This is a genomic window from Enterococcus hulanensis (assembly GCF_005405485.1).
Classification (GTDB): domain Bacteria; phylum Bacillota; class Bacilli; order Lactobacillales; family Enterococcaceae; genus Enterococcus_A; species Enterococcus_A hulanensis.
Map to the genome: position 1 here is coordinate 459691 of NZ_BJED01000001.1, position 98268 is coordinate 557958.

The window sequence follows — 98268 nt, forward strand, 5'->3', positions numbered from 1 at the left end:
AAAATATTTCTAAATTGCTTCTCAAATTTCGAAATATTTTTGCTTATTGCCGATAAAGCTAGTTCGTGAAGCCAGACATGGATATACCCGCTACAAAGCGATTTATTCATCTGAAAATTTTATACTTACTTTATAGTTAAAAAAAGAGCAGTCCCGTAGAAACTAATTACGGGACTGCTCTTTGCTGTTTATTTATTGGCGAAAACAATTAAGTTGTAGTCGTCGTTGATACAGGTTTGCAACGTGATGCGTTCACCGCCGCCAGTGCCTGTGATTTGATCCCAATAATCAGTCCCGTCTTCGGCGATACCGGAATCATCCACGGTCACGATTTGCGAAACAGTATATGACGTTACATTGTTTGAACCATCGGATACTTCGATCGTTGCGCCAGTGCCTACTGAGAACAAGACGTTAAAGATTCCTGGGTTATGACCAATGAAATGAGTGTTGACTCCGTCATTTCCAGATTGTACAGCGGCGCCGCCCCATGTTGCGACTACATTGGGATTGGCATCAATGATCGCTTGACCATTTCCTTGTCCCGCATTTGCATAAGAGATCAATTGTCCATTGACCATTAACTGATCTGCTTGCATCGATGCTGGTGCTGGATTTGCGGCATTTTGATTTTCTTCGGCTGGAGCCGTCGTTTCATTTGTCGTCTCTGCTTCATTAACTGTTGGAGCTGGTCGATCATTAGCTTCCGTTGATTCAACGGTTGGTGCTGCCTGTGCATTTACTTCTTCAGAACTGCTGGCAACCGCTGGAACTTCACTTGCTTGCGTAGATGATTCACTTGCAGCGGTCGAACTGCTGGCTGCTTGACTAGATGAAGCCACAGAAGATTTTTCTGTCGAAGCTTCGGCTTTTTTGGTTGACGATTGTTTGACTGTTGTTTGACTCGTCGTACTTGATGAACTTGCTTGCGAGTCTGCCAATACGGATGCGGCGCCAGTACTAATGAAAAGCGCGGCGATTACGATAAATTTTAAATAGGTACTCATTTTCCATTGCCTCCTAAGCAAAAAGCTCTTTGCTATTTGCCTACAAGTTAATGGATAAATGGCTATTTCCGTTGAATACTGCTCATGAAATAACGTTTGATATTATATTATTTGATAGAAGTTGCCAGTTTAATAGGATTCCAACTAATTATTTCATAACTTTCCATTCTGGAAACAAATCTGGTCGAGCAGATTATTAGTGAATTTATTAATTGTGATGTATTCAACTGGTTAAATCCTATCTAGGAGAAATCATCAGGGACTAATTGATACTCATCTACTGCTCTAAATAAGGCCGAAAGTTCAGCTTCTGGAAGAGCTTTTATATAATCTTTTAAAAGTTCTAAAACCCCACCATATGTTGTCATACCAACGATTTCTGCATATGATGTATAGTCGAGTTTGTTCATTTCAAAGATTAAAAGAACCTTTATAAAGTTTTTGTTGAACTCTTTTAAAAGATTTTTATAAAACTCCATGCTTTCTGCTGATATTTCCACATATTCTTCAAAATCTGCCGGAGCTGAAATTTCACTGGTAATCAATCGAATTTTCTCTTGCTTATCCGCGACAGAATAAGCTTCCATTAGCTGATTGAAGCGACTGGCAGTCATTACAGGCGGCATTTCTAGCAGCTTCTTCCTATCCTTGGTCACCACAAAGAAGTGAACAGCGCTCTCAGGCACCAGCAGCCGTTGAACCGTTAGCTGAAAGTGAGCGAATATTCGGCGATAATAATCATTTTGCTGAAAAAGCTGTTCCAGTTCTGGGAAGTCCGTTTGATCCTTGATCCGGCCTAAAACATATTGGGCCTCAATTTGATTCAGCAATAAAGTATGGATCGCTTTTTTCCCAAGAAGCAGTTTACCGATCATTTGTTTAAAGACGATCTCGAATAGATTGTTTACATCGGTACGATAATCAAAGCCTAAATCCTGCTGATAATGATCCAGCAGTTCATAAACTTGTGTTTCGGGAATTCGCTTTAGGAAAAATACTTCAGCCGCTAAATTGTGCAAATAGCGCTCATAGAAATCGAGTCCGACAAAATCAGCTGGTACAGCTTCGGCCAGCTGATAGTCTAAAAAGGCCTGATCGACTTCGGCGGCACCAAACTCCAGATCATACACCGAGAAAAAGTTACCGATTTCAGCTAAGCTCTCCTCTAATGATTCAATGCCAAAGCTTTGATAATTCTCCTGAATCGCTTGATATAGTTTTAGGAGTTGGGCTAAGACAAATTCGATGGATTGCTGGATTCTTTCTGCCTGATCCACCGGCATGACACTGGAACCGCTCAGCCGCTCCTGCAGCTTCTTCATGAAAAAAGGATAGAAAGCCGGATCTAATAATTCATTTTTCATTCGTCCTCCTCCAATTCCGGGAAATCTTCAAATGAGCCCTGCAGCATGTCTAAATCCCCTTGATACTTCTGATAGCGTGCTTCGATTGCTTCCAAGATCTCTTGATCCGTTACGTGACCGGGATGATAAGACCGTAAATAATAAAAGAGCGCTTGGCAGACCGACAGATGCTCTAGAAAATCGCTTTTGTAAAAAATGGCTTCCTCAGTTAAAAAGCCTGCTAACGCTTGGGCATTCTGCCAACTAAAATCCACTAAATGATGCTCCGTAAAAAGCTGCTTGCGTTCCTCAGCGAGCTCAGAAAAATCCGCCCCCGATAATTGAAAACTCTTTTGGTTCGCCTGCAGTGCGTGATTGATCGCCGTTCGCGGGTTGTCGTTTTGCTGCGCTAAGAACTGGTTAAATAACGTTAAGTCAAACTGTGTCATTTCTTCATCCGCCCCTTTCAGAGACTAAATAGCACAATCACAAAAAAAAGACAATCTTGAATTGTCTCCAAAAATATGGTATTATAAAGAGAGTTGGGGAAGCTGATTTAAGCATTCCTTAACTTTTTTTGTCGGTAAATTGGAGAGTGAACGAACTTCTGTCCTATATAAAATAACTGAAGGAGCGTTTCTATGGTCTATGCTACCTTGCTCTACCTATTAATCGCCGCATTCGTCATTTTTGTCTGGAGTCCGCCTGCGATACTGCGGATGATTATTCTGCTAGTGCTGATTTTGCTATATTTGCTGACTTCAAAGCGGTTCAATCGAAGAAAATAGCGGGGATTTACAACTGAATTAGGATGAAAAAAGCAAGCCAGATTAATTCTGACTTGCTTTTTTAAAGTTGATTTTCTGGATCATTATAGGGTTTAACGGCGCATCCTTTTCGTCGGTCATTTGACTAGCGATCGCACGCACGACTGGCATGCCTTCAATCACTTGACCAAAAACCGTGTAACGTCCGTCCAGCTCTGGAATGCCACCGACTGCTTCATAATGCGAGCGAACCTTCAGCGGCAGGTTCATGCGATACAATTGTTCCTGATCAACATGATTGCGCTCCACGATGTAGAACTGATTGCCATTGGTATTCGGCCCGTGATTGCCAAAACACACCGCGCCATCGAAATGATACAGGCCTTCATCGACCTCATCTTCAAAATAGCCGCCGTAAATCGACTGAGCTTCTTCACCGGAACCATCCAGCGCACCGCCCTGAATCACAAAATCCTTGATTACTCGTGCAAACGGTGTGCCATCATAGAAGCCTTGTTTGGCAAGTCCGCGCCAATTTTTGACTGCCTTCGGTGCATCCTGCTGGAAAACCCGCAGAGTGATCGTTCCCGCATCAGTTTCGATTTGGCAAAGCTCCTCATTCGGTCGAACCGGTGTCAGCTGCAGCAAATATTGATTAGGGTATTTGATGCCATGATCTTGCTGAATGATTTTCTGGATATACCAGTCCAGCTTTTCGCCGTCTGCTAGCCGAGCGACTTGGAGCAAATAGGTATACTCTTTTTTCGGTGTCGCCACACGATAAGTGACTAACCCCCGCAGATTATTGCGGCTATCGCCTTTAATCTTATATAGACTCATGAAACGCGCGGTTAAAAAGGTCAACTCTTGCCCTTTTAAAGGAGTAAAATGCTTGCCTTCCTTACCCAAAACGAAGGCTTCTAGCACTTCTTCCTCTCCTGCAGCTAATTTTTGAGTGAAGTCCTGCAGCCGTTCCTTGATCTCCTGTTCGTCCCAATGACGCGGGATCAGATGCTTGGTGACGGTTTCATTTCCCAGCTTCTTCTTCATTATGATTGCCGCGGCACCTAGAACGCCAGCAGCTAAAACAACCTTGCTCTTTTTCATATCCTGCCTCCAACCTGCATTTTCTTTAATTGTACCAGAAAAACACATGGGCAGTCATTCGCCTAGAGACAAGTGGTAGGATATTTCTAAATATCTTGTTTGCGATATTTTTAGCGTATCTATTAAATTAGAATATACTGCTTTTAAAACTTACGTTTCTGCTTAAACTAGCTATCTTTTTTGATACAATTTTATTGTTTCCTTCAACGTATCACTAAAATCGCTTAAATCATCCATTTCAATTACTTTGTCGTTTAACAACTCCAGGATATTCATTAACATCGTTGATCGTCGTAAATCAATGGTCACTCCTACCTTCTTTTTATCTATCTTAATTCTTTTTTCGATTGCCCAAAACTTTTCAGATGGCGTTGTATTTTGCATTAATATTTTAAGGTACTCTTCATTTAATCGATTCATATAATTTTCTTGCCATCCTCCAATTTTGCTGCTAAATAATCGCCAGTCCCCTTCAGTAAATCCATTGTTTTGATGATCTGGTTGATTCATTTTCCTTCACCTCCCCATTGTTCAATGCTCACTATCTATCATCTATCTAACTAAATGGTAATAATTATGCTCATATTCGTCAAATCACGCTCGCGCAATAGAATCCCTATTTATTGCTAACAGTTAAAATCCAACGATTCGCAATTATTCATTAAAAAAACTGCTCAACCGTTTTTGACAGTTGAACAGCTCTGACGCATTTTAGAACGACTTCTTGAACTTTCTGATTTTCTTCGCGGCCCAATCATAGTGACTTGAAGTGGCCGAAACAAAATAACTGCCTAACGGACTGCCGCCTACCCATGGGAAGACACCTTTTGAAAATAGCTCATCATTGGTGAAAGTGTCCGCCAGCTCTATTACCTGCTGATGGCTTTCGTCCAACAATTGACGAGCTTCTTCATAGCTGGTGGTTTGGTGCTTCTCCCAAAATTCAATGTTCATCGCACCATAGTTTTTCCAGTTATAGCCTTCTTTTAAAAATTGCTGCGCCTTGCCTGCCTGATTCGCCTTGACCCAATTCAGCAGCAGTTGATGCCATTCATATAAGTGAATCAAGACGTCCCGCAGGTTTTTGTCCCGTTTCCAATGGGCTTGTTTTTCCTTTTCAACATCAAAAGTAAAGGTCGCATTTAGGCTTTCTGTTGGAAGCGAGTCCAGCAAATCGCTCATTTTCTTGTAGCCCTCGCTGCTTGCTTGCAGTAAATCGGTCTTTGTCGCTGGTCTTGCCATAATAAATTCCTCCTCGTAGCTCTTTCTTTAATATCAGTATGGACCAGCACGTAGCGTGGGAGTCAAGGGGAAAAGTGAGATTATTTTGGAAAATCTCTTCACAAATAGCAGAAGCCCCTCCAGACGAATACCGGAGAGGCTTCAACTCTATATAATTCCTTTATCGATTTGTTTCAGCTTTCGATAATGGGCGTTGGTTTGTTCTAATTCAGCAGGACTGCCTTGCATTGTTAGGTGGCCGTCTTCGATAAAGATGACCTGATCCATCGCATCGATCCCCTGCAGATGATGGGTGATCCAGATGACCGTTTTTCCTTGAAGCTCATGGAAAAAGGTGTTGATCAACGCTTGTTCTGTCACCGGATCAAGTCCGACGGTTGGTTCATCTAATAGAATAATCGGTGCTTCCTGCAACAAAATTCGGGCTAAGGCTAAACGTTGCCGCTCGCCGCCAGAAAAGCGCAGACCGGCTTCGTCCACCATCGTTTCTAGACCTTCTGGTAAATTTTCCACCAGCTCTTTCAGACCGACACGGGTCAAGACTTGCCAAAGCTCCACATCTTCCGCCGCTTCATTTCCGATTCGCAGATTGTTGGCGATCGTTGTATGAAATAGGTACGGCGTTTGATGGATAACTCCTAAGTATTGGCTGATGTCGTCGCCGAACTTGTAAGTCTCCTCGCCATTCAGCGTGATTGCCCCTTCAGTTGCCCGCAGATCGCCGCGAATCAAATTGGCTAACGTACTCTTACCTGAGCCGCTTCGTCCTAAGATCGCGATTTTCTGCCCTGGACGCAAGGTCAGATCAATGCCTGATAACACGTCCTTTTTACTTTCAGGATAATGATAATGCACCTGATCGATCTTCAAGGTCAATGGACCAGAAACGGTCAGTACGACTGTCTGCTGCTCCTGAATTGCCGGCAGATCGTTTAGATTTTTGATGGAATCTTGATAGCTGTTGGTTTCTTGCGCGGCAGCCGGCAGCGGCGCAAAGGCATCGATCAATGGAAAGACCGATAACACAAATGCCGCGATCCAGTTTGCGGCTCCCCCGTGATTTCCGGGAAATTGACGACTGGTCCAGAATAACAGCGCGATCGTGATCACGCCAAACATCAATTGCAAAATGAAATTACGTTTGCGCTGGAAGCTTTGCAGCTTGCGATTGACTTCACGCAGGGCTTCTTCGGATTCTTCATGGTGGTTCACATAATCCTGCCCCCGTTGACTAAAGATCCAATCGGACACGCCTAAAACATTATCCGTCAAATCGCTATATAGCTGATTTTTCATTTGCTTCTGCTGTTCCTGCCGTGCACCGTTGATGATCACAGACCATAATGGCAGTAAAAATACCACGATCCCTAAAAGCAGCAGCATCGCCAAAGCGAAGAAGGGTGAAAAATAGCCAATCCCGATAATGATAAAGACATACAGCAGCCACGCGATGATCGTTGGGAAGATCGTCCGCAGATACAGGTTTTGAATATGGTTGATATCCTCAGAAAGCAAACCGAGAATATCACCTGTGCGATGATTCTGTTTGAAAAAGATCGCGTCCTGCTCCAATGAATCATACAGCTTCACCCGTAAGTTCGACGTCATCTTCAAGACCCAGTTGTGACTGACTAGACGTTCGACATAACGAAAGACTGGCCGCCCGATCCCGAATGCGCGGGTCAAAACGATTGGTACATAGATCAGCAGAATATTTTCCGGTAAAGAGGCTGCCCGACTGATCAAAAAGCCTGAATTGAACATCAAGGCCCCGGCACAAAAGAACGTGATGAAGCCTAAGGTCAGTGCTAGAAACAGCGATTTCTTGTACTGCTTGAAAAAGGGTTTGACCCATTCGTCTGTTTTTAAGGCTTGGAATAAGCCGATTCGATTCATGCCTCATCACCTCGCAATGCCTGACTCAATGTTGTAAAGGCGCCATTTTTTTGTTTCAATTCTTCCAAGGTTCCCTGCTCCACCAGCTTGCCATGATCCATCACCAGCAGATAATCCATTTCCGCCAGCCAATGCAGGCGATGAGTCGCAAAGAACACTAAATGATTTTCCATTAAAGGAAGCATTCGTTCCTTTAATTCCACTTCGGTTTCAATATCCAAGTGAGCTGTCGGTTCATCGAACAATAAAATCTTCCGCTCTTGATCCAAAAAGGCTCGTGCTAACGCGATTCGTTGTGCTTGTCCTCCGCTTAACGTCCGCGCCCCTTCGCCTAAAATCGTGTCTAGGCCTTCCGGCAATTCCTGCAATAATTCCGTTAAGCCGGTAACTTCAACGGCCTTCAATATTTCCTCATCGCTGGCCTGCGGATGATAGAAAGCGATATTTTCCCGAACCGAACGTTGGAAAATATAGGGATTCTGTGGAATATAAATGAGCTGTTCCTGCCACTGCGGTTGGTCAAAAGCCGGTATAGTCTGCTCATTCAAGCTGATCTGGCTTTCATCCGGTCGCAAGAAGCCGCTTAGCAAATTGATCAGGGTAGATTTTCCTGACCCGCTCATCCCGATGATCCCGATTTTTTTATAGCCCTGTACGGTAAAATCAACCTCCGCACCTAGTTTTTCCGCATAGTTGTAACGCATATCTACCGTCAATCGGCTATCATTTGACCACGTTGGCAAACCGATCGTCGCCGTCTGACTCTCTGATAATTCCAGAATCTGATTAACATCATCCATCGCATTTTTTCCGTCCAAGGTCGCATGATAATCACTAGAAAAATCGCGAATCGGCAGAAAATACTCCGGTGCCAAGATCAATACCGTCAACGCTGGAAATAAAAAGATGCCTTCATTAATCAAACGCAGCCCCAGCAAGACCGCAACCACAGCCACTGATAACGTCGTAAAGAAATCCAACGCGAACGTCGAAAGGATCGCGACCTTCAGCGTGCTCATAGTCGCCTTGCGGAACCGTTCGCTCGTTGTATAGATGCTCTTGCTGTATTGCTTGCTGATGCCGAAGAATTTCAAGGTGTCGATCCCCCGCAGCGAATCAATAAAGTGGTTCGACAAAATTTGAAAGACCTTGTATTGTTTGTCCGCCTTGCTTTGCGCCGCATAACCCAAGATGATCATAAAAATAATGATCAATGGAAAGACGATCAATAAGACCACCCCAGATTCCCAGTCCAGCAAAAAAATCGCGACTAATAAAATCCATGGAATGATCATCATATTCAGCATTTTCGGCAGAATCAAATGCAGGTATTCCTCCACCTGATTGATTCCATCCAGTGCGGTGGTAACCACGCTGCCGGTCCCCTGCTTCTGCACGACCTCGGGGCCTAAGCGAAAAATCTTCCGCAGTAATTGACTCCGCAGATCTTTGGCTTGCTGGTAAGCATACTCCTCTAAAAAATGCTCCCGCAGATACGTCATCAGGTGCCGCAGCGCGAAGGAAGCAAAGAACAGCACTAGCCAGTTGATTTGGTTGTTTAATCCTTCCCCGTTCCATAAATGAGTAATCGCCATCGCTAAGCCGTACGCTTGCCCAATTATAAAGATTGCTTGCAGGACAGCAGATCCTGCAAGCAACATCAGAATTTTTTTGATACCGGGAAGTTGTAATAACTTCTTGTCGATCATGGTTGAGCTCCTAATTCCTATTAATGTATTCATTTTTCAAAAAATGAAAAATGAGTTTGATTGTCATGCCGTATATCATCCAGCTAAACTGCTTGTATGTTAGTCAGTGCAGAATTATGCGTTTGAGGCTCCCTTTTTTATCCTGCTAAAAGCTGGACTGACATCCTAACTCCTATTAATGTATTCATTTTTCTAAAAGACGAAAAATGAGTTTGATTATCACGCACTAGCCATCCTAATACCCAGATTGTGCCTCAACTTCATGGGGATGTTTGATCCGTTTGCGGAAAATGTAGTACGTCCAGGCCGTATAACCTAATACGAACGGTAAGATCGTCAATGAAATATATGACATGATCTTCAACGTATACGGACTTGATGAAGCATTTTCGATCAACAGGTCATTGCCGGGGATCGAGCTGATCAAGACCCGCGGGAACAAGCCGCTGAACAATAAAGCCACTAAAGCAATCAAGGTCAAACCGCTAGTGATAAACGCCAGCATTTCCTTATTTCTAAAGACAGAAACATTCGCGATCACTGTAAGCAGCACGATCACAGCGAGTAAAATCAACGTAACCGCAAAGTTGTTTTGGAAGAAATCGGTTTTGAAATACATCAACACCGCAAATGCCACCAAGCCAACGTACAGCACGCCATATAAGAATTGCGCGTAATTTTTCGCACGATAACGAACCGGACCTTCTGTACGCAACGCGATATAATTCAAGCCATGCAGGTAGCACAATAACGTCAACGCTACCCCGCCGACGATGGAATACAAATTGATGTAATCCGTAAAGGTCGCCATCATATTGTGATTCGCATCTAACGGCATGCCTTGGATCATACTAATGAACAAGATGCCGAAGAAGAATGGGACAAGAAAACTGCCGATACTCAATGTCCAGTTCCAGAGCTGTTTGTGTTCCTTCGGCATATGACTGCGGAACTCGAAAGACACGCCCCGGATAATCAAGCCGAACAAAATAATAAACAGAATCAAGTAATATCCGCTGAACAATGACGCATACCAATATGGAAATGATGCGAACATCGCTCCGCCGGCCGTCAACAGCCAAACTTCATTGCCATCCCAAACCGGTCCGATCGTTTCTACGATCTGATCTTTTTCATGCTCATCATGAGCTAACGTCTGTACCGACATGCCGACACCAAAGTCAAAGCCTTCTAAAAAGAAGAAGCCGGAAAACAGGACGCCGATCAATAAAAACCATAATAATTGTAAACTACTCATGAGTGAACGCCCCCTTGTCGAAAGGATCAGTTGAATCCGTGTCTTGATTCATTTGATCAAGTCCTGGTCCTTTGTTTAATTCTCGTTTGACTAAATAAATCATCGTTACTGCCAAGCCTGAGAACAATAGGAAGTAAATGATATTTGATGTTAATAATGAAGCGACCGAAACATTCGGCGAAACACTGTCCTCAATAGTAAACAAGCCATAAACAGTCCAAGGATAACGACCCAATTCAGTGACTAGCCAACCAGCGGTATTTGCCAAAAACGGCGCAAAGGTACAAAGCCCCATGACCCACAGCATCCAGCGTTTTTCATAAAGGATCGGTTTCTTCTTCCGGGTGAAGAACAAGCCCAGAATCGCTACTAACAACATTAACATGCCAAAGCCCGCCATGATCCGGAAATTCCAGAACAAGACATTTACCGGCGGATAATAATTGCGGTCGCCGTATTTTTCGACCAATTCCTTATTAACGGTATCCATCCCTTTGATGGAACCAGATGGTTTATTATAAGAAAGAATACTTAGCATATAGGGGATTTGCACACCAAATACCTGCTTATGCTCCCGCTCATTGTCCCAAGCGATCAAGGTCCACGCCGCCGGGTCTCCTGTATCCTCGTAGGTTCCTTCCATCGCCGCAAATTTCATCGGCTGACCTTCAATCAAGGCCTTCATTTGCGCATCTCCTGCACCTAACACCATGATCGAACCAAATAAAGTGATCACAAGGCCGATCCGCATTGATTTCATGAAGAATTCCCGCATCTGAGGTTCTTTGCGTTTTAACAATTGGAAGGCCGCAAGTCCTGCCGCGATCATCCCGCCCATCGTGATCGCTGCTGCGATTACGTGGCCAAATTCATACCATACTTTTGGATTGGCGATCACCGCACCAAAGTCAGTCATTTCTGCTCGTCCGTTACGAAGGGTATAACCGACTGGATGCTGCATAAAGCTGTTTGCCGCTAAAATCCAGAAGGCCGATAACATCGAAGCAATCGTTACTAACCAAATAAAAACCAGATGCAGGCCCGGTTTTACCCGATCCCACGTAAAAATCCAGAGTCCTAAGAATGTCGACTCCATGAAGAAGGCCAATAAAGCCTCTATTGCTAACGGCGCGCCAAAAATATCTCCGACGAACCGTGAATAATCTGACCAGTTCATCCCAAATTGAAACTCTTGGATGATCCCAGTCACGACGCCCACCGCAAAACTCAATAGGAAAATATTTCCCCAGAATTTCGCCAATTGCCGATATTTTTCATTTTTCGTTTTAACATATAAAGTTTCCATAATGGCTACAACCAAAACCATCCCGATCGAGAATGGCACGAAGAAAAAGTGAAAAACCGTCGTCATGGCGAACTGAAAACGGGCCAACGTCACTATATCCATTTTAATTCCTCCCCTACAATTGTGAATAACAAAACTAAAATAAAAACCCTTTCTGTACTAACTATAATCCTTAACAAATAAATTGCCAAATGTTCAGCCTATGCGCTTTCCTTTTACGAAATTTGAGGAAAAAGGAAAATAACTATTTTAGTGAAAAAAATTGCTAAATTCTGCCAAAAAAATCCGCCCCAATCTGCTTTTACTGATAAATACTCTCACTTTTAGTCGCGTTTTGGCGAGAATTTTTAATGAGAAATTTAGATTAGGATTGTCCGAAAAAAATAGCCGCCCGATCACTAAGATCGAACGACTTCTTTAAAATTATTCCCCGCCATAATAAACTTCCAAATGCTGCGGCAATACTTTAAACGACAACGGCAGCGCCGGCCCCTCATCGCCATCAACACTCGGATGCAGATCCGCGTCCTCTTTCACCGTCAAACGGCCTTCCTTAAATGGTCGATAACCGATATTTTCAGTGGATTGATCCACGCCCTTAACAATATCCGGCACACTTTTCAGCCGATCCGCAATGCTTTGATCCTTTAGATACAGCAGATACAGATTACCGTCATTATTTCTCGCTTCCGGAACGATATGAGTAAAGCCGCCGATCGTCCGCGTCAGCACGATCACCACCGCACTGCTTTCGATCTCCGTCTTTTCGCCATCGATTTCTAAAGTAAAATGATAATGTTCATCATTGAAGACCTCTTTGACGCCATTGACAAAATACGCCAGCTTGCCAAACTTCGTCTTTTCCTCCACATCTACATCACTGATGGCTTCTGGAATACTGCCGACAGACACGATATTCATGAAATAGTCGTCGTTGAGCTTGCCGATATCCAAGGCGGTTTTTCGCTCCACATCAAAAGACGCGATCGCCTCTTCAGGGTCCATCGAGATATTCAAGGAGCGCGCCAAATCATTCACCGTCCCCAGCGGGAAAAGGCCGAAGGTCGGCCGATACTCCTGCTCAGCCAGACCGCTGATCGCCTCATTGACTGTTCCATCGCCGCCCATCGCAAAGACGCTGTCGACCTTTTCCTCAGCAGCTTCGCGGGCAAATTTTGTCGCGTCACCGCCCTGTTCTGTTTCTCGTACCTCTACTTCATCAAAAAAGCTTTCCAATTTTTCTTGAGCCTGCTTCTTGTAATCCTTCGCCTCTTCATTCCCAGAGCTGGGATTGACAATCAATACTGCTTTTTTCATCGCTGCTTCTCTCCCTTTTTTTGCTAAACTGGAACATGCTGCTTGGTATTTTTTTAGTATAGCAGGTGGAAAGTGATTTACCTTCGCAGACGACTTGGGATGAATGTATGCCAAAGAACCTGAAACCAAAAGCCGCTTTTTTCCAAGCCAAACGCTGCTTTCGGATCAGGTAATCAGGTCAAAGAAAGGAATAACGTGCGCACTAGTTATTCCCTCAAGGCAATTTCTGCCATGACCAGTGTTGGATTCAAAATAGTTTATTCTTTAAGCCAGCCTAACAGCCGCCTTCGCTTTCCTTTTGCGGGGGGCGATTGCCTCGCCTCGGGTTCAGGTTCATCGATCCTGATAGTGAGGATGAAGCGGTCTGGATGTTTCTCATCCTGATCAAGGTCCACAATAGTGCTGTTCTGCGGCTTGAGTGCCATCATTAACGACACCGCTTCCATTTGGCTCATATCTCCTTCTTCGACGCCTTCAGGCAGCTTAAATACAAGGCGCATAAGTCCGGATTCGATCATTTTCTGTTCTACGATCAATTTTTGCAGATCGCTGGGCAGTTCGGCAGAATTTTCTACGACTTCGACAACTGGTTCAACGATTGGTTCAACAACCGGAACCTCCTCTTTAATTGGTTCAGAGACTGTCTCTTCTTGCTCTTTATTAAAAACGGGTGTCACGATTTTCTCGATAAATTTCGCACCAGTGACTTTTTGGAATAACTTGACACCGTCTTTTTCAAATAGATTGAGTGTCGTTAATTTTTCTAGCGTCGCTTTGATGGCGTCATTAGACTTATTGGGATCTGGGTCCTTCATGCGCCAGCGGTGTGTTTTTCCTTCACTGTTTTCAAAAGTTGCGGCTAAACTTAACATGCTTTTCTTCCTTTCGTTTTAGACTTTTTATTCTTCGGCTTGTTTTTTCGGTCATGAGCCCGCTAATCCTTGCAGCGGTTCCTTGATGAATTGCGTATATAATTCCTCCAGCTTTTCAGCGAAAAAGGTTTTAACCGGAAATAGGCGCAGCGTTATCGAGCGCCAATCCTTTCCGTCAAAATATTCCTTAAAGTAAATATAATAGCGGCGCAATGCGCGGGTTGATTTAGTTTTTAAGAATAGATGATGAACTAAGTCCTTCAAGAAAAAGGAAAAATCCGCTGTCCCCAGCTCATCTCGCACCTGAAGCGCGATCAATATCTGGACTGTCCCATTTTCATCGCGAGTCTCTTCGTAATAATCCATCAAACGTTTCTCGATGGTTTTTCTTTTTAATCTGAATATTTTTTCGATTGTCAGCTTCTTATCTAACATATTGTCGCCTCCTTGTTTGCTTGTGATCACGCTTAAACGATACTCCCAGAAAAGCAGCAAAGTCAATTGGGTTTTGATGGTTGGCACATTTTGTCCAAAAAGTGTGCCATTTTTTGACTTTTTTTAGAAATACGCAAAAATAACTTGACAAAAATCTCGGATAATTTGCCGATTTTCCACTGGAAAACCGTTCTTCTTATTTTTGATCCATGCTATAGTTAGTTAGAAAGCCTATGGAAAGGAGTTTTTATGAAGATTCAAGAGCAAGTTTTAACCTATATAACTCAGCGGACGAATCACTTAACCGAGGAAATCGCTTTGGTGGTGTGTTACGGCTCCTACGTCACTGGAAATGCCACAGCGCTTTCCGATGTCGACGTGTTCTACATTCCCCGCTCAAAAAATCACGAGCTGTCGGAAACCTTCATTTTAAAAGGGATCGGATATGATATCTTCCCTTTGTCATGGGAAATATTGGAGAAGATTGCCGATTTCAAAAACGGTTTATCGCCTTTACTAGGTGATTCTCGGGTAATTTACAGCTATTCACCGCAGGAACTGCAGCGTTTTGAGGATTTGCAAAAACAAATGCAGCGGCAGCTAGCGGACAAACAGCTAATGCAAGAACGAGCAATTGCACGTTTGTCAAAGGCTGGCAAGCTTAATCAAAAAATTCAGCACACCGATAGTCTCAGCTTTGCCAGAGAATTAGCCGGTAAACAGTTAAGCTCGCTTTCTGAGAGCATCGCCTATCAAAATCAAACCTATTTCCATAAAGGAATGAAGGAACAATATCAAGAACTGCAAAAAATGGACGCACTGCCTGAGAATTTTTTGCAAGGCTATCAGGCCATCCTACAAGCACAAACGTTACCCGTATTACAACAAGCTGCCAAAAAGCTATTTACGTCAGCATGTGCGTTTTTGCATCAACCGGAAGCTCGCTATCCAGAACCCGCTTTAACTGCCGAAATTCCCAGCTCAAAACCCGACTATCATCAAGCCGCCAGCTGGTATGAGGAGGTCTGCTCCAGCTTCAACAAAATCTATAGCTGTGAACAGACGGGCAATGCTGCCTTGGCCTTTTTGACCGCCGGCAGCCTGCAAAGCTCGCTAAAAGAAGATTTATTGATCGATTTAGCGACGACCGATCTGCTTAGTTTTTATGATTTCAAGGATTTAACACGGCTCAGCAAACAAGCCCGCGCCATCGAACGTGACTGCGAGATCAGTATCATAGCCGGTGGAGGGACGATTCATCGCTATGATACCGTTGACGAATTGTATCAGCGGCATGGAATGAAATGATGAACACAAAAAAGGAGACTTTCGAAATTGAAAGTCTCCTTCATTTGTTACGATTAATCATTCAAATTATAACGTAATTTCATGTGTTCTGAACCGGAGATGACCATGTCGCCAAATAGTTTGGTTTGACGTTTCAAGGATTCGTCCGCTAATTTTTCGTTGGCAGCTTCCAAGAATTTTTGTGCGTCATCTTGATCGGCAACAGCTTTATCGGTTGCATTTTGAATGCCGCGGTAGACAGACATTGCTTCCAATTCAAAGGTATTGCGGAAGTCCACATAGAAATTGTAATCCGTATCACCAAGTAAAGCAGTCGCACAGCTTAACCAATACATATTGTTCAAATCAAAAGTACCGGTCGCATCTTTGTAGCAAGCTGGTGTGTCGTTGACATTTGAGTAGAACGGCACGACCGTATTAAAGGTATTCGCACCATAAGCTAACCAATGAACACCGGCGATTTCAGCTGGTACATTGTTGCGGATTTGTAAAATGTGCACATTATGGTTCCGGTTGATCCCGATTGGACGGATCAGCGTTTTTTCTGCTTCGGTACCGTCACCGTAAGGATCATATTTAGTATTTTCAAAGTGAGAACTCAATACGAATTTCACATCTTCGATCGAAATCTTGCGGTTTGCGCGGCAAATGAATGGCAAATCTTGATCCATTGGGTCTTGTTCCACTTCTGGAGTGAAATATTTTTGACCGTACCAAGCACGCGGATTGTTGTAAACCGTATCTTTAATAGAAGCACTGCCAAAAATATGACGCAAATTGTAGCCTTCAAAATCAGGATTCAAATGATTGTCTTCGATCAACGCTTTTAGATCGTCGGAGCAAAGTGTATCTGCTGAATCGAAATCAAAGTCGTCGATGTTCATGCGGTTTGGCGCAACCACATAGGCATCATCTGGAATGCGAACCGCTGCCCAGTGATGGCCGCCGATGGTTTCTAGCCACCAAACTTCGTCTTGATCGGAAAAGGCGATCCCATTTGGTTCATAGGTTCCATATTCCTTTAGTAATGCGCCTAAACGTTCTACGCCTTCTTTTGCGCTATGGATGTAAGGCAATACTAGCGTCACAAGATCTTCTTCACCAATGCCGCCTTCTACATACGGATCAAGTCCTTGGATGCGGGGATTGGTCGTAATTGTTTCGGTTGCGGACATCGCAATATTTTCACTGTTGATCCCAGCCGCAGGCCAAATACCGTTCGTTAAGATGGCGTTTGGCGTAGAAGTGTAGCGTAGTGGATTGTCCGGTAATTCAACCTTCACGCCGCTGATGACCGCTTGATAATGTCTAGGCTGATCTTCTGGTTGAACCACCACAAAACGTTGCGGGTCTAGAGCTTCGTGCCCGTCATCGTTCCTTGAAATAATAGTTGAGCCATCGATTGATGCTTTCTTTCCGACTAGTACAGTGGTACATGAACCTTTTACTCTTTTTGTCATACTTGAAACACGCTCCTTTTCATGGTACTTCAAGTATAACGCTAATAAAAATAAACACCAAATGAAATCCTATTGAATGATCTCCGCTACCAGTTCACCGGTTTTTTCGGTGCCTTGTTCTGCTAATGACTGCACGATTTTGGACCCGATCACCACGCCGTCGCAGACCTGCTGGAAGCTTTTCACCTGCTCATTGGTGGAAATACCAAAACCGGCCAAAACAGGAATCTGACTAAAACTCTTAACTTCTGCCAAGTGATCCAGCAAATCACTGCGGAAATCCTGCCCTGTCCCTGTGATCCCATTAACTGTTACCGCGTAAATAAACCCTTCTGCCTCCGCCACTAATTGTTCGATCCGCTCTTTTGGACTTGTCAGCGAGACTAAGGTCAATAACGCCAGATCGCCTAAATCAGGCAGCACCAGATCCCGATGCTCATAAGGTAAATCGGGAATAATAAAGCCCTGAACATCGGTATCCTGCAAATCCTCCACTAATTCCTTGATACCGTAATGGAAAAAGGAATTACTGTAGCCCATCAAGATCAGCGGCGCCCCCGACCGAAACCCTTGCAATTTTTCGATTAGCTTCTTTAACGTAACCTGCTGGGCAAAGGCCCGTAATCCCGCCGCCTGAATCGTTGGTCCATCTGCGACTGGATCAGAAAAAGGCACCCCTAACTCGATCGCCGCCGCTCCTTGGTCCACCAGCATCGCTATTTCTTCTTCTAATTTATCTAATCCCTGCGCCCCCGCCATGATATAAGGGACGAATAATTTTTCTGTCTCCGCTCTGCTTGTTAACGTTTTTGTCAATGGCTTCATTTTGCTGCCTCCATTCGTTCTTTGATTTGTTGAACATCCTTATCGCCGCGGCCGGAAAGGTTCATGACGATAATTTGATCTTTTTCCATCGTTGGTGCGACCTTCATGACTTGTGCTAAGGCGTGAGAGCTTTCCAGTGCCGGAATGATCCCCTCCAAGCGTGAAAGATAATGAAAGGCTTCGACCGCTTCTTCATCATTGATCGCCGCATATTCCGCCCGACCAATATCGTGTAAGAAGGAATGCTCCGGTCCGATACCGGGATAGTCAAGTCCGGCTGAGATTGAGAAGGCCTCCAGCACCTGTCCATCATCGTCTTGTAATAGGTGCATCTTAGCGCCATGCAAAATCCCGATACTTCCCTTATTAATCGAAGCCGCATGCTCCTCCGTATCCAATCCATGCCCCGATGCCTCCACGCCCATCAAACGAACCGCTTCATCTTCAATGAAGGGATAAAACATCCCCATCGCATTGCTTCCGCCGCCGACACAGGCCATCACCAAATCAGGCAAGCGACCCTCCGCTGCTAAAATTTGTCTCCGCGTCTCGATGCCGATCACGCTTTGATAATCCCGCACGATCTCAGGAAACGGATGCGGACCTAAGACAGACCCCATCACGTAATGCGTGTCCTCAACAGTTGCCACCCAATAGCGCAGCGCCTCGTTCACCGCGTCCTTCAAGGTTTTACTGCCGGAGGTCACACTTTCTACTTTGGCGCCTAAGAGCTCCATCCGAAAAACATTCAGAGCTTGCCGCTTCACATCAATTTCTCCCATAAAGATCGTACATTCCATCCCGAAAAGTGCGGCAGCGGTCGCCGTTGCCACCCCATGCTGACCCGCTCCGGTCTCAGCGACCACCTTGCGTTTTCCCATCTTCTTCGCAAGTAAAACTTGGCCCAAAGCATTATTGATCTTGTGAGCGCCTGTATGGTTCAAGTCCTCGCGCTTCAAATAAATCTTGGCACCGCCTAGTTCGTTAGTTAAACGTTCCGCAAAGTAAAGGGGATTTTCCCGTCCAACATATTGCTTCAAATAATATTTCAGCTCTTTCTGAAATTCCGGGCCCTGTTTGGAAGCCTCATAAGTTTCTTCTAATTCTTGGACCGCATACATTAATGTTTCGGGGACGAACTTGCCGCCGTATTCTCCGTAAAAGCCTGCTTGATTTGGTTCTTGATACATGGAATCACTCCTTAATTTTTTTATTGATCGTAGATTTGTTTATCTGCTGTTTTGACTGCCTGACAGAAGTTCTGGATTTTAGCCAAATCCTTTTCACCAGCCGTTTCTACTCCGCTGGAAACATCCACCACCTGCGGCTGGAAATAGCTAATCGCTTCGCCGACGTTTTCAGCAGTCAGTCCGCCAGCTAACCAGAGCTTATCCTTGGGAAGATGCCGCTGATCGACTAAACGCCAATCAAAAATTTGACCATTTCCCCCCTTTAATTTAGCTGGCGGGGCATCTAATAAAAGATGCGGATATTGATAAAAATAGATCGAGGCCTGATCGTGGATGCTGAAGGCGCGAATGATCGGGCGGGAAAGTTTGGTCAGTTCGTTCTTTCCGTGAATTTGGATCAGATCCAAGCCAGCGACTTCTGCGATCTCCTCCACTTCGTTTTTCAGCGGCGAAACGAATACCCCGACTTTCTTGATCGTCTCTGGTAAATCCTTCGTCAGCCTTCGAACTTCTTCAGGCCGCACCTTCCGCGGACTCTCTGCGAAAACAAACCCAAGATAATCAGCTCCCGCCTGCACCGCTGCTTCGATCGCCGCAGTATTTTTCAACCCGCAAATCTTGATTTGCGTCATGCTCTGCTCACCTGCAATTCTCTGATTTTCTCTGCCGGATTCTTTGCCCGCATCAAGGTTTCACCTACTAATACTCCGTGATAATTCTGTTTGACTATTTCTACGTCTGCGCCTGTTTTAAAGCCCGATTCGCTAATATAGACGGTTGAACTTTCAGGCTGAGCAAGCTCCACGCTTGTTTGGAGAGAAACCTCGAAGGTCTTTAAGTTGCGATTGTTGACCCCGATGATTTTCGCACCGATCGCTTGCGCCTGTTCTAATTCAGCCGCGTCATGCACCTCCACTAAAACCTCCAACCCGCGAGATTCCGCTCCTTGATAAAGCTCAGCTAATCGTTTCGCTGACAAAGCGGCGACGATTAAAAGTACGATACTGGCCCCAGCTTTTTTCGCGCGGTCTAATTGCCGTTCATCAATGATGAAGTCCTTGCATAAGATCGGCACGTCGACTACCTGAGCGATCGCCGCCAGATCATTGATCCTGCCCTTGAAGAAAACCGGATCGGTCAAAACCGAGATGGCACTGACACCCGCCTGCTGATAATCCTGGGCCTGCTTCAAAATATCGACGCCTTCATTGATCGCTCCTTTTGAAGGAGAGGCGCGTTTGATTTCACCGATGACGTGCATCTTTTCTGGCTGCTCCTTCACCGTTTGATAAAAGGACGGCCGCTGTTTTGTCGGTACTGCTTGAACAGCGGTGAGATTTTCGACTTCCTGTTTTTTCTCGTTTAAAATCGTTGTTAAAAAATCCACTTATGCCACCTCCTGCTGTTTTGCCAGCAATTGCTGGAGCCGATCATAGGCCGCACCGGATAATATCGATTGTTCTGCCTCGGCGATGCCGTCCGTTAGGCTTTTTACCCGTCCGCTGGCTAGGAAGCCTAAACCCGCGTTCAGCAAAACTGTTTCATAATAAGCAGATGGCACACCCTGCAAGACGGAAAGCAGAATCTCTTTATTTTTTTCAACTGAACCGCCGACGATTCCCGACATAGGCACTCGTTTGAAGCCGACCTCTTCCGGATCGAAGCTAAATTCCTCCACAGCGCCATCCTGATACAGCGCACAATGTGTCGTGCCTGCTAAGTTCGCCTCATCCATGCCGCCATAACCATGAACGACGATGGCTCTTTGACGGCCTAATTGCCCTAAAGTTTTCGCCGTTTCCACCAAAGAATCTCCCGCATATGTGCCCATCAGCTGATGCTCCAATGGATAGGGATTGATGATCGGCCCTAACAAATTAAAAATTGTCGGTGTCGCCAGCTCTTTGCGAATATGCATCACCGCTCCCATCGCCGGATGCAAAGTCGGTGCGAACAAAAAGGCGATCCCCGCTTCCTTCAGTAAGTAATCGATTTTTCCCGGGCTGGCCGTCAACGAGACACCCAGCGCTTCGAGCACATCAGCACTGCCGGATTTACTGGAAATACTGCGATTGCCGTGCTTTGCCATAGGAATCCCGCCGCCTGCCAAAACAAAAGCGGCCGTGGTGCTGATATTAAAGCTGTGGGAATGATCGCCGCCGGTGCCGCAATTATCCATCACCCCTGCTGGTGCCGTTAGCATCGGAGTTCCTTTTCCCTGCATGACCTGTGCTAAACCCGTCAGCTCTGTTGCCGCTACTCCCTTGACCTTCAAGCCTACTAATAAGCCGCTGATCTGGCTGTCGCTCAGTTGCTGCTCAAAGATCGCCTTTCCCAGCTGCTCCATTTCTTTAATCGTTAAATCGTTTCCGCGATAGACCTTTTCAAATAATTCCTGCATTTAAATCCCTGCTTTCTGTAAAAATTGCTGAAGATAGCTTGCACCGTTCTCTGTTCCGATTGATTCTGGATGAAATTGCAATCCATACACCGGATAACGCCTGTGGCGAATCGCCATGATACAGCCGTCAGCTTCAGCGGTTACTTCCAAATCCTGCGGCACTTCCTCCGGATCGATCATCAGCGAATGGTATCGCATGACCTGCCGCTCCTCACGACCTTTCAGACGAGATTGCTTGCCGTGCATGATCGTTGGTGCACTGACGATTTTTCCGCCGAAGACTTCCCCGATCGCCTGATGGCCTAAACAAATTCCCAAAATCGGTTTCCTGCGATAAAACCGGCGGATCAGCATTTCGCTTTTGCCAGCTTCTGCTGGTCTGCCCGGTCCTGGCGAAAGGACGATTGCCGAAGCTTTTTCCGCTGCAGCAAATAATTTTGGATCATCGTTGCGTAAAATCGTTACCTCCTCTGGTAATAGCTGCACCAGATTATAGGTAAACGAATCATAATTATCGACCAATAAAATCACTTTCCCACCTCCATCAACGCCTTGGCTTTTTGTAACGTTTCAAAATACTCACTAGTTGGCTCCGAATCATAAACGATCCCAGCACCTGCTTGAACGTGTGCCCGCTGATCTTTCACGACCATAGTACGAATCGCGATCGCAAAATCTGCCTGATCGTTTTGACCTAAAAATCCCACCGCTCCCGCATAGATCGAACGCTTGACCGTCTCCCATTGATAGATGCGGGTCATCGCTCGAATTTTTGGTGCGCCGCTGACGGTTCCTGCCGGCAAAGTCGCTTTCAGTGCGTCCATCGCTGTATGCTCTGGTTTTAATTTGCCTATCACGACTGAAACCAGATGCATCACGAATCGGTAACGTTCGATCGTTAAGTAAGTCGGCACGGTGACGGTTCCGCGGATGGCGACTTTTCCTAGATCATTCCTGCCGAGATCCACCAGCATACGATGCTCTGCGATTTCTTTTGGATCGTTTTGTAATTCTTCCGCTAACGCATCATCTTCTCGTTCACTTGCTCCGCGCTTTCTCGTTCCAGCGATTGGATTCGTTGTGACCAGCTCCCCTTCGACTGTCACTAAACTCTCAGGTGAACTGCCGATCACCTGAACATCAGGAAAATCCAGATAATACAAATAAACGGAAGGATTGCTTTGCCTCAACTGCCGATAATAAGTAAACGGATCGATCGAAAATTCAGCTGTCAGCCGCTGTGAAGGAACGACTTGGAACAGATCGCCTTCTATAATTTTTGTCTGCGCTTGTTTTACAATTGCTTCAAACTCCGCCTGAGAGAAATTACTCGTAAAGTGCAAGGGCTTCATTTCTAGCGTCGGGAGTGCTGCTGGTTGTTGAAGCCTTCGCTCAGCTTCCTTCATCCGCCTGTCTAGCCTCGCTTCCGAATCATGGCTGTAGCTGTTTCCTATGACTAAGGTGCAGGTTTCTTGCTGGTGATCATAGATCACATACGATTCATAAAGATAAAATTGCAGATCAGGAACATCCAGCCCATCTTTCGGTAGCTCCCCGATATTCTCATAGCAAGCCGCCACGTCATAGCCGACATATCCCAGCGCTCCGCCTTGAAAGGGCAAATCTGATTGAGCAGCCTCTTCGTTCAATACATATTTTTCCAGTTCTTTTAATGGATCTTCACAGGGATAGCTCTCAATCCCATTGTGAAATTCTCCATTTTGAAACGTTAAGCGCCTAACCGGATCAAAGGCGATGATCGCATAATTCTGTGTTTCAGTCTTTCGTTCAAATAAACAAGTTCCCGCCGATTTCAAACTGCAATAAATCGTTAACGGGTTTAATTTTTGATTGGTTAATAATTTTATTTTTTTCATAATAGGACTCCTCATAAAATAGTTTTTAAAGTAAAAATTCGACAAAAAAGCCCCCAAACCAAAGAAACTCTGGTTTGAGGGCGCAAATAGCACGGTACCACCTCTTTTTACTGTTCGCAAACAGCAACTCTAATCGTCCAACAACGACCGCACTCTGTAACGGGAGCTCCCGTCGTTCCCTACTGCTGTTCAAGAACGCTCCAACAAGTCCATTCACTAGGGAAAAAATGTTTCTTCTCATCAACCGAAACTTTCTGTGATTTTTTCTTTCCTAGCTACTTCTCTTGTTTATGATTTGAATTTGTTAAATCTTTTTGCTTACTTTGCAGATTGTGACTGAACTGACAGCTAGTTCATTTCAAGGAATTCATTTTCCGAAAACCACGAAAAATGAGTCTGATTTTCACTGTGCATACGATTCCGCTTTGGTACTGAAAGTACCGATTGGAACTCGCAGCTAGTTCATTTCAGGGAATTCATTTTCCGAAAATCGCGAAAAATGAGTCTTATTTTCACTGCGCATATCATTCCGCTTTGGTACTGAAAGTAATGATTGGAACTCGCAGCTAGTTCATTTCAGGGAATTCATTTTCCGAAAACCGCGAAAAATGAGTCTTATTTTCACTGCGCATACGATTCCACTAAGGTACTGAAAGTACCAAGTGGAACTCGCAAAAAAGCCCTCAAACCAAAAAATAAGCTTTGGTTTGAGGGCGGGAATTCCACGGTGCCACCTCAATAGTATGCCAAACAGGGCATTTCTCATTCAGTCGTCCAACAACGACCTTACTCTGTATCGGGAGTTCCCGGAAGTTCCTACTAAGGATTCAAAACTTCGTCCAAAAGTCCATTCGCATAATAATCCCTACTGATTCGCAGCGCCATCAGCTCTCTGAAAAGGCTCATCTATGTTACTTCTCTTTTGTATGACTCATATTTTTTTAGAATACTACGCGCTTTTTTTCTGTTTGTCAATGTTCTTTGATCAAAATTTTTTTCCGAACTCCTTTGACTGTCCTCCAGCGCGATAAATTGCTAGAATAAAGAAACTGGAGGAAAGAGCGATGAAAAAATTATTTTTTAGCTTCATGAAGTGGCTGCGTCATTTTTTGACAGGGTCTTTTTACAATCGCAGAAATATTTGGCAGGCTTTTCCAGCCTTTTTCGATTCTGCGGCGGAGCAAACGTATCAAGTTCCCGGCTTGAAAAAAGCCAGCACCCTTAACTTAAAAAATGAATCGGTCGATTGTCCTTCCATGACACCTCAAGGTCTGACTTTAACGGAAAAATATCTGCTGATCTCGGCTTATTGTCATGATCATCGCCACAGTTCCGTCATCTATGTACTGGATCGAGTCACTGGTCTTCGGATCAAAACGATCGTTTTACCCGATCTGCCCCACGCTGGCGGCTTAGCCTATGACCCGCGCCATCAAAAAATTTGGATCAGTAATTCCGCTGGAAAACATGCAGCGGTGACCGCCATCCTTCTTGAAGACGTCGAAAAATACACTGAAGGCGCCGGACCGATTGCTTACCAGCAAAAAGTTGCCCTAAAAGAACTGCCGCGGGCTTCAGCGATCACCTACGATCACGGTTTTCTGGTCGTTGCCCTATTTGCTTTGAATACTGTGGGGAAAGTTGTCTGTTACCCAATCGACGATCATGGAGATTTAACCGATTCGTCGAACACCGCGTTGGTAGAATCACCCTTTGGCACTTTAGCGATCCCGCAAAAAATTCAGGGCGTGACCTTTTATAAAAATTTTCTGCTGCTTTCTCAATCTTGGGGCAAGCAGCCCGGACAAATCTTTGTCTTTGATATCCAGCACACGACTGATTTTTCTGATTTGAACCAAGCGATCAAAATTATCGCCACGCCCCCTTATTTAGAACAAATTTACGTTGAAGGCGATCATCTTTTTGCCCTATTCGAAAGCGGCGCCTCCGCTTATCGCAAAAAGACCTCTTTTGTCATGAAAGAGGTTCTGCAATTAGATTTATCCGCATTATTAACTTAATTCAGCCATTAAAAAATCCTCAAACAAAAAATGTTTGAGGATTTTTCTACTTCAACGTTCCTAAATAAACATAACCATCAGGAGCAGCCGGCGCGCCCTTCGTCATGACAAATTCAAAAGCTTTTCCGCTATGCTCAGTTGCCACCGCCAAATGACAAAGCGCGATCCCCACATCCAGATCCGTCAATTTGTACATCATGCCAGGCAGCCCATTGATTTTTTTCTTGCAATAGACATAGATCACACCATTGTTGGCAACAAAATACCACGGCTGACCATTTAACCCAGAAGGGGCCAAGCGAGCTGCTTCAATTCTCGGATCACTTCCCTCAGAGATTTCCTTTAACGATTTCCGGTCAAAATCTGCCAGCGTTCGACTCACAGGTTCCTCTGGATTTCCAAACGCTATGCCAATAATATAATCCACATCTGCTTCCTTTGGTTTCATCATTCCTAACCAGCGAGCAGCATAGCCCTGAGCAAAAAGAAAAAGATCCACATGCTGAAACAAGAAACCGGCACAGGTATTTTTCAACGGCTGTTCCTTGCCATAGATCAGAAAATAATGCGGCGCCTTAGGAATCGCCATCCCTTTGACCTCCTCTGGCCCTACCAGCTTATAAGTGATTTTCGCGTCTGGTAATAGCGGCTTGACCGACTCAATAAAGCTTTTAATTTCACTCAATTTATTCTCCGGCAGCGGGGGGGTGGAATTAAAATTACGAGTCGACTTGCGGGTAAAAATATTTGAATACAAATCCATATAACAACCTCCTCATTTACATTCATTACTTAAACTATAGGCTCCCTGATCAAGATTCGCAATACAAAATGCAAGCTTCTTTTCTTAACAGTTGCCGGATAAGCTTAATAACGATCTTTCGTTAAATAGCTTAACAAAGCACCCATCTCCGCCAATGAGGTCCCATCATCCTCTGATAACCATGCCTTCCAAACCGCAAAAGTTCCCGAAGTAATGTATTTCGTTTGATAATATTCCAGTCGATTCTTAGGTTGGATAAACAACTCTGTTTGCTTGCTGAGAATATCGAAGAAAATACTATCATACTCATGATCGATCGATTTTTTCAGATCATTTTTCATGACTGAAAAAAATTCCGTAAGAAGCTCAAGCTCCTCCATTTCATTAACACTAGTCTGCTTGACTTTATCAAAGAACGTTTCGAATTTTGGACTATAATATTGCTTCAATACATCTTCAATCGATTCAAAATTTCTGTAGAAGGCCATGCGCGAAACGCCTGCTCGCTTGACGACCTCCATTACAGTCAGTTTGGTATATGACTTGGCTTCAAGTAATTGCAGTGTGGCTTCGGTAATAAAATTCTTGCTATCTTCTTGTAATGAGATTGAATAATTTGTTTTCCCCATAAGCTTCCTCCTTGATCGTTACATATTGATTGATGTGTAACTTATGATGCCGCATTGCTTGTTCTGCGCTTTATTAGATTATATAATCTCATCAAGATCGTTACAAACGTAACCTTCTGGAAGGGGAAATATTTTATGAAAAAAGTAGTTTTAATCACTGGCGCCTCCAACGGAATGGGTTTTGAAGCAGCCAAACTATTTGCCGAGAAGGGCTACTCTGTCGTTGCCGGTGCACGTAGAGTAGAAAAAATTCCCGCTGATAAAAATATCTCAGCAGTCAAACTTGACGTTTCTGATGTCTCTTCAAACGAAGCTTTTGTTCAATTTGCGCTGCAAAAATTTGGAAGAATCGATGTCCTTATCAACAATGCCGGCTATGGAGAATATGGTCCTACTGAGGAAATAAGCTATTCGAATGCCTTGTATCAATTCAAAGTAAACTACTTTGCCGCGGTCAATCTGGCTCAATTAGTTTTGCCCACAATGAGAAAACAGCAATCAGGGCGAATCGTCAATATTAGTTCAACAGGTGGAAATGGCTATGTGCCGCTTGGGGCGCATTATCATGCTTCAAAAGCAGCCCTTCAGCAATGGTCAGACGTGCTGGATACTGAAGTCAGCCAATTTGGGATACGCTCCGTTATCGTCCAGCCTGGCGGAACTCAATCAGCATGGAGTGAGATTGCCATGAAAAATGCCAAAGAGAATCTCAAACCTGACTCCCCTTATAAGAAACTCGTGGAGGGGATCGGAAATATGCTGAATAACATCAATTTGGACGCTACTTCTAAAGAACTCGCTGAAGTATTTTACCAAGCAGCGACCGATGCTAAACCGAAATTTCGCTATTACTATTCCTTCCGCGACCGTATGATGGTATGGACAGCAAGAAATCATCCACGAATCACACACTTTGGGATGAATCAGCTAGTAAAGGGAATCTTAAAGAAATAATCGCCTTTCAACAAATTACAAAAAATAAATCCACGAAAATCGAATTCGATTCTCGTGGATTCTTTTTATCTATTAAAATGGATTACTATTTTCTAATCGACATATTTTGAATCTGTATTATTCAGCCATGCGTAGCCAAGCCCCATGACCAAGCCCCCGCCGACGAAATTTCCAATCAAGGTGAAGAATAAATTGTGCGCTACATTCCCCGCAGTCATTTCAGCGATTGTTCCATGAGAAGAAAAATACGCCAATGAAAAGGCTGGGAAGTTGGCGATCACGTGCTCAAAACCTAAGAAGGCAAAGATGAAGATAATAAAGATGATCGACATCACCTTCGCAGCATCATCCTTCATGCGCAGACTAACTAAGACAGCGGTGTTTACGACGATATTGGCAAACATTCCCTCTACTAAAATCTGACCCGTTGATTTTGTCAGTTTAGAGGCAATCCCTGTAAACATATAGTTATCAGCTTCTAAATGTCCAAAAGGTGCTGTTAGTGATAACAAATACCCGCACAACACTCCGCCGATCAAATTGAACAAAATACAGGTAAACAATAATTTTAAAGCAAAGGAAACCGACATTTTTTTCTTGTATACACCAATCGTGGTGTATAGCATATTGGATGTTCCTAATTCTGCATTCATGAATAAGATCATCACTAATGACCAGCTAAACATGAAGGCATACGCCATTTTTTCCAAACCTGGAATCGCTTCTTGCATGCGGATGGCAATATAAAAAGCAATAGCCGTTCCTAACGCCAAAAATAAACAGGCAAACATTGAACGTACTGCGTAACGAGGCAAACTCGAATTAAACAAATCAATTTTTTTACTGATCGAATACTCCAGCTGGGACATCATAGTTGAGTGAGTTTTCACATGCTTTTCGCTTTCAGTCGCAGGTGTTTCTTCAATTTCCATAAATAAATCCGATTTCATAGGTTTCCTTCCTTCTTGGCCGAGGCCATAATGTAAGGGTATCATACAAGATTTTCATAATATTTTCAATGAAAACTTTGCAAAAAATGAAATATTGAGAAAAATTGCACAAGTTATTTAATTCTCTGAGAAAAAATCGTATGATTAAGGAAACGACTAGGAGGTATTTTTTATGGCAAAGCAACTTTTAAAAGCAGAGGTGGAATCTTTAGGCGGTTTGCAGCTGAAATGCTCCGCTCGCGGCTTCGAATTTATGATCGATGAACCAGAAAATGTAGGCGGTACCAACGAGGCGATGAACCCGCTAGAAGCCCTGCTTTGTTCACTGGGTGCCTGTAAAATGATGGTGGTTCGGTTCTTTTATCAAGCCAAAAAGATCAAGCTGAATTCTATGCGCGTGGAAATTATCGGCGAGATCGATTCAGACCGTCTGAAAGGCAAGCCAGATGTAAAGGTCGGTTTTTCAAAAATCATCACGAATTACTACATCGACGCCGATAATTCCGATGAAGAAATAAAAGACCTCGTAGCCTTTATTGAGAAAACCTGCCCTGTGAAGGATACGATCGTCAACGCTCCGGAAATGGAGCTGCATATCAACCCATAAGAAAGGCTTTGCGAACTCGCTCAGCTTTTGAGCACCAAGTAGGTACTGTTCCACATCAGCTCCAAAGACCAATCGCTGTGTCTCACAGCAATAAGACCAAAATATTTCTAAATTGCTTCTCAAATTTCGAAATATTTTTGCTTATTGCCGATATGCTAGTTCTGCTTAATGCTAATTTAGCAGCAACTGGCTGGGTCACACCGTTGTGTAGAAAAGCTAGTTCGTGAAGCCAGACATGGATATACCCGCTAAAAGAAATTTTAGCGGGTTTTATTTAACAATCCATTTTCATCTCATATTGATCGCAAAAATGATCAAAGCCCAGCTTCTCCAACTCTTCGATCCATGCTTGATCAGTAAAATTAATATTATGCAGGCGAACATCTTGGTAACGCCCGCTTAGGTTGACCATCAATCGTCCTAATTCCGACAACTTTCCTTCGCGTCTGCCCCATTGCTTCACATGCCCATTATCCTTTTGGTAAATAATAAACGCATCGCAATGCTCCGCGGGTCCGGTAAACATGATCAGATAATCAGCAGGAAAGGCCCGTAAAATTTCGGTTCGATTTTCAAACGAAGGTGCATCATGCTGCAAAGCGGACAGTGAGTCCAGCGGAAACTCTGTGATTGGCAGTTCTTGAAAGTCCTCGGTTCCCTCTGCGGTATCTTTTGCATTTCCACGGAAACAAGCATATTCCTTAATGACATCCAAGCCCATTTTTTTGTATGTCGCCACCGCTGGCGCATTGGTTTGGATCACCTCCAGACCATAATAGGCAAAATCATGCTGCGTCAGTAACGCCATGCAAAAATCCATCATTTTAGAATAAAGTCCTTTACGCCGATGGGCCGGAACGACTCCCGTCGCCGCATCAAAGGCCACCTTTTCCCCATTGTATTCTCCCACTGCGTTCAGCAAAACAGCTACTAGCTCATCACCGACAAAGACCCCGCAGGATAAATCATACTGGACATTTTCACTCTGAAAACGATGATTGAGCGCCTCATCTCCCAGCTCCATTTTCACATAGTAATCGGAAAAAGCTTCCCGCATACACGCGGCGATCTTTTGGAACTCTACACCTGATAAATCTTTGATCTCGTACATTTCACTGCCCCTTTCTTTACTCACAACTTTGCAATTTTTCACAGCATACTCTACTATCTAATATATCATGTAAGCGGTTTACTAGGGAAGTTAAATAATTCTCATGACGGAAATGCGAACAAAAAATTGCTTATATGAATTTAGAATCGTATTCCAAACGAAAAACAAGCAAAATCCGAACTTTATTCAGATTTTTTTCGTTAAAACCCGAAAAATCATCGACAGTCAAAATATCTAATGTTATCATTTTTGAAAACACTGGATATTTCAGAGAAGGCGGGAAAACATGAAAGAATTGTACGATGGCAAAACAAAAACAGTCTTACTAGATGAAGAAAATAAGGAAGTCTACTTATTGTTCAAAGACAGCGCAACCGGTGAAGATGGCGTCTTTGACCCAGGCTCCAACACAGTCGGCGGCAGTGTCGCAGGTAAAGGAAAGGTCGGCTTGACTGTTTCCAAATACTTTTTTGAGCTGATGGAAAAAAATGACATCCCTACTCACTATTTAGACGCGGATATCGAAAAAGGTGTCATGAAGGTGCGCCAATTGACAGTACCGAATTTGGAATTTGTTTTGCGTTATTTCACAGCCGGCAGTATGTGCCGCCGCTTTACCTTGCCAGAAGGTCTGCCATTCGACCCGCCTTATTTGGAAGTAACGTTGAAAGACGATGAGCAAGGCGATCCTTTGATTACCGATCGTTTGTGCCAAATGAAAGGTATTTTAAAACCCGGTCAATACGATGAAGCCCTAGACATTTTGACCAAAGTCGGCACCGTCCTTAAAGATGCTTTAGCCGAAATGAACTTGACCTTAATCGATTTTAAAATTGAAATTGGTTATGATGCTGACGGGAAAATGTATGTGGTTGATGAAATCACTCCGGATATTTGGCGCGTCAAAGATGAAGACGGCAATATCCCTAACCAGATCGACTGTGCCCAATTGATCTTAGATAAAATCCAATAAAACAAACAGCCTTTGTCCACTAACTAGACAAAGGCTGTTTTTGATTTTACTGATTAAACGACTTCTTTTTCAGTCATTTCAGCTGAACTGCTGCCCTTTTTCGAAGCAAAGGAAAGAATGATTCCTAAAGCGATCGAACTGAAGGCCGCTACTACTACGCGAACATTCTCCGGTAAGAGAAAGACGATCGTGTGAACCGGAATCCAGAAACAAATCCCGACTTTCAGCCAATTAAAGGTAACAAAGGCTGTCCAATCAATTTTGCCGATCAACCCCTTCAAGCTCACCGGCTCCTTAGCTGCCGATGTTTCGATCCACAGCTCCATGATTCGATGAAAGGTATTCATCGCTGGCGCAAAGGTCAGATTCATGATGCTGCTTCCACAAAAGGCCTGCGCAACAGACACTCCGGCAAACGGCAGCAGCTTCCCTGCTTGCGCCAGACCGGCACCGCCCATAAAGACTGGGAAGACTAATGTCACCATACAACCGATAATGCCCCAAACGATTGCTCGTAAAAAGACTTGCGATGAAAACTGATATTCACCAGCTGCGATACGTTTGCCAAAAAGATCGCCCATCGTGGCTAAAATCGCAAATTGGATAAAGCCGCCGATATAGGGGTGGGCACCGCTTGCCGCTAATATTGGATCTCTAGTCGCAGGTATCACAAAGAGTACCAGTAATCCCGCTAGCAGAAGACCCCAAACAATGTCCCCTTTTTTCATTTTGTCCCCCTCCTATCATTTGGGTGGCTGATACTCTTTGTCCATTACCACAACTGCCTTGATAACCTCACCACTAATGGAATCCGCTTCCGCCTGATTGATGTTTTCGAAATCATAGTATTTAACAAATTGATCGAATGGGAATTCGCCGCGTTTGTAGAACTCGATCAGGTTCGGTAAATGATATTTAGCGATCGTATCCCCGATCAGAACACCCCGCACCTTTTTATTTCCGAATACTAAGTCAAAGAAGGTATTCACTTCAAAGTTTTTCTGCGTCACTGCTAACGGCACGAAGGTCCCAGAGTTGCTGACAGAATGAAGGGCCTTAGTCATCACTGGTCCGACACCGGTTGAATCAATTACATAATCTAACCCTCTGCCATCCGTTAATTCCTTGATGAATGCTTCAGGATCTTCTTCCTTACTATTGAAGATGTGGCTAGCACCTAATTCTTTTGCTTTTGCTAACCGCTGATCATTGATATCGATCGCTACAATTGGATAACAGCCGGCGATTTTCGCTGCCATTACCGCAGAGAAGCCTACCGCACCAGTTCCGAAAATAGCGATGCCTTCTCCAACTCTTGGCTGCAATACGCTCAAGACTGCGCCGCTTCCGGTTCCAAGTCCGCAGCCTAATGGTCCCAGCAAGCGTAAATCAACGTCCTTATCGACTTTTACAACGTTCGATTCTTCCGTCAAACTATAGGTTGAGAAAGAAGATTGGTTAAAGAAGTTATTGACGTCCGTACCATCCTCCGTATGCAAAATGAATTCTCCCTGCGGATTTTTTCCTAAATTATTGACAGTGAACCATTTTTCACATGAAGATGGATGACCTTCCACGCAATGTTTACATTCTCCACAGTAAGCATAAGATAAAATCACATGATCGCCAGGTTCAACTGAGGTTACTGCATTTCCGACTTTTTCAACGATCCCCGCACCTTCATGTCCTAAAACATTCGGGAAGTTGATGCTGTTGCCGTTTCTTTCGCCATAATCTGATCGGCATAAGCCTGACGCTACGATTTTTACTAGGACATCTTTTGATCCGACCTCTGCTAATTCCAACTCGGTGATTTCATATGGTGCTCCTTTTTCCTTTACCAATGCTGCTTTGATTTTCATTCGTGTTACTCCTTTCCCAATTTGAACTATTTTTTTAACTATTTATCGTTAGTGATAATGAAATTGTTTCAGTTCTTCTTCCCCTAAGATCACGCGTTCTGCTCCTTTTGATAAAGCGATCATCTCGTGCTCGCCTGGTACGGCAATAATCGGCGCGATAAAGCCGACTTTTTTCTTCAGCTCTGAGACAACCATTTCCGAATATGCAACACCGCCGGTTAAGGCAATTCGATCCACTGCGCCATTGGTCACTGTTGCTAAACTGCCGATTCCCTTGGCGATTTGATAAATGTAACCGTCATAGACTGTTTTCAATTCCTCATCGCCTGCCAGAATCCGTTCTTCGATTTTTCGTGCATCACTTGTTCCTGCATAAGACTTCAAGCCGCCTTCACGTTTGTAGATCCGCAGCATTTCCTTCAACGAATGCTCATAGCACAGCGGCATCAAATATTTCAACGGCAAACCGCCTGTCCGCTCAGTTGAAAACGGCCCTTCATCGTCTGAGATCAAATCGATCATTTTCCCCTGATGATGAATGCTGATGGTATTTCCTCCGCCTAAGTGAGCCACGATCAGTGTGGCTTTTTGATAGTCAAAGCCTTCTTCCCTTGCAACCTTCATTGCCACCGCCCGCATGTTCAAGGCATGACCAATACTTTTTCGTTCGATTCCCTTCAAGCCTGAAATACGAGCCACCTCTTCAAATTCGTCCACTGACACCGGATCATAAATCAAGGCGATCGTTTTTTCACTGCCCTGTTCTTTGATCTCATTGGCCAAAATCGCTCCTAAATTGGAGGGATGCTCGATTTGCGTCACGTTCTTCAAATAATCGATCATCTCATCATTGACTTCATAAGCGCCAGAAGTCACCGGCGGCAAACTTCCGCCGCGACCAGCCACAGCGTCTAATTCCTTGGGATTGATCCCTTCCTTTTCCATAAAGGCTAATAAGATGTCTCGCCGAAATTCCATTTGATCAACGACGTTTTGAAATTTTCGTAATTCCTCTGTCGAATGAGAGATCCCCTGTTCCTTGACGATCTCTCCATCCACATAATAGGAAACCTTGGTGGATGTTGATCCGGGATTAATTGCTAAAATTTTCATCTGCTCTCACCTCTTGCTGCAATACATAGCGACTAAAATCGAATAGGCTTTTTCCTCTTCCGTCGAACCACGCGACACCATAACGATCGGTACACTGGCGCCCATGATCAAGCCAGCCATCTTCGCACCGGCCAAAATCGTCAAGCTTTTTCCTAGAACATTCATCGTGGTAATGTCTGGCCCTACCACGATATCTGCGTCACCTGCAACGGGACTTTCATAATGTTTGATCGCCGCTACTTCTTTGCTTAACGAAAGATCTAACGAGATCGGTCCATCAATGTAGCAGCTGTCTGGTGCTTCCTCTTGCATTTCCAACATGATTTCTTTCGCTTCCACACTTGAGGAAATCTTAGGATTGACCTTCTCCGCCGCTGCCAATAAACCAACTTTTGGTTTTTTGACCCCGATTTTGTTCATGACTTCGATCCCATGCTGAATCAAAATTTTCTTGTCCGCTTTGCTTGGCGCTGTGACCATTCCGCCATCGGTCGTCAGCAGTAACTTATGATAAGCGGGAATTTCATTTAATGCGACATGGCTCAGTAAACCGCTGGTAGCGATGCCTTTTTCACGATCCACTACGGCTTTTAAGAAGGTTCGTGTTTGGATGTGCCCCTTCATTAAAAAGTCGATCTCATTTTTGCGAACCATTTCCACGCCGATAGCAGCACACTTTTCCTCAGTATCTGCGGAAACTATTCGGGCAGAAAAATGATGCTCTGTTAAAATTTCGTTTATTCTCGTCTCGTCACCAATCAAGATCGGTTCTAAATACTCTCGAACCTTTTCGTTAAAAACCGATTGGATCGTAACCTCATCATTGGCACAAACGACTCCGATGCGAATTTTTTGTTCACTAGCAAAATTGGCGAGTAATTCATCAAATTTTTGCATGCCGCTCACCTAATCCCATGGATGCCCATCATGTTTTGGCGGAATCGGCATTGCAACCCGCGAGATATTGATTAAATGGGTATAGGTCAAGTTTTCCGAAATAATATTATTGCCCCAAGAGCCGCAGCCAAGTGAAACAGTTGGATTCAATCCGTTTGCTGGCGATCCGCCTGCGTCAATGGTTGGCTGATTAATGACTACGCGGCTGACTGGCAGCACTTCTCCTGCATAAATTTGATGCTCTTTCGTATGACTGAACAAGCCAGCCGAATGTCCCGCGCCTTCCAACAATAGATTTTCACGGGCAAAAGCAACAGCCTCTTCAAATTTATCGTAGCTCTTCAACGCTAGAACTGGTGCCATTTTTTCCTTGCAGAACAATTCTTCCTTGCCGACTGCCTCAACTTTCACAGCGATAATCTGGCTATCTGCCGGAATTTCCACACCAGCTGCATCAGCGATCACTTTTGGATCTTGTCCGATCATGTCTGGATTGGCTTTTCCTTCAATAAAGAGTGTGTCGCGCAATTTAGCCAAATCCGCTTCATCGGTAATGACTGCTGCTTGTTTCCCTCGTAAAGCTTCAAGAACTTCCGCTTCTTTTTCTACTGGGTAGAATAAGCTTTGCTGGCAGGCACATACGATCCCATTATCAAAGGAACGACCAATCACAGATAATTCTGCAGCGGCTTCCACATCAAAATCACGATCCAAAATCGCCTGCACATTTCCCGGTCCTACGCCATAAGCTGGATGTCCGCTTGAATAAGCCGATTTCACCAAGCCTGGACCTCCGGTAGCTACGATCAAGTCGACTGATCTCATTAATTCCTGTGACAATTCAATACTTGGCTCTTCAATGACTTGCAATAAATCCCGGGGCGCTCCCACACTAACAAGTGCTTCTCGCATCAGTTCAATTGTTTCCTTAGTCGTTTTCTTCGAGCGGGGATGCGGTGAAACGATCATCGCATTTCTGCCCTTCAATGCCATTAAGCCATTACCTAACGGGGTGATCGTTGGATTTGTAGTTGGCGTTACTGATCCGATCACACCTCTTGGATGGGCGATCTCAATCAAGCCTTCTTCAGGAATTTCTTTAATGACACCTACAGATGGCTTATCCTTTAAACTAGCAAAAATATTAGTTGCCATGCCTTGGTTTTTACCGATCTTGTGATCCAAACGTCCCAAACGAGTTTCTTCGATCGCTAACTTCGCTAACGGTTCGGCTTGTTCAAAAACTGCTTTTGAAATCGTATAAAGCATCTTATCTACTTGCGCCTGATCATAGCCACTGATTTCCTCCATTGCGACACGTGCCCGTTCTACCATTTGTTCAATTGCCATTTTCTTAAGCCCCTTTCATTTTTACATACATCCGTGTATGTATCTTACAGCTCCAATATACTCACGTTATGAAAGCGCTGTCAATTAAGTGAAAAAAAGAACTTGTTCGCAAAATGCTGATGCGAACAAGTTCTTCTTTTTTTTAAACGTTTCTAAAAATAATCGAAATACTGCGGCCGATTGCTTCCGGCGTGTAATTTTTTGTCACCTCATCGGGGGTTCCCGAACCATACATACCCTCGAAATAATTGTATAGCATACTAGAAACAGCAGAAGCGTCATTCTCATTTAGCCCTTCTTTTCTCAAGCCCTCTAGAAAAAAATCATATAAGCGAGCGCGTGTTTCGCGAAAATTTTCTAGCAGCTCTGTAAACTCGGGATAGACCTCCAGCGTTTTTAGCGATTGCTGCATAAACTTGAAGCCCGTTTGGTTTTTTGATGGAACAACCAGTATCCGCACGACTTTTTCCTCAAAGCTCAGCTCCTCGCTAAGCATGATTTCGCGTTTTTCGGCCTTGATTTTCTCGATCGTCATGCGCACGACCTCACCGAAGATCTCTGACTTATTTTTAAAATGCCAATATGCAGCACCACGGCTCACATTTGCATCTTTTGATATTTTGTCTAAAGAAGTATTTTCAAATCCTACTTCATAGAAATTTTGAAACGCGGTTTCCAACAAACGTTGTTTCGTTATCAAGCTGTCCTGTTTTCGTTTCATTGTCATCTCTCCCGTTTTAAAAAAACAAAATCAACCCTATTTCAGCTCATTTTGAATTTTTTCCAATTTCCCTCGAAATTTCACAAAATCTCAGAGTTTGTGAAATCCTTCTTTTCCTCACTTGCTAACAAATCAAGTCCTGATAAAAAGAATACGATTCCATTTTCACATAGTTTAGCCTTTTTTTAAAGAGAAAAAAGCTGCCAAGTTTTCACCTAGCAGCTTTGGCTTGTTCAGTTGCTATTTCATTGGAGGAATAATCGCCAACAGACCATTGCTTAATGTGACATAAATTGAAGCAGTTGTTGGAATGGTTTCATTCACCGTCTTCTTCGCAGGTAAAGCAGTCGCTGCTAAAGCGATCAAGCTGTCGCCGCGGAAAAGATTGACAAAGTGCTTCGTTGACATCACTTGCGGAACCCGCGGATTATTGATGATGCTTGCAATCAATTTTGATTGAATCTCATCATTAACAGTCACCGTTTTTTCTGTTGCTTTGATTTCAGGTCCGGTCGTTTTCTCTTTTGCTTCTTTCGCATGATCGAACTCTGTTAAATCATAAGCTTTGATGATCGCATTCAATTTTTCTGCGTATTGTTTATCTGTCGCGTAACGTCCTTGTAAATGTTTGGTTGCATCTGTGTATGATTCGGTCTGATCTTTCCACGTTTCTTTGTAGAAGTCAGCATTGCCTGAGATGCCTTTTTTGATCAATTTTGCGTAATCCTCTAACGATTCTTTATAGGAAGGATATTTTCTAAACTCAGCACTGATTTGGAAGCTTGCGCCAACATTATCCTGTTCCAAGGTTTGGAAAGTCACACCTTGATCTTTATATTTTCCTTTGATCCCAAACAAATTGTAGTTTGGTTCGCTGGCTAATGCACTATTTCCTGATCCACTTTCCAAAATCGCCTGAGCGATCATTACTGAAGAATAAATGCCATTCTTCTGTCCGATTTCACGAGAAATTTCACCGATTTTCTTGACGAATTGATCGGTCGTTTGATTTTTATTAAAAATGAACGGTGAATTCGTGCTGTATTCACCAAAGGCATTCGATAATGAACCGGTTGCTTTTGGTAAACCGGCGATGTTCACCCGAACCGCGAAGGTTGGTGTGAAAGCCCCGATACTGCCGATCTTAACCACATCACCCGGTTGTGGTGCATGGATGTATTGGCCATTGCCAATATAGATTGCAACGTGTGTCGTTACACTCGTTGGCGCACCCCAGAATAATAAGTCACCAGGCTGAGCTTCGCTGACAGGGATTTGAGTTCCCGCATATTGCTGATCACCTGTCCATCCGCCGATGTTATGCCCGGTTGCATTCGCATAAACCACGTAAGCTAGGCCTGAACAGTCAAAAGCGTTCGGTCCTTTTGCTCCCCAAACATACGGTTTGCCAAGATGACGGTAAGCCTCTTGTACGATCGCCGTTTGAACTTCATTACTGAATGTTGGTGCAGCTTGATTTGACGGCACACGAACATCCGCAGCTGCTCCTTCAGGCTGACGAGCGGCAGCTGGCTGCTCTTGAATCGCTGATGGTGTATTTACCGCAGGTTTTTGAGCCGTTTGGTTATTGGAATTGCCAGCAGGTTTATCTTTATTACCATTATTGCTGTTACCAGTATTACCGCCAGGTTTTTCCTCAGGTTTTGGCGTTGGTGTCGGTTTAGAAGGTGTTGATGTTTCTTCTTTTACCGTCTCTAGCTGAATCGAAACATCTGCTTCCGGCATCTTAAATACACCATTACCTTTACCACTGGATATAATCGGTGCCTGTGTCGCCGTATTGATGACTTTGACCTCTTTCAATTTAACCTTCTCAGGCAATGTCACTGTGTAGTTAACATCTATGTTCGCTACTAAGCCATTATCTGATGCATATTGGAAACTGATTTGAGCACCATTTGCATCGCTGAAAGTATTATTGGCGAAAGGATTTCCATTTGCTAATAAATTGTATTGTTTAGCTGGTTCGGGTTCAGGTGTTGGTGCGGGTGTCTCAGACCCTCCTGTACTTTCTAAAGTTGAACTATCGGTTGATTGTTGACTTGATGAGTTCGCAGTAGAGTCACTAGCAACTGTTCCACTTTCTTCGGCAAAAACCTGTTGTGAAGCTAAAAGAGTCGGGCCAAATAAAGTTCCTAAAGCTAATAAACTAACTATCTTACTATACTTCACTTCTATTCCTCATTTCTAAAGTAAATATATTTCCATATATAATTATTTTCCTTAATTACTTACTATAATATCATTAATTTAAAAGTATGTCTAAGGAGTTAGCCATTGTTCATAAAATCTTCAAAATTATCAGAAAAGAAAAAAAGTTTAATTAGATTTAAAATTAATTTTCCTTTCCAAAACATTGATAAATCAACGTTCTCTCTTAAATAAAACTAAAAAACAAAAAATATTTTTCCAAAAAACATTTTGTCTCCCTCTCAGCGGGAAAACAATTTATTTAATATAATATTAGAAAAATGGGATGAATTTATTCTTTAAAATAAACATTTTTTATAGATAAACATACGCAAAAAATTAAAATAATCTTGGATTATCTGTGATTAACTGATAATCCAAGATTACATACCATTTGAACACTTCTATATAATAAAAATGCAACGAGCCTAAATAGCTGACTATTTAGGCTCGTTGTCCACTAAACTTTCTCTTTTACAATTTTTTCCATCAGTTTTGAAATTGATCGTTCATGGAAATGTGTCATGCGGACACTCTCACCATTTTCTGTGCGCCAAATTTTATTTTCATAAAAACCAACACTGTCTCGTTTCCCATCCATCAGCTCTTTCGCGTAGCCCAGTACAAGGCGAATCGCCTCACGGGTAGGCTCATCACTTTTGAAATACCCCGGATAGCTGCGCAGGTATTCATCTAGATCACTATTATGGGATACTTTCCAGTCTTCGATGAAATCTTCTAATGCGGTGACGACATTGCTCGTTTGAATTTTCCATAATGTTATATCTACCTGATTTTCCATGATCATACCTCCATTATTGAATCTCTTATCATTTATTATAAAGTGTTTTCATTTTAAATGGCTGAGATATCCGCAAATTTTCTATTAAAAAATCTCGAAATAGATCTTAGGGTTTTCGGTAAACTTTATCTATTTAAAGTTTACCTCTTTTTCGAACAGTGGATTTGACTTCTTATTGTCTAGGATTTCAGTTATACTAGTAGTAATTGAATGATAAGGATGATTGTTTTATGCTGACATTTTTGATAAATAAAATTACAGAGCGTTGGAAGGGAAATAAACGAACCAGTGTTGGAATTTTGGCAGGAATCTTAGGTTTGATCTCAAACCTGATACTCTTCCTTGCCAAATTTTTTATTGGCTCGCTTTCAGGAAGTGTCTCGATCATGGCGGACGCGATGAACAACTTATCTGATACCGCCTCTTCTTTTATTACTCTCGTCGGTTTTAAGATTGCCGGCAAACCAGCCGATGAAGATCACCCCTATGGACATGAACGCTTTGAATATATCAGCGGCTTCGTCATTTCCATTTTGGTGACCTATGTCGGATTTCGCTTTTTAGATAGTTCTTTTGTTAAGATACTGCATCCAAGCAGTGTGCTGCTTTCTCCAATTGTTTATATTGTTTTGAGCCTGTCGATTTTAATGAAGTTTTGGCAATCTTATATGTATCGCAGATTGGGACGTGAAATTAACTCCGATACCTTAAAGGCTACCGCCCAAGATAGCATCAATGATGTCTATACTACCATCGCCGTTCTGATTTCTGCGATCATCGAATGGCTCAGCGGCTGGCGTATTGATGGCTATATCGGATTTTTGATTGCTCTATATATTATTTATTCAGGGATCAAAATGATCATGGGCTTTATTAACGATTTGATGGGGGTTCGTCCTCGTGACGAAGAAGTTTTGGCGATTCGCAAGCACTTGGATAACTACCCAGATATCATCGGCTATCATGATTTGCTGATCCACAGCTATGGACCCAATAGTGTTTTTGCTTCTGTTCATATTGAAGTGAACCAAGACTGGAGTCTGCCTCACGCACATGAGGTGATCGATACTATCGAATATGATGTAAAACAAAATTTGGGAGTCGACCTTGTTTGCCACCTCGATCCTTACCCAATCGATGATCCTGACTTTAAACGAATCGCTCCTGAATTAAAGAAAATTTTGAAAGACATTCATCAACAGCTGCGGTTTCATGATTTGCGGGTAGATAAAACGACCACACCAGAAACGATCCATTTTGACTTAGTAGTTCCAGAAGATTTAAAGAAAATCACAAATTCGCAGCTGCAGGACCAAATCAGCAGCCGTTTCATTACCCAAAGCGAACCAGCTAAACTAAGCATTACCTTTGATCGAACCTATTTGTTATAGCAAAAAAGCATTGGTCGCAATGACCAATGCTTTTTTTAGCTCTTCCGCTCAACTAATTGATAATAGCTGCGGGCGGTCAAGCGATAGACGATAAAGTAGAGAATCGCAAAAACAATTGTAACGATCCCGCAAATCAGCAAGAACAACTGCCAATTTACCAGACCAAACAAAACGAGCAGTTTCCGAATGATTGGAAAAGCAAAGGCTAAATGGATAACTGCGATTAGCAGCGGGAAAGAAAACACCATTAATACTTGACTGCGAATCGTCTTTTTTACCTCTTTGTGCCCCATTCCCACCTTCTGCAAGATTTCAAACCGTTCACGATCATCCATCCCTTCAGAGATTTGCTTGTAGTAAATAATCAAGGCCGTAGCCAAAATGAATGTCGCCCCAAAGATAATTCCTAAGAACATAAAGCCCGCAGTAATCAAGCGATTTTCGGAGACAAAGGTTGCTTTATCATCAAAACTATACTGTCCTTCACCTAATCCCTGCTGCAGCTCGTTTCGCAATGTCTGAGCAAATTCGATCTGTTTCTTTTCTCCCCTCACCTCAATATTGAATAGAAAATTATACTTAGGAAGTCGATCCTTAGTATCAGCGTCTTTTGAAATCCAGCTATTCAAACAGCGATCAATAACATTTTGATTTGCCATGACTACCACAAAGGAATCAGTTAATTCAACTTGTTGATTGATTCCAGGAAAATCATTGATTCGTTTTTTGATTTTGAAACTTTGATTTTTAAATTTTAATTGATCTGATTTATGATCGCCGCTGACTGGATAGAAGTAGATCTCATCTTCATTCAATTTCGGCTTTTCCTTCGTTTGTTTTTCGTATTCCTTTGCTGTCATAAAAAGCATCATAACAGCAGTAGAAGATCCCGCACTATAGTAACCATTCAAGTCCATATATTTATAAGAGTCAGCCTTTGGAGAAAACATAATACTTTGTGTCGTTGTCAAATAGACTTGGTCTTTGATTGGCACCTGCTTTTCAGCGCTGACCTTGCTGATGATTTTTTTTACTTGCTCAGGCTGAATGTTGGTTTTAATCGCAATATCTCGTGAATAACGCGACTCCTCAACATCCTTCTTGCCGAGATAAAGACTTGTCGTAGTCGCTACAGTAACTAACACCATCGTTGATAGAATACAGATACTGGCTAGTCCAGCCGCATTTTGCTTCATTCGATACATCATGCTTGAGACGGAAATGAAATGGTTCGTTTTGTAATAAAAGCGCTGATTTCTTTTTAGCAGCTTTAACAAGGCAATGCTTCCAGCAGTAAATAAGAAATAGGTACCGAAAATTACTAAAACGACAGCCACGAAGAACAAGTTCAAGGCGTTCAATGGCGATTCGATCGTCACAGCAATCCAATACGCACTAACTATACAGACTAAACCTATGATCGCTAACAGCCATCGTGCTTTTGGTTCCTGCTCCCCTTTTTTGCCGCCTTGTAAAAGTGTGATCGGATTTGTTCGCTTAATCTGCAAACAATTGATCAAAAACAGTAAGAAGAAGATCGCCGCAAACAGCATTGTAACGAAGCCTAAACTTTCAGGCATGATTTTAAAAACAAAATCAGCTCCAACCCCGATCATGCGATGCAACACTAGAAAGGCTAATTTCGATAAAACTAAGCCTGTAATCAAGCCGCTGACAATCACGATTAAAAAACTAAACAAAGATTCCCAGACTAATAGCTGATAAAGCTCGCGTTTGCCTAGTCCTAAGATATTGTAAAGGCCCAGTTCTTTCTTTCGCTGCTTCAACAAGAAACTATTCGTATAAAAAGAGAAGATCACAGTAAAAATTATAATAATGATGTGCCCTAAGCCAAACATTGCACTCGCGGAACCGCCGCCGGGTAAAGAACGCATCCCATCATTATTCACAATAATCTGGGTCATCGTATTAATCGCCACTAAAAACAGCATCGAGATCAGAAACGGCAAATAGCCGCGATGATTTTTTCTTAAGTTGGTAAAGGCTAGTTTTCCATAGAACATTCTGCTACGCCTCCTTTGAAAGCAAGGCCGTCAATGTCTCGTTGATCGTTTCCAGAAACTCATAGTTATCCTTGTTCCCACGATATAGCTGATGATACACTTGACCATCCTTGATAAAAAGTACGCGGCGCGCATGGCTGGCTGCGATCGAACTATGAGTCACCATTAAAATCGTCTGTCCATTGTGATTCAAGCGTTGAAAAATTTGCAGCAGCTGTTCCGAGGTTTTTGAATCTAAAGCGCCCGTCGGCTCATCAGCCAATAGCAGGTCCGGATTGGTAATGATCGCTCTTGCCACAGCCACCCGTTGTTTTTGACCGCCGGATAGTTCATAAGGATATTTTTCCAATAGTTTTTCAATGCCTAACGCCTTTACAACTGGTTTAAGCTCGTTCATCAATTGTTTGACCGGCGTTTGCGATAAAACCAACGGAAGTAAAATATTGTCCTTCACGGAAAAAGTATCTAATAAGTTGAAATCCTGAAAGACAAAACCTAGATGATCGCGCCGAAAAGCGGCAGCGTTTTTCTCCTTGATAGTATTCAGATCCATCCCATCTAGTAAAATCGTTCCCGCAGATGGTTTGTCTAAGGTCGCGATCAAATTCAGCAGGGTACTTTTGCCTGAACCTGATTCTCCCATGATCGCTACATAGTCACCCTTATCAACTGATAGATCAATATTGCGCAATGCTTCTACAGGCATTCCTTTGAATTGAGTTTGATAAACTTTTTTGACGCTTTCAACTTTTAATAGTTCATTCATTCTGCATTCCCCCTAATTCTTTTGAAGTAGTCGGTCACTAACCAAAATACGTCTAGTTAATTCCTCTACTTCATCATAGAATCTTGCCTGTAAAAACACTACTTACGAAAATAAATCCAAACTTACAATTATGAAAGTTTGGATTTATTCAAAAGCGGAAATTTCTTCTGGAAAGACGATTGTGACCGTCGTCCCCTTTTTTACCTGTGACTCAATATAAAGGCGGCAGCCTAATTTTTCGGCGGCCTCTTGACTGAGATACAGCCCAAGTCCGCTCGCTCTTTGCTGCTCTCTGCCATTTATACCAGTGTAGCCTTTTTCAAAAACCCGCGGCAAATCTTCTGATCGAATCCCTATTCCGGTATCTTGGATCGTTAACTGATTGTCAGAAAAAGAAATACTGATCGTGCCGTTTTCCGTATATTTGATCGCGTTAAATATGACCTGCTCTAAAATAAAAATCAGCCATTTTTGATCGGAATAGACTCGCCCTTCGAGATTTCCCAGCTGCAAGCTTAAATCCTTTTGGGAGAAAAAGGTCGCATATTTTTTTACGACTGATTTTATGATCTTTTCTATCGATAATTGTTGAAAAACCAAATCTGCCTGATCTAGATTTTGGCGCATATAATTTAAGATCATTTGCAGGTATTCATTGATTTTGAAGACTTCATTCTTCATTGTCCGCGGATCTAGCTGTCCTGATTGGATCAAGAGGTCTAATGCCGCCACCGGTGTTTTGATTTGATGCAGCCATAAGCCGAAATCATCCAGCATCGCTCGTTGTTTTTGCTGCAGCTCTTCCTGCTCCTGATTTTTATTTTCTAAAACTAGCCGCAATACCTTCTGATAGGTCTGTTCACTCAAAGTCGCTGCTTTCGGCAGGAAAACTAAATTGCTTAATTGTAAATCCTTGGTCGCTAACAGCTCCAATTGTTTCTGTTTGCGAAACGAGCGATAAAAGGACACGAGTGAATAGACTACCAACACGAACGCCGTAAACAACCAACCATCAAAAAAGGGCGCGAAACTAAACTCATAAAGGTAAAAGGTCAAAAAAATCAGACCCCAAAAAACTAGATACATCCCATAGATAATTCGTCGTTCATAAAGAAAACTTTTTACTAATTTCATCTTTTTCCCTCTATTAAATAACCCTTGTTTTTGACCGTTTGAATCAGACCATCGATTCCAAAATCCTTCAGCTTTTTGCGCAAGCGGGTCAGGTTGACTGCCAATGTATTATTATCAATAAAATCATCGCTTTGCCAAAGCGTCTCGATAATCTGCTCCCGCGGAACAATTTGCCCTTGTGTCGCAAATAGAACACTTAAAATCCGCGATTCATTTGGTGTTAACGGCAAGTGATCAGTTGGTGATTGAATCTGATTAATCGCCGGTACAAACTGATACTCGCCAAAAGCATAAGACAGCTGCTGTCCGTATTGATAACTGCGCCGCAATAATGCCTGAATTTTCGCCAATAAGATGGTCAGCTCAAAGGGCTTCTCGATAAATTCATCCGCCCCCATATTCAAAGCCATCACCTGATTCATTTGATCCTTGGCCGAGGACAGAAAAATGATCGGTACTTCAGAAACCTTTCGAATCTCCTGACACCAATAAAAGCCGTTAAAATAGGGTAAGGAAATATCCAGAATTACTAAATCCGGCTGCGCTTTTTGATAATCATCAAAGACATGCTGGAAATCAGTTGCGACAGTGCAGTCCAGCCCCCACTGCGTTAAATGCTGCTGGATTACCGAAACGATCGTCGCATCATCTTCTACTAGAAAAATTTTATTTGTCATTATAGTTCCTTCTACTTTTTCTTTTTATTATACTAGAAAATTATCGCCTTTCGCCAACTATCTTGGGATAAAGCTTTCGCCAGAAAAAAAGAGTCTCCTGAATGACAGAAGACTCTATTATTAAAATGCTCGATAGACATATTGATTTTTTGGCGCATCAACCGTTTGCGCGCTAGTGACCTCGACTGATGGGATTTGACGATCAAAGGGTTCAAAGAAATCTAACGTGATTGTCCCTTCGACATGTAGCCACTGACTATTCTTCACTGTCATATTATCCGGCAATTTGGTCATTAAACCAAACACGCCTGAATCCGCGACACAGTGAATGATCCCGAAGCGGAATAGAAAATCATATTTCCGATTATTCTTATTGGCTTCATACACGAATCCATTGAAGGAAATCTTTTTGCCGACAAAGGAATTAGGATAGTTATAGATTAATTCCATCACCTCTAAGTAATTTTCGTCGGTGACCTCCAATTTTTGGTCGGCTTCATATTTTTTCATCAGCTGCGCCATTTGATCGTTATAGTCACTTTTATTGTAATAAATGCTGGTATCCGGCTTCAAATACTGGGTGTTCATCTCAGGATCGCCCACCGATTCCTTGCTGACAGGAAAACTGAATCCCTTCGCTTCAACTATCGTCGTATCTAAGCTGATCGTGGGAAACAGTGTCCCCACAACTAAAGGCAACACCAGCAATAGATAGGCGATCGCTCGTTGATAAGGCTTCGTCAGTCCATGATCGTGTCCATCATGATGCGCATGCTCCTGCTGTTTTTCACTACCGGCCCAGATTTTCAACTGAACAAGGGCTAACAGCAAGGACAAAAACATCGTCAGAAAAATCAGGTAGCGATAATGCACATTAATGTATTGATCCAATTTTCCAGAAACCTGCAGGTACATCATTAATTCGAAATAGCCTGATAAAATTAGAAAACGTATCATTGATCTTCCCCCTTCTTCCTAAATCACTAACGCATAGATCGTAACGATCACACTGATCAACGCAATCAATTGCAGAATAAACTTTCCATGAAAGCTGCGCTTCATCATCATCAAGTTTTTGATATCCACCATCGGTCCAAAAACGAGAAAAGCCACGATCGCGTTAGTTCCAAACAAACTTAATAAAGAGGAACCGACAAAAGCATCTGCTTCTGAGCAAAGAGACATCGTAAAGGCTAAGACCAGCATCACTAAAATACCGATGATTTTCGAAGAAGTCAGCTGCATCATAAATTGCGTAGGCAAGAAGACCTGCATCCCACTGGCAATCAACGCACCGATAATCAAATAGCGCCCCGTGTCAAAAAATTCATCGATACCGTGAACTAAGACCGACCAAACTTTCCCGCCAAAAGATGGCTTGTCCGCTGCCTCGTGGTGATGGTCTTCATGGTGATGCAGCTCTGATTTCATGATCGGTGAACGATTGAAATACGCGATCCATGACCCAATGATCAAAGCGACGATGAAACTGCCCAGCGCTCTTAGTAAAGCAAACTTCAGACTATTGCCAAAGGCGATGTAGGTTGAAAACAATACGATGGGGTTGATAATGGGAGCCGTCACCATAAACGCAAACGCGGTGTGCTCCGGTACCCCTTTACGCATGAACTGTGTAACGATCGGCACGATACCGCATTCACACGATGGGAAAAAGAAACCTAAAAAGGAACCGACAAGGATGGCCAAAAATTTATTTCTAGGTAAAATTTTTTTTACACGTTCCGGTGTTAGAAAAACTTGCAACGCTCCGGAAATAATACAACCTAATAAAACAAATGGAATTGCTTCGATGACAATCGATAAAAAGATCGCACTCATTTGCAAAATTGAATGTGGCAGAAAATTAAACATGTGTCTCCTCCAAAATTTTCACTGTTTAAACATATACTCTTTTTCTTCAAAAGATACAAGAAATTTTGAATTCACAAACTTTTTTTTAGATATTTTTATGGATTTTCCACCCGAAAACAAAAAAAAACCCGCTCATTATGAGCGGGTAATTGCTTGCTATTTTACAGCGTCTTTTATTATAGCTGTTTTATCACTTCTTCGTTCTGGTTCAGAATCGCTTTATATCAACGTTTGATAACAATTTCTTGTTAATAAATTATCGGGCTAGAACAAACTAGTTAGACTTTTTTGCCCCTTTTTTGCCCCTCTTTAGTCTTCATATTCTACCTATGCTATACTACACCTGAGGTGATTATATGGATAGATTTATTGGACGTCTGAACAAAATCAAAGTGATTAAAGAAAGACCCCTTATCCTTAGATTTACGTTGATTTCTGCCATGGAATCTGTTAACTGCCTTGTTGAGAGGGAAATTTTGAGTAGACAAATAATGCAGCTGCCAGATAACAAATATACGATGTCAGTAAAAGGGCATTTCAATAATAAAAATCAATTAGTCATCAGAGAAATGAGGATTTTAGACAAAGATGATTGCACATATAAATTAGGATTATAGAATTTGCAGACAAGCCAATCTGTGAGTTTTTTCCACACAAAAACCCACTCCTGTAACAAGCTAAGAAGTGGATCGAAAGCGATGAGGTTTGCCAAGCTATCCACTTAATCAGTATAACAAATTTCTATTTGTGGATGCCTTCCTTCTCTATGCAATTTACCCCTCTCACCATCGAAATCACCTTTCCTCATTCCGAACGCTTCCAACAAAAGGAAGAATTCAGATGCTGAACTCTGGCTGATATCTCGCAACAATCACATTTGAATAAGTGGACAACCATGACAAGCTTTTGTTGAATTCTGTAAGTGGTCCCATCTTTAGATCGAATCATTCACGTCCAGCAATCATTTGTGGTTACTCTTTTCCTAAATATGTAGCTATTATACAAGCTTCTCGAGAAATAAAAAACCTCTAAAATTAACGAGAGATTTATATACTATCTCACAACCAAGATATTACAAGGCGCGTGGTTAACAACGTAGGCGGTCGTGGAGCCAACCAGAGTGCGTTCAATTGCTCCTTTACCGGTTGCGCCTATGACGATAAGATCGATATCTTCAACTTTAGCATAATTAACAATTTCGTGTTTAGCAACTCCTACCGAAACCTTTTTTTCAATTTTCATCGTTGACTCATCTTGTGCAAAGTCATCTAACATATTTTTTGCACGTATTAACAATCCAGAGGTGACCTCTCTCACCATTAAGGGAGCATGAGAAATCGTGGAAATGTCTATACTAGTTAACATTGTCAACTCAGCTTCATTCCTTTTAGCAATAGCAATTGCTTCGTGCACCGCATCTTTTGACTGATCTGAACCATCGACAGCTACTAAAACGGATCTATATTGGGCTTCCATTGTTACGCTCCCTCTCTTTTTTTGTAAACATAAAAGATTTCTTAAATGTATTGTTTAGTCACTATTATCAGTTATCAACAAATCAATTCGAGAATCGATATCTTTTTTCACCGCTAAAGATCTTAAATAGGGTTATGCCACCGCTTCAGGCAAAATGAACCACGCAGCTTGATACCCTCTTCCTGTAGTAGGGAATCCTTTATCTTCTTCGTTATCGCCCTCATACCGGATACCATAAGCCTTTGTATTTTTCCATCTTAACTCTGCAATTGAATGAGCTTTACCCGTTTTGTACCATCTTCTACAATATGCAATGGTTCAAGTTTTTCTTTGGAACTGATAACTTCTTTGGGTGAGACTACTGTATATACCCCCTTTGATTTGATTATTGAGGATTTATCGTATGGCGTTTCGTTTCTTGCAAAATATAATCTCAAAAACCGGGAATAACCCTACCTTACAACTAAGACGTTGCAGGGGGCATGACTAACAACATAAGATGTAGTAGAACCCACTAGGACCCTCTCGATTGCTCCTTTACCTGTCGCTCCCATAGCAATTAAATCAATTCCTGTTTCTTTTGCAAATTGTACAATTGAGACCTTTGGGGCCCCTTCTACTTTACGAATAGTATAATTAAATTCTGATGGTAAATGCTGCTCTATTTTCTCAGTAACTATCTTCGATTGTTCCTCTGATAATTCCCGCACATATTGAACGATACGTGCATCAGCTGTTGCAATAGACATATCAGTAACTGTTAAGATATAAAGATGAGAATCATTTCGTCGAGCGATTGAGAGTGCTTCCTTTAGAGCCTTATACGATTGCTCAGAGTCATCAATAGCAACTAAAATTTTTCCATAATTGCCTTCCATTGTAAACGCCTCCTTTATTTAAGAATAAGGAATTTTGCTTATTCAGAGTAATAATATACAAAATAGCCTAGCAGATAGATGGTGTGCACGGTACATCTGAGGTTCCTATGTCTGCGCAACTTATCCGCTAGGCCTGTTCAATTAGTAAGGAATTTCTCAAACTCCCGCGTTCCTCTCGCGCCGATTCTCACCGACAGATTCACTACTATATCATCATTTCTGACAACTTTTTCGGAAATTCATTATCCTCTACAATTACTTTATAACACACTTTGTAAGCGATTTCAATCTTTTCGCTCAAAAAGACCTTAGCTCTCGAGATGTTAACATTATGATGGAATTTGAAATGATGAAAGCCTGATTTTTCAGGCTTTTTGTGACTTCTGTGATACCCTTGAGACAAGAACATATAGTGAGGTGAATGATGATTAAGAAGAAAAAGGAATGGCTCCCTGCAGTCGTCATTTTGTTGGTTATCGTATTTTTGAGAGTCCTATTTTATTTGTGGCAGGGAAACTAAAAAAAAGACGAGCTCCCGATTGTTCGAGAGCTCCAGGGTTATGAAAAAAAATAGATTTTTGAGATAAGAATATTATACAGCAAAACGCTTACAAATTACAATCGTCAAAAGACTTAGCTCTCGAGATGTTATAATTATGATGGAATTCGAAATGGTTAAAGCCTGATTTTTCGGGCTTTTTTTATTGAAGAAAACTGTTGACATCATATACTATCGATAGTATAATATAATTATAGAAAGAGAGGTGAGAAAGTGAAACATAGAAAAAAGAGAACAAGAAAATTAGAAGTTGGCTTCGAAATCAATCTTCTAATATTCAAGTTCTCAATCAAAATTAGTTGGGGGAGTTAATCTCCCCTAGCTTCTATGTTCATTATACCATGAAAAAAGAATGGAAATGGAAAAACGTCACAGTCAGTTTAGAAAAAATTAAACCTGATTGGAAAGTCGCTATTGCTTGGATCGTCGTCCTATCGTTGATAGCATGGTTGATTTGGTTCAGATGAGGAGTTGTTATGTATGAAAGATGCTAATCAGCAAACGGAAGCTAATAAGAAATGGCAAGAGAAGAATCGAGAACACGCTCGCTATTTGAGAAATCGCAGCACATCTCGTTCCTTTATCAAAAAGCAAGCTACTATAGAGGATATAGAGGAATTGGAAAGCTTGATTGAACAGCGTAAAAAAGACCTTAGCTCTCGCTAGGGTCTTCTTTTTGACTCATATTAATTTTAAATGACTATTTGAATTTACTTCAAACTTATCTTCTTCATATTGAAATAATTCAAATATTTGTTCCTCACTCAATCCAACTTCAGTAACAATCTCTTTCATACAGTCTGGCTTTTCATTTTTTACATATTGAATTGCTTTGTTAAATAACGTAGGATATTCGATTGGTATTTCATCATCAAACGGTTCATGTAATCGCCATTTATTTCTACTTATCTGTTGACGTAAAAATAATGCTTGCCTGCTACTAATTAATCCTGATTGATCTCCATTAAATATTATGGCTTGTAACGAAACCTTCCAATGCCTTTTTAATTGTAGCAAATGGTTCATATTAGTAGCAGTTAAATCTAATACAAAACCTTCTTCAGGCAAAAGTAAACTACCAGCAAAATGATTTGCTTCCATTTCTATTCTCTTGTTATTTGAACTATTTGATATCTCTGTTCTATTATACGAAGAGTGTAACAATATATGTCCCAACTCATGAGCTAAATTGAACCTTATTCTAACGCTTGATATTCTTTGATTATTAATAATAATATATGGTTGTCCATTAACGAATAATGTCAGAGCATCAATCTTCGCCGAACTTAAATCTTCAAAATGTACTCTAATCCCCATTTTTTCAACAAGGAGAGTCATGTTAGATATAGGTCCAATTCCCAGATTATATTCTTCCCTTAAAGACATTGCGATTTTTGAAATCTTCTCAAAATCAATTTGAGAAAACTCTTTACTTCTTAATGAATAACTAGGGTATCTAAAACTTGGTAAATTAACATAATTCTCGACTATACTTGCTACGATGCTAAAAAGAATTCCACTTTGCTCAACCTGTTTTTGATATTTTACTGCAACTGCAGCACCTTTTCTGAAGAATAGTAGGTCATTATCCGGAGCTATATTCTCAGCTGTACTGTAGTAAAATCGTCTCGGAAATCCTAACATTTTTTCAATTTCAATTAATTTTTCAAAAGTAGGTTTTTTCTTATTATTTTCCCAATCAGAAATTAATTGATGGCTGACACCTAATTTCTCACCCAACTTGGATATCGTCCATAGTTTTAATTCCCTTGCAAGCTTCAATTTCCTTCCCTGAAATACAAAGGAATTATTTTTTATCATTGAGCATCACTCTCTTTTACATGTTCTTCAAAATCATCAAAGTTAAAATCAGACATTTCCTTTTCCGTAGTAATAAATTTTGCTTTATTATCTGTCAAAAGTTCAAACTCTTTATCAACAGGTATCGAAGTGTACCAAGTTTTTCTATTTTTGGGAATGCCCAACACAGTAAATGTAGGAATATCAGTTTGATAGCCGTGATTTAATTCAATATATACAGGTTTTTCTTCAACAAATTTATCTGCCTCAAAGTCAAAATATGTTTCAAAATTATTATATCGGCTTGCACGATATTTAGCATATCTACTAGGTCTAGCAGCGGTAGTGGCCTGATTTACAATAAGATTGGTCTCAACCTTTTGGTCTTTAAACAATAGAAAAGTATTATTTTTACCAGAAGTATAGTTTATAGAATAATCCAATTCAAGTAAGCCATTTTTTATGTATTGAACAATCATATATTCAACGCCATATGTTTTTAGTCTAGGTAAAACTTCTTTTCCTCTTAATTCATTGAGCCAGCTATCGTCTTTTTTTAAAGTATCGACAGCAAGCTGGTAGCCAAGTTTTACAGATGAGTTCAGGTAAATTCTTGTCTCTTTATCAAATGTTTCTGTCAAAAATTGTTCAGGGTTATCTTCTTGGAAAATGTATTTATAGTCTTCCATAGTTGCCTCCGCTCTTTTATGTCGTTGCAACCATTTTACAACTTTAGGCTATTTTTTGCAACCACAATCAGATTGATTTCAATATATCTATTCCGGTTATGGGCCGTCTGCTCTAACCAACTGAGCTAAGGGTACAAATAACCATTTGTGCAAACGTATACAAAGCGTTAAACTATAAGTTAGGGATTCCTGATCTTCCCCACAGCATATCCTGCTTCTTTCTCAATGGTGCTGTATCAGGAATCCCTATTTAGATATTATTCGTATATTAGTTGCAGAGCAACCATTTTGCTTCCAAAATAAAAGGCTGACCAAACCACAGGAGTGGTTGATCAGCAAGTCTCTAAGACTGGTATCAGCCACCAGCGATAGTTAGTATAACTCATAAGTAAAATATGGTGCAAACATTATTTTATACCTTGATACTAGCGAGTTTCAGTTAAATCTTTGGGATCAAACATCCAAGTACCAGCGCGTTTCAGTCAAATCGTTAAATCCACCTTTGACATCGCCATCAGGATCGTTTGTACTTCGAATCATAATAATTACTGAATGCCCCGAAACGTCTTTCTGATTGAATTCAATATTGAATCCAGCCACATCATTTCGATTGTACACTTTAGCAGCATCCGCACGCGGTAAGTCTTTTAACTTAATGCGCTTCAGTTCTTTACCATTCGTACGATCGAGAATGAAGGCATACTGATACTTATGAGTTCTTGTGCTCCAGCCTTCAGCTTTAATCTTTCCGGCCATTGCACCAAATCCGTCAACATGACCTTTATCATTCTTGACTTCCATAACTGAATAATTCTGACCTGCTCGATAAATATCTTTCGTTTCACTAGGATTAGGATCAGGTAAAGTCGTATATCCGTTATCTGTAATTCCTGTCAAATCGATATTCCCATCCAACCCGCCGCCAACATATGTTGACGTGAATTGATAGATTGCTACACCATCCATACTAGGAAACACAGACCATACTGGATATGGAGTGACGTTATAATTCGGATATGCGGCCATCCATAACGAGTCAGGAAACTCGGCTAATATTTGTTGGTAATAGACATTTTGAAGCGTGAACGGTTTATACGAGTAATACATTGGCGTATATCCGGCATCTCGAACCCTTCGCATACCGTATAAAATAGTATCCGTATTCGCTTGTTTGTTGCCGCTAGCTCCGTGTTCAAAGTCTAGTGCGACAATTGATCCTCGTGGCGTCTTCACCTTTGGCAAGAAGTAATCCATCGTAGTTTTCGCAATACTCATGCTTCCCCAAGTATCGTACCAGATGTAAGTATGCGCACGTTTTCCTTGAGCTAAAGCTGAATTCACTTGGCTCTCATACGTCCACTGATTGTAGAGTCCACCAGCGTTGTATCCGCCAATCTGGCTAATACTGAATTTATCGTGAGCATAGCCAAATTGACCTTGTGCTCCTTGATAAACAGCCCAATCGACCCCTTGATCCCCCTTTGCCGCATCCACGTTAGCTGGGAAAATCGGCAATAAAAAAAGAGCTGCAACAGCTCCTAATAAAATTTTCTTTTTCATAAAGTTCCTCCTATTCATCTGAAAACATCTTATACGTCCGATTTGATACACCTAACACAGTACCTAGAAACGTCCCTACTGCCGCTACAATAATTACAGTGATATCTGTATATTGCCATTCAACAGCTTTCCCTACGACACCAATGAATGTTGTCAAAGCGGGAATAACAATCAAAGCAACCCATTTCAAAATTTCAAACGTCTTATTTTGCATTATTTGTCACCCCCTTTCATATCTCTAAGATCATGTTCCGCTTCCGTCATTCGACCTTCTAACATATACGTTCGTTCAATAACATTGTTGTGTTTTTCAACTTTCTTTTCTAACTGTTCTATCCTGTACATTGTCAGTTTATTTGAAATCACTATCCCAGAAAATGTGCCAATCAAAGTTCCACCAAGACTGAATAGTGTAATTACAGACTCGAAATTCATAGTCCACCCTCTCTCATTCAATATAAAAAGCACACCCGAAAGTGTGCTAAATCTAATCACCCAAACGTTCCATAGTAAACTGGTCTATGTTTAGGAACTGTAGAGCGTTTGTGCTGTTGTTTGACTCAGACGTGAAGTAGATCGTATCCCCAGCTTTTAGAGTAATTATTGCTTGACACTGTTGGCGATTCCTATTTTGAGTAGTTCCGCCAAATGGTGAAAAGTCCCATTTGCTAATACTACCACCGCGATTTAACATTAATGAAACATAATGCCATAATGCTACAGAGGTTCGCCACTGTCGTTTTACGTTTGCGGAAACCTTATATTGACCATCCTTAGCTACAACTATCAATCCTTTGGAATCATAGGTGAAATAGTTTTCTGTAGCTGGTATGGTTTTATACTCATTGTCAGTGCTTGCGTAAACGGCACCAAAATTTGGTGTAGCGGGGTCTTCAACTTGATGGTTCTCGCCCCATACCATTTGTTTGCCGTATTTGACGCGATAGGCGTCTAATGCTGTTTCGATCTGACCGGCGTCTTTCAACCCTTTAGGTGTAACCACCACATCGTCACGTTCACCAACAATGATTTCTTCTGGTGTAGCTGGTTCAAAGTTTTTTCCGCTATAGTGCGCTATCATTGACTTAATGTGCTCGTTTACAGATAGATCAATAATGATGTCTAAGTTTGCGTAATCAATGCTTACTATTGACGGTGTTGAGCCATCTGAAGCTTCAGCAAAAGCAATAATATTAACAAAGCCATTATCATCAATGAAATATTTATTATTACTTGCCGTTGTTTTATTCGATAGCCTTGAAGGCGTCCCGTATGGATGAGACCCAACTCCCGTCCACGCTCCAGCGTTAGACCAACCGCCGACACTAAACTTGTACCCGCTTGGCCCACTTCCAAACCCCCAAACATTCCATTGAATTGTCAGAATGTTTCTAAGTAGTTCAACCTGTTCGGTTAATTCGGTAGCGCCACGATCAAGGAATAAAGTTTCTCCTAACTCACGTTTAAAGGACTCAATAATATTGAATTTCGAGACCATCTGAATCTGATAGCCAGATGTCAAATTCCCATTCACTTTTAACACATTTCCATCAATAGCGCTTAATTTTGGATAATCCACATTTGCGTCATTGACAAAACTATTGGGACTTAAAAGTGTTGTTGATGATTTAGCACTAGCTGCATGTGGATTTTCAATATTCGAGCCAGCAACTTTATCTTTAAAATCAAGCGGGAAAGTCATCCGAACTTTATCTTTTCCAATGACTTGATAGATCACGTTTGCGGAACTTTCTTCTTTATTAAAACTCTCTTCTTTTGTCCAGAAGTTTCCACTCTCAAAGTCTGTTAAGGCCTGTTCAATTTGATCTCGCAAGGCACTAATTTGAATATCTAACTCGACAATTCTCTCTTGAGCCGCAGTGAAGTTCTGATTCATTTCATTAATGGCTTGATTTTGTTGGTTATTTAATTCGGTTATCGCTTGTTTTTGAAGCTCATTTAATTCTGCCACTAATTTATTATACTCAGTGATTATCGTTTCAGCTTCCGGAGCGTCAATATCGGCATTGCCATCGACATAGATTTCAAAACCAGCCGTACTGTCTCTTTTGCCGTCTTTTACAATTGAAAAATACGCTTGCTCATACTTCCCGGCAACAGCAAAAGCCATATTTGGGAATGTATAATCAAACGTACCTTTTTTCAAACCCGCAGCAGTAGTGCTAACGTTTTCCGAATCAAATACTTTCGTTTTTCCGTTGTATGTGGTTCCTTCGAAGGTAATTTTGTAGCCAGTTAAATCTGCAACCTCATCTCGTCTGGACAAATTCACAGTCACTGTTTGTAGCCGGTCATCTCCGACCCTTCCATAAACTATTGCTGGCATGATCGGATCTTTTGATAGATCAAGATTCAATATTTTATTACTCATCAAATCCCCCCTCTGTGATATTTCCGCTTATTCTTCTTCGTTTCCGAGAGATGCTTTTCTAAACGCTCAACCTTTTCAATCAATTGCTTGTTGGTTAGGCTGTTCAACATAATTTGCTTGTTCACATCTATTCGCTGGTAATTATCTTCTTTCACCTTTGCGCTTAGAAATGGCGAATACTGCGCGATTAACCCTAATTCCCTTTTATCATTTGGTTGCGCTTCTGGATTGGTGTTTTGGCAATTCTGTTTCCTGTTGAATTCCACAAAATTTAGTTTTTTTGTTTCCGAAATACCATCTACTGTTGTATCCTCAATATTTTCTTTAAGGCGTATGTCCGATTGATTGTATATGGAATATCCGTTCATATTTAATGGAGAATAAAAATTTACGGTAGAATTATTAGGAACCTTAAGTCCAGTCAACCAAATATTTTTGATTGCTTTGTCGTTTCCGTTTACATCGCTACCGAAAGTTAAGTTGTTTGCAGTAACTTCACCAGTATTCCCATCTACTTTAAACGAACCTACATGGGAGTCACTACTTGAAACGTATCTTCCAAGCCACAGGTCTGTTCCGGGATAGGCAGAAACGTTTAAATACTCTCGTCCAGTTGGCGTATATACAGTTCGATACAAACCGCCTAAAACTGTTGAACCATTTGTTCTATATAAACGAAATGCCCCTCCCGTCATCTCGGAAAAGAGCTTTCCGCTCCACAGATTTTTTATACTGCCATTTGCTAGAAATATTTCTGAAGCGCCAGACACGGATGAAATCGTACTCCCTGTGATTGCCACACCAATAATATTAATCGCTCGCAATGTTCCTGTTGTCATTCTATCGGCAACAATCGCTCCATTATTGGTCATAGCTAGTCCATACGTGCCATTGTATCCTGTTGAACTAAAGCCAAGTCCACCAACATTCCACCGCCATACTTTTTGAGCTGTATTGATATTTGTGGTATCCATAATCAACAATTCCTGTGGATCAGCTAATGATGGATAAATCACTACATGACCTTTACCGGGGTTTTTAATAATATCTGATGCTTCTTTTTGAGCTTTTTCTAACCAATCTATTTTATTGTTAATATCGTTCACGTTTGTTTGGGAGTCCTCAATCACTTTTGAGAGGTTCGTTCTTGCTTCTCCCAGTTCAACGGATTCATACTTATCAAGTGTCACATTCCAAACCGTTTTAATGATTTGCGCCGAGGTATTAATTTCTAATTGATTGAAAACCACCGTGACCCAATCGCATAAATCAATCATTTCAAGGTTTTTAAGCTGCTCATCCATTACAGAACTAGCAAGGTCAACATAGCTTGCTTTGATAGAAACCTTTGGAATCCCTACATTATTATTCTTAATAAACGCTTGAATCTGTGTCCTTAAAGCTGCTACATCTTTTGGCTCTTTATCACTGAAATCGACCATCTGGATACGACGTTGTGTATAGTTTCCTACATACTCACTATCTAAATAGGTTTCAGGTAAAGTGATTATTTTTTCTTCGTCACCATTACCAACTTTTGCCCAACCATAAACTGAAGTGTAGGTGTTCTCTATAGATTCCTCTTGAGTGATATCAGTCAGATTTTTCCCATAAGCAATAATCACGTTCTTTTCAGAACCTGCTTGTGCCATTAATCGCACTTGATTATTATTGAAAACATACTCGCCGCCGAAGTTATCAAGAATCGATCCCCGAACGCCACCTAAAACTTCTTGTGCATTAGCAAATTTTGCGGGATCAGTAAAATCCACCGATGATCTTGTAGAAACGTCACTATAGAAAGTAAAGTCACCTTTCGGTTCCATTTGATTTCTAAGTTGATTCAACGCCGTTTGTGCTGGTATATCTTTATATATTGAGCCTACTTTTACTATCGACCGCAATAGCTGGTATCTGTAGTGTTCACAGTATACTGTCACTATTCCATTAATCGGCTTTGTGATTTCCGCAATCTCAAGCCGTTGGCTTTGCGCTTGAATGGTAGGCCCTGCATCAGCAACAACCCACCTTCCAACCTTCAGCTCTTTAAACAATGGTGCATCGACGGGGTATTTAAAAGATAGTTCATACATCCCGTTTTTTTCCCTAGTTAATAAAGGATTGATCGCATCACTTAGCGGTCCAATACCTAACGAAGACCAGTTATTATTTTTCTTATCGTGTAAAATAATTGTGCTCATACGGCTAGGTTCCTCCATCTAGGTTTGATTTTAAATTGATCAATATTGTTATAAGAAATTTCATTCTTCCCAGGCTGCAAGATAATTGGATTATAACCATCAGTATTCAAGAAGCAATACTTAGATACATTCACACCGCCAGTTTTATAAGCAATGCCATTCTCGCAATCCATCGTAATAATCCCTGTGCCTGCTTCTTTCGCAATGCGAAACTGCTGACCATTGATGTAGATGTTGCTATCTGCGGTAGCCGTAGTTTTGTTAAACGACACGATAGGAAGACTAGTAAATTGCTCTGGATTTGTAATTGATTGACCGCTTAAAATCTCTCGTTCATCTTCCCCATCTAAGCGGAATACAAAAGGTTGACACTTGAAGGTGAAATTGATGTGAGTCCATTCTCTTTTTTCGTCAACCCCCGATATACCACCAAGACCCAAAGCCTTGTAGAAATACTCATTGTATTCACTGAAGATGAGCGGTGAGTAATCTTTAGCTATATAAAGCCACCCAGCAATATTTCGTAGTTGGGTGGCTATCGTTTTATCTCTTTCTTTATATATTGTTACGGGAAAATTCTTTTCTATATCCTTGAATTTCCCTTTGTCGTGAATAATATCTGAGTTTCTCCCATCAACTTCTGTGAAATCCAAAGAAGACTCCGGGATAACAAATTCCATTTCATTTCTTATTCTTATTAAGAATTCGTTTGATTTTCTCCCACGAAATTGAAAATATGGCAATTTATTAAAATCTATTTTAATCGCCCCCTTGATTGACGTTCAGTTAACACTGCTAATTGACGAGATGTCTCTTCGATCGATTGATCATTTGATAAGTCAGCATGTTCAATGTTGAAATTAAATGATGGACTATAGTTTTTACTCGTTTCAGAAGTATTATTAATAATCCTACTTATATTGCTAGTTGCTCCTATCTGCGAACTTCCCAATGCTAATTCCGGCGTCAGACCTTTGAACATATTCGTAGAAAGACGTTCTAACGATCGGTCGATTACAGATGCATCCTTATCGATCCCAATAGCTATCCCTTGCGGAATAAACCGACCTATTTTATCTCTCATTACACGTGACGGCGAATGAATATCTAGTGCATTCTGCATTGTTCGGGTAATCTGATTTGCAATTTCCTGAGCTGCGTTTAGCGCGTGACTTGAATTATCGATAATCCCGTTCGCCAATCCTATCACGGCATTTGCACCGATATTTTTTAAAGAATTGTATAATCCATCGGCTGAAGAAATCATATTTTGAACCATTGTAGATATTTGATTTTTCGGTTGTTCTTGGTTCGAACTAATTCCATCCGACATTCCTTGAACAACATTAGAACCAATATCGTGGAATACTCTTGAAGGGCTATGAACACCAAGTTTGTCCTTCGCGACACTCGGAAGTTTTGAAGCCATCTTTCCAGCGGCATCTTCAGCGTCTTTGCTACTTGAATTAATCCCTTCCTTCATACCATTAGGAATTTGCTTGCCAATACTCTTGAAATCCGCTTTAGCTGATTTCTTCTTTGCCGTTGCAGCAGCATCGTCGATCATTGATCCAGTTATTTCAGCAACCTGTTGCTTGCTTTCTGCGACCCCAGCTTTTACATTTGCAGTTGCATCTTTCCCTACTGAACCGAAATCAGCATCTCTTACATTCTGTACCAATGTATTTTTCGCTGTAGGCATAATACTAGCAACTTCTTCATTCACACCATTTTTACCTAGTTGGTAACCTTCTTTCATTGCGTTCATAGCAGACTGAGAGGAATTTCTATAGGTTTCGTTCAGAGCTTGAAGTTCTTCCGCACTTCTGGTATTTAATTCAGCTGCTTGTGCAGCACCTTCAGGACCCATTTTTCGTAATTGCTCCAACAGACCTTGGTCGACACCTTTTTCAGCTAACGCTGCAATATTCTGGCTCCAACTTGCAATAGCTTCTTGGTTTTTCTGCATATTCTCAATCATTTGTTCCATAGATATAGCTGTTTTTTGAGTAATCTGATCGAATACACTTCCAGCTTTTTCTTCTAAAGACTGATATTCGGTACGCATAGAATCCATGACTTCTTTTTGTTTTTCATTCATAGCATCATAGGAAACTTGTTGTTTAAAAACTCCATCTTCTAAAGCTACGCTTACTCTATTTATAGACTCTTCATGGACGCCTGCTGTTGCTTGAAACTCATTCTGTAACGCCAGTTGTGTCTCTTTCAGCGCAGATTCTTTTTCATCCAATGCTTGAACAGCTTCTGCAGCCTTCTTTGCCTCCATCGGTGACTTAGAAACAATACTGTTCCATTTCTCGCGTTCAATATTTATTTCCACCAACTTAGCTTCTACATCGTTACGCTCTTTGATGATATCGTTCATTTGTTGTTGAGCTTCTTTAGCCTTATCAAGTTCTTGATATGCTCTCACTTGATCAGTGATCTTAGTGGGGATCTCCGAAAGTGTGTCCTTCTGCGCATCATAAACAAGGTTCAAATCAGACATGGAGTTGTTAAGTTCTTCAACTGCTCTTTTCAGATTGTTTTTCTCTGCAGTTGTTTTATTTTCTTTTGCTGCAAGTGTTTCGATTTCAGTAATTAGCATCTGATAAGACTTTGTCGATCCATCAATTGCAGTAATTTCATCTCTTCTATCTTGAGCATGCTTTTCTGTTTGATCTATCAGTTTTTGAGACGAATTAACTGTTTCCTCTTGGGATTTTTTTAACTTTTTGTATTCTTCGCTTTCTGCGTTCAATTGTTTGTGCAATGCAATTCCACCTGCAACTAAAAGACCAATTGCTGCAGTTACCCATCCGATAGGTCCTAATGCAACTTTTAGTGCGGCGCTAAATGCTGTCGTTGCAACTGTAGCCAAACTCGTCGTTCCCGTAAGGACTCCCATAATCACATTTTTTGCAGTTAGTAAAGGAATGGTTACAAACATAGCAACTTTTTCAGCTAGTTGAGCTCTCGCCTGAGCATTGGTAGCTAAGGTAAAAAGTTTTGTGGCTACTTCTGCAACCTTAACTGCTGCTAAATATAGTCTTATTTGTATTTCTGAATTACTAAAAGCTTGACCTACTGACCTAATAATTAGCATAGTGGTAATAGCCTTCACAAAGGCAGTGATCGCGGGAGTATAGGGTTCTAACTTATCAAATACTTGACTGAGTATTTTTCCAAACGATTCAAAGTATGGTGTTGCTTTCTCAATTGCTCCCGTCATACTCTCGAACGCTTTGTTCACCAGCGCTTTCATCGAATCGATATTTTTCGCAATGCTTTTTCCTGTAACTGCTTTTGCCGCGTTATCCAGTGCTGTAATCACGTTCGCTAGACCTTTGACAACTGCGCTTTTCAAATTCTCAAAAGAGGTTCCGATTCCCTCACTATTGATCTTTGCTAATTTCGCTAGCTCGCCTGTTCCTGTTCCTAGCTCAATCAACTGATTCTGGAAATCCTTAAAAGTGACCTTCCCGTCTTTCAGAGCAGCATACAAATCTGTCTGTGCAGTTTCACCAACAAACCCCATTGCTTCCGCCGTCTTTTGAAGTCCGATCGGCATTGTTTCTTGAAGCGAACGCCAAGACTGCATGTCAACTTTACCTGTACTCAACATTTGAATATACTGTTCCATCCCACGTTTAGCATCCTCAGTTGATGCTCCACTTGCAAGAAATGCGTTGTTCAGAGCGATTGTGGCATCTGTTGATTTATTCATGTTCCCAGTAACTGAGGTCATTCGTTGGGCTGTAGAAACCACGGTATCTAGTCTCGTTGGCAATCCATCAATTCCATCCGCTAAACGACCTACAGATTTTTTAGAATCCTCTGCAGAGAAGCCTAGAGCGCTCATAACTTTCGGGTATTTTTGCATGGTATCAAAACGAACTATTGCATCATCAAGTGAGGATTTTAGAACATCAAACGCAGCTGAAGCGACTTTGACAAGGCCTAACCCTGCAACGATGTCCTTTATCCCACTAGAGGCTTTCCCGGACTTTCCTTCTAATGTATCAAGATCACTATTTAGTGAACGGATGGGCCTTCCATCTGCATCAATTTGAATTGAAATTACGCCATCAGCCATTTGTGTCACCTCCGAGTTCTTCAAGTCGTTTCCTAGCGAACGCTTCTTTTTCTTCTCCGGACAGAGAATTGAAGTACATAAGTTCGTCTGCATCCTTTTGTGTTACATCTAAGGAATATATTTTTTGCAGTTCTCTCATCTGCTTATCCTCTTCAGGAGAGGTATGTTCACCTGGTTTCCATTTTCGAATACTTATCACTTGGGAAAGCTTAGTTTTTTCACTCAGACCATTCAAAAGAGCTTTAAATTTTTTCCAATGGAGTTTCCCGCGTTGTTCAAATAAATCTATTTTGTAGTCGTAAAAAAAAGACGCGAAAATAATATCGGCGTCTTCTACTAACGAGTAATATTCTTTTTCTGGTTCGTGTTGTTGATCCAAGGAAGCAAAAATAACTGAAGGTTTCTCAATCATAATATGATTCTGAATAACAGCTTTTATTACTTCTAATTTTTGATGTGTGGAAATTGCCGGTTCGTTCCCCTTCCCAAAAAGCAATGACATAGCAATCGAAGTCTTAGACTGTTCGGATATTTCCTCATCTGCGAGAAGATCGAAAAATCTTAGTACGACATCATAAGCCAAGTTAAGATTATAGATATCACCGTCAATTTCAATTTCATTATCAATCCCATAAGCAAATGAGAACATGTCACTCACCTATGTATTTTTTTAATTTTTCCGATTGGGTAGCAGCTTCGATTTCAGCTGGTAACTGTTCTTCTAATTCAATTAGAATGTCTGTCATAGCACTAATGTTACAAACTTCTTTGTAAACTTTGTCGTATGCTCCTTTACCCAACAAATAGTCAAAGGATTCCCGTTGTGCCTGTTTAGTAAGCTCTAAACGTTTCTCTTCTGGTAAGTCATCAGATATGTTGATGCTCTCGATTCTTTCGACTACTTTATTTAGTGTAGATTTCAATTTGAGAACTGCATTATCTGACAAATCAAATTCAAATTTATTCGTTCCAATTTCTACAGGAATAAACTTTCTTTTCGCGTCAATTTTTATCACGGTCGAACCTCCTTATATTACAAGTAAAAGAGGGGAAAGCCCCCTCTTACATGATTGTTTATTTGCTGCTAGTTTTTTGTTGAGTCGAAGCTTGTTGTATTTGCCCTTCTGCTTTCACTGATTCTTCAGGAAGTCCTTCAAACGAAATTGTACATTTGAACTCTGATGGGTCATTTGCTTCCCCGCCATGTGCTTGGATGTCACTGATTTTCGCAGGACCCTGAATAATTGTTCCGTCAGGTTCTTCCACCTTTAGGTAACAGCTACGTTCACTTAACTTAAACAATTTCTTCCGCATAAAGTCTTGCGCTTCGTCTCCGTACTTTCGATGACCTTCAAAAGCATATGAAATAGTGACACTTTTAGTAAATTTTGATGTACCGCCATTAAGGTCATAGTATCCAATATTCTCAGAATCTTCTTCGAATTCTGGCGCAATACCTGTAATCCCACCACCAATTAGAATTAAGTCTTCCTTTGTATTCCCCACGTAGTGCTTACGCAAAAAGTTTTGATAAATTGTTGCATCCATCTATAAATTCCTCCTAATAAGTTATGATTTTTGCTTGAATCTCTAATAAAAAAACAAACCAGTCTTGAGTCTCGGTCGGCCCAATGAATGGTTTGCTTGCAATTGAAATATTCATGAAAGAAAAGGAACCATTTTTACTTTTCAATTCAGCTAGATTTTCTATAAAATCGGAAATCTCCCGAAGTGTCGTTTCGACTTTTGACCCGTCTTCTGATTTCATTCCTATCTCGTAGTTCAACGTTTCTTCCTTACTACCATCATAAAACCGTTGAGTTACACGACCTCCTGGTAAAGAATAGATGGCCAAACTTTCTTTTTCCGACAAATAACCTTTTTTTATCTTTACAGGCAGATTGGGAATCGAATTGATTGAATCATTTAACCGGTCTAAAAAATCCATTTACAATCCCGCTCCTCTCAAATATGCTCGTTTCCATGCTGGCAAGTACAAACCCTTTGCTTTCAAGTCCCAGCGCTTGCCAGTGCCCGGCGTCGAATATTTTCTGAATACTACTTTGCCATTTGTACCGTAAAACTGCGCTTTAGCGTAAACCATATAATAATTGATTGAGCTTCCGTCCCGAGCTATGGAAACTGCCATTCTCAAAGAGCCGCCGCCTGAACTCATAGGAACAAACGGATTCATGTCAGCCATCGCTTGATTGGCCAATGCTCGTTGTCCGTTGATGTTAGCCTCGTGACTGATCTTCTTTCGAACGCCTCCGAGATCAATAGATATTCCAGCCATTAGATCACCTCTAACTCATACGAATAGATTTCATTCGTATACGCCTCGTATATAGGCTCTACTTTGACCAGTTTATGCTCTCGACCATCGAAGATAAGCAAAGATTGTTCTTTAAACTCAGGTATGGGATCAGTCAGTCCGGCATAGCAAAAAACGACTGCATGATATAGCAATTGTTTGCCATTTGTCGAAAACGTATATTGGCTTCCACGATCAATCCGGCAATTATCTATACTTACATAGTCACCATAAATAGGTTTGTTGTAATCTCCTTCTCCTAGATATTCTCGATAAATAAAAGAATCAACCAAGAACTCTTTTGGCGGTTTCGGCATTACCATGATTGAACACCTCGATATAAGAGCCCAGTGCCTTCTAAATATACATATACGTCCTCAGATACTAAAGACTTACTTTCGTTTGCTCCTGAAGGATTGTAACGACTGCTATTAGAAACGCTAGTCCGCCCCGCCGAGAAGGTCTGCGGTGCTTTGTTTATGCTCTCGTACGTATCAGCACCTAGCTCTCCGAAATATTCTATTTGGCTACAAAGCGCTGATTTGAATTGGTTTACTCTAAATCCAATAGGATCAGTCTCAATAGAATGGAACTGATAAAAACGATTCGTTATGTTATCAATCACTGCTACAGCCTTTTTATAGAATTTTTCGAACGTTTCTTTCGAATACTCTTCTTTTCCAGTGATCTTTTTGAACTCCTCAAAAGTTAGATATTCCATGACTGCCTCCTTTCAAAATCAAAAGGCTAGTCAAATAGACTAACCTTCATTTGGATCTGTTAGTGTCAAAATATGACTATCTGTGAATGAGCCTTCTGTGGTTTTCACAGTAGTCGTATACACTCCATCCCCTACTGCATCTGTCCATGAAATCAAACCAGAAGCACTAACTTTCAACCCCGGTGTTTCGGGCAATATTGAAAAGCTCACTTCTTTGTTTGAGGCATTTTCAGGAGCAACAACAGCGGTTAATTGTCTGGTTCCAGCAGTCCCCGCGACTGCCGAAGAGGTTTTTGGCGATAGTGTCACGCCTGTAGCAGGGATTGTTACTCCCCCGCCAACACGTGTTGGATTGCAATAATACCAATTTGTTTGTCTTCGTAAACTTTTTCCCAGTTCGCAGCTTTCGTAAGATCGGCATTTGTTGGAGTGATTTCACCAGCGACACGATCTGAATTCGTAAACTTAACACCGTATGGGTGCATAGTGAAAGCGCGACGAGTATAAACTTCGTCGTTTCCTTTGTTCGCAATACGAGCTGTTTCAAAAGTGGTTAATTTGGCTGGATTTCCTGTATTACGTCCGATTGAACCAGTTGCAAATAGATAAGAAGTATACACCTTAGCCGCGCCAGTTCCCGTTGCAGGCACACCATCATCAACAACCACTCTGTAACCTAAATAGGTAGGAATGTTTACTTCCCCACGGGCATTAGGGATGAATGCAATTAAGTTTTGTTTTTGCAATTCAGTGTACACAGCAGAGTGCATTACAATCATACTTAACCGGTCGGCTGAATCACCTAGTAACTGTTTGGCATCAAGAACTAATTCTCCGGAAATTCCTTTCGTAGGCTCGGCAAGTAAGTGAGAATCCGCCAATGCTCCATTTTCTGCGAACAATCCGTTTAACACTGAAATCAGAACCGTTTGTTCACGGCGCATCCACCAAGACGCGATTTTACTCATCAACGCACCTAGAGGGTCGTCTCCTGAAATAACCGCAGCAAGTTCATTAACGGACCATCCGCGACCACGATACATTACCGCAGCAATATCTGCACTTGCAGTAATTTTGCCTGTTCCTAGTGCTTTATCCCCGTCACCTAAAGTTTCATCTTCACCATCTAAATCATTCCAGAACGGCATATTAACAAGCAATCCGCCTGCTGTAATATTTTGAGCAACGGTTGGATCGGCAACTGCAACTCCTGACTGGATGATCGCTGACTTTTCCTCTGTAAAGTTGTTCATATAGGCATTAAATACCTCGGGTGTTACCACGTCTAATAATTTTGTAATTTCATTCGCCATTATTCATTATCTCCTTCTTGTGTTAAATAATTTGTTAAATTAAAGCCTTCTGATTTCATTTGTTGGTCCAATGATCCTGTATTTTGTTGAATCGTACCCGGATTACCGCCAGTAACGATTCGTGGTGCAGGGTTTTGTTCAGATTCTGCTTGCTGAAACAAGAACGCTTTATTTTCCTGCAATCCTTTTAATTGCTCATCAAAACCTTGTAACTTACCTTCTACAACTTTGATTGTGTCTTTGTCTAATTGACCTAGAACAATGTCCTCATCAAGCGCAGCAGCTTCTTTCAACGCTAATTTGATAGCGAAGTCTTTTTGTTGTTCAGATAGTTTTGTTTCTGATTCAGATTTAACAGTATCGAATTTTTCTTGAAGATCCGTTAATTGCTTTGTTAAATCTTCATTTCCTTTTGCTGACTCTTTCAACGTGTCTAACTCTGTTTGGTTTGAGTCAAGTTGTTCTTTGAACTGATCGCGCTCTTGCTCTGCAGTAGCTAAGCCTTTATTCAATTCATTCACCGTCTGCCCATGCAATGCCATAATCAACCCGATTTGTTCGTCTGATAAACCTAAATCTTTTAATTGTTCTCTTTTCATTTCTTTCATCCTTTCGAGTTTTAACGTGGCAACGACCACGATGGAGTGAACAGTTTTACGCCATATTCAGGGCAAAATAAAAAGTCCTTTACGGACTTCAATTCTCATATTCTCTCTGTAAATCTCGCATTTTCGCTTGAATATTATCAGCAAGCGCTTCTTTATTCTTACCCGGCTTGGTATTTCGCTGTTTGTATAAGAGTTTTCGAATATCTTTATTTGTATAACAGATTGTCGTCTTTCCTTTACAGGACCGGCACTCTGCATAAGTATGGTGAACAGCGTTTTCCAGCTTATCTGTCTTTTGTATAAACGGTGTAAGTTCATTGCATAGTCCACACTGAAATAACTCGTTATTCATTCTTATTCCTCCAATTAGAAATCGTCATATCTAAAATCCTTAAGCAGTGTATTGAGTGGTGTATAAACTTTCTCACGAGAATGGTTACGGCTGAGATAGTCATTTGATTTGACTAATTCTCTCAACGCGCCTTGAGTGGCTTTGATCTTTTGGCCCCATGCTTTGGCATTGTCAGTTTGTCCTAACGCATCAGAGACCATCTGATTCTTTTTGAATTTCACAACTCGGCGTTCAAGTTCTCTTTGTTTCTTTGTAAGAGCTGCCACTTTTGCATTTTCCTTTGGATCGTATTTCGGCTGATTATTGGTATTCACTCCTGGAATAAAAGGAATATGCAAATGCCTACAGTTAACACCTCGATGGCCGCCTGGCGTTTCATAGTCAGCATTCCAGTACGGGTCGTAAATACTTCGATATTCCCAATCAACAGGTAACTCAGCCATAGGTCGAAAATCAACGACATTCCCTTGAATCTTCGAGCAAGCTTCCCGTGCCCCCATGTGACTTGTGACAATTACCGTATGGATGCCATATTCACTCATACGGTCTTTTCTTAGCTTGTCATAGGTATTTCCGAGCGTAGACTTTAAAACCGTTCTAACATAGCGCTCTAAACTCCATGTATGGCCGCCCTTATCAACAAACGTCGAACGAATACCTTTTTGCGCCCATTCTCGAATTGTTCTTTCTAGCGCCTCCTCAAACGTAAAAAGACCGCTGTTAAACGCAGCAGTCGTCTTGTTGATTATGTCGTTATACATCTGAGTAGTCGCTGAGCCATAACCAAAGTTGGTGGATAGCAATGTTTGATTCACATAGTTGTTAATATCACTCCACACTTGATCGTGATAGGCTTTCATGATGTTATCTAGATCATTTGGCAGTGGTAACGAATCGTACGGTAACTGTCCGTCAACATCTTTGACAATTTTTTCTCCCGAACTCTCAAACATTCTCGTCACTTCTGATTCTGCAATACCAGTAATTTGGGAAATAATCTTGATTGCGTCCTTATTGAACAAGTGAAGTTCTTGAAGCTTCTCGCGTTGCCAATCCAGTATATTGTCATGTCCTGAGTTCAAACGCTTAGCGATTAAGCGCATCAGTTCACCTTCTAACGACTGGTAGAGGTGAGCCATGCTACTAGACCATAAATCTAATTGATGAGGCGTAATCATTACTCATCATCTCCTAGTTGATTCCTCGCTGAGTTTTCTTCTTGAGTGGCATAATCCATTTCTAGATTTTCTGCTCTAATCTCATAAACAATCTTCATAGCTTCTTTTTCAGTCACGCCAGTTAGTTTCTGAATAGCAGAAAGTTTTGACGTTAGCCCCGCAGTAATCAGTTTCGAGTAGTAATCTGCTTTCTCATCTTGTGATTGGAAAACTCCATCATCGAAATCAATATTAATCCCAAGGCTCTCAGTTGCAAGAAACAACTCATACGCTGCCGCCAACTCAAAAATAGTTGTGATCAATTCTTTCAGCGCTTCCTCTACAATCAACACGTTATCTGATCGAGTAGAGAAGGTTTCTGAATTCTCACTAATGATCTCTGTCGCCGTCTTAACTGAGTGACCATCAAAACTAAAGGTTCCACTAGAAAAGCCCGTCTGAAGCTCTATGATCCGAAGTATGAAGTTAATACTATTAATGAACTCTGACGAACGTAGAGAGGGTGAAAATTCACTGATAAACGGTTCATCTGATTTCAAACGCTGATAAACAGATGTTTCGCTATCGAATCGGCTCATAGGATTCCCGTTTTCGTCATAACGAACCTTAAAGAAGTGATCCGAAGCAAGTATTTTTCGTTTGGCTTCTTCAATTTCCCACATGAACTCATCATATTTCTCATTGATGTCAATCAATTGGCGTTTTGCATTGTCTATGATTCCAAGGCTCAACGGACTATCCAAGTCGAGATTGTTTTTTCCTGCTAATTTAATATAGACAAATAGAGGTCTACTAAAATTCGGCATTGCGGTTTCTTCCTGCAAGTCTTTGTACTTATCAAGCGTACTCAATGGTACCTTTACACCTACTTGGCTTTGTTCCTCTGAGCGGTACAACTCATTACGGATGAAGTAAGTCCCGTTTTCCCATTCATGGAATTCAAGCAATGTGAAGTATATGGTCTTTTGACCTTCCGTTTGCTGCGTTACCGTAGCAATCGCTGCTTCTGAAATATCATTCGTGTTAGATTCTAACGGATAGAACGTGTCGGCACGACAATACGAAATCTTTATTTGTCCTGTATTTATGTCCACATACGGACGCAATGCCAAACCACCGATTGCGTACCCCGCTTCTAACTCCTCACCAAAATTCTTTCTGAATTGGTTATCGCTAAATACTTGTTGAAGAAACTTGTCTGCCTCTTTATTGTCAACACTAATATCACAGCCGTCATTAAAGACTAGCTTCGATAGTTTCTTTGATACCACTTTAGAAACGTTTAGCGAATGAAATGGTCGCCTCTTTGTATAGCCGTCGCTATTAACATACTCAACTTCAGGATATGCATTTTTATAGATTTTCCGATTGCTTCTGATTCGTTCGAATTCTTTCGCATTAATTGAAATCTTCGGATGATCGGTAATATCATTCAACGTTTGTACAATTCCCACTTTTGCACCTCCAATTCTAAATAAAGTCTTTAATCTTTCGAACATTTCTCCACCTCCTAGACGAGATATGTTTTTGTGAAGTAGTTTCCTGCATATCTCAATGTGTCGAGATAGTGGTTATATTTATCAATAGGTATTCCGTTGTCTTTCCTTACGTACATACCAATCTCTTTAATAGCATTATAAAAATCATAGTCATTCTGTCCGGTATACAAAAATAGAACCTCTTTGGTTAAGAGATTCTGTACACGTTCGATTCCTACTTCAATTTTCATTCCATTGCTGCTGATCTTGTCGCGGCTATTATTATCTGCCGCATCTGTCATAATCCCTAACAGGTGCAACTCTTCTCTTAACGTTTTGCATGCTGGGTCGACAAAAAAATAATTGAAATGTGGATAATTCCACTTAATGTAACACCATTCTTTAAACAGTTTGATATCTTTCGCATAGGTGCTCATGGCTTTCACAACGCCTGTATCTGCCCCGCTGTGGTAATAATTTGCCAATTGATACAAATAGTACTGCCCGCTATCAAACGTCACTAAGCAGAATGTGCAGGTCGTAGCATCCGATTGCCCGCCATCAGCAACAAAGAACGTCTCGATAGGTCTTCCTTTAATTGTGTTTGTCATGTGCTTATCAGTATCAAACATCGAATAGATGACACCTTCCGGCATGACTCGCTCACCATTCCAGTCTCGCTTAAGTAAATAGTCTGACGTTTCACACTGTTGTTTCCACATCTTCAATCGTTCGCCTGTCAGGATTGGGTTATCAGTTGGGCGCCAATGCCTAAAACGATAGGTATTTGTTTGCTCGAATTGATCCAATAACTCAAGGTTTGGATGATTGGGAGCTGGCGGGTTTTGTTCCCCTAAATGAAACCGCATCTTACTGGCTAATGTCCTTCTAAACGACTCAGCGATTACCTCTTTGTTAAGCAGGTTGAATTCCAAAAAGGTAACTGTGCCAAAAGACATACCAGTGATACTACCAACGGCGTTCACTTTTCCTCCACCTTTGTAGTAAATCCGCTTTTCATTTCCTTTACCAAAGTTAATCCAAAGATGATCGCCGTTTTCGTTATGTCGGATTTCTGAATTGTTTTTGAATATGTTCATCAAGCCAAAGCCTTCGCCGTCAATAAACATTCGATAAGCTTGCTCTTGGTTATACGCTAGAATTAGATGGTCTCTGTCAGGCGATTTAGCATAAATACGAGCCATTTTGAATATGTCGCTCATTGTTTTGCCTGATCGAATCGTGCCCTCGTTTAATTCGAACTCAATGCCTTCAATGTCAGAACTAATATTTTCTACTTGCTTAGTACTAAACTTTATCGGCATCTATATCACTCTCCACAACAGGCAGATTAACCAAAGCATCTAGGAGTTCGTTTTGTTGGGCATCTTCTGATAATTTGTTTGCTTTGTCTCGAAGAATGGTTGCCTCTGCTTGAGCTTTTTCGAGCTGCGCTTTTAACAACGGACTAGCATATTTCAAAAATAGATCAATTGCTTTTAATCTATTTTCTAAATCCGGGGTGTATTCGTATGTCATATCTTTAACGATTTTATCGCCCTCTAAGTGGTCTATTTGTTTGCTGTGGCTAATTATCGTTTTCCCGTCATATATATCCAAAAGACTGTTCAATTGTTCTTGTACATCCGTATTTCGCTTTTCAATGACGGGAGCCACCTTGCTAGCGATATACTCCACGACCTTAACATTTCTTAACAGTCGACTTGCTGTCGCTTCAGCGGTTTTTTTACTGTAACCAGCTTTGATGGCGGCTTGAGTCGCATTGCCACCGTTGATAATGTATTCATCTGCAAAAGCTTTTTGTTTTGTGGTTAAGTTTGCCACATCAACGCCACCACCTCTCTATATGTAGATATTTTTTCCTTTTTTGTCTTGTTGTGTAAGCGTTACAATGTTACAATGAATTCCGAAAGAATCTTTTAAAAGTTTGTTTTTTCCATCTTGACCACTATTACCCGATAGTGGTCTATTTTGTGCGCAAAATAAAAAGACCGCCCAAGCGATCTTGATTATGTATTAGTGAACACTGGATCAGACTAGCCCCTGACCGTGGCTTACTCATTTAACTATGCTCCTGCCTTACGTTTCCCACATAGACCGCATACAAAGCTAGCGTACAGTGACATAAAGACGGCACGTGAACTTTAAACGAAATGAAGCTTTTCAGCTCCATTCATCATTTATTTTTTTTTGCGTGCCGCCAATAAATCCACCAAGCTAGACGTTTGTATGTTAAGAGGTATAAGGAGAAACTTCATGCCAATAAAGTTAGTTTGAGTCGTCTGTTTGGTGGATTAATCACATTTATTTCACGCTATCATATTAACACTTTTAATGTACACTCGTGGCGCCACAAACGCGCCCTACAACCAATCAATTACAACATCCGCTCCAAAGATAAATACTGAAAGCTGCTCAACGGCTTTTTTTATCCACTTCCCTATCGTCCTTCGATCAACAGCATATTTTGATGCAATGTATTCATCAGCAAAACACTTAGGTAACAAGTACTTCATGTTTAAAATATCATAGGCTCGCTCATCCTCTGCTTTTAGTTCAACTAATGCCTTATCGACATGTTTCATTAATTTAGCCGTTTTCGCCTTATGTTCTAGTAGACTATCTACATCAAAGCGCCAGTCATTCCACATTGAAGCAAAATCCTCTTCGACTTGTTCCTCTACAATTTTGCAATGAGTTTTTAGTCTGTAGTAATTTCTCAAGAGCGTTCTTGTATTATGGTATGAATTGGACCTTAGTTCTTTTCGTCTTTGCTTTGTTGCTTCTACTAATCCAGCAACCACTTTCTCAGCAATCGCATCTAGCTGAGAATCTGGCAGTTCGTGTACTTGAATTTCCAAATCATTTCCTCCCAATCATTTTGTTATGCACATATCAACAGGTTTATCCACAACATATCGTAGGAACTTACTTTCGCATACAATATATTGTGTATCGCTTTTTTAATTCTCCGTGATAGGCGACGTTAACGGACTAATTAAATGGCTCTCCGATGTTTAATCTATCCTCACACGTCTTAGTAATCGTTTCTAGCTCTTCTTTGTAAGTTTTAATGTCATTAATAGGCTTGTCACCATGCAATACATAATCACGTTGTAAGCCAATTAAAGCCTTGCTGACATTTGAATAGTATCCAATAACGCTGCGAGCTTCTTCTGTTTCACCTTTGGGAGTTTTTCTTTCATACAATTCTCCATCTTCATTTCTGAGCGCTCTACTCAAAATTACTTGTCGTGGATCACTCGTGATTCGATAATCAAATATTTTCATGTCTAACATTTATTCCACCTCCAACAATTCTTTATCCTCGTAAATGTTTCCTATGACTTCGTACTGATAAATCGAACTACCTAACGAATACATGAATTTATCGTGGCCGATGCTCTTTTCGTCTAAATAAAACATAGTGTTTCTTTCTGAATACTTAACTAAACCTTTTATCTCAAAGGGAGTACTCAAATCAGTGGTCAGATATTGTTGCCCGACAACAATATCTCCCTCAAAAATCTCAACGCCGTTCTTGTCTTTCAGACCTGTTGATTGCATTACAACATGGTTCTTTTCCAAAATCGGAATAAGTCTTTCTGATCCTTTTGAGCGTTGATACAAAATCCCATCTTGTTGAATGTAGCAAGTATCTCTTTCCCATTCATTTCGATTTTTACACCAAACTCTAAACTTCGGTAGCATATTTTTCCTCCTTTTGCCGTTCACGACTGTATTAGTACCGCTCGCGGTTGAAACAATATCTGCTATCTTGCTACAATGAATTTGTCTAGCGGAAACTAGGCGAACTATGTGCGCGAGCTAGGTAACTTACTGACAAGTTTGCTTCCCCATTTCCTAGCTCATTGATTGCCGTTTCATACCGCGGCAGTCTTTTTTATGGTATAATTCAGACGAGCTAGATTCTTCCTTTTAAATTTCATTAAACTGAAAGCATATTTCAATTAGCTCATGAGCCGCTGATAATTATCAGTGGCTTTTTTTATGGTAGAATACTTTAGTCTAGCGGAAACTGGACTGTGGTCAATGTTAGAGGCAGTTGGTGGTCCAACTGTCTTTTTGTATGCAATAGCTTCGGTTAATGTACCTTTCATCAGTTCAATGTTTAATAAACTTTCAAAATTGTTCGTATCAATTTTCTCCCACTGTTGTTATAATTCTTCTAAATACTACATTGATTTCAAATTTCATTAGGAGGTTGACTATCTTGAGACAAGAAACTATTCAAAATTGGACAATTGAATCAAAGAATTTAAGCTTTTCCGTTTTAACTAGCAAAAATGAAGTGTGTATCAAATCCACATCCGCAGATAAAAGCGAACTTTTCTATGGACAACTTACAGAAAACTCGGTTTCAATTTACTCACTTGACTGTTACCAAGTTCATTCTGAGATCGATGTTGAGAACAAGATAATTAAATTATCTAGCATCGAATATGAGGATTAACATTCATCGAGAAGCCTTCACTATTACGTTGGCTTTTTCACCTGATAATGCTGGATAGCCTATCAATTGACTCTTTCTTAAAAGCTTTATTTCATATAATCATATCAGTGAGTAACCGCTAAAATATTGACAAGGTAGTGAGAAGATGCCCAACAATTATCCTTATGGCACCTATTTTTGTAATCGTTCTCCAGATGATGACGGTAAACTTGTCATCCACACTGCCCAATGCCCTTACTTAGCCCATGAACCTGACAGATTCTGCATTGGTGCTTCACCAAATCCTTCATGTGTGCTGAATAGAGCAGAAAAAGTGTTTTTCCCTAAATCCTTTTCCCTTTGTCCTGTTTGTTGTACTGAAGTGATATTTCACAAAAAAAGTAAGTAATCCATTCTGGAGGTAAGATAAATCTTACCTCTTTTTTGTTTATCACAGAAAAATTTTTTCTCTGTCAAAGGCTGAGTTAGCCGAATCGCTAAATTTTTTATACTATCTTAATGCCATTTTGCTTATACTTTAATTAATAGGGGTGATGTAAAATGGATATCAATTTTCTAGACTCAACTTATATTCCACTTTTAATTAGTGCTCGCGAAGCACTCAAAGAAGAAAACTATTACGTAGCAGAAAAAAAGATAATTTTGGCCATTCACACATGCTTTGATAGACCTGAAGCATATAACTTGCTTGGAATTTTCTACGAAAAGCAAGATCATGGACACTTAGCTAGAAAGTTTTACCGAATATCTTATTATTACGATCAAACCTATCTACCAGCGACTCGAAACCTAGAACGAATTATCGAAAAAAATAAAGATGAAATATATTTCGGAATATAAATCCATGATACGCGTGTATCCTTTTTTTAATTCTCCGTGATAGGCGATACTTCGGTATCATATAATTCACTTCCATTTCTAATTTGTTGTACAATAGACGCGAGCTGGTCCTCCTTTTTCCAATCGGGTAAAAGCATATTTCAATCAGCTCACTGAACGCTGATTCAATCTTCGGCGGTCTCTTTTATCCTATTGATTATTTTTCATTTATATTTTAAAATAAAAATTAGTTAGGTATTTCTTTTTTAAAAAATAAAAACGAAAAAACACATATACTATCTAACTCTTTAAACTGTTGACGGTTTTCGCAACAGTTTTTTGTATTAAAATCCATGTACTATAAAACTCCTTGATAGTCTTCGTTAACGGACAAAAAATTATATGGTATACTGACAAAATAACGGAGGGGGAATAACAATGGATAAGTTAGAAAAACGGATTAGACAACTTGAAATTCAGAACATCAGCACTATGTTTCAATTATCTTGCCTAATGGATAAATTCAATGTCTCTATTCTCGAGTTGAAGGAATACGCAAGCAAGTGCCTTGATGAAATACCAGACTCAGAAGTCGACTCGGATGTTTATCTATATTTACAAGGATTTATTAAAGGTTCTCCTGAATAGTGTTGCACTTTTGGCCGATCTGTTGATCGGTTTTTTTCTAGATAGATCAATCTTATTTCCTCCGTGGTTGCCCCAGTTAGCGGAGCTTTTTATTGGTCTCCATCATCAAACTTTTCGTCAAATAGATCATTGACTGAACCCATTATTTCCATTTTTCTTTCGTAATCCTCGTCGGAAATTTGTTCATCTAAATTTGTATGAAACATTGCGCTAGTAGTTATTCCATATCGTTCTTCTAATTCTTTATAAAAATCTCTTTTTGTTTTCATTGCTTCACCAACTTTTTCATAAATGGATTCCATAAAAATACTTCTTGGCTGCTGACATTTATCACTATTCGTAAACCTGTTGCTCCAACATGTGCCGAATAATGAATGGCATCAATCTGCTTGTATTTTTTTAAGCGCTGGAATCCGTATGATAAGGCTATTTCTTTTAGTTTCTTGTATGGTATAGGGATCACCCACTATCTTTTGCAGAGAACGCTCTAGCGAATAAGATTGCTTCGCATTCGTCTTCTGATGGTGTGAGGTCATAAACGTCTTTTACCATGTCGATGGCCTCTTGTTTCACGAGGTCGCGTTTCTTATTTTTTATCCCTACTCGTTTACGCCACTCTGCCGCTTTCACGACGTTCACGAAGTATCCGCGTTCTTCTAAGCAGATTTCCAGCGTGCCTTTTAGCTTGGCTAATATTTCATAGACTGTTGGATTTCGTTGTACTTGAATACCTTCAATAAAAACAAATGCTGCTTCAAATTTCTTACATAGGCTCATACATTTCTTTATTGTTTCTCGAATCCGCTCGTTCGTTGGACCAATCGGTCGTATAACTCCGTAAGCGACGATTTTTGAACTATCCATTTCCATCACGCACCAACCTGTAGCAGTTGTGGATTGATCAAATGCAATTAGATTCATCTAATATGCCTCCATTCCCGATTTGGTCGGTATGACGTTTTTATTTCATTCCCTACCAGGATTAATTTTTTCTTTGCTCTAGTGATTGCTACGTATGCCAAATTTTGATAATCACTTTCACTTGGCTGATACGCTACCACATCCCATTCGCTGCCTTGTGATTTGTGAATGGTTAAGCCGTAGGCTAAATCAAAATTATTTTGTAAGTCCTTCTCGCTTTTGAACGTGATTGTTCTATCGCTGTCTTTTTGTTGTGCTTTGTTGTACGCAATAATCTTGAATATTTGACCGTTATAAAAGCGACCTGTTTCATTTGTCTTCGCTACAATGACATCTCCAATACTGAAATTCGGTGCTATTGCTTGTGATCCGTTTTTTATGCGCTGCTGTTCGTTGATCGCTTTGACATTCATATTCGTGTATGACAAAACAACCTCCGCTCCCTTTTTAAAAGCCTCATCAATGTTGGATACTACTTCAATGTTTTGTGGTTTCATGTTCGCGTTTTGAGGGATACCCAAAACCTCACGTCCCAATGCAATGATGTCCGCTGATTCCGATCTTTTATTTTCTTTGAGTGTTGCTGTTACGAACAACGATTGGATCAGTTCGAATGGCCGTCCATACCCTACTGGTTCTAATTGGTTTTTGTCACCAATGAAAATCAATTGTTGATTCTTATAGATTCTCATAAGCTTGGCTACAAGCGTCGTCGACAACATCCCACTTTCGTCAATGACAATTACGTCACAATCGAATGGGTTATGAACAAAACTATGGATTGTGCGAACTTGGGTATCTTCATCAATCAATTTACTTTGTAAAGCCTCTCGCGCCTTATGGGTAGGCGCAAGAACCGCGACTTCCTTGCCGTTCTTTTGTAACTGATTGATGATTGAAGCTGTAACAAAACTCTTTCCCGTTCCGGCTCCACCAATCAAACATGATATTTGATTAGTGAGGCATGTTTTTAAAGCGCTATATTGCTCTCTGCTAGCTTTTAAACTGTCCGGTATATCTTTGTAGACAACGTTTAGTACTTGTTTTTGACGCGGTAATTTAGGTATTTGACGAGAGACGTAAAGCGTAGCCTCTGTTGTTAAGACAAACGGGTCTCCGCACTTAACAATTCCCGTATTCGTTAAATCCTCTACGTACATGGATATATAATCGCTTCGCTCTCTCTCCATTTGAGTTGTCACATCCGAAAAAACTTTCGCCGCACGCTCTTGCTTTTCCGTGTAAGGAATATCGTATTTTTTTAAAGCTCGTTTCGCATTCGCAAATGCGTAGCGTTCTAATTCCATGAATACTTTGAACGGATTTTCTTTGCTTAACAAACTTTCAAAGAATCCAATGGCATCATATTTTTCTGGCGTTCCATCGTATTTACCGGTGTTTCTGGCATAAGAGTAGGTGTAAGTTTTTTCAATGTTTTTCACTAATGCATGTGTAAAGTTCATCGGTAGATCACCTCCACTTCTTTTTCTGGCAATCCGTCAAGGACTGCTTGTGCTTTCGTTTTTTCTATGAGTTCTTCGGCTTCTTGATGCCAAGAAGCGAGTTCTGGATTGTTTAATGTATCCTTTAGATACATGTAGATTTGTCGATAGCTCTCATTCCTAGTCCCTGCTGGCGCACCGTGTTGTAAGACATCTTTTAGCAGACGTGCCTGTTCATGATTGAAATCAACTAATGATTTTGTACTGCTCGAAAAATTCAACACATTATCTGGCATGTTCTTCTGTTTTGGTTTGAACTGCTCAACATTGACCATCGTTCCAATGACTGTTGAAACATCTGCTGCTTTCAATGGATAACCCATCAATTGAGCGATTTTTTTACTTGCGCCATCAATTTCAAGATCGAGCATTTGGCTAACACCAATCACTACCGCTTTGTATGTTTCTTTTGTCATTTCTGCATCTGCCATTAGAATGATTCGCCAACGTTTTGATTCATCGTAATAGAATTTAGCCGTTGGATAAATTAGACCGAATAACCCTTGACTCTCTAATTTGCTTTCGATTTCTTCTCGTTGGTAATTTCCTTCGTCAATATCGATAGACACCAGACGCTTTCCACCTTGATAATGATCGTCAACACGTTGATCATCCTTGTAAGTTCCATCTAAAAAGTAGGCTAAGTTGTACTTTTTAATATGTTTGTACTCAGGTTCCGTCGTTGCACCGCCTAATAATTCTAGACCATTTACTTTCTCTGACTCGATTTCGTCAATGTCATTTAAGAAGCTTTGCAACGTTTCTGCTGGACTATAGTTCAGTTCGTTGCCCACGTAACCAATTTTGATGTTGAACGGCAATTCAACGTTTAGAATGCTTTCTAACTGTTTTTCTTGTTCAGAAGCAAAAGTTTCTTCCATTTCTTTTTCTTTTTCCAATTCTTCATTGAATAATTTAGCTTCGTCTTTATAATTGAATCCCTTGAAATCGAATGCTGCATCTGGTATCACGATCCAACGAGCGTTCTCTTTACCGATTTTTTTATTAGAGGTTAACTGATGAATATTTAACTCTTTGATTTCTTTCAGTCGGTTAGCCATTTCAAGGGAGCCTGAAACTTCTTTGAATTCTGTCGGCTTCATATACCAGTGCTTCTCTTTTTCTCGGTAGACTTTGCTCCGAAGACGGCTAAGAGCGTCTAAGATTTCTGATTCATCCACCATATCCGTTTGATATAAGGCAAACATCATCTTGTCTGTTTCTTCCACATCTTCGAGTTCATCTACAATAAGTCTTGGAACAGCATTTCGATTTCTGACTTGAACGAATCCTATATCATTTTGATATTTGAAACGATGTCCTTCATATTGTAGATTCAAAGATTTATCATCCAATATAACGATTTTAGGCTTATCCCACGCCACCCTTCTTTTATCTAGCAAGATGGTTCTTTCTGCAGTCTCGTAAATCATCAATGATTCTTCGAATGCGTCCGCTACGTTTAGGTCTAATTTTTTTGCTACGAAAGATACATTTTTTAGTACGCTTGTTGTGTAGTTTATTTTTTGTATATAAATCACTTTTTTTCCGTGCGTTTCGTTTAGAAAAGTTTGTGTTAGATTTAAGTTTGAATGTGTTGTTATCTCGTCTTCGTGCAATCCCATTGCTAACAGCAGCTCGTATGTTCGGTTGTATCCTCCGATAGCTAAGAACAGCACTTCTTCTCTTTGTGCTTTTACGTATTGATTTAAATTAGTTGAATGGATTCGGTTGTATACTTTTTTTAGGTTCTTCCGAGACTTATTAAAAATTATCTCTCCCACTTGCGCCTCCACTCCCTCCGTGATATATTATAGGTAACCAAATAGCGAACTTTTAGTGTCTGCCCTGTTTAAACTTTGTGAAAAGTTACAAAACAGGGTAGATATTTTTTTTAGAAATTATATTAGGTTTATCTATTTACTCGGTGTAACTTTGTAACTTTTGTTAAAAAACCAATAGTACCAAGGGTTTCAGAGGTTACAAAAAAGTTACAAGGCAGGGTACAGTTACAAAAATTTTCCGTTTTTAGATTAAAACTTTCTCATTTAAGGTTATTTTTCTTTTTTTGTAACCCTGCTTGTAACTTTCTTATAACTTCGCTGTATCCCTTGTCGCTCTAAGGCTCAACCCACTTTTTTCGACTTTGTGAAAAATGGGTCTGTAACCACTTTTGTACCCGATTTAGAAGGGCAAATCTTCATCTGAGATGTCGATTGTGGACCCACCAAGTGGATCTGAATCCGATTTATCTTCCAGTGGCCCGAAGTCGTAATTACGATATGGGTAGTTTGGATTCTTCTTGTTTGGAGAAACTGACAAGTCCATCAAGATTTGATTACCAATTCCTTTTGATAATGCTTCGGATGCTGAATACTCGTCGGCCAAATCCTTTTTAGTGAATTCCACACCGATCATAGCGGCTAGTTTTAGTAGCGTACGGCCGTTCTTTTCAAGTACGAAGTCTGGTAGTCCATCATCAAATGACATATAGATAATTTCCAGACGGTTCTTATCCTTCCCAGAAACAACCTCCAAGACAATCGCAATCTGATCCTGTTGACTTCTCTCATTCGTTCCGGCTTGCGCTGATTTTAAGCGCACTGGGTATTTCCCAGCCTCTAATTTCGTATTTTTGTTTACTTTGTCCTTCGCTGGATCAAATCCATCTTTTTTGATTTCGTTTAAAGTATCTAATAGTCCCATGTTAAAAATCTCCTTTTTCTGTTTGTAGTATTGAAAGCAATTCTGCCTGTTTGACAGTTCGCTTATCACCAATTAATTGATCTTTTGCTCGTGTTGTTTGTGTGGGTTGTAAAACGATGATTCGCTCTTCTTTTTCCGTCTCTTGATTCTTTAGAATGATCAGTCGGCCAACCACTGGCACTATCCCCATGATGGCATCGATATTTCTAACATCTGGTTGAAACTGTGTGTAGGTACGGCCGGAGTCCATTGTCAATTCCACTTGTTTTTCATGTGCTAACAATAGAATGTTTTTCTTTAAATCTTTTAATCCTGCTACGAAGTCCAACAATACTCTGTCAATGATTCCGTAATCTTTAATTTCTGGCATGCCACTGGTGGTGGTCGTTGCCTTTGAATTGAGCCAAAATTTTTGAAATGTTGATAAATTATCGATCACCACATTATCGAATTTTTCGATATTCTTCAGTAAATATTTGTAAAAGCTCTCTAAATCGTCGTGTGGCTTCTTCGAGTCCATAGCAAGTATCTCTACATCTTTTAGACCGCTTAATACTTGGTACATACCATCTGTTGAGAAGACTAGTGTTTTCCCTTTGAGATACTTAACCATGCTTGTTTTTCCCTTTCCAGGCTCTGAATAGATTAAGCACGTCCAATTATCAAATCGTTGTATATTCTCTGCTTGAATAATTTTCATCGGATTCTCACGCTTTCGGTTTGGATCAGCTCTGCCGAACCTTCGGGCATTTCAACGCCGTTTTTAAGTTCGGTTTTCAACTGCGTTTTATCTAATTTTGAAGGTTGCGGAATAAAATACTCCTCGGGAATTTTCCTCTCATCAATCACTCGCACTGATGGTGCATTCTTTTGGATTGCAACAGTCAGTAGTTCCCCTTGAACTTTGCGCGTGCCAACTCGCTCCATCTGTTCTTGTAGATAGACCTTCATCGACTTAGCATTGTTCTTCATTGTGGTTTTGCGTTTAGTGAGCCGTTTGATTTCTTCGTCAATCATGTTCGCCTGTCCTTCGATTTCCTTAACAGCTTTTGCGACGTTTTCAGCTTTTACATCGAAAGCATCTTTTATCGAATCCAACGTGTCCCGCAAGGTTCCATCGTCTAACTGATCCGCCATATCAACGACATGGTTGTAATTGTCTGCTAATTTGTATAAGACTGCCATTTCTCATTCCTCCTTATAAATTATCTAGTATCCGCATAATCGAATTACCTAACTTTAAATGCTTGTCGATGTCGTCTGTTAGGTCAAAATCATTCATGTAGCGGTCTAAAAGTTTTGTGTAAACGTCTCTTTTTAATTCGATTTTTTCGGCTGTTGCAGTGTTAATCGTTCTACCTTTATATTCGCCTAGTGCTTTGATTGTTCGTTTTGATCCAGAACCATCGACTTCTATAAATCCACCCGTTTTTAGTTGGCTGATGTACGATTTGATTGAGTTGTCGTTGATGTCTAAGGCAGAAGTAATCTCTTCATTTGTAGCATTTGGATTATCTCTAATGAAATCCGCTACTCGTTTTTTATTGGTTTGCATGGTATAATCTCCTTATATAACTCATTTTGCTTAGCTTACTTCGTTGGCGGACGAGGTAGGCTCTTGTTTTTGCTTTTGTTTAAAAAGATATTGTTCAAAAAGCCTGACTGAGTCTTCGCTAACTTCGCGGCAATTTGATAGGCTTCTAAGTAGAACCTCTATCAGACTAGCTATTTTTATGTGTTCCCCATTGTCTGTTTTTAACGTCTCAATGTGCTCAAGGGCATAATCAAGACTGTGTTCGATTTGTTCCATTTCAATGACACGATCATTCATATTTGTCTTAAATCTATCTGCTTCTTCCTGAATTTCATTTAGCACGGTGCTATTATTCTCCGATCGGCGGCCACAATTGAATCCAATTAAAAACATACTGTGCATAATACTCCATCGCTCTTTCGGATATTTCTTGATTAAATAATTTGCTAAATCAAGTACATCATTTGAGTAAGGCTCCTCTCCGATTAGTCGTTCATCCTCTTCGTATCCCAGACCATAAGTTAGATATGGAGTTTCATTGTTACTCATTTTTCATACCTCCTCTCATTAACTATGCGTTCTATTCCTTCTAACTCAGAATTCTCAAACATGTTTACCCTCCCTTTTTATATAACGAACAATAACGTATAAAACCGGTCAAAACAATTAAAATAATCGTTTTAAATAACAATATAAAAATTATTAATTCCGCTAACGTAGGGAATCACGTAACTTTTAAAATATTGGTGTTTATATCCGCATGTCCGGGAAATATCAATACCTCTTTGATTTCCATACAAATTAATGTCTCCTCTAACCGCGACTATCAAGTAGCTTTCAAATTAATTATTAAGAATTCATTAAGAGACATCTAGCTATTTTTTTGCCGTTGATCGTATTCCCAGTCATCGTATTTAAAGAAGAGCAACAAACCGATACCGACGAATAGACTAATCTTCAACAATAGAGGCAGCACAGTTGCCACGCCACCGAATAAGATCGATGCTAAGACTAGATTGACCTTCTTATTCATCTGTTTGTTCCTCCATCTTTACTAAAATTTGTCTGTAACCTTCAACTAACGATTCTCTAGCCTCAAGTTCACCTTCTTCATATCGTCGTATGATGTCCGATATAACACTTTTTGGAATAGTGATTTCACCGTCAATAATTGGAAACATTGAATCATCATAAGGTGTATAAAACGGATGATAGGAACCTTTCAGTTGGGCTATACTTTTATGCGGATCGTCGTAGTCTCTAAATTTGAAATAGACTTCAATCTGAATTAGTGTGTCTTCACCTACTTTTTCCCGATCAAGGATCACTTGAATATCTTCAATGATCTTTTGTGATACATACCAGATGCCATCTTGTTGAGTGAACTCCTTTGCTGGATAGTGCTTGAAAACTGGATATTCCTTTTTAAATTCTTTCAACGTTTTATGTTCTAGATTGAATTCTGAAAATATCCCTTGATCCATAGCCGTTTTTGTTGGATTACCTGTTTCAGTAAGCATCCCGTCTCTTACCATCATTCTGTATACTTCATCTTTTGATACATCGATGTACTGGCTGACAGCGAACCGATACGCCTGTTCCACTAATGGTGGATAAATGACTCTCATTGAAAAACCTCCTCTATTCGTCTTTCCAAACGCCGTACTTGATCGCGAATTCTTTGACTACCGCCAAATAGATTTCAAGTAAACGTTTGTTTTCGCCAATTACGTCTAATTTGTTAGTTTTATTAATCTTGGTTTGTGATGCACCTGATCTAGACATACGATTACGTTTATTTTCTAGCCTGATGGATAAGTTGGAATTTGCACGTCGATCGAGTTCTTGATAAATTTCTGAATGAATTTCTTGGTACGCACCGAATCCGCCCTGGGTCTTTGCCATTTGTCTAATCAGGTATTGCGATTCTTTTCGCCAATCGGTTGTATTGAGTGCAACGATCTCAGTGATACTATCAACTTTTGTTTCAATACGTTTTGTTTCCAACTCTTGTTTCGCTAATGATGTAACTACGCTATTCATAAATTGAAGTTCTGGGCTTAAATTGGATGTATCTAGTTGCTGTTTGATGTGATTCTCCATTTGGTTGAATCGTTCGATATAAGCAACCGCGAATTGTGTTCCTTTGGCTCCAGTCATTCGTGTACTATACAGCTCGCAACCTTTTTTAGTGCATTCAAAGCAGGGCCTTTCTTGATTGTTCGCATCTTTATAAGTTGATTCAATGAAATAACTGCCCACGCCAATTTTGGCTTCGGCTAGATGCTCGATAATACCCCTCATATCTCTAATGACTTTACTGTGATCTCTTCCTACCATCCCTGCTACTTCCACGCTATTAATTGTTTGTTCTAATTGATTCATGCTATTGCCTCCTTTAAAATTTCTTTCGGTGTTACTTTTTTTACTCTGTATTTGTTCACATCTTTCCATCGTAGAAACCAAATGAATGTATGAACATGGATGAAAGTTGTAGAATGACCAGGTCTGATAATCCCTTCTTTAAACTCGTCAATGTCTTCCATCTCCTTGCAGTATTCAACAAGTGTTGTCTTCGACATTCCGTGAAACATTTTTAAGATCAAACCCTGTCGATACCAATCGTCTGGTTTCACATTCTTTTCTGCAGATTCGATCAACTCTGCTAGCGTCGGCTTCCTCAATGTCACCACCTCCTATCTAATTTTGTAAAAGTCAATGATAGCCAAAAGTGTTTCGTGAGCTTTTTTACTTTGGTTCTTTCCAGAAAGATAATCGTTTAAATCTTGTCTGGGAAGATTGAAATATGTCGCTACACTGATTAATGAAATACCTTTCTTTTCAAAATAGTCACGAATCTTTTGTCGGCTTACCGCTGTATCCGGCATACTATCCACTCCTTTCTAAATTGTTTTGTAAGTCAGTTCGACAAAAGTATAATTTTTTATTGACATTCCGGTTAAAGTTTTATACTATTTAGGTACAAAGAAATAAGCCCATAATATCCCCGTGTGTTGCATTCAGTCGGCAAACTAATGGTACTTATTGGGAAGTTGTATTTCATTTTTATTCTGTTGAACTAACTTACAAGAGAAAGTATAGTATAAAACTTTATATTTGTAAATGTTTTTCGGTTAATATTTTATACTATAACGTTTCTCTACGAAAGGAGACAGACTCATGACCCTTTTTGAAAGGATTTCTGAGCTAGCAAAAAAACAACATATTGGATTAAAAGAATTAGCAGTTAAACTGGGTTTAAGCGAAAGCGCTATTTATCAATGGCGAAAAAGTAGTCCAAAGTCTGAGTCTCTTGAAAAAGTCGCTGACTATTTCCATACTACTACTGATTATCTATTAGGTCGCACGGACAACCCGAATATTCCTACAACGCCGGAAGAAGATTTTGGTGATCTCCTGTGGGATGAGAACGCTCAGAATTTTGTTACTACTGATGCGGTCAAGGAGAGTGATACTCCTGAGTATTTTGCTATTCAGCGAAAATCAAAAAAGCTGAACCAAAAAGATCAGCAGCGCTTGTTGAAAATTATGGAAGCCACTTTTGATGATCTAGATAACGGTGACTTTGAAGAAGATGACGATGATGACCTCTAAACCACAAAGTAAACCTGATTACGGGTTAGCACAACAAATTGCATATGAAACGGTACTATCTAGTAATCAACAAAAATTACCTTTGTCAATTAAGAAACTAATTAAAAGCATACCTAATCTTCATATACAAAAATATTCTAGTTTTGCAAAAAAAAGAGGTCTGACACGTGAAGAAACATATGAAATAACGGATTCGGAAGAAGGATGCCTCTGGATGCGGAACGACGGACAATATATCATACTTTACAATGAATTAGTAGAAAATTCAGGGCGAATTCGCTTCACCCTTGCACATGAACTAGGCCACTACCTTTTGAAGCACAATGAGAAAACAAAGAAAACTCTCTTGGCACGCTATTCATTAACAAATGAGGAGTATGATATATTCGAAAAAGAAGCAAACTATTTCGCAAAACGATTATTAGCACCTATACCGTTAGTAGATCTTTATGTCGCGAGTTGGTCTAGAATCTATCCCGAATGTATTGAATTTGCCTTTGATACTTCTTTTACGGTTGCCAATTATATTATTAATGATCTACATCGAAGGCAAAGAAATGCAAATATTGTATGCGAGGGGCACCCACTCACCCATAATTTCATTGACTACATTAACATAGATAGTTCATCGCAAATTTGCATGAATTGCCATTCTCCGCAGCCATCGACTCACAAATTTTGCGCCTTCTGTGGTAGTAACGAGATGATCAAATCCACGGCAAAAAGTTATACTAGCTATTTTCTAGAAAGGAGGAAAGTGATGATTTATTCAAAAATAGAAACAAATGAACAAGGAACGCCTTTAGTGTGTCCTAGGTGTGAAGCGGAAAATTTGGATGATAACTTCAAATATTGTCCCTATTGTACAACTTTTTTACACAATGTTTGTTTGGGTAAAGAGGAAGACAAATTTGTCAAGACAATTAACGGTGAGATTGAACTAACAGTCGCTGAAAGATATGATCAAAATGGCTGTTCAAATGGTAATTTGGATGGGGGATTTAGGTATTGTCCAGAATGTGGTTGTGAAACTTCTTACAATGAGCAAGGGTTACTAGATAATTGGAGAACAGAGAAAGATAGTAACTCAGATCCCTTTAAATCAGCTGAATTTACAGAACTTCCATTTTAGGAGGAATAAAATGGCTTACTACGAATATGTTCCAGAAAACCCCTTAGATTTTACTCATCCATTCATGACAATTAGTCAAATGAAAAAAATGCTAACTCGTAACTATGAAAAACCTCGAGATTATTACCTATATGGAGAATCTCCTGAAGAGCTAATTACAGATTTAGAAAAACAAATTGATGAAGTTTTCCCAAATGGAATTGATGAATCTGAGTTAAGAATGCCGGTTCTAGTATTTCCGATTCCGACCGGAGAAATGTGGGCGCCTGTAAAATATTGCTTTATAGTTAAACATGATGCAAATGGAATAACATATATCTACTCACCAATTAGAATTCCTTTTCTTGAAAATAATGGAGGATTTCTGCAGAAAAAAGACAATATCGTTTAACACAAAAACACGATCCCTACCCCGCCAAGAGTTAGATCGTGTTCAAATAAATCACCTATAGGCATAGGTTTATTTTGTTGTGCCTATTATAGCAAATAATAGGAGGTATTTACAATGTGGGTTGAACAAACCAAAGACGGTCGATTCAAATATATCGAACGCTACACTGATCCTTATACTGAGAAAACTCGAAAAAAATCAGTGACACTGAATAGCCAATCTAAACAAGCGTGGAATAAAGCGTTAAGTATCTTGAATGATAAAATTGAAAATGAGCTGGTCAAAAAGAAAATTGACAAAGTCCCCTTCCAAAAAGTTTATACTGAGTGGGAAAATAATTATTTTAAATCGTTGCGACCTAACTCAAAGAACACATATACAGCTATTCGAAAAATTATTTTCAAGTCTATCAATGAAGACATATTAATTTCTAACATTGATACAAGACTATTGCAGAATTTCTTTGCCTCTCTCGACTATTCTCGGACCTATATCGCGCATATAAAGTCAAACCTTAACTTAGTATTCAAGTATGCGATTAAACTAGGCTACGCCGATAAAAACCCCGTAGAACACGTGGAGATTATTCCTAAAGCGAAAACGCTAGAAGATATTGAACGAATTGAAGACAAGTATCTTGAAAAAAGTGAAGTTAAATTGATCCTTGATCAACTATATAAAAGTCGCTTAACTTTTCGCGTCGGGCGACTAGCTGAATTTATGTATTTAACCGGGGTTCGTTTCGGCGAAGCTGTTGCCCTTCAAGAAGAAAATTTCGACTTAGAAAATAATGTCGTTCATATTAGAGGAACTATTGACTATAGCAAGGGTTACAAACAAAAAGCGATCGGACCTACCAAGACTCAGAAATCAAATAGAGATGTCCAATTGACTCAACGGACTGTTGATCTAGTAAAACGTACTTTTGAGGAAAATAAACTAGATTTGCTATCCGAATCTGGATTTAGTAACGACGGCTTCGTTTTTGTGACTCGATCAGGTACGCCAATGCAAAATAGTTCATTCAATCGATCATTTTCCGCTGCGGGTAAAAAAAGTGGAATTCACAAACGATTAACTTCTCACATTCTTAGACATACCCATGTATCATTACTCGCCGAACAGAACACGCCTTTGAAAGCAATTATGGATCGAGTAGGACATGAAGATGCAGACGTCACAAATAAAATCTATACGCACATCACCGATAAAATGAAGACTGACTTAATCAGCCAACTAGAAGAGAATGGTTTATAATCATTCTTTTTCTTTTTGCCCCTTTCCTGCCCCTTTTGACCTTAGTATAAAACAAAAACCTGCTAGAGCCTCACAGCCCCAACAGGTTTGATGTCGATACTATTTTACAGCGTCTTTTAATTGCTTACCAGCTTTAAAAGCAGGTGATTTGCTAGCTGCGATGGTGATTTCTTCACCTGTTTGAGGGTTGCGGCCTTTACGGGCAGCACGTTCGCGTACTTCGAAGTTACCAAAGCCGATAACTTGCACTTTTTCGCCAGCTTTCAACGATGTTTGGATACCATCAAATAATGCATCTACCGCTGATGTTGCGTCTTTTTTTGTCAATCCAGTCTTTTCTGCTACTTGTTCAACTAAACTTTGTTTATTGATCATAATGTATAGCCTCCACTATCTTTTTTAATGTATTCCATAGATAATTCTATTCGTTATTGGCGAGAAAGGCAACACTTAAAACTCTATTTAATTTTTTTTCGTTTTTCCACTTTTTTCGATTTTTTTAATTGCGAATTAAAAAAATAAAAAATTTAGTAAAAATTCTTTTAATTCATTTGTATTTTTCCTTATTAAATTGGTATCCTTAATTATAATTATTCTTAATCATAGTTTGTTAAATAACAAAAATGACAGCAAATTAAGAATTGCAGGCTTGTTTTAACACTCTTTTAACATTATATTAAATAAAAAAATATTCGAGGAGTTTTCACTTATGAATTTAAGAGGGTTAATGAAAAAGGATAACATCCGAAGACTGCGAATTATTGAAATGCTTTATTTTGCAAAAGAACCATTATCTTCCTATCAATTTATGGATGAGCTGGGATGTTCACTGCCTGTACTGCTCAATGATCTGCGTTTCTTAACTGGAGACGACCTGCCATTTAGCATTAATAAAGATAAAAGACTTTATTCTATTGAATTTGCTGACAATGCTTCAATCGATGCGGTCTATTCTTACATGATCCGCAGCAATCTAGAATATCAAATTATCGAATGTCTCCTTTTTGAAGAAAATGAGAGCATCCAAACTACTGCCAAACAGCTAAACTGCAGCTCTTCTAATATGCAGCGTTATCTGATCACTACTAGGGAGCTCTTAGCAGAATGGGACCTGGAACTCCTTAAACGCCCGCTCATGATCAAAGGAGATGAATTAGCGATTCGCCACTTTTATTATATTTTCTTTAAAGAAGCGCGGGTTCCGTTTTCTAATTATAAGTTTTCGCTTAGATTAGTGAAGGCTGTCGATCAGCTGATTCGTCAAATTTTGCTAGATAATGAAATCAAGAATAATATGAACCTTCATTTTCGCTTGATGCATAGCTTCTTGATCGCCTTACGACGCTTGAATAAGAATCACAAGATCAAACGACTTTATAAAGACAGCGGGTTAGTGATTCCAAAAGCAAAAGAGCTTCCCCGATTAGTTCGATTGATCAGGCAAGAAACCGATCTTACCTTCACAGAGACCGACTTGAAGGAATGCTTGTGGCCGTTGTTTAGCCATCAACTGATCTTAAACCGCAAGCAGCAATCGATTGTTCATAAAAAGAATAAAAATCTAGCAAGTTTTTATGAAACGCATCATTTTTTATTGGAAGAAGTCAACACTCTATTGACGGTCCCGCTTTCACAGGAGGAGATGGTGGAAGCGATGCGGCTATTAGGAAATGAACTATTCTGCTTCTATCCGGATAAATGCCCGCTGGAAATCGTGCAGGAGTCCGATAGATTGATTATGAATCTGATGGATAAAAAATATAGTCCAGAATTAAGGCGGCTTAAAAATGTGATCCGTGATTTTTTAATTCCTCAAGAAAAAGAAGACTTCTTGCCGCTTTATCTTGGCTGCTTGGTCACTGCCATCAACAATATCTTCCAGCGCCTTACTAAGTTTGATAAACATATTAGAGTACTTTTATTATCGGATGCCTCTAATTCTCACGAGCGTTTTTGGCAATCTATTTTTCCCGCGTATATCAAGGGATCAGTGATCTATGAATATTTTGAAACACCATATATTTTACAGCAGCAGCTAACTAGGCTGACAAAGAACTATGACCTGATCGTAACCAATGTGACCATGAACGGTTTGCGATCCGCCTGTCCGGTAATCGCAATCAATGCTTACCCGACCGCAAGAGATTTTGATCGGATTCAAAATTTTATTAATGATTTTGATTTATTACCATCACGAAAGGAACTATCTAATGAACTTACACCGACTATTGAAACGAGAAAATCAGCGTCAATTGCAACTGATTGAGACGCTGTACTATTCTCAACGACCTCGTTCAAGTGAAGAGCTGGCAGAAATTATTCAGTGTACCATCCCAATTGTGCTAAACGATATTCGCGCGATCAATAAGCAAAGCGACTATTATAAAGTCGTTCGCGAAAACAGTCTTTATCACTTTGAATTAAAGGATAATGCCACACTTGATGTCCTTATTTCAACCATGCTCACCAATTCATTGTCATTTAAGATTTTAGAGGTGCTTTTCTATGAAGAATCCCACTCTTTAATCGATCTTTCAAAGCGATTATTCTGCAGCCTGAGCACCGTTCAAGCCGCCATGAACAATTTGCAGGAGGTGCTGTCAGAATGGAAAATAAATGTTAGGCGCCGACCATTCCGCTTGACCGGAAATGAAATCGCCATTCGCCATTTATATTTCTTGTATTTCTCAGAAAAAAAAGCCCTTCGAGAGGACACGCCCTTCAGCTCTGAATTTTTCCATTTTGGAGACGAGGTCGTTCGCTCGATGATCGCCAATAATCAGTTAAAAACATCATTGGCTCAGTATAATCGTTTGAACTTATCCTTCTTTATCAGTTTGGTTCGAATCTCAAATGAACACCATATGACTTCGCGGATATTGCGATCCACCGCAATCAATGTTCCTAGTCAGCGGGCGATCAATAATTTTAACTACTTTTTACGAAAAGAAATGGATATCTTTTATTCTGAAGACATCATGAAGGAAAGCTTCTGGCTGCTCTATTCTGATTTGTTTTTATTGGGAGAAGAACAAACCGCACGAGTATTAGAAACAAACCCTTATACGGCCTATCACTATGAGACGCATTTTATCTTTGCGGAAAAGCTGAGTAAGATGCTGGTCCATCCTTTGACGGAACTTCAAAAGGAGCAGCTGGCGACGATTTTGATCAATCAACATCTCTTCCATGCGAACACGAAAGAATTTATCAGTGTGCTGCAGGATCGAAAAAGGGAATGTCTGAACCTATTGGATACCTTTCATGCTCACTGTGTCCATCAGCTGCGTAATTTAGTGATTAAATTCACAGAAGAATACCGTCTATTTAGATCACCGGAGTTTATCGACAATTACATTTATCAAATTATCGCAACGGTTCCTAGTTGTTTAACTGGGCTGAAACAAATCGATAAGACTGTCAATCTGCTGATCGTTTCCAGTGATTCTAAAATGCAGGAAAGTTTAATGGCTGAGCTGTTGCGTCTTTCTCTTAGAGGAAATTATGCGATTCACCAGGTCAATGTCAAACAATTACATAGTACAAGCTATCGAAAAGTTTTCGAAGAATATGATATTGTCATCAGCACTTCCACCTTCGATGTTCCAAATTGCAAAACACCAATCATCGCCGTTGAACTTTGCCCCAGCGTCCATTCAATCAATAGAATTCAAAAAATGATCGACCAAATTATCTTAGAAGATACGCAATTCACAGTAAGATTAATCGAAAAAGGACTTGAGTAGGGTTACTCAAGTCCTTTTTCTTCTCTTAAACGCGTCAGCTCTTTATCCATCGACGCTTTTTCTGCTGTCAGGCTGTCAATCATCCGCTGATATTTGTCCTTACCATTTTTCTTGCGGATCAGATTTAGCTGAATCGCTGAAAACAAGATGACGGCTAGCGATAGAATGACGATCACAGCGAAAATAACGCTTAATTCCATTCTAAATAGTGTATATAGTAACACGATCAGGCCAATCACGATCTCGGCGATACTGAGTTTGGCTCGGCGTCCGCCTCCAAAAATGATCCGCTTCAGCGTGGGTCCGTTCAATAATTCTTCGTAGCGAGTCAAGCGAGCTTCAAGAAAGCTGACTTGCTCTTTCAATAGATCAATTCGTTGATTATCCGGCATAGTGACTTCGCTCCTTAATATCCTTCTACTTATTATCGCTAGTAATCCTCGTTTTCGCAAATATTTTATTTATCATTATAAAAATAATTACTTTTTATAGTCATCCCTCGATGGGAAGTTGTTAAGCCGAATATCCCTTCCATTAGAATATGTAAAGGATCTCATTTGGTCACAATCATTCAGCGCCACTAAATACTTTGCGAATTCTTAGTTGAAATTGTTTGGAAAACCTGTACAATTAATATGTAAGCGAATCCACTTCGTATACGAATCGTTAAGAAGGAGTGTGTCAAATGATTATTGGAATTCCAAAAGAAATCAAGAACAATGAAAACCGTGTTGCCCTTCCCCCATCTGGAGTATTTGATCTGACAAATCGTGGTCATCAAGTGTTAGTTGAAAAAGATGCCGGCAAAGGTTCTGCGATCACAGACGAAGAGTATGCTGCCGCAGGTGCAACGATGATCGACAAGGCTGCTGATGTTTGGGCAGCGGATATGGTCATGAAAGTTAAAGAGCCGCTTCCCGAAGAATATCAATATTTCCGTAAAGGATTATTACTATTCACTTATCTGCATTTAGCTGCAAACAAACCTTTAACTGAAGCTTTAGTCAACAGCGGTGTCAATGCAATTGCTTACGAAAATGTTCAACCGGCAGACAACACATTGCCATTACTTGCACCAATGAGTGAGATCGCTGGACGTATGGCGGCTCAAATCGGTGCCAACTATCTAGAACGCGTCAACGGCGGAAAAGGTATCTTGCTATCCGGCGTACCAGGCGTACGTCGCGGAAATGTTGTCGTTATCGGCGGCGGCGTTGTTGGCTTGAATGCTGCAAAATTAGCTTTAGGTTTAGGTGCCAACGTAACGATCCTAGATGTCAGCGTTCCACGTCTGAAAGAATTGGATATTATCTTTGGCAACCGGGTTCAAACCATGATGTCAAACAGCTTCAACATCCAAGAATGTCTGAAAACGGCTGATTTAGTTATCGGCGCTGTTTTGATTCCAGGACACAAAGCACCGACTTTAGTTTCTAAAGAAATGGTCGCTAATATTCCTGATCACTCAGTAATCGTCGATGTGGCGATTGACCAAGGCGGAATCTTTGAAACAGAAGATCGGGTAACGACTCACGATGATCCGACTTATGTTAAAGAAGGTGTCGTTCACTATGCTGTAGCCAATATGCCGGGAGCTGTTCCGCAAACCGCTACTTACGCATTAAGCAACAGCACAATGAACTATGCTAACTTATTAGCAAATAATTCATTAGAAGAATTATTGAAAGATAACTTGGCACTTCGTCGCGGCGTCAATACTTACAATGGCAAACTGACGATCGAAGCTGTAGCTAAAGATTTAGCGATGGATTACACACCAATCGATGAATTGTTAAACGAAGAATTAATGATGAACTCTTAAAAAACAGGAAGAACCTGTCAGCGTCTGCTGGCAGGTTTTTTTGTTATAATTAATTGAATTCTTTTTATTATAGGAGGTCCACCATGCTTTTTTCTGATTTTCCCTACGAAAACCCTGATCTTGCTCAATACGAAATCGACTTTATCACTTGCGTGCAGCAATTTATTGAAGCAAGTGATTATTCAGATGCGAAACAAACACTGCACGAACTGAACCATTTGCGCAGCGATCTCTTCAAAAACTTTAAAATAGCCTCTATCCGTTTTTCGATCGATACCAATGATCACTATTACGGGATTGAGAATGAATTTTGGGATTACAACGAACCGATCGTGAACCAGATTCATAAACACTTTTACGAAAGTCTGCTGGACTCCCCTTTCCGTCCGCAATTGGAAAAAGATTTTCCGGAAACGCTCTTTCTTTTTGCGGAGGATCAATCTCAGCTGATGGCTGAATCTGTGATCGTATTAATGCAGCAAGAAAATGATGTTGTCAGTCAATACAGCACGTTGATCGCATCAGCCGAAATCGAATTTGACGGAAAAGTGCGAACCCTTTCTGAATTGTCGGCCTTTTTTACCGAACCGGATCGTAAAATACACCAAGCGGCACAAAAAGCCTATGAAGACTTTTTTGTTGCCCATGAACAGGAACTTGATACGATTTTTGATCAGATGGTACACATTCGTCATCAGCAGGCGCAAAAATTAGGCTTTGATCATTTCGTTGAATACGGCGATCGCCAAATGAACCGCTGGGGCTATGATCGTTCTCAGCTGCAGGATTTTCGCCGCTTTATTCTCGAAAAAGTGGTTCCCATCAACCAAAGACTCTATCAGCGGCAGCAAGAGCGGTTAGGTCTTGAAACATTGAACTATTATGATCTGCCGCTGGTTTTTCCTAACGGCAACCCGCGACCGCAGGCAAACGCTGAAGCGTTAGTCCAACAGGCCCAGACTATGTATCACGAATTATCCCCAGAGACAGGTGCATTTTTCGATAAAATGATCCAACAGGAATTGCTAGACTTGATTAGTCGTCCCGGCAAGCAAAGCGGCGGCTACTGTGAATATATCGATGAATTTAAAGTGCCTTTTATCTTTGCTAATTTCAACGGTACCTCGGAAGATGTCGATGTTTTGACTCACGAAGCAGGCCACGCCTTCCAAACCTATCTCTCAAGCTGGATCGAAGAAACTGAGCTGGTCTTTCCGACTTCGGATACTGCTGAGATCCATTCGATGAGTATGGAATTTTTGACGTGGCCTTGGATGGATAAATTTTTCGGCACAGACAGCGAGAAATACAAATTCGCTCATTTGAGCAGCGCCCTGCAATTCTTACCCTATGGTGCCTTGGTGGATCATTTTCAAGAAGAGGTTTATCTGTATCCTGACTGGTCGCCTGCAAAACGGAAAAATCGCTGGCGCGAGCTGGAGCAGCTTTATTGCCCGGAAAATAATTATCAAGAATCCGAAGCCTTAGCCCGCGGGATCTATTGGTATCGTCAAGGACACATTTTTGAATCGCCCTTCTATTACATCGACTACACCTTGGCGCAGGTTTGCGCGTTGCAATTTTGGGAACGCACGATCGTTGAAAAGGACCCGACGGCTTGGGAAGATTATCTTGCGATTTGTCGCGTCGGCGGCACCAAGACCTTTTTGGAGACAGTCCAGTTAGGTCACCTCGCCTCACCCTTTGACTATGAAAAAATGACCGAGCTGTTAAATACAGTCGATCATTATCTAGCCGAGATTCCGGAAACTGAATTAAGTTAATAAAAAACCTGCTGATTGTACCGACCCCCAAAAGTTAGACCAAAAATCTAACTTCGGGAGGTCGGTATTTTTATGGCTAAATATAGTTTTGAACTCAAGGTAAAAATCGTTCAAGAGTATCTTGACGGGAAAG

Annotated in this window: 102 protein-coding genes and 2 other annotated features; of the genes, 18 read left to right on the forward strand and 84 right to left on the reverse strand. The window is 40.7% G+C overall.

Annotated elements, in window-relative coordinates; translation table 11 throughout:
- Nucleotides 1-188 precede the first annotated feature (188 nt).
- The 13 genes from FFR60_RS02105 to FFR60_RS02165 form a co-directional block, all read right to left on the reverse strand.
- Nucleotides 189-1007 (reverse strand): class F sortase, encoded by an 819-nt coding sequence (locus tag FFR60_RS02105; RefSeq protein WP_137662797.1) that lies wholly within the window; start codon nucleotides 1005-1007, stop codon nucleotides 189-191.
- A gap of 242 nt (nucleotides 1008-1249) precedes the next feature.
- Nucleotides 1250-2371 (reverse strand): DUF6179 domain-containing protein, encoded by a 1122-nt coding sequence (locus tag FFR60_RS02110; RefSeq protein ID WP_137662798.1) that lies wholly within the window; start codon nucleotides 2369-2371, stop codon nucleotides 1250-1252.
- Nucleotides 2368-2799, reverse strand: a complete 432-nt coding sequence (locus tag FFR60_RS02115) for a DUF6323 family protein (protein WP_137662799.1) — start codon at nucleotides 2797-2799, stop codon at nucleotides 2368-2370. The genes FFR60_RS02110 and FFR60_RS02115 overlap by 4 nt, the downstream gene beginning before the upstream one ends.
- A gap of 381 nt (nucleotides 2800-3180) precedes the next feature.
- Nucleotides 3181-4224: a peptidylprolyl isomerase gene (locus FFR60_RS02120; RefSeq protein ID WP_137662800.1), complete on the reverse strand. Its 1044-nt coding sequence runs from the start codon at nucleotides 4222-4224 to the stop codon at nucleotides 3181-3183.
- A 171-nt stretch (nucleotides 4225-4395) separates the two neighbouring features.
- Nucleotides 4396-4734, reverse strand: coding sequence for a multidrug transporter (locus FFR60_RS02125; protein WP_137662801.1), 339 nt, complete (start codon nucleotides 4732-4734; stop codon nucleotides 4396-4398).
- A 201-nt stretch (nucleotides 4735-4935) separates the two neighbouring features.
- Nucleotides 4936-5466: a ClbS/DfsB family four-helix bundle protein gene (locus tag FFR60_RS02130; protein WP_137662802.1), complete on the reverse strand. Its 531-nt coding sequence runs from the start codon at nucleotides 5464-5466 to the stop codon at nucleotides 4936-4938.
- Nucleotides 5467-5613: 147 nt separating this feature from the next.
- The gene (gene cydC, locus FFR60_RS02135) at nucleotides 5614-7362 is read right to left on the reverse strand and encodes a thiol reductant ABC exporter subunit CydC (protein ID WP_137662803.1); all 1749 of its coding nucleotides are present in this window, start codon (nucleotides 7360-7362) and stop codon (nucleotides 5614-5616) included.
- Nucleotides 7359-9071 (reverse strand): thiol reductant ABC exporter subunit CydD, encoded by a 1713-nt coding sequence (gene cydD, locus FFR60_RS02140; protein ID WP_137662804.1) that lies wholly within the window; start codon nucleotides 9069-9071, stop codon nucleotides 7359-7361. The genes cydC and cydD overlap by 4 nt, the downstream gene beginning before the upstream one ends.
- 235 nt (nucleotides 9072-9306) lie before the next feature.
- A complete protein-coding gene (gene cydB / locus FFR60_RS02145) occupies nucleotides 9307-10329 on the reverse strand; it encodes a cytochrome d ubiquinol oxidase subunit II (RefSeq protein ID WP_137662805.1) in 1023 nt (340 codons plus the stop codon).
- The gene (locus FFR60_RS02150) at nucleotides 10322-11737 is read right to left on the reverse strand and encodes a cytochrome ubiquinol oxidase subunit I (protein ID WP_088935112.1); all 1416 of its coding nucleotides are present in this window, start codon (nucleotides 11735-11737) and stop codon (nucleotides 10322-10324) included. Before FFR60_RS02150 ends, cydB begins: the two co-directional genes overlap by 8 nt.
- A 321-nt stretch (nucleotides 11738-12058) precedes the next feature.
- Entirely contained in the window at nucleotides 12059-12952 is an 894-nt protein-coding gene (locus FFR60_RS02155; protein ID WP_137662806.1) for a diacylglycerol/lipid kinase family protein, read from the reverse strand.
- Between the two features lie 257 nt (nucleotides 12953-13209).
- Entirely contained in the window at nucleotides 13210-13824 is a 615-nt protein-coding gene (locus FFR60_RS02160; protein ID WP_137662807.1) for a DUF2922 domain-containing protein, read from the reverse strand.
- A gap of 51 nt (nucleotides 13825-13875) precedes the next feature.
- The gene (locus tag FFR60_RS02165) at nucleotides 13876-14259 is read right to left on the reverse strand and encodes a hypothetical protein (protein WP_137662808.1); all 384 of its coding nucleotides are present in this window, start codon (nucleotides 14257-14259) and stop codon (nucleotides 13876-13878) included.
- A 249-nt stretch (nucleotides 14260-14508) separates the two neighbouring features.
- On the opposite strand from FFR60_RS02165, the gene FFR60_RS02170 reads away from it, so the two are divergent.
- Entirely contained in the window at nucleotides 14509-15567 is a 1059-nt protein-coding gene (locus tag FFR60_RS02170) for a nucleotidyltransferase domain-containing protein (protein WP_137662809.1), read from the forward strand.
- 53 nt (nucleotides 15568-15620) lie between these two features.
- On the opposite strand, the gene FFR60_RS02175 is transcribed toward FFR60_RS02170, so the two are convergent.
- The 8 genes from FFR60_RS02175 to trpE all read right to left on the reverse strand — a co-directional run bounded on the left by FFR60_RS02175 (nucleotide 15621) and on the right by trpE (nucleotide 23320).
- Nucleotides 15621-17027: a C69 family dipeptidase gene (locus FFR60_RS02175; protein ID WP_088935132.1), complete on the reverse strand. Its 1407-nt coding sequence runs from the start codon at nucleotides 17025-17027 to the stop codon at nucleotides 15621-15623.
- A 69-nt stretch (nucleotides 17028-17096) separates the two neighbouring features.
- A complete protein-coding gene (gene trpA, locus FFR60_RS02180; RefSeq protein WP_137662810.1) occupies nucleotides 17097-17852 on the reverse strand; it encodes a tryptophan synthase subunit alpha in 756 nt (251 codons plus the stop codon).
- Complete coding sequence (gene trpB, locus FFR60_RS02185) at nucleotides 17849-19042, reverse strand: tryptophan synthase subunit beta (protein WP_137662811.1); 1194 nt, start codon at nucleotides 19040-19042, stop codon at nucleotides 17849-17851. Before trpB ends, trpA begins: the two co-directional genes overlap by 4 nt.
- Before the next feature lie 20 nt (nucleotides 19043-19062).
- On the reverse strand, nucleotides 19063-19674 hold the full coding sequence (locus FFR60_RS02190) for a phosphoribosylanthranilate isomerase (RefSeq protein ID WP_137662812.1): 612 nt from the start codon (nucleotides 19672-19674) through the stop codon (nucleotides 19063-19065).
- On the reverse strand, nucleotides 19671-20429 hold the full coding sequence (trpC, locus tag FFR60_RS02195; RefSeq protein ID WP_137662813.1) for an indole-3-glycerol phosphate synthase TrpC: 759 nt from the start codon (nucleotides 20427-20429) through the stop codon (nucleotides 19671-19673). The genes FFR60_RS02190 and trpC overlap by 4 nt, the downstream gene beginning before the upstream one ends.
- The gene (gene trpD / locus FFR60_RS02200; RefSeq protein WP_137662814.1) at nucleotides 20430-21443 is read right to left on the reverse strand and encodes an anthranilate phosphoribosyltransferase; all 1014 of its coding nucleotides are present in this window, start codon (nucleotides 21441-21443) and stop codon (nucleotides 20430-20432) included.
- Nucleotides 21444-21974, reverse strand: coding sequence for an anthranilate synthase component II (locus FFR60_RS02205; protein WP_137662815.1), 531 nt, complete (start codon nucleotides 21972-21974; stop codon nucleotides 21444-21446).
- Nucleotides 21971-23320, reverse strand: coding sequence for an anthranilate synthase component I (trpE, locus tag FFR60_RS02210; protein ID WP_137662816.1), 1350 nt, complete (start codon nucleotides 23318-23320; stop codon nucleotides 21971-21973). Before trpE ends, FFR60_RS02205 begins: the two co-directional genes overlap by 4 nt.
- A 73-nt stretch (nucleotides 23321-23393) precedes the next feature.
- Nucleotides 23394-23620: a binding site (T-box leader), on the reverse strand.
- 406 nt (nucleotides 23621-24026) lie between these two features.
- Nucleotides 24027-24257: a binding site (T-box leader), on the reverse strand.
- 127 nt (nucleotides 24258-24384) lie between these two features.
- Between trpE and FFR60_RS02215 the strand changes: the two genes are divergently transcribed.
- Entirely contained in the window at nucleotides 24385-25341 is a 957-nt protein-coding gene (locus FFR60_RS02215) for a YncE family protein (protein ID WP_137662817.1), read from the forward strand.
- Nucleotides 25342-25387: 46 nt separating this feature from the next.
- On the opposite strand, the gene FFR60_RS02220 is transcribed toward FFR60_RS02215, so the two are convergent.
- A complete protein-coding gene (locus tag FFR60_RS02220) occupies nucleotides 25388-26104 on the reverse strand; it encodes a nitroreductase family protein (RefSeq protein ID WP_137662818.1) in 717 nt (238 codons plus the stop codon).
- A gap of 104 nt (nucleotides 26105-26208) precedes the next feature.
- Nucleotides 26209-26733: a TetR/AcrR family transcriptional regulator gene (locus FFR60_RS02225; RefSeq protein WP_137662819.1), complete on the reverse strand. Its 525-nt coding sequence runs from the start codon at nucleotides 26731-26733 to the stop codon at nucleotides 26209-26211.
- 135 nt (nucleotides 26734-26868) lie between these two features.
- Between FFR60_RS02225 and FFR60_RS02230 the strand changes: the two genes are divergently transcribed.
- Nucleotides 26869-27687: an SDR family NAD(P)-dependent oxidoreductase gene (locus FFR60_RS02230; RefSeq protein WP_137662820.1), complete on the forward strand. Its 819-nt coding sequence runs from the start codon at nucleotides 26869-26871 to the stop codon at nucleotides 27685-27687.
- Nucleotides 27688-27779: 92 nt separating this feature from the next.
- Here FFR60_RS02230 and FFR60_RS02235 read toward each other — a convergent pair whose 3' ends face one another.
- On the reverse strand, nucleotides 27780-28637 hold the full coding sequence (locus tag FFR60_RS02235) for a formate/nitrite transporter family protein (protein ID WP_088935145.1): 858 nt from the start codon (nucleotides 28635-28637) through the stop codon (nucleotides 27780-27782).
- A 172-nt stretch (nucleotides 28638-28809) separates the two neighbouring features.
- Here FFR60_RS02235 and FFR60_RS02240 point away from each other — a divergent pair, with 172 nt between their 5' ends.
- Nucleotides 28810-29244: an OsmC family protein gene (locus FFR60_RS02240; protein ID WP_137662821.1), complete on the forward strand. Its 435-nt coding sequence runs from the start codon at nucleotides 28810-28812 to the stop codon at nucleotides 29242-29244.
- 274 nt (nucleotides 29245-29518) lie between these two features.
- On the opposite strand, the gene FFR60_RS02245 is transcribed toward FFR60_RS02240, so the two are convergent.
- The gene (locus FFR60_RS02245) at nucleotides 29519-30355 is read right to left on the reverse strand and encodes a GNAT family N-acetyltransferase (protein WP_137662822.1); all 837 of its coding nucleotides are present in this window, start codon (nucleotides 30353-30355) and stop codon (nucleotides 29519-29521) included.
- 286 nt (nucleotides 30356-30641) lie between these two features.
- Here FFR60_RS02245 and FFR60_RS02250 point away from each other — a divergent pair, with 286 nt between their 5' ends.
- The gene (locus FFR60_RS02250) at nucleotides 30642-31328 is read left to right on the forward strand and encodes a phosphoribosylaminoimidazolesuccinocarboxamide synthase (RefSeq protein ID WP_137662823.1); all 687 of its coding nucleotides are present in this window, start codon (nucleotides 30642-30644) and stop codon (nucleotides 31326-31328) included.
- Between the two features lie 53 nt (nucleotides 31329-31381).
- Here FFR60_RS02250 and FFR60_RS02255 read toward each other — a convergent pair whose 3' ends face one another.
- From FFR60_RS02255 to FFR60_RS02290, 8 genes are all read right to left on the reverse strand, one after another.
- On the reverse strand, nucleotides 31382-32056 hold the full coding sequence (locus tag FFR60_RS02255; protein WP_088935149.1) for an Mpv17/PMP22 family protein: 675 nt from the start codon (nucleotides 32054-32056) through the stop codon (nucleotides 31382-31384).
- A gap of 15 nt (nucleotides 32057-32071) precedes the next feature.
- Nucleotides 32072-33190 (reverse strand): NAD(P)-dependent alcohol dehydrogenase, encoded by a 1119-nt coding sequence (locus FFR60_RS02260; protein WP_137662824.1) that lies wholly within the window; start codon nucleotides 33188-33190, stop codon nucleotides 32072-32074.
- A 48-nt stretch (nucleotides 33191-33238) separates the two neighbouring features.
- Nucleotides 33239-34303, reverse strand: coding sequence for a butyrate kinase (buk, locus tag FFR60_RS02265; RefSeq protein WP_137662825.1), 1065 nt, complete (start codon nucleotides 34301-34303; stop codon nucleotides 33239-33241).
- Nucleotides 34304-34309: 6 nt separating this feature from the next.
- Complete coding sequence (locus FFR60_RS02270) at nucleotides 34310-35200, reverse strand: phosphate acyltransferase (RefSeq protein ID WP_137662826.1); 891 nt, start codon at nucleotides 35198-35200, stop codon at nucleotides 34310-34312.
- 9 nt (nucleotides 35201-35209) lie between these two features.
- On the reverse strand, nucleotides 35210-36550 hold the full coding sequence (locus tag FFR60_RS02275) for an aldehyde dehydrogenase family protein (protein WP_137662827.1): 1341 nt from the start codon (nucleotides 36548-36550) through the stop codon (nucleotides 35210-35212).
- Nucleotides 36551-36692: 142 nt separating this feature from the next.
- A complete protein-coding gene (locus FFR60_RS02280; protein WP_137662828.1) occupies nucleotides 36693-37271 on the reverse strand; it encodes a TetR/AcrR family transcriptional regulator in 579 nt (192 codons plus the stop codon).
- Between the two features lie 240 nt (nucleotides 37272-37511).
- Nucleotides 37512-39464, reverse strand: a complete 1953-nt coding sequence (locus FFR60_RS02285; protein WP_137662829.1) for a glucosaminidase domain-containing protein — start codon at nucleotides 39462-39464, stop codon at nucleotides 37512-37514.
- A gap of 478 nt (nucleotides 39465-39942) precedes the next feature.
- Nucleotides 39943-40284, reverse strand: a complete 342-nt coding sequence (locus FFR60_RS02290) for a DMT family transporter (protein WP_137662830.1) — start codon at nucleotides 40282-40284, stop codon at nucleotides 39943-39945.
- Between the two features lie 230 nt (nucleotides 40285-40514).
- On the opposite strand from FFR60_RS02290, the gene FFR60_RS02295 reads away from it, so the two are divergent.
- Entirely contained in the window at nucleotides 40515-41675 is a 1161-nt protein-coding gene (locus FFR60_RS02295; RefSeq protein WP_088935155.1) for a cation diffusion facilitator family transporter, read from the forward strand.
- Between the two features lie 35 nt (nucleotides 41676-41710).
- On the opposite strand, the gene FFR60_RS02300 is transcribed toward FFR60_RS02295, so the two are convergent.
- From FFR60_RS02300 to FFR60_RS02325, 6 genes are all read right to left on the reverse strand, one after another.
- On the reverse strand, nucleotides 41711-43699 hold the full coding sequence (locus tag FFR60_RS02300; protein ID WP_137662831.1) for an ABC transporter permease: 1989 nt from the start codon (nucleotides 43697-43699) through the stop codon (nucleotides 41711-41713).
- A 4-nt stretch (nucleotides 43700-43703) separates the two neighbouring features.
- Nucleotides 43704-44465 carry an ABC transporter ATP-binding protein gene (locus tag FFR60_RS02305; protein WP_088935157.1) on the reverse strand — a complete coding sequence of 254 codons (762 nt, stop codon included), beginning with the start codon at nucleotides 44463-44465 and terminating at the stop codon, nucleotides 43704-43706.
- Nucleotides 44466-44609: 144 nt separating this feature from the next.
- Nucleotides 44610-45599: a sensor histidine kinase gene (locus FFR60_RS02310; protein ID WP_137662832.1), complete on the reverse strand. Its 990-nt coding sequence runs from the start codon at nucleotides 45597-45599 to the stop codon at nucleotides 44610-44612.
- Nucleotides 45596-46276: a response regulator transcription factor gene (locus FFR60_RS02315; protein ID WP_137662833.1), complete on the reverse strand. Its 681-nt coding sequence runs from the start codon at nucleotides 46274-46276 to the stop codon at nucleotides 45596-45598. Before FFR60_RS02315 ends, FFR60_RS02310 begins: the two co-directional genes overlap by 4 nt.
- A gap of 120 nt (nucleotides 46277-46396) precedes the next feature.
- Complete coding sequence (locus FFR60_RS02320) at nucleotides 46397-47233, reverse strand: TIGR03943 family putative permease subunit (protein WP_137662834.1); 837 nt, start codon at nucleotides 47231-47233, stop codon at nucleotides 46397-46399.
- An 18-nt stretch (nucleotides 47234-47251) separates the two neighbouring features.
- Nucleotides 47252-48148, reverse strand: coding sequence for a permease (locus tag FFR60_RS02325; RefSeq protein WP_137662835.1), 897 nt, complete (start codon nucleotides 48146-48148; stop codon nucleotides 47252-47254).
- A gap of 476 nt (nucleotides 48149-48624) precedes the next feature.
- Here FFR60_RS02325 and FFR60_RS22885 point away from each other — a divergent pair, with 476 nt between their 5' ends.
- Nucleotides 48625-48765, forward strand: a complete 141-nt coding sequence (locus FFR60_RS22885; RefSeq protein ID WP_249354932.1) for a hypothetical protein — start codon at nucleotides 48625-48627, stop codon at nucleotides 48763-48765.
- Between the two features lie 436 nt (nucleotides 48766-49201).
- Here the strand turns inward: FFR60_RS22885 and FFR60_RS02335 are convergent, their stop codons facing one another.
- A complete protein-coding gene (locus FFR60_RS02335) occupies nucleotides 49202-49624 on the reverse strand; it encodes a universal stress protein (RefSeq protein ID WP_137662837.1) in 423 nt (140 codons plus the stop codon).
- A 452-nt stretch (nucleotides 49625-50076) separates the two neighbouring features.
- Nucleotides 50077-50502, reverse strand: a complete 426-nt coding sequence (locus FFR60_RS02340) for a universal stress protein (RefSeq protein ID WP_137662838.1) — start codon at nucleotides 50500-50502, stop codon at nucleotides 50077-50079.
- Between the two features lie 1039 nt (nucleotides 50503-51541).
- Here FFR60_RS02340 and FFR60_RS02345 point away from each other — a divergent pair.
- Nucleotides 51542-51727: a hypothetical protein gene (locus FFR60_RS02345; RefSeq protein ID WP_137662839.1), complete on the forward strand. Its 186-nt coding sequence runs from the start codon at nucleotides 51542-51544 to the stop codon at nucleotides 51725-51727.
- Between the two features lie 15 nt (nucleotides 51728-51742).
- Here the strand turns inward: FFR60_RS02345 and FFR60_RS02350 are convergent, their stop codons facing one another.
- The 27 genes from FFR60_RS02350 to FFR60_RS02480 all read right to left on the reverse strand — a co-directional run bounded on the left by FFR60_RS02350 (nucleotide 51743) and on the right by FFR60_RS02480 (nucleotide 75495).
- On the reverse strand, nucleotides 51743-52882 hold the full coding sequence (locus FFR60_RS02350) for an XRE family transcriptional regulator (protein WP_137662840.1): 1140 nt from the start codon (nucleotides 52880-52882) through the stop codon (nucleotides 51743-51745).
- On the reverse strand, nucleotides 52879-53550 hold the full coding sequence (locus tag FFR60_RS02355; RefSeq protein WP_137662841.1) for a hypothetical protein: 672 nt from the start codon (nucleotides 53548-53550) through the stop codon (nucleotides 52879-52881). Before FFR60_RS02355 ends, FFR60_RS02350 begins: the two co-directional genes overlap by 4 nt.
- A gap of 453 nt (nucleotides 53551-54003) precedes the next feature.
- Complete coding sequence (locus FFR60_RS02360; protein WP_137662842.1) at nucleotides 54004-55110, reverse strand: GH25 family lysozyme; 1107 nt, start codon at nucleotides 55108-55110, stop codon at nucleotides 54004-54006.
- Nucleotides 55111-55120: 10 nt separating this feature from the next.
- A complete protein-coding gene (locus FFR60_RS02365) occupies nucleotides 55121-55324 on the reverse strand; it encodes a phage holin (protein WP_137662843.1) in 204 nt (67 codons plus the stop codon).
- Nucleotides 55324-55545 (reverse strand): hypothetical protein, encoded by a 222-nt coding sequence (locus FFR60_RS02370; protein ID WP_137662844.1) that lies wholly within the window; start codon nucleotides 55543-55545, stop codon nucleotides 55324-55326. The genes FFR60_RS02365 and FFR60_RS02370 overlap by 1 nt, the downstream gene beginning before the upstream one ends.
- A gap of 52 nt (nucleotides 55546-55597) precedes the next feature.
- Nucleotides 55598-57502: a BppU family phage baseplate upper protein gene (locus FFR60_RS02375; RefSeq protein ID WP_137662845.1), complete on the reverse strand. Its 1905-nt coding sequence runs from the start codon at nucleotides 57500-57502 to the stop codon at nucleotides 55598-55600.
- Nucleotides 57502-59703: a phage tail spike protein gene (locus FFR60_RS02380; RefSeq protein ID WP_137662846.1), complete on the reverse strand. Its 2202-nt coding sequence runs from the start codon at nucleotides 59701-59703 to the stop codon at nucleotides 57502-57504. The genes FFR60_RS02375 and FFR60_RS02380 overlap by 1 nt, the downstream gene beginning before the upstream one ends.
- Nucleotides 59700-60446: a distal tail protein Dit gene (locus tag FFR60_RS02385; protein ID WP_277990522.1), complete on the reverse strand. Its 747-nt coding sequence runs from the start codon at nucleotides 60444-60446 to the stop codon at nucleotides 59700-59702. The genes FFR60_RS02380 and FFR60_RS02385 overlap by 4 nt, the downstream gene beginning before the upstream one ends.
- Nucleotides 60447-60457: 11 nt before the next feature.
- Nucleotides 60458-63799 carry a tape measure protein gene (locus FFR60_RS02390; RefSeq protein ID WP_171004842.1) on the reverse strand — a complete coding sequence of 1114 codons (3342 nt, stop codon included), beginning with the start codon at nucleotides 63797-63799 and terminating at the stop codon, nucleotides 60458-60460.
- Nucleotides 63792-64448, reverse strand: a complete 657-nt coding sequence (locus tag FFR60_RS02395; protein ID WP_137662849.1) for a Gp15 family bacteriophage protein — start codon at nucleotides 64446-64448, stop codon at nucleotides 63792-63794. Before FFR60_RS02395 ends, FFR60_RS02390 begins: the two co-directional genes overlap by 8 nt.
- 1 nt (nucleotide 64449) lies before the next feature.
- On the reverse strand, nucleotides 64450-64815 hold the full coding sequence (locus tag FFR60_RS02400) for a DUF6673 family protein (RefSeq protein WP_137662850.1): 366 nt from the start codon (nucleotides 64813-64815) through the stop codon (nucleotides 64450-64452).
- A gap of 58 nt (nucleotides 64816-64873) precedes the next feature.
- Nucleotides 64874-65347, reverse strand: coding sequence for a phage tail tube protein (locus FFR60_RS02405; protein ID WP_137662851.1), 474 nt, complete (start codon nucleotides 65345-65347; stop codon nucleotides 64874-64876).
- Between the two features lie 13 nt (nucleotides 65348-65360).
- Nucleotides 65361-65747 (reverse strand): phage tail terminator protein, encoded by a 387-nt coding sequence (locus FFR60_RS02410; RefSeq protein WP_137662852.1) that lies wholly within the window; start codon nucleotides 65745-65747, stop codon nucleotides 65361-65363.
- The gene (locus FFR60_RS02415) at nucleotides 65748-66095 is read right to left on the reverse strand and encodes a minor capsid protein (protein ID WP_137662853.1); all 348 of its coding nucleotides are present in this window, start codon (nucleotides 66093-66095) and stop codon (nucleotides 65748-65750) included.
- On the reverse strand, nucleotides 66095-66436 hold the full coding sequence (locus FFR60_RS02420) for a putative minor capsid protein (RefSeq protein ID WP_137662854.1): 342 nt from the start codon (nucleotides 66434-66436) through the stop codon (nucleotides 66095-66097). Before FFR60_RS02420 ends, FFR60_RS02415 begins: the two co-directional genes overlap by 1 nt.
- A complete protein-coding gene (locus FFR60_RS02425; protein ID WP_137662855.1) occupies nucleotides 66430-66834 on the reverse strand; it encodes a head-tail connector protein in 405 nt (134 codons plus the stop codon). The genes FFR60_RS02420 and FFR60_RS02425 overlap by 7 nt, the downstream gene beginning before the upstream one ends.
- Nucleotides 66835-66873: 39 nt before the next feature.
- A complete protein-coding gene (locus FFR60_RS02430; protein ID WP_171004833.1) occupies nucleotides 66874-67143 on the reverse strand; it encodes a phage tail protein in 270 nt (89 codons plus the stop codon).
- A gap of 17 nt (nucleotides 67144-67160) precedes the next feature.
- Complete coding sequence (locus FFR60_RS02435) at nucleotides 67161-68147, reverse strand: major capsid protein (RefSeq protein ID WP_137662857.1); 987 nt, start codon at nucleotides 68145-68147, stop codon at nucleotides 67161-67163.
- A complete protein-coding gene (locus FFR60_RS02440) occupies nucleotides 68147-68746 on the reverse strand; it encodes a phage scaffolding protein (RefSeq protein ID WP_137662858.1) in 600 nt (199 codons plus the stop codon). The genes FFR60_RS02435 and FFR60_RS02440 overlap by 1 nt, the downstream gene beginning before the upstream one ends.
- 97 nt (nucleotides 68747-68843) lie before the next feature.
- Nucleotides 68844-69107, reverse strand: a complete 264-nt coding sequence (locus tag FFR60_RS02445; RefSeq protein WP_137662859.1) for a hypothetical protein — start codon at nucleotides 69105-69107, stop codon at nucleotides 68844-68846.
- Nucleotides 69108-69121: 14 nt separating this feature from the next.
- Nucleotides 69122-70285, reverse strand: a complete 1164-nt coding sequence (locus FFR60_RS02450) for a phage minor capsid protein (RefSeq protein WP_137662860.1) — start codon at nucleotides 70283-70285, stop codon at nucleotides 69122-69124.
- Nucleotides 70285-71784 (reverse strand): phage portal protein, encoded by a 1500-nt coding sequence (locus tag FFR60_RS02455; RefSeq protein ID WP_137662861.1) that lies wholly within the window; start codon nucleotides 71782-71784, stop codon nucleotides 70285-70287. The genes FFR60_RS02450 and FFR60_RS02455 overlap by 1 nt, the downstream gene beginning before the upstream one ends.
- A gap of 11 nt (nucleotides 71785-71795) precedes the next feature.
- Nucleotides 71796-73088: a PBSX family phage terminase large subunit gene (locus tag FFR60_RS02460; protein WP_137662862.1), complete on the reverse strand. Its 1293-nt coding sequence runs from the start codon at nucleotides 73086-73088 to the stop codon at nucleotides 71796-71798.
- The gene (locus FFR60_RS02465; protein ID WP_137662863.1) at nucleotides 73072-73608 is read right to left on the reverse strand and encodes a terminase small subunit; all 537 of its coding nucleotides are present in this window, start codon (nucleotides 73606-73608) and stop codon (nucleotides 73072-73074) included. The genes FFR60_RS02460 and FFR60_RS02465 overlap by 17 nt, the downstream gene beginning before the upstream one ends.
- A gap of 539 nt (nucleotides 73609-74147) precedes the next feature.
- Nucleotides 74148-74645 carry a hypothetical protein gene (locus FFR60_RS02470; RefSeq protein WP_137662864.1) on the reverse strand — a complete coding sequence of 166 codons (498 nt, stop codon included), beginning with the start codon at nucleotides 74643-74645 and terminating at the stop codon, nucleotides 74148-74150.
- 133 nt (nucleotides 74646-74778) lie between these two features.
- Nucleotides 74779-75084 (reverse strand): hypothetical protein, encoded by a 306-nt coding sequence (locus FFR60_RS02475; RefSeq protein WP_137662865.1) that lies wholly within the window; start codon nucleotides 75082-75084, stop codon nucleotides 74779-74781.
- Complete coding sequence (locus tag FFR60_RS02480; protein ID WP_137662866.1) at nucleotides 75085-75495, reverse strand: YopX family phage-derived protein; 411 nt, start codon at nucleotides 75493-75495, stop codon at nucleotides 75085-75087.
- Between the two features lie 1303 nt (nucleotides 75496-76798).
- Here FFR60_RS02480 and FFR60_RS02485 point away from each other — a divergent pair.
- The gene (locus tag FFR60_RS02485; protein WP_137662867.1) at nucleotides 76799-77098 is read left to right on the forward strand and encodes a hypothetical protein; all 300 of its coding nucleotides are present in this window, start codon (nucleotides 76799-76801) and stop codon (nucleotides 77096-77098) included.
- A gap of 417 nt (nucleotides 77099-77515) precedes the next feature.
- Nucleotides 77516-77725, forward strand: a complete 210-nt coding sequence (locus FFR60_RS02490; RefSeq protein ID WP_137662868.1) for a hypothetical protein — start codon at nucleotides 77516-77518, stop codon at nucleotides 77723-77725.
- Between the two features lie 89 nt (nucleotides 77726-77814).
- Here FFR60_RS02490 and FFR60_RS02495 read toward each other — a convergent pair whose 3' ends face one another.
- The 14 genes from FFR60_RS02495 to FFR60_RS02560 form a co-directional block, all read right to left on the reverse strand.
- Complete coding sequence (locus FFR60_RS02495; RefSeq protein WP_137662869.1) at nucleotides 77815-78027, reverse strand: hypothetical protein; 213 nt, start codon at nucleotides 78025-78027, stop codon at nucleotides 77815-77817.
- A 157-nt stretch (nucleotides 78028-78184) separates the two neighbouring features.
- Entirely contained in the window at nucleotides 78185-78646 is a 462-nt protein-coding gene (locus tag FFR60_RS02500) for a crossover junction endodeoxyribonuclease RuvC (protein WP_137662870.1), read from the reverse strand.
- Nucleotides 78643-80109: an ATP-dependent DNA helicase gene (locus tag FFR60_RS02505; RefSeq protein ID WP_137662871.1), complete on the reverse strand. Its 1467-nt coding sequence runs from the start codon at nucleotides 80107-80109 to the stop codon at nucleotides 78643-78645. Before FFR60_RS02505 ends, FFR60_RS02500 begins: the two co-directional genes overlap by 4 nt.
- Nucleotides 80106-81932 carry a hypothetical protein gene (locus tag FFR60_RS02510; RefSeq protein ID WP_137662872.1) on the reverse strand — a complete coding sequence of 609 codons (1827 nt, stop codon included), beginning with the start codon at nucleotides 81930-81932 and terminating at the stop codon, nucleotides 80106-80108. Before FFR60_RS02510 ends, FFR60_RS02505 begins: the two co-directional genes overlap by 4 nt.
- A gap of 400 nt (nucleotides 81933-82332) precedes the next feature.
- On the reverse strand, nucleotides 82333-82854 hold the full coding sequence (locus FFR60_RS02515) for a hypothetical protein (protein ID WP_137662873.1): 522 nt from the start codon (nucleotides 82852-82854) through the stop codon (nucleotides 82333-82335).
- 1 nt (nucleotide 82855) lies between these two features.
- Entirely contained in the window at nucleotides 82856-83554 is a 699-nt protein-coding gene (locus FFR60_RS02520) for an AAA family ATPase (protein ID WP_137662874.1), read from the reverse strand.
- On the reverse strand, nucleotides 83551-84039 hold the full coding sequence (locus FFR60_RS02525; protein WP_137662875.1) for a siphovirus Gp157 family protein: 489 nt from the start codon (nucleotides 84037-84039) through the stop codon (nucleotides 83551-83553). Before FFR60_RS02525 ends, FFR60_RS02520 begins: the two co-directional genes overlap by 4 nt.
- 13 nt (nucleotides 84040-84052) lie before the next feature.
- Nucleotides 84053-84409: a hypothetical protein gene (locus FFR60_RS02530; RefSeq protein WP_137662876.1), complete on the reverse strand. Its 357-nt coding sequence runs from the start codon at nucleotides 84407-84409 to the stop codon at nucleotides 84053-84055.
- 30 nt (nucleotides 84410-84439) lie between these two features.
- The gene (locus FFR60_RS02535; RefSeq protein WP_137662877.1) at nucleotides 84440-84937 is read right to left on the reverse strand and encodes a hypothetical protein; all 498 of its coding nucleotides are present in this window, start codon (nucleotides 84935-84937) and stop codon (nucleotides 84440-84442) included.
- 322 nt (nucleotides 84938-85259) lie between these two features.
- Nucleotides 85260-85421 (reverse strand): hypothetical protein, encoded by a 162-nt coding sequence (locus FFR60_RS02540; protein WP_171004843.1) that lies wholly within the window; start codon nucleotides 85419-85421, stop codon nucleotides 85260-85262.
- A complete protein-coding gene (locus FFR60_RS02545) occupies nucleotides 85414-86016 on the reverse strand; it encodes a hypothetical protein (RefSeq protein ID WP_137662878.1) in 603 nt (200 codons plus the stop codon). The genes FFR60_RS02540 and FFR60_RS02545 overlap by 8 nt, the downstream gene beginning before the upstream one ends.
- A gap of 13 nt (nucleotides 86017-86029) precedes the next feature.
- Nucleotides 86030-86773 carry a Rha family transcriptional regulator gene (locus FFR60_RS02550; protein WP_137662879.1) on the reverse strand — a complete coding sequence of 248 codons (744 nt, stop codon included), beginning with the start codon at nucleotides 86771-86773 and terminating at the stop codon, nucleotides 86030-86032.
- Complete coding sequence (locus FFR60_RS02555) at nucleotides 86770-87072, reverse strand: hypothetical protein (protein WP_137662880.1); 303 nt, start codon at nucleotides 87070-87072, stop codon at nucleotides 86770-86772. Before FFR60_RS02555 ends, FFR60_RS02550 begins: the two co-directional genes overlap by 4 nt.
- 12 nt (nucleotides 87073-87084) lie before the next feature.
- On the reverse strand, nucleotides 87085-87276 hold the full coding sequence (locus FFR60_RS02560; protein ID WP_137662881.1) for a hypothetical protein: 192 nt from the start codon (nucleotides 87274-87276) through the stop codon (nucleotides 87085-87087).
- A 292-nt stretch (nucleotides 87277-87568) separates the two neighbouring features.
- Between FFR60_RS02560 and FFR60_RS02565 the strand changes: the two genes are divergently transcribed.
- The 4 genes from FFR60_RS02565 (at nucleotide 87569) to FFR60_RS02580 (ending at nucleotide 90783) form a co-directional block, all read left to right on the forward strand.
- Nucleotides 87569-88003 carry a helix-turn-helix domain-containing protein gene (locus FFR60_RS02565; protein ID WP_137662882.1) on the forward strand — a complete coding sequence of 145 codons (435 nt, stop codon included), beginning with the start codon at nucleotides 87569-87571 and terminating at the stop codon, nucleotides 88001-88003.
- Nucleotides 87990-89135, forward strand: a complete 1146-nt coding sequence (locus tag FFR60_RS02570; protein ID WP_171004844.1) for an ImmA/IrrE family metallo-endopeptidase — start codon at nucleotides 87990-87992, stop codon at nucleotides 89133-89135. Before FFR60_RS02565 ends, FFR60_RS02570 begins: the two co-directional genes overlap by 14 nt.
- Before the next feature lie 10 nt (nucleotides 89136-89145).
- Nucleotides 89146-89526, forward strand: a complete 381-nt coding sequence (locus FFR60_RS02575; protein ID WP_137662884.1) for a hypothetical protein — start codon at nucleotides 89146-89148, stop codon at nucleotides 89524-89526.
- A gap of 114 nt (nucleotides 89527-89640) precedes the next feature.
- Entirely contained in the window at nucleotides 89641-90783 is a 1143-nt protein-coding gene (locus FFR60_RS02580; RefSeq protein WP_137662885.1) for a tyrosine-type recombinase/integrase, read from the forward strand.
- A 99-nt stretch (nucleotides 90784-90882) separates the two neighbouring features.
- On the opposite strand, the gene hbs is transcribed toward FFR60_RS02580, so the two are convergent.
- Complete coding sequence (gene hbs / locus FFR60_RS02585; protein WP_088935161.1) at nucleotides 90883-91158, reverse strand: non-specific DNA-binding protein Hbs; 276 nt, start codon at nucleotides 91156-91158, stop codon at nucleotides 90883-90885.
- 334 nt (nucleotides 91159-91492) lie between these two features.
- Here hbs and FFR60_RS02590 point away from each other — a divergent pair, with 334 nt between their 5' ends.
- Both FFR60_RS02590 and FFR60_RS02595 read left to right on the forward strand, forming a co-directional pair.
- On the forward strand, nucleotides 91493-93049 hold the full coding sequence (locus tag FFR60_RS02590; RefSeq protein ID WP_137662886.1) for an AcpB/EbpR/MafR family transcriptional regulator: 1557 nt from the start codon (nucleotides 91493-91495) through the stop codon (nucleotides 93047-93049).
- Nucleotides 92994-94529 (forward strand): AcpB/EbpR/MafR family transcriptional regulator, encoded by a 1536-nt coding sequence (locus FFR60_RS02595; protein WP_137662887.1) that lies wholly within the window; start codon nucleotides 92994-92996, stop codon nucleotides 94527-94529. The genes FFR60_RS02590 and FFR60_RS02595 overlap by 56 nt, the downstream gene beginning before the upstream one ends.
- A gap of 2 nt (nucleotides 94530-94531) precedes the next feature.
- Here the strand turns inward: FFR60_RS02595 and FFR60_RS02600 are convergent, their stop codons facing one another.
- The gene (locus tag FFR60_RS02600) at nucleotides 94532-94921 is read right to left on the reverse strand and encodes a hypothetical protein (protein ID WP_137662888.1); all 390 of its coding nucleotides are present in this window, start codon (nucleotides 94919-94921) and stop codon (nucleotides 94532-94534) included.
- Between the two features lie 293 nt (nucleotides 94922-95214).
- Here FFR60_RS02600 and ald point away from each other — a divergent pair, with 293 nt between their 5' ends.
- Both ald and FFR60_RS02610 read left to right on the forward strand, forming a co-directional pair.
- Complete coding sequence (ald, locus tag FFR60_RS02605) at nucleotides 95215-96351, forward strand: alanine dehydrogenase (protein WP_137662889.1); 1137 nt, start codon at nucleotides 95215-95217, stop codon at nucleotides 96349-96351.
- Between the two features lie 83 nt (nucleotides 96352-96434).
- On the forward strand, nucleotides 96435-98135 hold the full coding sequence (locus FFR60_RS02610; RefSeq protein ID WP_137662890.1) for a M3 family oligoendopeptidase: 1701 nt from the start codon (nucleotides 96435-96437) through the stop codon (nucleotides 98133-98135).
- Nucleotides 98136-98268 lie beyond the last annotated feature (133 nt).

Coding starts and splice junctions, on each gene's coding strand:
- FFR60_RS02110 (WP_137662798.1), bottom strand. CDS start 2,371: ATGAAAAATGAATTATTAGATCCGGCTTTCTATCCTTTTTTCATGAAG.
- FFR60_RS02580 (WP_137662885.1), top strand. CDS start 89,641: ATGTGGGTTGAACAAACCAAAGACGGTCGATTCAAATATATCGAACGC.
- FFR60_RS02300 (WP_137662831.1), bottom strand. CDS start 43,699: ATGTTCTATGGAAAACTAGCCTTTACCAACTTAAGAAAAAATCATCGC.
- FFR60_RS02115 (WP_137662799.1), bottom strand. CDS start 2,799: ATGACACAGTTTGACTTAACGTTATTTAACCAGTTCTTAGCGCAGCAA.
- FFR60_RS02415 (WP_137662853.1), bottom strand. CDS start 66,095: ATGGCTGGAATATCTATTGATCTCGGAGGCGTTCGAAAGAAGATCAGT.
- FFR60_RS02255 (WP_088935149.1), bottom strand. CDS start 32,056: ATGAAAAAAGGGGACATTGTTTGGGGTCTTCTGCTAGCGGGATTACTG.
- FFR60_RS02290 (WP_137662830.1), bottom strand. CDS start 40,284: ATGGAAAATCAGGTAGATATAACATTATGGAAAATTCAAACGAGCAAT.
- FFR60_RS02360 (WP_137662842.1), bottom strand. CDS start 55,110: ATGAAAAAGAAAATTTTATTAGGAGCTGTTGCAGCTCTTTTTTTATTG.
- FFR60_RS02545 (WP_137662878.1), bottom strand. CDS start 86,016: ATGAGAGTCATTTATCCACCATTAGTGGAACAGGCGTATCGGTTCGCT.
- FFR60_RS02490 (WP_137662868.1), top strand. CDS start 77,516: ATGGATAAGTTAGAAAAACGGATTAGACAACTTGAAATTCAGAACATC.
- FFR60_RS02270 (WP_137662826.1), bottom strand. CDS start 35,200: ATGCAAAAATTTGATGAATTACTCGCCAATTTTGCTAGTGAACAAAAA.
- FFR60_RS02435 (WP_137662857.1), bottom strand. CDS start 68,147: ATGGCGAATGAAATTACAAAATTATTAGACGTGGTAACACCCGAGGTA.
- FFR60_RS02345 (WP_137662839.1), top strand. CDS start 51,542: ATGAAAGATGCTAATCAGCAAACGGAAGCTAATAAGAAATGGCAAGAG.
- FFR60_RS02575 (WP_137662884.1), top strand. CDS start 89,146: ATGGCTTACTACGAATATGTTCCAGAAAACCCCTTAGATTTTACTCAT.
- FFR60_RS02295 (WP_088935155.1), top strand. CDS start 40,515: ATGCTGACATTTTTGATAAATAAAATTACAGAGCGTTGGAAGGGAAAT.
- FFR60_RS02160 (WP_137662807.1), bottom strand. CDS start 13,824: ATGTTAAGTTTAGCCGCAACTTTTGAAAACAGTGAAGGAAAAACACAC.
- FFR60_RS02425 (WP_137662855.1), bottom strand. CDS start 66,834: ATGGAATATCTAACTTTTGAGGAGTTCAAAAAGATCACTGGAAAAGAA.
- trpB (WP_137662811.1), bottom strand. CDS start 19,042: ATGTATCAAGAACCAAATCAAGCAGGCTTTTACGGAGAATACGGCGGC.
- FFR60_RS02540 (WP_171004843.1), bottom strand. CDS start 85,421: ATGAATAAGAAGGTCAATCTAGTCTTAGCATCGATCTTATTCGGTGGC.
- FFR60_RS02450 (WP_137662860.1), bottom strand. CDS start 70,285: ATGATTACGCCTCATCAATTAGATTTATGGTCTAGTAGCATGGCTCAC.
- FFR60_RS02420 (WP_137662854.1), bottom strand. CDS start 66,436: ATGGTAATGCCGAAACCGCCAAAAGAGTTCTTGGTTGATTCTTTTATT.
- FFR60_RS02335 (WP_137662837.1), bottom strand. CDS start 49,624: ATGGAAGCCCAATATAGATCCGTTTTAGTAGCTGTCGATGGTTCAGAT.
- cydD (WP_137662804.1), bottom strand. CDS start 9,071: ATGATCGACAAGAAGTTATTACAACTTCCCGGTATCAAAAAAATTCTG.
- FFR60_RS02390 (WP_171004842.1), bottom strand. CDS start 63,799: ATGGCTGATGGCGTAATTTCAATTCAAATTGATGCAGATGGAAGGCCC.
- FFR60_RS02535 (WP_137662877.1), bottom strand. CDS start 84,937: ATGAGTAACAATGAAACTCCATATCTAACTTATGGTCTGGGATACGAA.
- FFR60_RS02395 (WP_137662849.1), bottom strand. CDS start 64,448: ATGTTCTCATTTGCTTATGGGATTGATAATGAAATTGAAATTGACGGT.
- FFR60_RS02240 (WP_137662821.1), top strand. CDS start 28,810: ATGGCAAAGCAACTTTTAAAAGCAGAGGTGGAATCTTTAGGCGGTTTG.
- FFR60_RS02310 (WP_137662832.1), bottom strand. CDS start 45,599: ATGAAATTAGTAAAAAGTTTTCTTTATGAACGACGAATTATCTATGGG.
- FFR60_RS02600 (WP_137662888.1), bottom strand. CDS start 94,921: ATGCCGGATAATCAACGAATTGATCTATTGAAAGAGCAAGTCAGCTTT.
- FFR60_RS02610 (WP_137662890.1), top strand. CDS start 96,435: ATGCTTTTTTCTGATTTTCCCTACGAAAACCCTGATCTTGCTCAATAC.
- FFR60_RS02125 (WP_137662801.1), bottom strand. CDS start 4,734: ATGAATCAACCAGATCATCAAAACAATGGATTTACTGAAGGGGACTGG.
- trpE (WP_137662816.1), bottom strand. CDS start 23,320: ATGAAAAAAATAAAATTATTAACCAATCAAAAATTAAACCCGTTAACG.
- trpA (WP_137662810.1), bottom strand. CDS start 17,852: ATGAAGCCATTGACAAAAACGTTAACAAGCAGAGCGGAGACAGAAAAA.
- FFR60_RS02155 (WP_137662806.1), bottom strand. CDS start 12,952: ATGAAAAAAGCAGTATTGATTGTCAATCCCAGCTCTGGGAATGAAGAG.
- FFR60_RS02445 (WP_137662859.1), bottom strand. CDS start 69,107: ATGAATAACGAGTTATTTCAGTGTGGACTATGCAATGAACTTACACCG.
- FFR60_RS02275 (WP_137662827.1), bottom strand. CDS start 36,550: ATGGCAATTGAACAAATGGTAGAACGGGCACGTGTCGCAATGGAGGAA.
- cydB (WP_137662805.1), bottom strand. CDS start 10,329: ATGAGTAGTTTACAATTATTATGGTTTTTATTGATCGGCGTCCTGTTT.
- FFR60_RS02130 (WP_137662802.1), bottom strand. CDS start 5,466: ATGGCAAGACCAGCGACAAAGACCGATTTACTGCAAGCAAGCAGCGAG.
- FFR60_RS02495 (WP_137662869.1), bottom strand. CDS start 78,027: ATGGAATCCATTTATGAAAAAGTTGGTGAAGCAATGAAAACAAAAAGA.
- FFR60_RS02230 (WP_137662820.1), top strand. CDS start 26,869: ATGAAAAAAGTAGTTTTAATCACTGGCGCCTCCAACGGAATGGGTTTT.
- FFR60_RS02215 (WP_137662817.1), top strand. CDS start 24,385: ATGAAAAAATTATTTTTTAGCTTCATGAAGTGGCTGCGTCATTTTTTG.
- FFR60_RS02225 (WP_137662819.1), bottom strand. CDS start 26,733: ATGGGGAAAACAAATTATTCAATCTCATTACAAGAAGATAGCAAGAAT.
- FFR60_RS02150 (WP_088935112.1), bottom strand. CDS start 11,737: ATGGATATAGTGACGTTGGCCCGTTTTCAGTTCGCCATGACGACGGTT.
- FFR60_RS02370 (WP_137662844.1), bottom strand. CDS start 55,545: ATGAATTTCGAGTCTGTAATTACACTATTCAGTCTTGGTGGAACTTTG.
- FFR60_RS02590 (WP_137662886.1), top strand. CDS start 91,493: ATGAATTTAAGAGGGTTAATGAAAAAGGATAACATCCGAAGACTGCGA.
- FFR60_RS02340 (WP_137662838.1), bottom strand. CDS start 50,502: ATGGAAGGCAATTATGGAAAAATTTTAGTTGCTATTGATGACTCTGAG.
- FFR60_RS02405 (WP_137662851.1), bottom strand. CDS start 65,347: ATGGATGCAACAATTTATCAAAACTTTTTGCGTAAGCACTACGTGGGG.
- FFR60_RS02320 (WP_137662834.1), bottom strand. CDS start 47,233: ATGATACGTTTTCTAATTTTATCAGGCTATTTCGAATTAATGATGTAC.
- FFR60_RS02380 (WP_137662846.1), bottom strand. CDS start 59,703: ATGAGCACAATTATTTTACACGATAAGAAAAATAATAACTGGTCTTCG.
- FFR60_RS02480 (WP_137662866.1), bottom strand. CDS start 75,495: ATGCTACCGAAGTTTAGAGTTTGGTGTAAAAATCGAAATGAATGGGAA.
- FFR60_RS02260 (WP_137662824.1), bottom strand. CDS start 33,190: ATGAAAATCAAAGCAGCATTGGTAAAGGAAAAAGGAGCACCATATGAA.
- FFR60_RS02475 (WP_137662865.1), bottom strand. CDS start 75,084: ATGTTAGACATGAAAATATTTGATTATCGAATCACGAGTGATCCACGA.
- FFR60_RS02170 (WP_137662809.1), top strand. CDS start 14,509: ATGAAGATTCAAGAGCAAGTTTTAACCTATATAACTCAGCGGACGAAT.
- hbs (WP_088935161.1), bottom strand. CDS start 91,158: ATGATCAATAAACAAAGTTTAGTTGAACAAGTAGCAGAAAAGACTGGA.
- FFR60_RS02485 (WP_137662867.1), top strand. CDS start 76,799: ATGGATATCAATTTTCTAGACTCAACTTATATTCCACTTTTAATTAGT.
- FFR60_RS02350 (WP_137662840.1), bottom strand. CDS start 52,882: ATGATAAAAAATAATTCCTTTGTATTTCAGGGAAGGAAATTGAAGCTT.
- FFR60_RS02455 (WP_137662861.1), bottom strand. CDS start 71,784: ATGTTCGAAAGATTAAAGACTTTATTTAGAATTGGAGGTGCAAAAGTG.
- FFR60_RS02190 (WP_137662812.1), bottom strand. CDS start 19,674: ATGACGCAAATCAAGATTTGCGGGTTGAAAAATACTGCGGCGATCGAA.
- FFR60_RS02245 (WP_137662822.1), bottom strand. CDS start 30,355: ATGTACGAGATCAAAGATTTATCAGGTGTAGAGTTCCAAAAGATCGCC.
- FFR60_RS02460 (WP_137662862.1), bottom strand. CDS start 73,088: ATGCCGATAAAGTTTAGTACTAAGCAAGTAGAAAATATTAGTTCTGAC.
- FFR60_RS02515 (WP_137662873.1), bottom strand. CDS start 82,854: ATGGGACTATTAGATACTTTAAACGAAATCAAAAAAGATGGATTTGAT.
- FFR60_RS02105 (WP_137662797.1), bottom strand. CDS start 1,007: ATGAGTACCTATTTAAAATTTATCGTAATCGCCGCGCTTTTCATTAGT.
- FFR60_RS02165 (WP_137662808.1), bottom strand. CDS start 14,259: ATGTTAGATAAGAAGCTGACAATCGAAAAAATATTCAGATTAAAAAGA.
- FFR60_RS02505 (WP_137662871.1), bottom strand. CDS start 80,109: ATGAACTTTACACATGCATTAGTGAAAAACATTGAAAAAACTTACACC.
- FFR60_RS02595 (WP_137662887.1), top strand. CDS start 92,994: ATGAACTTACACCGACTATTGAAACGAGAAAATCAGCGTCAATTGCAA.
- cydC (WP_137662803.1), bottom strand. CDS start 7,362: ATGAATCGAATCGGCTTATTCCAAGCCTTAAAAACAGACGAATGGGTC.
- FFR60_RS02120 (WP_137662800.1), bottom strand. CDS start 4,224: ATGAAAAAGAGCAAGGTTGTTTTAGCTGCTGGCGTTCTAGGTGCCGCG.
- FFR60_RS02175 (WP_088935132.1), bottom strand. CDS start 17,027: ATGACAAAAAGAGTAAAAGGTTCATGTACCACTGTACTAGTCGGAAAG.
- FFR60_RS02565 (WP_137662882.1), top strand. CDS start 87,569: ATGACCCTTTTTGAAAGGATTTCTGAGCTAGCAAAAAAACAACATATT.
- FFR60_RS02365 (WP_137662843.1), bottom strand. CDS start 55,324: ATGCAAAATAAGACGTTTGAAATTTTGAAATGGGTTGCTTTGATTGTT.
- FFR60_RS02570 (WP_171004844.1), top strand. CDS start 87,990: ATGATGACCTCTAAACCACAAAGTAAACCTGATTACGGGTTAGCACAA.
- FFR60_RS02530 (WP_137662876.1), bottom strand. CDS start 84,409: ATGCAAACCAATAAAAAACGAGTAGCGGATTTCATTAGAGATAATCCA.
- FFR60_RS02375 (WP_137662845.1), bottom strand. CDS start 57,502: ATGAGTAATAAAATATTGAATCTTGATCTATCAAAAGATCCGATCATG.
- FFR60_RS02220 (WP_137662818.1), bottom strand. CDS start 26,104: ATGGATTTGTATTCAAATATTTTTACCCGCAAGTCGACTCGTAATTTT.
- FFR60_RS02525 (WP_137662875.1), bottom strand. CDS start 84,039: ATGGCAGTCTTATACAAATTAGCAGACAATTACAACCATGTCGTTGAT.
- FFR60_RS02410 (WP_137662852.1), bottom strand. CDS start 65,747: ATGGATTTTTTAGACCGGTTAAATGATTCAATCAATTCGATTCCCAAT.
- FFR60_RS02355 (WP_137662841.1), bottom strand. CDS start 53,550: ATGGAAGACTATAAATACATTTTCCAAGAAGATAACCCTGAACAATTT.
- FFR60_RS02560 (WP_137662881.1), bottom strand. CDS start 87,276: ATGCCGGATACAGCGGTAAGCCGACAAAAGATTCGTGACTATTTTGAA.
- FFR60_RS02520 (WP_137662874.1), bottom strand. CDS start 83,554: ATGAAAATTATTCAAGCAGAGAATATACAACGATTTGATAATTGGACG.
- FFR60_RS02500 (WP_137662870.1), bottom strand. CDS start 78,646: ATGAATCTAATTGCATTTGATCAATCCACAACTGCTACAGGTTGGTGC.
- buk (WP_137662825.1), bottom strand. CDS start 34,303: ATGAAAATTTTAGCAATTAATCCCGGATCAACATCCACCAAGGTTTCC.
- FFR60_RS02550 (WP_137662879.1), bottom strand. CDS start 86,773: ATGAATCAATTAGAACAAACAATTAATAGCGTGGAAGTAGCAGGGATG.
- FFR60_RS02325 (WP_137662835.1), bottom strand. CDS start 48,148: ATGTTTAATTTTCTGCCACATTCAATTTTGCAAATGAGTGCGATCTTT.
- FFR60_RS02315 (WP_137662833.1), bottom strand. CDS start 46,276: ATGACAAATAAAATTTTTCTAGTAGAAGATGATGCGACGATCGTTTCG.
- FFR60_RS02250 (WP_137662823.1), top strand. CDS start 30,642: ATGAAAGAATTGTACGATGGCAAAACAAAAACAGTCTTACTAGATGAA.
- FFR60_RS02440 (WP_137662858.1), bottom strand. CDS start 68,746: ATGAAAAGAGAACAATTAAAAGATTTAGGTTTATCAGACGAACAAATC.
- ald (WP_137662889.1), top strand. CDS start 95,215: ATGATTATTGGAATTCCAAAAGAAATCAAGAACAATGAAAACCGTGTT.
- FFR60_RS02280 (WP_137662828.1), bottom strand. CDS start 37,271: ATGAAACGAAAACAGGACAGCTTGATAACGAAACAACGTTTGTTGGAA.
- trpD (WP_137662814.1), bottom strand. CDS start 21,443: ATGCAGGAATTATTTGAAAAGGTCTATCGCGGAAACGATTTAACGATT.
- FFR60_RS02305 (WP_088935157.1), bottom strand. CDS start 44,465: ATGAATGAACTATTAAAAGTTGAAAGCGTCAAAAAAGTTTATCAAACT.
- FFR60_RS02235 (WP_088935145.1), bottom strand. CDS start 28,637: ATGAAATCGGATTTATTTATGGAAATTGAAGAAACACCTGCGACTGAA.